The organism is Mesorhizobium sp. WSM4844 (assembly GCF_055811775.1).
Genome location: NZ_JBVVQB010000023.1, coordinates 1 through 104,360, shown reverse-complemented (window position 1 = coordinate 104,360; position 104,360 = coordinate 1). Strand labels below are relative to the sequence as shown.

Annotated in this window: 73 protein-coding genes and 12 pseudogenes; 42 read left to right on the top strand and 43 right to left on the bottom strand. The window is 59.0% G+C overall.

The window, feature by feature from the left end; all coding sequences use genetic code 11:
* Window positions 1-1,043 precede the first annotated feature (1,043 nt).
* The 5 genes from AC0L2A_RS19300 to ectB form a co-directional block, all read right to left on the bottom strand.
* A complete protein-coding gene (locus AC0L2A_RS19300) occupies window positions 1,044-1,331 on the bottom strand; it encodes a 2OG-Fe(II) oxygenase family protein (RefSeq protein WP_473610123.1) in 288 nt (95 codons plus the stop codon).
* A gap of 182 nt (window positions 1,332-1,513) precedes the next feature.
* Window positions 1,514-1,645 (bottom strand): hypothetical protein, encoded by a 132-nt coding sequence (locus tag AC0L2A_RS19295; protein WP_473610122.1) that lies wholly within the window; start codon window positions 1,643-1,645, stop codon window positions 1,514-1,516.
* A gap of 969 nt (window positions 1,646-2,614) precedes the next feature.
* On the bottom strand, window positions 2,615-3,376 hold the full coding sequence (locus tag AC0L2A_RS19290) for a helix-turn-helix transcriptional regulator (RefSeq protein ID WP_473610120.1): 762 nt from the start codon (window positions 3,374-3,376) through the stop codon (window positions 2,615-2,617).
* An 814-nt stretch (window positions 3,377-4,190) separates the two neighbouring features.
* Window positions 4,191-5,033, bottom strand: a complete 843-nt coding sequence (locus AC0L2A_RS19285) for a 2OG-Fe(II)-dependent halogenase WelO5 family protein (RefSeq protein ID WP_473610119.1) — start codon at window positions 5,031-5,033, stop codon at window positions 4,191-4,193.
* On the bottom strand, window positions 5,023-6,282 hold the full coding sequence (ectB, locus tag AC0L2A_RS19280; RefSeq protein WP_473610117.1) for a diaminobutyrate--2-oxoglutarate transaminase: 1,260 nt from the start codon (window positions 6,280-6,282) through the stop codon (window positions 5,023-5,025). Before ectB ends, AC0L2A_RS19285 begins: the two co-directional genes overlap by 11 nt.
* Before the next feature lie 1,004 nt (window positions 6,283-7,286).
* On the opposite strand from ectB, the gene AC0L2A_RS19275 reads away from it, so the two are divergent.
* The 7 genes and pseudogenes from AC0L2A_RS19275 to AC0L2A_RS19245 all read left to right on the top strand — a co-directional run bounded on the left by AC0L2A_RS19275 (window position 7,287) and on the right by AC0L2A_RS19245 (window position 12,126).
* Entirely contained in the window at window positions 7,287-7,607 is a 321-nt protein-coding gene (locus tag AC0L2A_RS19275) for a HesB/IscA family protein (RefSeq protein ID WP_473610116.1), read from the top strand.
* Window positions 7,608-7,633: 26 nt separating this feature from the next.
* Window positions 7,634-8,095 carry an iron-sulfur cluster assembly scaffold protein gene (locus AC0L2A_RS19270; RefSeq protein ID WP_473610115.1) on the top strand — a complete coding sequence of 154 codons (462 nt, stop codon included), beginning with the start codon at window positions 7,634-7,636 and terminating at the stop codon, window positions 8,093-8,095.
* Window positions 8,096-8,331: 236 nt separating this feature from the next.
* Window positions 8,332-8,967, top strand: a pseudogene (gene queE / locus AC0L2A_RS19265) (7-carboxy-7-deazaguanine synthase).
* Window positions 8,964-9,317 carry a 6-carboxytetrahydropterin synthase QueD gene (gene queD / locus AC0L2A_RS19260; RefSeq protein WP_473610113.1) on the top strand — a complete coding sequence of 118 codons (354 nt, stop codon included), beginning with the start codon at window positions 8,964-8,966 and terminating at the stop codon, window positions 9,315-9,317. Before queE ends, queD begins: the two are co-directional and overlap by 4 nt.
* Window positions 9,318-9,321: 4 nt before the next feature.
* A pseudogene (gene queC, locus AC0L2A_RS19255) lies at window positions 9,322-10,058 on the top strand (7-cyano-7-deazaguanine synthase QueC).
* A 306-nt stretch (window positions 10,059-10,364) separates the two neighbouring features.
* The gene (locus AC0L2A_RS19250) at window positions 10,365-10,727 is read left to right on the top strand and encodes a hypothetical protein (RefSeq protein WP_473610112.1); all 363 of its coding nucleotides are present in this window, start codon (window positions 10,365-10,367) and stop codon (window positions 10,725-10,727) included.
* 346 nt (window positions 10,728-11,073) lie between these two features.
* A pseudogene (locus tag AC0L2A_RS19245) lies at window positions 11,074-12,126 on the top strand (LacI family DNA-binding transcriptional regulator).
* 523 nt (window positions 12,127-12,649) lie between these two features.
* Here AC0L2A_RS19245 and AC0L2A_RS19240 read toward each other — a convergent pair.
* The 10 genes and pseudogenes from AC0L2A_RS19240 to AC0L2A_RS19195 all read right to left on the bottom strand — a co-directional run.
* Window positions 12,650-12,889 carry a type II toxin-antitoxin system RelE/ParE family toxin gene (locus AC0L2A_RS19240; protein ID WP_473610111.1) on the bottom strand — a complete coding sequence of 80 codons (240 nt, stop codon included), beginning with the start codon at window positions 12,887-12,889 and terminating at the stop codon, window positions 12,650-12,652.
* A 1,566-nt stretch (window positions 12,890-14,455) separates the two neighbouring features.
* Window positions 14,456-15,469 carry a 1-aminocyclopropane-1-carboxylate deaminase gene (locus tag AC0L2A_RS19235; protein WP_473610109.1) on the bottom strand — a complete coding sequence of 338 codons (1,014 nt, stop codon included), beginning with the start codon at window positions 15,467-15,469 and terminating at the stop codon, window positions 14,456-14,458.
* A 325-nt stretch (window positions 15,470-15,794) separates the two neighbouring features.
* Complete coding sequence (locus AC0L2A_RS19230; RefSeq protein WP_473610108.1) at window positions 15,795-16,118, bottom strand: exopolysaccharide production repressor protein; 324 nt, start codon at window positions 16,116-16,118, stop codon at window positions 15,795-15,797.
* Between the two features lie 37 nt (window positions 16,119-16,155).
* On the bottom strand, window positions 16,156-16,473 hold the full coding sequence (fdxB, locus tag AC0L2A_RS19225; RefSeq protein WP_473610107.1) for a ferredoxin III, nif-specific: 318 nt from the start codon (window positions 16,471-16,473) through the stop codon (window positions 16,156-16,158).
* Complete coding sequence (locus tag AC0L2A_RS19220; RefSeq protein WP_473610105.1) at window positions 16,470-16,673, bottom strand: CCE_0567 family metalloprotein; 204 nt, start codon at window positions 16,671-16,673, stop codon at window positions 16,470-16,472. The genes fdxB and AC0L2A_RS19220 overlap by 4 nt, the downstream gene beginning before the upstream one ends.
* 25 nt (window positions 16,674-16,698) lie before the next feature.
* Window positions 16,699-17,163 (bottom strand): annotated as a pseudogene (locus AC0L2A_RS19215) (DUF269 domain-containing protein).
* Window positions 17,164-18,286: 1,123 nt separating this feature from the next.
* Window positions 18,287-19,594, bottom strand: coding sequence for a lysine N(6)-hydroxylase/L-ornithine N(5)-oxygenase family protein (locus AC0L2A_RS19210; protein WP_473610132.1), 1,308 nt, complete (start codon window positions 19,592-19,594; stop codon window positions 18,287-18,289).
* 808 nt (window positions 19,595-20,402) lie between these two features.
* Window positions 20,403-21,569 carry an NAD(P)/FAD-dependent oxidoreductase gene (locus tag AC0L2A_RS19205; protein ID WP_473610104.1) on the bottom strand — a complete coding sequence of 389 codons (1,167 nt, stop codon included), beginning with the start codon at window positions 21,567-21,569 and terminating at the stop codon, window positions 20,403-20,405.
* 67 nt (window positions 21,570-21,636) lie between these two features.
* Window positions 21,637-21,853: pseudogene (locus tag AC0L2A_RS19200) on the bottom strand (ATP-binding protein); the annotation flags it as partial.
* Window positions 21,854-22,307: 454 nt separating this feature from the next.
* A pseudogene (locus AC0L2A_RS19195) lies at window positions 22,308-22,631 on the bottom strand (FAD-dependent oxidoreductase); the annotation flags it as partial.
* 238 nt (window positions 22,632-22,869) lie between these two features.
* Here AC0L2A_RS19195 and AC0L2A_RS19190 point away from each other — a divergent pair.
* Window positions 22,870-23,433 carry a hypothetical protein gene (locus tag AC0L2A_RS19190; protein ID WP_473610103.1) on the top strand — a complete coding sequence of 188 codons (564 nt, stop codon included), beginning with the start codon at window positions 22,870-22,872 and terminating at the stop codon, window positions 23,431-23,433.
* Between the two features lie 549 nt (window positions 23,434-23,982).
* Here the strand turns inward: AC0L2A_RS19190 and AC0L2A_RS19185 are convergent.
* From AC0L2A_RS19185 to nifH, 9 genes are all read right to left on the bottom strand, one after another.
* Window positions 23,983-24,870 carry a universal stress protein gene (locus AC0L2A_RS19185; RefSeq protein WP_473610101.1) on the bottom strand — a complete coding sequence of 296 codons (888 nt, stop codon included), beginning with the start codon at window positions 24,868-24,870 and terminating at the stop codon, window positions 23,983-23,985.
* 96 nt (window positions 24,871-24,966) lie between these two features.
* Entirely contained in the window at window positions 24,967-25,671 is a 705-nt protein-coding gene (locus tag AC0L2A_RS19180; protein WP_473535558.1) for a response regulator transcription factor, read from the bottom strand.
* Between the two features lie 73 nt (window positions 25,672-25,744).
* Complete coding sequence (locus AC0L2A_RS19175; protein ID WP_473610100.1) at window positions 25,745-26,224, bottom strand: NifX-associated nitrogen fixation protein; 480 nt, start codon at window positions 26,222-26,224, stop codon at window positions 25,745-25,747.
* Between the two features lie 16 nt (window positions 26,225-26,240).
* Window positions 26,241-26,738, bottom strand: coding sequence for a nitrogen fixation protein NifX (gene nifX, locus AC0L2A_RS19170; protein ID WP_163603092.1), 498 nt, complete (start codon window positions 26,736-26,738; stop codon window positions 26,241-26,243).
* The gene (gene nifN / locus AC0L2A_RS19165) at window positions 26,704-28,086 is read right to left on the bottom strand and encodes a nitrogenase iron-molybdenum cofactor biosynthesis protein NifN (protein WP_473610098.1); all 1,383 of its coding nucleotides are present in this window, start codon (window positions 28,084-28,086) and stop codon (window positions 26,704-26,706) included. The genes nifX and nifN overlap by 35 nt, the downstream gene beginning before the upstream one ends.
* Window positions 28,083-29,585 (bottom strand): nitrogenase iron-molybdenum cofactor biosynthesis protein NifE, encoded by a 1,503-nt coding sequence (gene nifE, locus AC0L2A_RS19160; protein ID WP_473610097.1) that lies wholly within the window; start codon window positions 29,583-29,585, stop codon window positions 28,083-28,085. Before nifE ends, nifN begins: the two co-directional genes overlap by 4 nt.
* 62 nt (window positions 29,586-29,647) lie before the next feature.
* On the bottom strand, window positions 29,648-31,189 hold the full coding sequence (gene nifK, locus AC0L2A_RS19155) for a nitrogenase molybdenum-iron protein subunit beta (RefSeq protein WP_473610096.1): 1,542 nt from the start codon (window positions 31,187-31,189) through the stop codon (window positions 29,648-29,650).
* 130 nt (window positions 31,190-31,319) lie between these two features.
* Window positions 31,320-32,822 (bottom strand): nitrogenase molybdenum-iron protein alpha chain, encoded by a 1,503-nt coding sequence (nifD, locus tag AC0L2A_RS19150; RefSeq protein WP_473610095.1) that lies wholly within the window; start codon window positions 32,820-32,822, stop codon window positions 31,320-31,322.
* 93 nt (window positions 32,823-32,915) lie between these two features.
* Complete coding sequence (nifH, locus tag AC0L2A_RS19145; RefSeq protein WP_404926324.1) at window positions 32,916-33,809, bottom strand: nitrogenase iron protein; 894 nt, start codon at window positions 33,807-33,809, stop codon at window positions 32,916-32,918.
* A gap of 631 nt (window positions 33,810-34,440) precedes the next feature.
* Between nifH and AC0L2A_RS19140 the strand changes: the two genes are divergently transcribed.
* Window positions 34,441-35,667, top strand: coding sequence for an MFS transporter (locus tag AC0L2A_RS19140; RefSeq protein WP_473610093.1), 1,227 nt, complete (start codon window positions 34,441-34,443; stop codon window positions 35,665-35,667).
* Between the two features lie 1,023 nt (window positions 35,668-36,690).
* Here AC0L2A_RS19140 and AC0L2A_RS19135 read toward each other — a convergent pair.
* Window positions 36,691-37,839: a DUF418 domain-containing protein gene (locus AC0L2A_RS19135; protein ID WP_473610091.1), complete on the bottom strand. Its 1,149-nt coding sequence runs from the start codon at window positions 37,837-37,839 to the stop codon at window positions 36,691-36,693.
* 1,646 nt (window positions 37,840-39,485) lie between these two features.
* On the opposite strand from AC0L2A_RS19135, the gene AC0L2A_RS19130 reads away from it, so the two are divergent.
* Together AC0L2A_RS19130 and rpoN are read left to right on the top strand one after the other, a co-directional pair.
* Entirely contained in the window at window positions 39,486-40,019 is a 534-nt protein-coding gene (locus AC0L2A_RS19130) for a redoxin family protein (protein ID WP_473494385.1), read from the top strand.
* Window positions 40,020-40,199: 180 nt separating this feature from the next.
* The gene (rpoN, locus tag AC0L2A_RS19125) at window positions 40,200-41,609 is read left to right on the top strand and encodes an RNA polymerase factor sigma-54 (RefSeq protein WP_473610090.1); all 1,410 of its coding nucleotides are present in this window, start codon (window positions 40,200-40,202) and stop codon (window positions 41,607-41,609) included.
* On the opposite strand, the gene AC0L2A_RS19120 is transcribed toward rpoN, so the two are convergent.
* The 5 genes and pseudogenes from AC0L2A_RS19120 to AC0L2A_RS19100 form a co-directional block, all read right to left on the bottom strand.
* Window positions 41,588-42,229 (bottom strand): nitrogen fixation protein NifQ, encoded by a 642-nt coding sequence (locus AC0L2A_RS19120; RefSeq protein ID WP_473610088.1) that lies wholly within the window; start codon window positions 42,227-42,229, stop codon window positions 41,588-41,590. The two genes, rpoN and AC0L2A_RS19120, sit on opposite strands and share 22 nt — an antisense overlap.
* Window positions 42,230-42,928: 699 nt before the next feature.
* Window positions 42,929-43,513, bottom strand: a complete 585-nt coding sequence (locus tag AC0L2A_RS19115; RefSeq protein ID WP_473610130.1) for a nuclear transport factor 2 family protein — start codon at window positions 43,511-43,513, stop codon at window positions 42,929-42,931.
* 159 nt (window positions 43,514-43,672) lie between these two features.
* A pseudogene (locus AC0L2A_RS19110) lies at window positions 43,673-43,729 on the bottom strand (ferredoxin); the annotation flags it as partial.
* A gap of 108 nt (window positions 43,730-43,837) precedes the next feature.
* Window positions 43,838-45,055: a cytochrome P450 gene (locus tag AC0L2A_RS19105; protein WP_473610087.1), complete on the bottom strand. Its 1,218-nt coding sequence runs from the start codon at window positions 45,053-45,055 to the stop codon at window positions 43,838-43,840.
* A 1,334-nt stretch (window positions 45,056-46,389) separates the two neighbouring features.
* Window positions 46,390-47,451, bottom strand: coding sequence for a hemin-degrading factor (locus AC0L2A_RS19100; protein ID WP_473610086.1), 1,062 nt, complete (start codon window positions 47,449-47,451; stop codon window positions 46,390-46,392).
* A gap of 318 nt (window positions 47,452-47,769) precedes the next feature.
* Between AC0L2A_RS19100 and AC0L2A_RS19095 the strand changes: the two genes are divergently transcribed.
* From AC0L2A_RS19095 to AC0L2A_RS18995, 21 genes and pseudogenes are all read left to right on the top strand, one after another.
* Window positions 47,770-48,090: a HesB/IscA family protein gene (locus AC0L2A_RS19095; protein WP_473488626.1), complete on the top strand. Its 321-nt coding sequence runs from the start codon at window positions 47,770-47,772 to the stop codon at window positions 48,088-48,090.
* A 181-nt stretch (window positions 48,091-48,271) separates the two neighbouring features.
* Entirely contained in the window at window positions 48,272-49,471 is a 1,200-nt protein-coding gene (nifS, locus tag AC0L2A_RS19090; protein WP_473610084.1) for a cysteine desulfurase NifS, read from the top strand.
* Between the two features lie 172 nt (window positions 49,472-49,643).
* Window positions 49,644-50,512: pseudogene (locus AC0L2A_RS19085) on the top strand (beta/alpha barrel domain-containing protein).
* The gene (nifW, locus tag AC0L2A_RS19080) at window positions 50,509-50,886 is read left to right on the top strand and encodes a nitrogenase stabilizing/protective protein NifW (RefSeq protein WP_473610083.1); all 378 of its coding nucleotides are present in this window, start codon (window positions 50,509-50,511) and stop codon (window positions 50,884-50,886) included. Before AC0L2A_RS19085 ends, nifW begins: the two are co-directional and overlap by 4 nt.
* Before the next feature lie 183 nt (window positions 50,887-51,069).
* Complete coding sequence (locus AC0L2A_RS19075) at window positions 51,070-51,918, top strand: electron transfer flavoprotein subunit beta/FixA family protein (RefSeq protein WP_473610081.1); 849 nt, start codon at window positions 51,070-51,072, stop codon at window positions 51,916-51,918.
* An 18-nt stretch (window positions 51,919-51,936) separates the two neighbouring features.
* On the top strand, window positions 51,937-53,046 hold the full coding sequence (locus AC0L2A_RS19070) for an electron transfer flavoprotein subunit alpha/FixB family protein (RefSeq protein ID WP_473610080.1): 1,110 nt from the start codon (window positions 51,937-51,939) through the stop codon (window positions 53,044-53,046).
* A gap of 11 nt (window positions 53,047-53,057) precedes the next feature.
* Window positions 53,058-54,365: an FAD-binding protein gene (locus AC0L2A_RS19065; RefSeq protein ID WP_473610079.1), complete on the top strand. Its 1,308-nt coding sequence runs from the start codon at window positions 53,058-53,060 to the stop codon at window positions 54,363-54,365.
* Between the two features lie 12 nt (window positions 54,366-54,377).
* A complete protein-coding gene (locus AC0L2A_RS19060; RefSeq protein ID WP_473457739.1) occupies window positions 54,378-54,677 on the top strand; it encodes a ferredoxin family protein in 300 nt (99 codons plus the stop codon).
* A 168-nt stretch (window positions 54,678-54,845) separates the two neighbouring features.
* On the top strand, window positions 54,846-56,597 hold the full coding sequence (gene nifA / locus AC0L2A_RS19055; protein ID WP_473610077.1) for a nif-specific transcriptional activator NifA: 1,752 nt from the start codon (window positions 54,846-54,848) through the stop codon (window positions 56,595-56,597).
* 496 nt (window positions 56,598-57,093) lie between these two features.
* Window positions 57,094-58,575 (top strand): nitrogenase cofactor biosynthesis protein NifB, encoded by a 1,482-nt coding sequence (gene nifB, locus AC0L2A_RS19050; protein ID WP_473610076.1) that lies wholly within the window; start codon window positions 57,094-57,096, stop codon window positions 58,573-58,575.
* A 32-nt stretch (window positions 58,576-58,607) separates the two neighbouring features.
* On the top strand, window positions 58,608-58,802 hold the full coding sequence (locus tag AC0L2A_RS19045) for a 4Fe-4S dicluster domain-containing protein (RefSeq protein ID WP_008878193.1): 195 nt from the start codon (window positions 58,608-58,610) through the stop codon (window positions 58,800-58,802).
* An 89-nt stretch (window positions 58,803-58,891) separates the two neighbouring features.
* Window positions 58,892-59,212: a nitrogen fixation protein NifZ gene (locus AC0L2A_RS19040; protein ID WP_473610074.1), complete on the top strand. Its 321-nt coding sequence runs from the start codon at window positions 58,892-58,894 to the stop codon at window positions 59,210-59,212.
* Window positions 59,209-59,421: a putative nitrogen fixation protein NifT gene (gene nifT, locus AC0L2A_RS19035; RefSeq protein ID WP_473480612.1), complete on the top strand. Its 213-nt coding sequence runs from the start codon at window positions 59,209-59,211 to the stop codon at window positions 59,419-59,421. The genes AC0L2A_RS19040 and nifT overlap by 4 nt, the downstream gene beginning before the upstream one ends.
* Window positions 59,422-59,459: 38 nt before the next feature.
* The gene (locus AC0L2A_RS19030) at window positions 59,460-60,344 is read left to right on the top strand and encodes an SIR2 family NAD-dependent protein deacylase (RefSeq protein WP_473610073.1); all 885 of its coding nucleotides are present in this window, start codon (window positions 59,460-59,462) and stop codon (window positions 60,342-60,344) included.
* Window positions 60,345-60,432: 88 nt separating this feature from the next.
* The gene (locus AC0L2A_RS19025) at window positions 60,433-62,295 is read left to right on the top strand and encodes an ABC transporter ATP-binding protein (protein WP_473610072.1); all 1,863 of its coding nucleotides are present in this window, start codon (window positions 60,433-60,435) and stop codon (window positions 62,293-62,295) included.
* A complete protein-coding gene (locus AC0L2A_RS19020) occupies window positions 62,295-64,199 on the top strand; it encodes an ABC transporter ATP-binding protein (protein WP_473610070.1) in 1,905 nt (634 codons plus the stop codon). Before AC0L2A_RS19025 ends, AC0L2A_RS19020 begins: the two co-directional genes overlap by 1 nt.
* Window positions 64,200-65,001: 802 nt before the next feature.
* Window positions 65,002-65,202 (top strand): DUF3606 domain-containing protein, encoded by a 201-nt coding sequence (locus AC0L2A_RS19015; protein ID WP_473610069.1) that lies wholly within the window; start codon window positions 65,002-65,004, stop codon window positions 65,200-65,202.
* 326 nt (window positions 65,203-65,528) lie between these two features.
* Window positions 65,529-67,073: a type I restriction-modification system subunit M gene (locus AC0L2A_RS19010; protein WP_473610068.1), complete on the top strand. Its 1,545-nt coding sequence runs from the start codon at window positions 65,529-65,531 to the stop codon at window positions 67,071-67,073.
* Window positions 67,070-68,356: a restriction endonuclease subunit S gene (locus AC0L2A_RS19005; RefSeq protein WP_473610066.1), complete on the top strand. Its 1,287-nt coding sequence runs from the start codon at window positions 67,070-67,072 to the stop codon at window positions 68,354-68,356. The genes AC0L2A_RS19010 and AC0L2A_RS19005 overlap by 4 nt, the downstream gene beginning before the upstream one ends.
* Window positions 68,353-69,513 carry an anticodon nuclease gene (locus AC0L2A_RS19000; RefSeq protein ID WP_473610065.1) on the top strand — a complete coding sequence of 387 codons (1,161 nt, stop codon included), beginning with the start codon at window positions 68,353-68,355 and terminating at the stop codon, window positions 69,511-69,513. The genes AC0L2A_RS19005 and AC0L2A_RS19000 overlap by 4 nt, the downstream gene beginning before the upstream one ends.
* The gene (locus AC0L2A_RS18995) at window positions 69,506-72,607 is read left to right on the top strand and encodes a type I restriction endonuclease subunit R (RefSeq protein WP_473610064.1); all 3,102 of its coding nucleotides are present in this window, start codon (window positions 69,506-69,508) and stop codon (window positions 72,605-72,607) included. The genes AC0L2A_RS19000 and AC0L2A_RS18995 overlap by 8 nt, the downstream gene beginning before the upstream one ends.
* 677 nt (window positions 72,608-73,284) lie before the next feature.
* Here AC0L2A_RS18995 and AC0L2A_RS18990 read toward each other — a convergent pair.
* A pseudogene (locus tag AC0L2A_RS18990) lies at window positions 73,285-74,442 on the bottom strand (heavy metal translocating P-type ATPase); the annotation flags it as partial.
* A gap of 84 nt (window positions 74,443-74,526) precedes the next feature.
* On the opposite strand from AC0L2A_RS18990, the gene AC0L2A_RS18985 reads away from it, so the two are divergent.
* Window positions 74,527-74,949, top strand: coding sequence for a MerR family transcriptional regulator (locus tag AC0L2A_RS18985; RefSeq protein ID WP_473480639.1), 423 nt, complete (start codon window positions 74,527-74,529; stop codon window positions 74,947-74,949).
* A gap of 401 nt (window positions 74,950-75,350) precedes the next feature.
* Here the strand turns inward: AC0L2A_RS18985 and AC0L2A_RS18980 are convergent, their stop codons facing one another.
* Entirely contained in the window at window positions 75,351-79,412 is a 4,062-nt protein-coding gene (locus AC0L2A_RS18980) for a helix-turn-helix domain-containing protein (protein ID WP_473610129.1), read from the bottom strand.
* Window positions 79,413-79,644: 232 nt separating this feature from the next.
* Between AC0L2A_RS18980 and AC0L2A_RS18975 the strand changes: the two genes are divergently transcribed.
* Window positions 79,645-80,256, top strand: a complete 612-nt coding sequence (locus tag AC0L2A_RS18975; RefSeq protein ID WP_473610062.1) for a type IV toxin-antitoxin system AbiEi family antitoxin domain-containing protein — start codon at window positions 79,645-79,647, stop codon at window positions 80,254-80,256.
* The gene (locus tag AC0L2A_RS18970) at window positions 80,253-81,176 is read left to right on the top strand and encodes a nucleotidyl transferase AbiEii/AbiGii toxin family protein (RefSeq protein WP_473610061.1); all 924 of its coding nucleotides are present in this window, start codon (window positions 80,253-80,255) and stop codon (window positions 81,174-81,176) included. Before AC0L2A_RS18975 ends, AC0L2A_RS18970 begins: the two co-directional genes overlap by 4 nt.
* Before the next feature lie 46 nt (window positions 81,177-81,222).
* On the opposite strand, the gene AC0L2A_RS18965 is transcribed toward AC0L2A_RS18970, so the two are convergent.
* The 4 genes from AC0L2A_RS18965 to nifA (AC0L2A_RS18950) form a co-directional block, all read right to left on the bottom strand.
* The gene (locus AC0L2A_RS18965; RefSeq protein WP_473610060.1) at window positions 81,223-81,774 is read right to left on the bottom strand and encodes a ThiF family adenylyltransferase; all 552 of its coding nucleotides are present in this window, start codon (window positions 81,772-81,774) and stop codon (window positions 81,223-81,225) included.
* A gap of 82 nt (window positions 81,775-81,856) precedes the next feature.
* The gene (locus tag AC0L2A_RS18960) at window positions 81,857-82,885 is read right to left on the bottom strand and encodes an LLM class flavin-dependent oxidoreductase (protein WP_473610058.1); all 1,029 of its coding nucleotides are present in this window, start codon (window positions 82,883-82,885) and stop codon (window positions 81,857-81,859) included.
* A gap of 86 nt (window positions 82,886-82,971) precedes the next feature.
* Window positions 82,972-84,120, bottom strand: coding sequence for a histidinol-phosphate transaminase (hisC, locus tag AC0L2A_RS18955; protein WP_473610057.1), 1,149 nt, complete (start codon window positions 84,118-84,120; stop codon window positions 82,972-82,974).
* Between the two features lie 232 nt (window positions 84,121-84,352).
* On the bottom strand, window positions 84,353-86,137 hold the full coding sequence (gene nifA, locus AC0L2A_RS18950; protein ID WP_473610128.1) for a nif-specific transcriptional activator NifA: 1,785 nt from the start codon (window positions 86,135-86,137) through the stop codon (window positions 84,353-84,355).
* A gap of 1,159 nt (window positions 86,138-87,296) precedes the next feature.
* On the opposite strand from nifA (AC0L2A_RS18950), the gene AC0L2A_RS18945 reads away from it, so the two are divergent.
* The 3 genes from AC0L2A_RS18945 (at window position 87,297) to AC0L2A_RS18935 (ending at window position 92,046) form a co-directional block, all read left to right on the top strand.
* Window positions 87,297-88,595, top strand: coding sequence for a dicarboxylate/amino acid:cation symporter (locus tag AC0L2A_RS18945; protein ID WP_473496082.1), 1,299 nt, complete (start codon window positions 87,297-87,299; stop codon window positions 88,593-88,595).
* Between the two features lie 282 nt (window positions 88,596-88,877).
* Window positions 88,878-89,942 carry a LacI family DNA-binding transcriptional regulator gene (locus AC0L2A_RS18940; RefSeq protein WP_473610126.1) on the top strand — a complete coding sequence of 355 codons (1,065 nt, stop codon included), beginning with the start codon at window positions 88,878-88,880 and terminating at the stop codon, window positions 89,940-89,942.
* Window positions 89,943-91,464: 1,522 nt separating this feature from the next.
* On the top strand, window positions 91,465-92,046 hold the full coding sequence (locus AC0L2A_RS18935; RefSeq protein WP_473610055.1) for a transposase: 582 nt from the start codon (window positions 91,465-91,467) through the stop codon (window positions 92,044-92,046).
* 426 nt (window positions 92,047-92,472) lie between these two features.
* On the opposite strand, the gene AC0L2A_RS18930 is transcribed toward AC0L2A_RS18935, so the two are convergent.
* From AC0L2A_RS18930 to pdxR, 3 genes and pseudogenes are all read right to left on the bottom strand, one after another.
* Complete coding sequence (locus AC0L2A_RS18930) at window positions 92,473-93,315, bottom strand: TIM barrel protein (protein WP_473610124.1); 843 nt, start codon at window positions 93,313-93,315, stop codon at window positions 92,473-92,475.
* A 1,459-nt stretch (window positions 93,316-94,774) separates the two neighbouring features.
* Window positions 94,775-95,480: pseudogene (locus AC0L2A_RS18925) on the bottom strand (B3/B4 domain-containing protein).
* A gap of 176 nt (window positions 95,481-95,656) precedes the next feature.
* A complete protein-coding gene (gene pdxR / locus AC0L2A_RS18920) occupies window positions 95,657-97,195 on the bottom strand; it encodes a MocR-like pyridoxine biosynthesis transcription factor PdxR (protein WP_473524455.1) in 1,539 nt (512 codons plus the stop codon).
* A gap of 68 nt (window positions 97,196-97,263) precedes the next feature.
* Between pdxR and AC0L2A_RS18915 the strand changes: the two genes are divergently transcribed.
* Both AC0L2A_RS18915 and AC0L2A_RS18910 read left to right on the top strand, forming a co-directional pair.
* Complete coding sequence (locus AC0L2A_RS18915) at window positions 97,264-98,502, top strand: trans-sulfuration enzyme family protein (RefSeq protein ID WP_473610054.1); 1,239 nt, start codon at window positions 97,264-97,266, stop codon at window positions 98,500-98,502.
* A 40-nt stretch (window positions 98,503-98,542) separates the two neighbouring features.
* Window positions 98,543-99,430, top strand: a complete 888-nt coding sequence (locus tag AC0L2A_RS18910) for a dihydrodipicolinate synthase family protein (RefSeq protein ID WP_473610053.1) — start codon at window positions 98,543-98,545, stop codon at window positions 99,428-99,430.
* Between the two features lie 302 nt (window positions 99,431-99,732).
* Here the strand turns inward: AC0L2A_RS18910 and AC0L2A_RS18905 are convergent, their stop codons facing one another.
* Window positions 99,733-99,816: a hypothetical protein gene (locus AC0L2A_RS18905; RefSeq protein WP_473494390.1), complete on the bottom strand. Its 84-nt coding sequence runs from the start codon at window positions 99,814-99,816 to the stop codon at window positions 99,733-99,735.
* 819 nt (window positions 99,817-100,635) lie between these two features.
* Here AC0L2A_RS18905 and nodU point away from each other — a divergent pair.
* Complete coding sequence (nodU, locus tag AC0L2A_RS18900; RefSeq protein ID WP_473480653.1) at window positions 100,636-102,321, top strand: nodulation protein NodU; 1,686 nt, start codon at window positions 100,636-100,638, stop codon at window positions 102,319-102,321.
* Between the two features lie 842 nt (window positions 102,322-103,163).
* Here the strand turns inward: nodU and AC0L2A_RS18895 are convergent.
* Window positions 103,164-103,346: a hypothetical protein gene (locus tag AC0L2A_RS18895; RefSeq protein ID WP_473494348.1), complete on the bottom strand. Its 183-nt coding sequence runs from the start codon at window positions 103,344-103,346 to the stop codon at window positions 103,164-103,166.
* 106 nt (window positions 103,347-103,452) lie between these two features.
* Here AC0L2A_RS18895 and AC0L2A_RS18890 point away from each other — a divergent pair, with 106 nt between their 5' ends.
* On the top strand, window positions 103,453-103,884 hold the full coding sequence (locus AC0L2A_RS18890) for an MFS transporter (RefSeq protein ID WP_473610051.1): 432 nt from the start codon (window positions 103,453-103,455) through the stop codon (window positions 103,882-103,884).
* 106 nt (window positions 103,885-103,990) lie between these two features.
* Here the strand turns inward: AC0L2A_RS18890 and AC0L2A_RS18885 are convergent.
* Window positions 103,991-104,135: pseudogene (locus AC0L2A_RS18885) on the bottom strand (nitrogen fixation protein NifQ); the annotation flags it as partial.
* Between the two features lie 114 nt (window positions 104,136-104,249).
* Window positions 104,250-104,360, bottom strand: a pseudogene (locus tag AC0L2A_RS18880) (LysR family transcriptional regulator); the annotation flags it as partial.

Sequence of the window (104,360 nt, the reverse complement as noted above, 5' to 3'; positions counted from 1 at the left end):
GGGGCTGCGCGGCGGACACGCCAACGTCACCGCTGAATGCCACGCCATTTTTGCAGAACTTGACGCACACAACTCGGGCATTCCCTTGTGGAGGTTCATTCGGACCCTCCGAGATGTGCTGAAGCCTGGTAACTGCAGCCTCTTCGGGCCAGTCCGAATGGACAACCTCCTGAAAGTTCAAACCTATGGTGCCGCGGGCCGGTCCAGATGCTGTTTGCGCAACTCAAAAGCATTCTGAAGCCCAATCGACTGCGATGACGAGGACCGAGCGGTGCCCGCGGAGAGTTCCACCTCTCGGCCACCGCCCTGAACCTATGAAACTCGCCAAAATTGATCCCGTGCCAGAAGCAAGCCAGCTATGGAACCCGTGCCATGCCACACTTTGCGAATTTTGAAGCAAATCGCTGATCCAATTCTGCGTTGCTTGCAGCGCATAGTTGAGATCGTGGCTCACGTGCATGAGCATTCTTCTGTCCTTAAAAGATTGTCAGGTTCGGATCACTTGCCCTGAAGTCGAAATGCGTCTCGTTGGCCTTGAGGGCGGACCATCTGGTCGGGCCGGGATAGCGCTGCAAGGAAGAGGCGGATGGAAGTCGGCCTTCCGGTCGCGGAGTAGATTCCAGAGGCAAAGCCTGACCTTGGCATTCGCACGGTTCCGCCTGCGCGCCCGGACTGAGCGCCGCCATATTCGAAATCAATCGCCTTAGCGCAGCGGCACAACGAAAATCCGTGGCGCTGCAGCCTGCTTCAAAAGTACCGCGTGGATCTCATGCGGCCACGATTCAAACAAGGTGACAGCATCAGCGCGCTTCATCACGAGGCGCCCGCAGACCGCCGCGCCATACGCGCGACGGCGGGACGAACTCGCTTGTTGGAGAGAGCCCCTTCCAGCGCGCGCGTCGTCGCCTTTGCAGTCGCTTGAGAAACCGACAGTTACTGCAACTCGCGCGCGCGTCCGGCGCCATTCCCGGTTACCCAGATTGATTCCACGTTGCGCAGCATCGTTTCTACAACACTAAGGACGCGCTGCCCTTGCCGCGAAGTCAGGCGAGCGTCGATGTCGGGATAGATAAAGAAGGGAAGCGAAATGCGGTCAGTCGGACTGCGCGACCTGATGCGGCGTACTCTTGAAGCGAGTCGTCGCTCATGGTCTGAAGCATGTCGCCCAGATTGACTACGAGACTGTCGGGCAGGCTGGGCACCGGCATCCATCGCCCGCGGAACCACACCTGCAAAGAGCGCGTGGGGAGTTCCTCTTGCAGCAGCAGCGTGAAGAAGCCATGATCGGTGTGCTTGGCGCACGTGCCGCCGCGAGCCGGATACCGGATCACGCCCGAGCGTTAGCGGACTGAAATGGCGTCGTCCGGAAGGCGCGTGCGTCCGGCAAACGGACGCCGGTCGCCTTCGTTCTCGATTCGAGGTCGAATACTTCCTTTGGATCGAAGCCGGCCTCCGGATGTAGCATTTCGCCGTTCAACGGACTGTATCCACGGGCGGCAGTGGGATACACGTTTTAAGAGGCGTGACCGTAGCGGTCCTTAATCGACTGTGGCAACGCGAAGAACAGCCGAAGGCGCTCGCGCTCGTCGTGCTGCGTTTCATCGGCTGCCAGTTTGGCGAGGGAAAATTGTGGTAACGTGGTCATAATCGTTCATCCCTTGATGCTTTGGGTCTTATGAGACTCCTGGAGAAGCGGTAGTCCGCATCGTTGCCCGCGATGTATCTGCGGTCGTTTTACAATGTATCGGTACAGGAACGCCCGCCTTCTGCAGACAGCGCATCCCGTTATCAAAGGATACTCTACGTAACTCTTGCGAGTGCTTACGATGATAAACTCGCTCTGGCGCGTGACGCGAGCCAGCTCGCGCAGCCCATCCGGCCGGACATGCCCGAGCGTGAAGACGCCGCAGCAAACCGAAGATGCGTAGTTCGTCCTGGAGTATTTGAAGAGCGATCCATTTAAGGTCGACATTGCCTGGACAGGGCGGCGACCGCAGATTTGTCGGACCTTACCGGCCATCTCCCGAAAAGGCACTTTGCTATTGGTTCTTTAAGTAAACATGGCTCTTCCTTCTATGGTTGTGGATCGATACCTGCACCAACGCGTATATATCTATCGAATCACCGAAGATCTCAATACAAATATATTAATAATATGTTAAAAATCATAAAGACTTTACCAATTACCGCTTTATACCTTCTGGCCACGTAATGCTCAACCAAAGCCTGTTCAACGATACGCCCAAATCGCCGGAACTTGTTCGATTTTCGCACCGACCGCGCAATCTGAACCCCACAAAATGGGATCGTATGGTTAGCTAGAATTTTACGCGTGATTTGCTGGCTCAGACCGGAGCGGGCAATCGGGGTTTCGGACGCGCAGAAATCGCTCGCTATCAAGCAGGGTAAAGACGGCACGCCAGTGGCCGAAAAATCTGGGCAAAAGGAAGCGATCCCGAACACCCGGTGAGTGGAAGCGACGGCACGCTCTACTTACTCGACCATGCCTCAGCGACATCAAGACGGCTCAATTATAAGAATGCCGTTCTTCTTCACAGCAGACCAAACGTGACTTTGGCACAGTGTTTTTATTGACGGTTTTCGTCATTGAGTTTTACAAGTCAATAATGCCGCATTTTATGGCTTTTACGACTGCGGTCGTTCTGCTCGCTGTATTCATTTTTTTCATTACGTTTTTTATATGGAAGTTAACAGTATCTATGGATATCCCCGCAATCTTTCCTATCTCCCATGATGATTTACCTTTCGCCACCCATAGGATACACTCCTTTTCTCTAGGAGAAAGATTAGGCGTCTCCTCGATGCCGCTCGCCTTAGCAAACTTTGCGACTCTCAGATGGAAATGTAGCGCGGCAAGTTGCAAGTATGTGATTGTTCTATTTTGGAATTCACCGGCCCAAGATTGAACAAAGTTCATGATCGCAAAGCTGCCGTCGGGGCCGTGCAATGGAACGCTGATGCCCGACATCAGGCCAAACGTGGCAGCCTCGTCGAAAACGCGCCTTTCGTCTTCAGTCGTGCTTTCGTCGTTGTACACCTCGCTCCACCGAAAGGCTTCTGCTCGCCTCCGACTTCTCTTGATGGTGGGGTCTATCCTGTGATAACCCATTTCGAAATAGCGCTTTTGCCATTCATCAGGATAATTCAGCATAACGGCCGGATCGCCTCGCACCGGCGTTAAGCCTTTTTGGTCTGGTGCAAAAGAGCCATAGGCGATCCACGGGCAATCAAAATTGAGGGCAAAAGCAGATAACAAGTCGAACAACTGCTCGGGTTTTCCAATACCATCGGTTTCGTCGAGAAATCGGCCGAACTCGACCGTAAACGCCTCCCTGGCCGCCTCGGGGAAATTCATCGCAGGGACCAACAAGAGCCGGTCGGACACTCTGGTTGAGAGCCCTCGAAGTTGAGAGTCAGCAGTCCTCCGAGGGCGCTCCATAGTCTCTGCTCCGTTCCACGGCAAGCCAACATCGTCAGAGCTCTAGCATCTCACTGCAGTTGGGCAGTGTTAATTTAACTTAAATTGTGCTTAACTGTTGTAATAAGAGCGCAACAAATTTAAAGGTCACGTATATACTATTGGCGTACAAGATTCCCAGAAAAAAGAAACCTCAACCCGGAGACCTCGTATCCGTGTGTGCAGATACATTGGTTGCGCTGAGATTCTCGCGAACCTGCGCGTTCCGGGCTGTGGGTGTATTTGGATCCAGCTGGAAAGGATTGAGGCGGCGCCCTGCACATTGGCCCAGGTAGACGTCTGTTCGATCCGAGAGGAAGACATTGCCTCGGTCACGCGAGGGTGTTATTATCGTGTTGCTTTTGCTTAGCTCAACATCATCTCGCTTTTCGCCTCCGCAACGGGAACAACGGAACGCTGGAAGCTGCTAACATTCAGAAAACGGCGGCAACAAACAATCTCTGGCTGAACTAACTGAGCTTATACACATCTGTGATCAATAAGAACCTCCTTGTGTTACCTGCACAATAGGCAGTAACGCGGATAGATATTTGGCGATCGAATCGGAGATACGGTAGCACTAAAGCCCAAAGGCTTCATGTAATGTCGGGCTTTGGATCTGCCCGAGGGCTGTGACTGAAGGTGCCCCCGTTGAGACCGATTTGACATCTGCCCTGTCGGCGGAGGTCGGGCAGTCGCTAGGACATCAACTTTAGGTCCACCAGAGAACAAGATCTGGCCGCGCAAATCCGAAAAAGCTGTTCAGCAGCACGCGACGCTTTCCGTTGCCTGATTGGCCGGTGACCCCATGAACGAAACCGCCGTCAAGTAAGGCGATGTCCCCGGCCTTGAGCTGGATGTCGCGACAAGGCACATCCTTTAGATAGACTGCCGAATAGGGATAGCCCGTGGTCTCCACCCCCTGCGACTTTCGGTCGTCAACTGTCGGCTTGTGGCTCCAGAGCCGCAGATTGCCACCTTCCTCGGACATGCTGGGGTAGAAGTTGAGCGCGGCGACGGTATTGTGCGCCACCGCAGAGAGCTCGTAATCGTTCCCGGCACGTAGCACTTGAGCGACATCGTCGTGGGGGTCCAAGGAAAACGTGCCGCTGCCAGACCAACTGAGAGCGCGACAAACATTAGCCTGACCGTGTTCTGAACGGGCCAGCCGCAATTCGATGCCCTGTTTGTGAAGCTCGCGCTTCAGCGCTTCGAATAATGCTCGGACCGGGTCAACTAAATTGCCAAAAAGGGCCTCAACGTGCGGCCGTGCATTTTCCGCCTGCCTGAAATAGGTGGCTGCATCCTTCCTGTAGTGGGATGCGCCGACATATTGTCCGGGGACACCATCTTTGCGCTCGTTGAGACCGGGACTGCCAAAAAAATTCGCGGTGATCTCGTCGGCTGTTTCGCTGCTGAAAGCTTGCCTGATGTGCAGAGCGGTGATCTCACCTTTCAATACTGCGATAATCTCCGCTGTGCTGATTGATCCAGTTCGTTCTTTGATCGTAAGCGGCGAGATGGCCGGCGTTTGAGGTACTTGGTTAGTCGCCATTGGTTTTCTCCTGTAGTGCCTGATCGAGGATGGCAATGCCGTGATCGAGTTCGTTATCTGAGATGGTTATCGGCGGTAGTACTTTGATGACGTCGCGATTTGGCCCTGAAGACTCGATCAGCAAGCCATTTTCGAACGCGACATCGTGCACACGGCCAACAACTGCCTGCGAACGGCACTTGAGGCCGGCCATCAGACCACGGCCGCGCTTTTGTTCGATGCACTTGGGGAATTTCGCTACGAGGCGATCAAGGTGTTCTTGCAGTTTGACGGCCGTCCGCTCGACGGCTGTCGTAAATTGCCTATCGGACCACATTGTGCACATGGCAGCTGAAGTCACGAAGGCGAGGTTATTGCCTCTGAAGGTCCCGCTATGTTCTCCCGGATTCCATATGTCCATGTCAGGGCGAATCAGAACTATGGACAACGGATTACCTGAACCGCTCAGCGATTTCGAAAGACACACGATGTCGGGTTCGATTTTGGCGAATTCGAACGAGAAGAAATCGCCCGTTCGTCCCGAACCTGCCTGAATGTCATCGACGATGAAAACAACGTCGTGCTTACGGCAAATGCGCTGAATTTCTGCAAGCCATGGTGCGGATGCGGTGTTCATGCCGCCTTCTGCCTGGATGGGCTCCAGGATGATTGCGGCCGGCTTTTCTATCCCGCTGCCTGGGTCGCCCAACACGTGATCAATGTAACTCGCGGAATCGAAAGTTTGGTTCGGATAGTTCTCGTAAGGGACACGGATCACATCGTGGCGAGCAACGCCGCCAAGCTGTCGGGTTGACGCTGAACCCGACACCGCTAAGGAGCCGAGCGACATGCCATGGTACGAATTTGTGAAGGCCATGACACTTGAGCGGCCGGTATATTTTCGCGCCAGTGCCAACGCCGCTTCGTTAGCGTTTGTCCCGGTCGGCCCAGGAAACTGTATCTTGTAAGAAAGGCCCCGGGGCTTCAGGATCGACTCGACAAACACTTCGATGAAATCACGCTTTGCGGCTGTATACATATCAAGCGACAAAACAATATTTTTATCGGCGAGATATTGAATTGCCGGCGCCATAATGTCCGGATTGTTGTGACCGTAGTTGAGCGCGCCGGACCCTACAAGGAAATCAATATAGGGTTTGCCCGACTCGTCCCAGATTGTTGCCCCAAGGGACTTTGTAAAGACTGTTGGAAACGATCGCCCATAGCGACGAACGTTAGACTCGTAAGCTGCGAAAATGTCGACATCCATTAAAGGGCCTCTCTGTATGCGGCATGCGGTCAACGCTGCAGGTTCTATGTTCACGTATTCCAAACCATTGATTTCGACGATTATCTTCGGCCAATATCGGACTTAAAGCGAACCTATCATGGTCAGCGACTTGCATTCGCAAAGAGTCTGTAAAGTTGTTTGACGAATCTGTTGCAACGCTTTGGCTAGCAATAGCGTGCAGTCAGTACTCGCCTTTGCGGCAATGCTATCGGCGGCGTTGTTGGCGAGAGCGACTGACATAACCGCACCGGTTTTTCCAGCATGAGTGCAACCGCGATGCTTTTGGTATTTCTCTACGTCGGCCGCGACGGGATCCTTGTCGACGAGTAGCTGTGACAGATAGCAATTTCTCTCCTTCGATGTGACGGCGAGACCAGGGCTCGCTCGAGTTTCGTTTTGGAACGCGGACGAGCCAGACCGCGAACTGGCGACAGAACTGGAAGTGACCGCGGCCTCTAATCGCGGCCGTGGCCGCCGGCGGTGATGGCGCCGTTCGCTGGGCGGCGCGTTGGCCCACCCCTGGCTTCGCGGCGTCTATAATGCCTCAGTCGGCCCTCCCGAGGTGACGGCCGCACTGCAAGCCACGGGCCGAGCACGCGGGTGGTGTTCGGCATCCACGAGCTGACGCAGAATCGACCGCGCCTGCTTCGAGAGGGCGCGATCGATGCGGTTATCGACCACCCGGTGTTCGCCACCTTACCGTGTGGTGACGACGGCGCGGCCTTTGGAGCGCAGCACGACTAAGAGTTCCCACCCCTACACTGGTCAACATCCGTATGATCGAAAACGCTAGCTCAGGCGACGCACTAGCGATGTGTCCAATGCCGCTTCTGCACGCAGGGTTTCACTCTGTCCGACATCCGACAATTGTTGGATGTCAGACATGCCCCCAAATCCGCTAACCAGTGGCTTCAATTGAATTTTCCTCTCTGGCACGTTCTGTGCAGCGTGGCTTGCAAACGCATCAGCGAGAAAATAGTCCCATGATCACACTCACTGAAAACGCCGTCGCCGCCGTCAAGGCCGCGCTTTCCCGCGCCGACGAACCGGCGGAAGGCTTTCGCATAATGGTCGAGGCGGGCGGCTGCGCCGGCCTCAAATACCTGGTGGGTCTGGAAAGCGTCTCGCGCGAGGGCGATGCCATCATGGAGACGGACGGGGTCAAGGTGTTCGTCGACGCAAACTCCCAGCTCCATCTCGCCGGCATGACCGTTGACGTTGTCATGGACCTGGAGTCCTCGGGCTTTGTTTTCGACAATCCCAATGCGCGGGACAAATGCGCCTGCGGCAAGTCCTTCGGCTAGCCGCCATAACGACAAGGATCGGAGCCATGCGGGGTGACACCGACAACGTCTACCTCATCAGCGACAAGGTCTATTTCATCAACCCGAGCAATGTCGGTGCTTTGGATGCCCCCAATGCGGCCGGCGAGGTCGGCGCCGTCGCCTGCGGCGATGGGCTTAAATTGATGATGGGTTTCGACCGTAAGACGCAGACGATCACCGCCGCAACATTCCAGACCTTCGGCCGCGGCTCGGCCATAACCGCTTCTTCGGCGTTTTCCGAATTCATCGTCGGCAAGACCATCGATGAAGCCCTCCAGATCACAGACCAGGACATAGCGGATTTTCTCGGCGCCCTGCCGCCGCACACGACACACTCATCGCTCGACCGCCTCATTTTGGAGCGCGGCTTGCGGCTGATGAGCGAGTTCTTCCGTGCTGTGAGGCAGGCTTTCGAGGAGACACCAGGATTCTCACGCCTGGTCCTCGCAAAGGCACCATCGGCATGAGCGACGTGATCAAGGCGTTTCCCGTGGTGATAGGCTTCGAGGAGCCAGAGGCCCTTCGCCGTAGCCTCCATCCGGTGAAACCTAATTCTGCGTGGAGTTCGGGCGAGTGGGTTTTCGGTAACGAGCCTCGATCGTGGAACGAGCTGCAAAACGTGCCGCATGGCATTTCTCAACTTTTGCCGCGCCTCGTAAGCCTGCAGAGGCGCTCCCTTGCTCAGTCGAAGGCCGCGTAAGCAATGCCATATGCGGTCAAGGAAATTTTCTACACCCTTCAAGGTGAAGGACGAAATGCCGGGCGGGCTGCCGTATTTTGTCGTTTCGCCGGTTGTAACCTTTGGTCGGGACGTGAAGGCGACCGGGAAAGAGCATTCTGCGGATTCTGCGACACCGACTTCATTGGGGTAGATGGCCCCGGTGGCGGACATTTTGCCACCGCATGGGAGCTTGCGTTGGCGGTCGAGCAAGCCTGGCGCGGGTCGGGAACTGGGCAGCGTCTTGTCGTGCTCACCGGAGGGGAACCCCTCCTCCAGATCGATGAAGAACTCCTGGAAGCGCTGCATTCCTTGGCGTTTGAAATTGCCGTGGAGACCAACGATACCATCCCCACACCGGCCGGCATCGACTGGCTGTGAGTCAGTCCGAAATGCAATGCACGCCTCGTTGTCATGGCAGGGGACGAGCTCAAGCTTGTATATCCTCAGATTGGCGCGGAGCCCGAATATTTCGAAGTTCTCGCGTTTGAGCACCTTTTGCTTCAGCCAATGGATGGGCCCGAGCGCGATGCGAATACAGCCACCGCAGTGGCCTATTGTCTTGCCAACCCACGTTGGCGCTTGAGCCTGCAAACCCACAAGCTTCTCGGGATCCCATGAAAATTACGCAAGCTTTCACCTTCGAGGCAGCGCACCGTCTTCCGCGCGTGCCGGAGACCCACCGCTGTCACCGCTTGCATGGCCACTCATACCGTGTGGAACTGCGTCTGGAAGGGCCCGTCGATCCAGACACGGGCTTTGTCATCGATTTCTTCGATGTCGAGGCTGTGTTCGGACCGCTTCTGCAACGTCTCGACCATCAGCATCTGAATGAGGTTGAGGGTCTCGACAATCCGACAGCGGAAAACATTGCGATCTGGATCTGGAACCAAACCAAGCCGCTTCTTGGCCAAATGTGCTCGGTAACAGTCTATGAGACACCGCTGTGCTGGGCTGAATACGAGGGTTGACCCGATGCAACGAGATCCGGGAACCGCACTCGTCCTTTTCTCCGGCGGCCAGGATTCGTCAACCTGCCTGGCCTGGGCGCTGGAGAACTTCGAGCGCGTCGAGACAATCGGCTTCGACTATGGGCAGCGGCATCGGATCGAGCTCGATGTGCGGCCCTACCTGCTCGGGCGCATTCGAACAGACTTTCCGGCCTGGCGTTGGCGACTAGGCGAGGACCACATGATTGACATGGCCGTGCTCGGCCAAATCAGTGATACCGCGCTCACGCGCGACGTCGAGATCGCACTGAACGCGAACGGTCTAACAAATACCTTCGTGCCTGGCCGCAACCTTCTGTTCCTCGGATTTGCGGCCGCGATAGCTTACCGGGTGGGCGCGAACACCTCGTGATCGGCGTGTCCGAGACGGATCGTTTCAGCTACCCGGATTGTCGAGATGACGCAGTTAAAGCGATGCAACTTGCCCTGAACCTTGGAATGGAGACGCGTTTCGTCATTCACACACCCCTCATGCGGCTCGACAAGGCGCAGACCTGGGCGCTGGCGGATTGGCTGGGCGGCGAGGCGCTAGTGAAGCTCATCTGCGAAGGAAGCCACACCTGCTATAGCGGAGACCGCGAGCATAGACATAGCTGGGGTTTCGGTTGCGGGACCTGCGTCGAGTGTAATCTTCGAGCAGCAGGATGGGAGCAATTCCGATCCTGCAAAGAGGCACCCGTGGCCGCCCATGAAATGACGTGAGCGCCCAGATCCAGGCCGACGGTGGCAATCTGTTCCATAGATCGTTTCCTTCACTTTGTGGTGTTCAGCACGACCAGGGTACGCGCCTTCGATGCCGTTTCGAAGGGCTGCTCCATACCGTCGACCTTGATGATCTTCGCCATTCGCGTGGTGGTGTTTGGGCAGTACCATGGCGAGCAGGCTGCGGTTGTTATCCTTGATCCCGATCGGATTGACTGTGGAGCGTACTGCCAAGAAAAAGGAGAGGTTGTGGTTTCGACGAGAGGCGGTTGATGCCCGAGCCTTCCGTTATGTGGAGGATCGTCCATGCACGCCATAATCAGCATGGCCGCACCATCGGCATCATTGAAGCAACGAATGACGACCTCATCGACAATCGATGCCGGCGCCTGCGTAAGCCGGCACGGGCGCAGGCGTCTGCGGCGACGCGATGTTGCGGATATCCCCCTGGCCTGCCTCGGCCCAATCAAAGGATTCCTGATAAGCGCCTTCGATCTGGCAATGCTCGTGCGTCCAGTGAATGCGCGTGCCGCCTTGATGGCGATCGTCACAGCCTCAGTGTTGATGTTTGACGAAATGGATCTGCTCGACCGCCGGAAGACAATCGAGCAGGTAATTCAGCAAGGTCGATCATGTGCCGTCGAATTGAAAAGGCGGCTGCCGTCATGAAGGATAGGCGGGACCGCATCAAGGGCCGGGGCAAAGCCATCGCTGTGAATCAGAAAGGCGAAAGGTGTTGTTGAGGTCCAGAAAGCACTGTCGTTGACGTCAGCCAGATTGGCGCCTTCGCGTTGCAGCGCGCCGCGCGGCTTGGGATCGCACCGCCGCAGCGCGCGTGGTGCCATCGGGAAAAACGGCCGCGGCCGAACAATCTTGCCGATTGGGCGTCAGGCGGCGCGGAGAATTTCGTGCAACATGTCAGGCCTCTCCTCGAAGGACCTACGTCTCTTTCGCCGCTGACATGGCATTTGTACTTGGAAGACGTCATTCACGAATTGCATATGGGAGGCGGCTGATGAACAGGCCAACGATCGCCGATCTGGCGAAAGCCGCGGGCGTAAGTGTTTCCAAGGTCAATAGGCTCTTGCACGGAACTGGCACACTGCGACCGCAGACGGCCGACCTTATCTGGGGCGCAGCGCAGCAAATCGGCTTCCAAAGTTCAGGACCGCTGCACGAACGCAGGCGGGACAATCTCCCGCATCGGCACTTGAGCTTTCTCATGCAGCAATCGCACCGGCCGCTGTCAGATTTGGGCCGAGGCGCTTCTAGGTGCCTCCGCGCGACGCGCAGATGCTGTTATTGAGCCAGACGTATTCTTTCGAGGAGGATCCTTCCCCGAAGCGGTCGCTACCAATCTGCTCAAGATAGGCGAAAGCGCCGATGCAATCGCGGTGATCTCGGCCGATCACCCGCTCGTTGGCCAGGCGATTGATGAGTTGCGAGTCAAAGGCGTTCCGGTGATCGCTGTCCGTCGCCAGCCGGGCCGGCTTTGTGGGAACCGACAACTGGAAGGCCGGCCGCACTGCCGCATGGTTTATCAGCCAGACGTCCGGTCAGCCCGGCAAGGTCTTTCCACTCATCGGCAGCAACCGTTATCAGTTGCAAGACATCTCGGATGCGAGCTTTCGCTCCTAGATGCGCGAGCACGCGCCCGAGTTCCACGTCAGCGAAACGCTCCTGACCCATGAGGGTCGAAGAACGCCTATGCAGTCGTTCGCAGGCTGATAGCGGAGGAACCGGAGGTCAGGGGCATCTTCGTCAAATGCGGCGGCATTTCCGGCGTCCTGCGGGCCATGCGCGAGCTCGCTGTGGAGCATCAGTGTAAAATCCGGATCGTCTGCCGCGACATCGGCCCGAGACAAGCAAGGGATTGAGCGAAGGCTTGATTACTGCTTCCTTGTGCCATCCCGTCGACAGGATGCCTGAAGAACTTATCGATGTGATGCTGCGCATGATCGAACGCACAGACACACGGTTAATCGAACAGCGGATTGTTCCGTTCGAGATCCTCACGCCGGAGAGCATTTGGACTTTAGAATCGGAAGAGCCAACATCGTCCGGATAAGGTCATCATACCGCTGCGACGCGGCGTCGCTTCTGTAGGAAAACTGGGGCGCAAAGGGCAGTTCGCATGATCCTCGTATGCACCGAAATAGGCCAGGAGGACGAGGAGATGGAAATCCCCGAGGAAGACGATCCTGTCGAGAGCTGGACCCCACGCTTGCGCCAATGATTAGGCTGCTTCTGCGGCCGTCCGTACCGATTTGCACGGCTTGTGGCGCGCCACAACTCCACCTTCTAGCACAACTCCACCTTATGATCGAATCGATCGAGGCAGCGCACCGGGCGACCTATAGAGAACTAGCCTGTTCGTCGCATGAGTACGGCGAATATGTCGGGATATTTCTTAGGAAGCAATTGAGCCGATTTTGCTTGAGTTAGGCGCCGACGCATAATGATGACGCGGTTCTCACGGGCGAGCTTGGCTTTCCGCAATTCCGCTTCGGATCGTCAAATCCCAAATCCGCAAACATGTTGCCGCTGGTCATTCGGCCGGAGATGTCTTCAGTCAAGACTTTGTTCCTTTCCTAGTTTTCGCGATAGTGCGTCTCGGCCGCCTTCAATCGCGCCTTAACGAGATCGATTTCGCACTTGGGCGTCTCCCTGCTTTCTTCTGGAAGTAAGGATCTAGACCACACCAGCGAAGCGACGGTATGGGTGGCGCGATAGGTATCCCCGTCTAAGTCGACGACCACCTCAAGGATGCTTCGGAGGCCAAATCCCTTGAGGGCTTTGACAGCCGGATGCTGCTCGCCCTTCTGGGGCATCGTTGATTGCAACACCCATCACGCACGGATATCGACCAATTCTGACGCGCTCAGCCACTGAAAATAAAAGATTCCGGTCAAACAGCCGTTTTCGCCAAGTGATCATATTTTCGTATGAACCCATTTTGGACTGAACGGTCCGTTCCAGCTCGGCGCAAAACCGTCTCAGATATCCGTCAATCGCGCTCTGCAAATTTGCCCAGTAGAGCACTTGGGCGGTGCTACATCGATAATGAGCCCAGTTTTGCTTTTTTTGAGAAGTATCCCTCTTGCTTGGCCGCAGCGAATATCCCGGTAAAAATTGGCTCAGTGCACTGCGCTTAGCGCTCGCCGGGCGGAGCTGGTCCGGGTTGCGAAGCCCGGCGAGCGCGGATCGTCTTGGGCGAATGTGGTGATCAGGCGCGGTTCTTGAAGCGTCAGGATTCATGTCCGATTTCGATGATCTCGCAACGGTGTGTGAGATGATCGAGAGTGCGGTCGTTGTCCCATTGAAGAAGAGGCCGCGCCCGCCGTCGCGGATGAGCGCCCCGGCGATGGCAATGGCCAGATGCGACTTTGCGTTCCGGACCACCAATCAGCACGCCATTGGACAAACGCTATAAGGGCATCTCAACCGCCGGGCGGCGGCGAAGAAGGAGAAGAGGTGATGGAACGCAAGCTTGATGACGTGATCGCAGCCCTCCCTGAGTAGCGTCGGGAGCGTGTCGACGCACGTTTCGAAGAGCTAAGGACGGAGGTCGAGAGCCTCGGCGAGTTGCGCCGTGCTGCTGGCCCAGGCAGAGATTGCCTTGCCCCTCAAGCTCAAGCAGCCCTCGGTCTCGAAGATCGAGAAGCGGGCCGATATGTATCTGCCGACACTCAAGGGGTACATAGAGGCGATCGGGGGGAGAACTCGACCTCATCGTCGCCTCCCTCGGGCGCGCCCCTCGGTATAGAGCGGGTCGGCATATATAGCACCCAACCCCTCTCCACACGTAATGCTCAAAGAGCGCAAGGTGGACGAACCCGCCCGAAGGCCACGCGGGCCGGCTGAACGCGCCGTTTCGGCCATAGACTGCCGAAGGGACGACGGTCTCGTCGACGCTCGCAATAGGTATGAGCAAGCCCTCGTTAAGCCGGATACCGACCTGCCCGCTGTCACGCTCGCGGACCGTTCGCGGGGGACGTCTCTTCCCTCGCCCATGCTGGCCCAGCTCACCGCCACGCTAGGGTGTCCGGCGATGTGCTCGCCGACGACGACCAGATCGAGTACGCTTGGTCACAGCTTCCATACCTGATCAAGTAGATACCTCCGCGCCTGCGCGACATCTTCGGTGGTTTACAGTTTATCAAATTTACGGCGATCATCGCCGCACCGCAAAATGACAACAACGTTAAACGGCCATGTCTGCTGCCTTCTTATGGCTCCAGGACACATTGAACACAGGCAAATACTGGCAAGCATGCCAGCACCACGACACACGTCGTGGCGGCAGTGACAGCCCACTGCCGTTTTCCCAACGGCCTTCGGACAATCTTGGCGCAGCGCTGTCACGGCAGACACGGCACGTCGAGATCTGTCGAGCATCAGCCATTGCGAAAGGTGTAGCCATAACCGTTGATGGCCGGCGCGCCGCCGAGATGCACGTAGAGGATCCTCGAACCCTCTGGAAAAAAGCCTTTTTGGACGAGGTCGACCATCCCTTGCATCGATTTGCCCTCATAGACGGGATCGGTAATCATACCCTCAAGCCGCGCACACAGGCGGATCGCCTTCTTGGTTTCCTCGGATGGAATGCCGTAACGCGGGTACGCGTAGTCCTCGAGCAACACCACGTCATCCTCGGCAAGTTCCGATCCGAGCTCGACGAGGGTCGCTGTATGTCGGGCAATGCTTAGCACCTGCGCCTTGGTCTTGGCCGGGGTAGCAGAGGCATCGATGCCGATCACGTTGCGCTGTCGACCGTCCTCGGCGAATCCGACGAGCATGCCGGCATGCGTTGAACCGGTGACCGTGCAAACGACCATGTAGTCGAAGGCAAACCCTAGCTGTTCCTCCTGGGCGCGCACTTCCTCCGCGAATCCAACATAGCCGAGGCCTCCATTCGGATGAACAGACGCGCCGGCCGGTATCGCATAGGGCCGGCCGCCCCTTGCCTTGACCTCATAGAGCGCTTTTTCCCAACTGTGCCGGATACCGATGTCAAAGCCATCGTCCACCAGACGCACCTCCGCGCCCAAGATGCGGCTCAAGAGGATGTTGCCGACCCGGTCGTAGACGACATCCTCATGTGGAACCCAGCTCTCCTGGACCAGGAGACATTTCATGCCGATCTTGGCGGCAACGGCGGCGACCATGCGCGTGTGGTTGGACTGCACGCCACCGACGGTGACGAGGGTATCGGCATCTGACGCGATCGCGTCGGGGATGATGTATTCGAACTTGCGCAGTTTGTTTCCGCCGAATGCGAGACCGGAGTTGCAGTCCTCGCGTTTGGCGTAGATCTCCACCTTGCCGCCCAGATGCTTGCCGAGGCGGTCGAGCTTCTCGATGGGCGTGGGTCCAAAAGTGAGCGGGTAGCGTTCAAACTTTTTCAGCATGTTTTCTCCAGCGGCACGGGACTGAGCTCAACGAGCGACGCAGAGCTGTTTTGCAGAGGCCTATTTGACAGTGAGGTCGGCTGCGTTCGGATGTTCCAACAGAGCGCCACTGTTATATTTTCCGGCGCTTCGTTCGCCTCCGAGACGAGCAACCCGCGTGCCGTGCGCTGCGATCCACTACCATTACCCGGAGAACCGAAACTGCATTCCCCTGGCGTTAGAACGATGAGAATGCCGTCGCCTTCGACCATACCAGGGAACCGTGACCTCAATAATCAAACTTGAACAAAGTGATGAAACTGAGCTCTGATCTTGTGACGGCGCGTCAAGGGAGGAGCAGCGATATGCCGAGCATTTGATTGCGCCGGGGTACATCTTGAGTTTCATTCCTATGCTCATTATCGTCGCGCGACTGGTACCGAACTTCCTGGGACCTATCGAAAACATCCCCTCGCCCGGCTTTGCCAGCGCAGCTGGATCGCCAAATCAGAAAGAGCACACTTGCGAAATAGCCCAGCTGAAGAAGTAGCGAACAGCCCAGCGTCGTGACCACTGCTAGACGGAACGAATAATGTGAAGCGAAGTAAACCGTCACAGCGTTGCCGCACAGGACCAGCCCGAGGAGCCGGCAAAATGTGACGAAGCGCATGCCGTTCTCCTGATTTTGTCGCGTCAAATCATGCAACTCATGCTGCGATCTGGTCGGCCGCGACATGGGTCTGGCAGTTCTTCGGGCAGACGCGGCCGCAGGCTCCGCAGCCAATACAGCGGCCGGCATGGTCGACAACCATGATCATGCGATTGAGCTCGCCGTCGAAGTCGTCGTCCTCACCCGCGCAGATGCCGAGGATTTCGCCCGCGTCATCGACGCCGTAAAGATGCATGACCTCGCGCGAGCAGACTTTGAAACAGCGGCCGCAGCCGATGCAGATCTTGCCATCTATAGCGATCAGATATTCCGGCACCCATGTGGAGCCGTCGCGGCTGATGAATGTGCTCCTCATCCTAAACTCTTCATTTTGGCGAGCTCTCTCCTGGCACCATCCAACTCGGCATAGACGGCATGCGTTTTCTCCGCGACTTCCTCTATCTCAATCCATTTGACCGGGAGACCCTCGGCAAGGTCGCGCAAGTTCGTCTTGGCAATTGCCGCGCGCAGTTGAAGCTTTCGGACTTTCTTCGCCATCTCATCCAGGTTTGACATGATCCTTCCTCGAAAATCGGTTTCTTCACGCCCGCGCCACGTCGGGGATAGGCAATAGCTGCAGTCGCATCGTCGACCAGTTTCGCGCCGGTATCCGCGAGTTTCCGGAGAGTCTCGAAGCCGAACCGGTAGACGCCTTCGACAGACCGGCGAACTGCCCGTGAAAAGCACGCGCCCGAAGCACCGGTCAGTTTCATTTCTGTTGTTGACTATGTCATCACGCCTGAGCGCTCCTCGATCGCAAGCTCCACTACGGTCTAAAACATGCCGAGCCTCCACAGCGCGTCCGGATCCGGATTGCCAATGATTGGATATTCCGGCGCAGTTCCTTGGTGATGATGAAGTCGGCCAGCAGCCCGGTGTCCGATTTCCGTTGGCATGAGCCGTGGGAGTCCTGAGCACGGATCAGCCGCAGGAGGCATTTGACGAACGGGCGAGCAAGGGCCTCTCCGTCCTTGTTGACGGCAGGGCCAAGCGCTGCGTGAGACATTTCGTTTCCTCAATTTCAGGTCTCGTCCTCAACGGAGGATTTCTGCTTTCGGTTACGCCGACTTCGGGCCCGTTTACGCAGCCGATGTCCGGCCTGGCCAGGCCGATTCCACGTAAATGCTGCCCCTGTGGCCGACCTTGAACACGTCCTGGACTGCGACGTCTTCAAAGACGGGCCAAATTCGCGTCGAATATCGCGGCCGCGGCGATTCGGTTGGAGGTCATTAAGGTCCGAGCCTTGACCTGCAGCAAACGATCGACCCTGTGCTCCATGGACATAGTTACTGCGGGCGCGCCGCAGAAAGTGGGCGAATTGACCAGGGTTCCATTCCACTTGTCATCCCTACACCTTGCCGGGCTAAAAGTTCGTAAGGGTTCGCCACGTAGCCAGTCGTCCACTTTGATCGGAGGAGCCGGGGACTCACTACGCAACATGTTGCTCTCCATTCCCACACCTTCCCTGACGTTTATGCGCGAGCTGGTTCTTCTCTCAGAAACGGAACACACCGGTTAGGAGACCATCAGCGTCTTCCGTGTTCTCATGCGATCAGCCCTCACTCAGTATTGCCGATCTCAACCAGCAAACGTCGTGCCAGCCGCTTAGCCCGCAGTAAATGGATGATTCGGCCTCGAAAACCTCACAAGCCCAAGACGGCCGGTTGTTTTGAACCCGACATGTTTTCTGCCGCTGTCAGCCTTTGGACACGCATCATGCGTCAGACGCTTGAGGGCGAGAACCGCTTGGCTGTCTGCCCTGCGGTAATGTCGGCGTCGGCTCATCTAGCATCATTCGGCGCCGGCGATGCGCGGGCGATCTCCACAATGGCTCCCGTGTGCAGCGACTGGCTCCTGGCTCATGCCTGATCTTTTCTCGGGCCGACGAGGCCCAGCGCGTCGAGTGCTTCCACCAGATCCTGCGTATGCTGTTTCTCGGATGCAGCTTGCCGCATGCACCTCCCATAACGTCGTGACAAAGGTTGGAAGCGTTGCAGGTTCCTGTAGACCACCCCAGTGCTCAGGATTTCGCGTCTGCTTCCGCTGCGAGGCGAAGCGGATGCCCCGTCGTCGCGACGGGTAAGCCCGACGATGCCGAATGCCACCGCCAATGATCAGTAGTCGGCCGGTCATATCCCGCTGCCCATTTCTTCTGCGACGGTGTCGGACCAGCTCTCGACAGAGGTAGGGCTGATGAAGCCGGGATGCTCGGGGTTGGCGCGCGGTGCGCGCCCCAGAAGGCTGTCGAGGATGCGACGCGCTCGCCAGGCCAGCAGGCTTAGATTCGGATCAGCCGGCCCACGCTGTCCTAGGCTCGCGTTCTGTACGAAGATGCGTCTGTCACGCGGTCCGTCCCAGCACACCGAAAAATCTTCGCGAATAGCCAATTCGTTGTCGATCTTCTCCAGCCGGTTCGCCATCGGTTCCAAGAAGCCTTGCACCGAGTTCTCGTAACCGGTGGCCAGGATGACGATGTCGGCCGTGACTTCTTCGACCTCCTCCATGCCGTGCTGCAGGGTGAGTCTGTGGCCCGCGCCGGCGTTGATGCAGTGCGAGACAGTGCAGCCCGGCCGCAGTGTGATTTCGCATCGGTTTGGCTCTAGAAACGCGTGGCGGTATAGCGCCTGATAGATCGCGCGCAACGTGCTTTCCGAAATGCCGTCCGAAGCAAGCACGAAGCGCCGCAGGAACAGCTTGCGCTGCGACTCGCTCATTGCCGCGAAACGATCCGAAAAGCAGGGCATGAACAACTCGTTTGTGAACGGGCTGTTGTCGATGGGCAGGTAGTTTTTGCGCTGCGAGACCCAGGTTATCGAGACAGGCCGCCGTTCTTTTGGCAGACCAACAAGGTGCAACAGCACCTCGGCTCCGGACTGTCCCCCGCCGACCACGCAGACATGCTTTTTGTGCACCTCAGGATGAATGTGTAGCAATTCAGATGAGTGGAACAGGTTGCGTCCAGTCCAGCCCTGAAACTGAGGCGGAATATGCGCCTGCTTGCCAATGCCGAGCACGACGTTTTTGGCGCCGAGAACCGCGTTATCGGTGTGCACCCGAAACTCGCCGTCAAAGCGGATTTGGCGCACCGTTTCGCCGCCGCGGACAAGCGGGTTCCTGTGGAAGGCCCAGTTCAGGTATTGCTCGAACTCAGCTCTGAGCACGGCCTCGAAGAACTGTGCATTCAGGAAGTGGTACAAACGCCCGTTCTCGTGCAGGTAGTTTAGGAAAGTGTAGGCTGATCGCGGATTCACCAGCGTGACCAGATCCTTGAAGTGGCTGACCTGGAGCTCCGAGGAATTGAATGCGATGCCTGGGTGCCAGCGGAAGTCGACTTGCCGATCCAGGAACAGTGCCCCTTGCCCGATTTGCTCGTGTATCTGACACGCAAGGCTCAAATTAGAAGGCCCAGCACCCACTCCAACGCAAGAGAGTTCCACTTGCCTTGCTCCTATAGGTGTTTCCCAATTAGGCGATGTTCGCGGCGAATATCGGCCATCGCCATTGGGCTTGCTGTCCATGCGGGCATTCTCGACCTCGGTGCTGCTGGATTTGCTAGAGTTTGACCGCGCTTTCGTATTGTCGGGTATGAAGCCCATGGATCCCGGCCAAGTGATGAGATCGACACTAATGTCCACGACTTGTGGGCGTGGACGGGATCGACGTATCTCCGCCCGCTTCGATGATCGCGTCTCGGTCAGCGAGATGCTTTCCAACTTTATTCCGTGTTTTAATCGGGCGAAGTCGCCCGCCTCCACCATGATGCGCCGACCTTTGACCGACTTGGCGGCCAGCGAGGGCGCGGTCTCGAATGCGGCAACAGCATTTTTCCCTGAGCCTGCTCATAGGAGGGCATCCGCTGATGTGTTCGGAAGATCCTCTGCATCAAACGTGCCAAAAGGAAACTTTCATGAAAGCAACGGTTAGCGGGTTTGTGATCCTGTCGGGGATCCGACAATGAGGGGGAAACCTTGCGCCGGTGGCCGATTTGCCGCGTCGCCGTCCTCTTGCCAGAAGCCGGTAGCTAATAGGGCAGCTCCGCATCGGAATTTTCTCTTAGGACGGCCAGCAACCCAGCTTCATGGACTGTGGCGCGGAAAAAGGCTCTTGCCACTTCTCGCGGCGGGAATCTGAAAAGGCGCCTTCGGAAGCCGGAGGTCCCAGGAGGTCTCTCCCGTCTGGCGGAAGATGGAGGCCCCCTTGCGGGGGAGATGGCCGGCAGGCCAGAGGGGTGCTGTCCCGCCAGCGTTAGATCACATTCAATTCCCGGAACGCCCGCCCCTCAGCGACACGGCTGTACCCGAACGCCGAGCAGTCCACCGTGCGATAACCGCCATGCACGATCAGCTCGGCCAGCGCCTTGCCGACCGCCGGCGCCTGCTGCAGGCCGTGGCCGGAAAAACCGTTGGCGAACAGGAAATTCCCGACCTGCGGATGCGGGCCGATCACCGCGTTCTGGTCGAGCGTGTTGTAGTCGTAATGACCGGCCCAGGCGCGCGTCGGCTTGATCGCCTCGAAGGCCGGGATGCGGGTCGCCAGCACCGGCCAGATTACCTCTTCGAACAGCGGCCAGTCGGGTTCGAAATCGCTGGGATCGGCGGGGCCGTCGCCGTCTCCCGGCTCGGCCCCGCCGGTGATGTAGACCGAGCCTTCCGGCCGGACATAGATGCCTGAGGGATCGACCAGCATCGGCATGTCGTCATATTTCTCGCGCGCCTCGAAGATGAAGACATTGCGCTTGCGCGGTTCCACCGGCAGCAGCAGTCCGGCCATTGCCGAAACTTTTCCGGCATTCGGCCCGGCGGCGTTGACGACGATGCCGGCGTCGAGCCTTTCGCCATTGTCGAGGCTGACACCGGTGACACGGTCGCCCTGCCGTTCGATGCCGGTCACGTCGGCGGTGATGAAATCGATGTTTTTGTCGCGCAGCGCCTTGCGGAACAGCATCAGCATGGCATGCGCGTCGAACCAGCCCTCGCCGCTGCGGCCATAGGCGCCGGCGGTGATGCCCTCGGCCGACAGCCATGCAAACCGGCGGACGAGCGCCTCCGCATCCTCAAGCACGATGTCGGCGCCCTCGGCCAACTGCGTCTGGTGGTTGGCCTCAAGAATCGGCAACCCGTTCTCGCCGGCAAGGATGAGATAGCCGCCTTCGCGAAAGCCGATATCGGCGTCGGCCCCGAATTCTTCCGTCAGCCGCCGGAACAGTTTCAGCGTGAACTGCGACAGCCGGATGTTTTCCGGAATCGAAAACTGCTGGCGGATCGAAGCGCAGGACAGCGTCGTCGCCGCATGGGCGAACTGCGGGTCGCGCTCGACCAGCGCGATCGAGCCCAAAAACCCTTCCTCGCGCAGATAATAGGCGATCGAGGAACCGACGATGGCTCCGCCGATGATGGCGATGTCGTAGCGCACTTTTTCGCTTCTCCAGTTCTAGAGCATGATCCCGAAAGCCGGTTTTCGGAAAAGATCGTGCTCCATTTCATACAGCCGGCAGGATGATCTCGAAGCGCGTGCCGCGCTCGGAGTCAACCAGGCGGATCGTGCCATCTTCAGGAGGGCCAGCACGATGCCGAGGCCCATGCCGGTGCCGCCGAAATCGCGGCGTGTGGTGAAGAATGGCTCGAAATGCGGATCCGGTTGCTGGGCGAAATGCCGGCGCCGTAGTCGCTCACCAGGACAATGGCCTTGTCGTCCGCGGTCGCTACTGCGAGGAAGGCAAAAGCCTGTCGTCGTTGGGCTCAAGGTCGGCGACATCGACAGCGGGCGCCAAAGCCACGCCAAGGGCGAGAAGGACGCGTGTGATGCTGTCGCGCAGCTTTTCCGGGTGTTACGGCGGCTTCTAGCGGCTGCCTCCACCACAGGATGTGGCTTTTTCAAACGGGCGCGGCTCGTTCTTCGAGGGGCTACCATGGGATGACGTCTCACAAATGCGTTCGAAAACTCCCATGCATGAAGCGTGCCGGAAAAGAAGTCTGCCCAAGCAATGAGTTCTCGAATTCCAGCTCGTCCGGAACCCGACATAGTCGGATAACCGACGATGCGGGCGGATGGATGCTCGCGGCAATGAGCCTTCCACACCGCAGGCCGGGCAGGGTCAGGTCAGGCATCCACGGGCTGGCCCTTCGCGGCAGCATGGTAGGCCAGATATTTTCACTGCGTCGAAATACGGTCGGCCACGTGTTTGGCATCATGCCAGACGCCCCAGAAGAAGCTGGACCCTCTTTGCGACTGCCAAGGTAAACCCAGGAAACAGGCCGAGCTGGCTCGAGACGCCACGGTGGTGCCTTGGCCGGCCCTTCTCGTCGAAGGCGTCGACCTTCAGCCAGCTGTAGTCGACAGCAAAGCCTGTCGCCCATACGATCGCCCCAGGTCGAGCTCGCGGATCGGATTGGTCACGGATTGCCGATCCCGGTCGATCCGACGGGCCGCGGGCTCTTCCGAGAGGTCGAGACGGTTGCGAGCGACATAGGCGTTTTCGCCTTCCCGCCGAGCAGTGCGCATGGCGGCACGTGGGAACATTCATCGTGCAAATGAGAGCATAATGGCAATCGATTAGAGCGATGACTCGACGAGCGATATATGGAGGCGCTTCGTCGCGTGGTGGGCTGCATCTGGGAGAATTGAGAACAAAAAATTCATCCTACAGCTGATACGGTTTCTTAGCGGTCAACCAGCTTCCCAAACCTTCGGCAACGAGCGTCACGATGTTAGCTTGGGTTCCAGTGGCATCGACCGGATCGCCGATTGCGGAGGCGACTGCCAATCTTTGACCCGGGAAAACGATCACGGATCCTGCGGCGAGAAGGCATGGGACGAACTCTCCGGTGACAATGGCCGCGACGAACCGCGCATTTTTGGGAGGGACTATGACAAGCTCTGCGGATCCGGCGCAGATGTTCTCAACGCTGGGAGCAGCAAGGATTATCTGACCGCGGGCGTTGACTCACGGCTCCAGGATCGGATGAGCGGCTTCGACCCGAGGTTCGGGTGGAAGCCGCACATCATCGTTCTCGTCGATATCGAACGAGATACCTTCATCTTTCATACGGTGGGGTTCTACAGAGACGGTTTTGACCCGAACTCCGTTGACAACGCCAGCGTAGTGTCCGGCTATCCGGCGAGCTGGTTTTACAACGGCAAGCCACGTAGGGCCTTTGCCTCGGGCGCGCCGGACAGCGGCGCACCACTGCGCACCCCAACCATGCCGGCCGTGGCCGGAGACCAGACGCGTTTGCCCTCCAGCGAGATCATTATCTTTCCCTTTAAACGAGCGTGATTCCGAAGCGTGACAATCGATCTCGACCATTAGACGAGCTCATCAAAAGTCGTCTTTGGCTTCCAACCGTGCTTGGTGGCCGCCTTAGCAGGCCTCGCCAATCGGCAGGTCCACCTCGGCCGGGCCCGAAATAGCCGCTTCTATCCGGATCAGCGCCTGGTTACTCCTGTGTTCGCGGCCTACCTCGTCAATGCCTTCCCCTTCCAGACGATCTCCCTCCCGACACGCCTGAAGGCAGCCTCGACAAAGGACGGAAAGCGTCTCGCGTTCGCGAGCACAATCGTCAGGCTCGTGTCCGCAGGATTGCGCCAGGAAAGCGAGCGATTAAATTGCGTGGTGTACCCTGGGCATCAGAATTGGGAGGACTCCGTTCCACCTTCCGCCTTGCGCATGACCGGAGAGATTTCCGGTGGGCGGCGCCTCCTGATCAAAGCTTTTTCATGTTCGTTACTCTCCGTAAACTCGATTGTTTCGATGGAGCGCATCTACGGTATGAATCCACGCATCACCGTAGAGCTTCGAACAGCATCGGTGCGGCTCCGCAACCAGTCAGCGAGCCAAAAACAGCGGCAATGTCGGCTTCTCAAAGATCCATCTCGTCACGCCGCCAAAGAGCCGCTCACGCATCCGACGGCTGCCATAAGCGCCCATGACTATCATGTCGGCAGACGTCTCGATTGCGTGCTGCGCAAGCACCGTGGCCGCCGGTTTGCCGGCACTTGGCAACAGGTCAACCGACACCCGAGCACCGTGCCGAGTGAGATAGGCAGCGATGTCGGCTCCAGGCTCCGCGCCGTTCCCGTTATAGTTCGCCTTCGGATCGACCAGGGCAACACGAACTTCCTCAGCAGCGCATAAGACACCGAGCGCTTCCCGAACCGCACGGGACGCCTCGACTCGCGAATCCCAACCGACCAGGACGCGCCGTGGCCACAAAGTCGCCTCAGTGCCCTTCGGCACAACGAGCACCGGCCTTCCCGTATCGAACAAGCAGCCGTTGACAACAGGAGGTCCGAGATTCTCGTCATTGAGGAGACACGGTCCGATGATCGTGAGGTCGGCGCAGAGCGCCCGCTGTCGTGCCACTTCGCCGAGGCTTGCCGGATCGCAATAGTCGGTATCAACGTCATAGGCGAGCGACATAGCTCTCAGCAGTCTCTGGATATCTTTGGAGCGTCTTTCCATTCTGGCCACGTCCTGTGTAAATCGGTCGATTTGTCGAAACCGGTCATTCAATCTGGCAATTGCCTGTCCACGTCCTCCAGGCCACTCGGGGACACCATCTCCGATCGACGGATACGACATAAGGAGCATCGGAGGCGGTATAACCAGTACGGAAAGATGCGCGCCGACTTCGGCACACAAGCCGGCGGCAGTTCTGACGTCCTGATCGGAATTGTCAGCGCCGGTCGCACAGAGTACGCTTTTAAAAGCCATTTGCCTGCTTCTCCTGAGTGTTCGTTTAGGGCGTTTCAGGCCGCAGGACCGGCTCACCGCGCGCGGGAGGGAGTGGCACCACACCCAGCACTTAATTCAGTCGTCCGGCTTCTCGAGCGAATAGCCAGCCGACCTGACGGTGCGAATGACGCTGCCGGGCGAAGCCGTTTTCAGGGCTTTTCTGATGCGACTGATATGCACATCGACGGTGCGTGCACCGACATGGATGTTGGGCGGCCAGGCCGCGCCGATAAGTTCGTCCCGGCTGAAGACCTTCCCGGGAGCTTCAATCATAAGCCGCAGCACGTTGAACTCGATGGGTCCGAGGTGGATGTCGTGGCCGTTACCGCGAACCCGGTGGGCGTCGAGCTTTATCTCGAGGCCGCCACAGGAGAGCCAACCGCCATTTTCAAGACCATTTGCACCCCGCTTGGTCAGCGCCAGCCTCGCGCGTAGACAGTCGAGCAGCTTGGCCGGGGCGATCGGCCGCACAAAGCTCTCGTCAATGCCGGCCTTCAGGAGATCGAGGTGCTGGTTCGCCGCGCCCGGCGCGATCAGGGCAATGATGGGCAGGTCGGCGGTCCGCGGCTCCCCCTTGAGCCGGGCGCAGATTGCAGACCCGGTTATGCTCGCTGGCCCGCAGTCCAGCACCACAGCCTTGAAGTCCCGCTGGTCGGCCAATGCAAATGCATCCTTCACGCAGCCTGCCGGCTCACTGGCGAAGCCGTCCGCCTCCAGAACGTGGCTATACATCAGATAGAACTCCGCATCGTCCGAACAGATCAGCACCAGCGGCTTCATCGGCACTATCCCAAGAGCCCCATCGGCCCGGACCGGGTCGGCGGCGTAAGGTGGCCATCGACGCCTGCTTCCATCACGCGCGTGCTACCTCGGGATAGGTTTCGATGGCTGCGATTGCGTCGCCGACCAGTTTCGTGCCGGCCTCGGCGAGCTTGCGGAGGGTCTCGAAGCCGAACCGATGCACGTCGCGCACGGTCTTGGACAGAACGACCAGACGCCCGGCGGTGAAAAGCACGCGCCCGAAGCCCTCATGGCTCATTTCGATCATCGGCGATGCCATCAGGCCGGAGCGCTCTTCGATCGCAAGGGCGACGGCAGTGTAAAACTTGTCGAGCCTCCACAGCACGTCCGGATCGGGATCGCCGATTATTGGAATCGTACGGCGCTGTTCCTTGCTGACGATGAAGTCGGCCAGCAACTCGGCGTCCGCTTTGCCGTCCCATGACCCGTGGGAATCTTGAGCACGGATCAACCGCACGAGGCATTTGACGAACGGGCTGGCAAGGGCCGCCTCGTCCTCGTTGACAGCAGGGCTAACCGCGACTTCAAACATTTCGCTCTTCCTCGTTTCAGTCCTCGTCCTCGAAGGACGGTTTCTCTCCGGCGACACCAGCTTCGGCCAGCACCTTGCGCAGCCAGGGCGGAGGACATGTCCTCAGCATCGTCTGCGTGCGCAACAGCACCTCTTGGATGGGTTGTGGCTGCGGCACCTTGATTGGATGGATTTTTGCCGAGACAAGCTTGGCTGCCGAAGGTCCGCCGATCGCCAGACAAAACAGGAGGTGGCAGCCCTTCAGCGCTTCCACCTTCGGTGCGATGCGGTCATCCCCCTCGGTCCGATGTTTCCCCCTTTCGTCGGAGACGTCGTCGAAGGCAAGGGCTTCCAGGAGGTTCCATTCCTCGCGCGTCACATCGTAGATGACAAAGCGCTTGGCGGACCCGAAATGTGCATTGAGCTCCTTCATGTCCTGGGTTGCGATTGCCACGCGCAAAGCGCCTGCTTGTCGTTCACGCATCGGACCTTGAACCTCGTCAGTGACGAGTGAGAGGCGACGAACGGGGCCCACCTGGCGTTTCCCGCTTGCGGAATGGATCAAGTTCCTCAGGCGTCGGCGCATGCCGGTCGGCTTGGAACATGTTGGCAACCTCGAAAACCAGATCACGGGTCCCTTGATAGAGGATTGAGAGCTTGTGCTGGCTGCCGAGCCGGTCGAACACGGGGAAGCCGACGCGCATGAGCGGAATGCCAAGGCGCTGCGACGCCTGGCGTCCATGTGAATGGGTGACCAGAAGATCAGCGCCGCCGGCAAGCGTTTCCAAATCGCCGAGGTCGCCGATCTGAATCGACTCCGCCGGTACCTTTTCCAGAATTTCCGACATATCGGTCGTCGTGACCGCCGCCGCGATTTTGGAGCCCATGCCCGTGAAGAAGGTTGCGAATTGATAGAGTTGGTCTGGTTCAGCAGCGATAGCAATTTTCTTGCCTCCGAAATGGAAATGTCCGTCGAGCAGCGCATCCTGCAATTGCGCCCGCCGGCGGCGCACACTGGCCGGCACAGACTCGCCAGAAATCGTGGACAGCAGGGAAACAAACTGATCGGCGTCCTTCAATCCGGTCAGTGACTCGAACAGCACGTAAGGGACACCGGTCACCTTGTGCAGCACCTCGGCCGGCCGGCGCATATGCTCGCAGACGGCAATGCAGTGCTCGGCCGCGCCGAGCTCGCGGATGTCCTCGACGCTCGTACCGCCATAGGTGGTCGGGACCCAGTGGTCTGGTACAGTACCGTCAAGCGAGCCTGAGAGGTCCGGCAAAATCACCGGGTGCAGCCCAAAGCTTTCAACCATCTCGCGCAAATGCTCGATGTCAGCCACAGTGAGGTTCCAGCCGGGCAGGATTGCGATCTTCTTTGACTGGCGCGCCCGCTCGCCAGGCCGCGTAATGCCTTCAATCATCGCGGTGACAGCCTTGGCCCAGCCCTCTTCGAGGGCGCCGCTGAAATCCGGCGTGTTGGCCAGCACGATCTCAGTACCCGCGAGTTCTTCCGCCCGTTTCAGCCTGATGTCGGCGATGTCGCCTGCGGAATCTTCGCCACGGGTTTCCACCAGCGCTGTCGTGCAGACCCCGATCAGCTTTGGCTTCGTGCGAGTCTTAAGATTGAGGATCGCCTCTTCCAGATTGTCCGACCCGCCGAGGATGGTTGTCACTTCATCCAGGGCGGTGGTCTGTAGGGGGATCGTTTCCTTGAAATGCCGCACGAAGAGCACGAGCGCGAAGCTGGTGCAGCCCTGGCTGCCGTGGAACAGCGGCACTGCGCCGTCGATCCCTAGAAAGGCCAAGGCGGCGCCCAGCGGCTGTGATGATTTCAGTGGGTTAACCGAGGCTGACTTGGTCTGGGAAAGGATGCGGGTCATCGGATTTCCTCAACACCAGCCGAAATAGTCCGCGTCGTGCCGGCGAATTCCTGGACAGCGCGCATGGTCGCCGTGTCATTCTTGGTGCTCGGCAATTCGTCCTTCCCATTGGGCTGGCACTCCCACGGGGCCCGCTCGCGCACCTGGCACCAGATCGGGTTGTGAATGGCGAGGTCGATCTGGCGTACGAGTTCCACCATGCCGTCGTAACCCGCGTAAGGGTGTTGGCGCTCCTGGTTGATGTCGAGCCAGGGCGTCTTGGCCTTGAGCGCGACGAATTGCGTGCGCCCACCCGACAGCATGATATCGGCCTTGCCTTCTGAGAGCATGGCGTAAAGGTCGCGCGCTGCCATCTGCTCGAACATGTGGTTGTCGTCCTTTAGGATCTGTTTGATGCGCTCCTTGTCTTCGACTGTGGATTTCTTGACCGAGGTGCCCACGATCTCCATGCCGATCTCCATCAGCGCATGGACGACTGACCAGGACTTCACACCACCCGTGTTGAGCAGCACGCGCTTGCCTTGCAGCCCCCGCCGGTAGGCCTCGAGCTTCTCCCATGCAATCGCCTCCTGCTCAGCGATCAGCGTCTCTGTGCGGTCGAGGATCTCCCGATCGGCGCCCTTCCTCACCAGCAGCTCAGCAATTTTGCGGAGGGCTTCCGAGGTGTCCGAGATCCCGTAGAAGGAGCCCTCGAAGAAAGGGATGTCCCAGCGCTCGTCCATCTTGCGGGCTAGATTGATGAGGGCCGTCGAGCACACCACCATAGCCGCCCGGGCGCGATGCGCGGAAGCAATGTCGAGATAGCGCGCGTCGCCCGGAATGCAGGCGCGTACCCTGATCCCGAGCCGATCAAGGAGCGGCTTTATCAGCCAGAATTCGCCGGAAAGGTTGAATTCACCAAGTATGTTGATGTCGTACGGACCGGCGTCGTCGGGTTCCACCGTGCCGATGACATAGTCGAGCAACGCCTCGGCGGCGAGCTTGTTGCCAAGGTTCTTGGAGCCGGCCAAGCCCGGCGCATTGATTGGGACTACGGCCAAGCCGAATTTTTCGGCGGCGCGTTTGCAGACGGTCTCGATATCGTCGCCGATGAGCGCCGTCACGCAGGTCGAATAGACAAAGACTGCCGGCGGCGCATACGCTTCCTTGATTTCGCGGATCGCCTTGAAGAGCTTCCGCTCGCCCTGCCCCATCACCACCTCGAGTTCGGTAAGGTCGGTGGTGAAGCTTGTGCGCCACAAGGTTGGCCCAGACGAAGCTGCACCGCGGTTGTCCCAGGAATTGCCCTCGCAGGCGAGCGGCGCATGGACCAGATGCGCAACGTCAGTGATCGGCTGCAGGACGATCTTGGCCCCGTCAAAGGCGCAACCGCCCGCTGCCGCTCCCGGCGTCAGCGGGCTTGTGCAGCCCTGCTTGCGTGCCTTGGCATCCTTTCCACGGTTCTTGTCGCAGGCGGGCTCTTCGAAAACGTCCTGGATCTTGGCACTGAGCGAGGTCATCGCGTCAGTCCCCAAAGCCAATTCGGCAACGAACCGCCTGTGCGAAAAGCCGGCCGTGTGTTCTAGCGGGTGAGGTCATAGGAATAGTCCGTCACGCCCGTCTGGCTCGTCTCGCGATCGAGCTTGTCGAAGATCTTGTCGAGGATCGTCGTCAGCACGCGTAACCCGCCCTGGTAGCCCATGAGCGCAAAGCGATGGTGGTGGTGCCGGTCGAAGATCGGAAACGTCAGCCTGATCAGCGGGGTGCCGGTGTCGCGCTCCAGATACTTGCCATAGGAATTGCCGATCAGCAGGTCCACTGGCTCGGTGAAGAGCAGTGACCGCATAGCCCAAAGGTCCTTGCCCGCCCAGACCTGAGCGTCCTTGCCGAAGGGCGAGGATGCAAGCAGTTCCTTCAACTGGGCTTCCCACGCCGAGGTGCCGTTGGTGGCGAGGCAATGTGTCGGCTCGCCGCCCGTTTCCATGACGAAGCGGGCCATGGCGTACACGAAGTCCGGGTCGCCGTAGATCGCGTATTTCTTGCCGTGCAGCCAGGACTGGCTGTCCGCCATGGCATCAATCAGTCGGCCGCGCTCCAGCCGGATTGCTTCGGGGATTTCCTTCCCGGAAAGCGCCGAGATCTTCATCAGGAACTCGTCAGTCGCCTGGACGCCGAGCGGATAATGGAACGAAGCCGTGGCCTGCCCGACTTGCCCGCAGTAGTCGAGGGTTTTTCGGGTGTTGTAGTACTGCAGTGAAACCGTCGCCTCGGCGTCGAGTGCCCCCTTCACCTCTTCGATCTTCGTGCCGCCGTCATACATGCGGTATTCCCCGTCCGATGGCGTGTCGAACTGGTCAGACGCGTCCTGGATGAAGGTGTAGGACACACCCATCACATCGAGCAGGCGTTTGAGTTCCCGGTTGTTGCCAACGCAGAAGCCGTCGAAGCCCGGAATGACGTTGATGGTTCCCTTGGCTTCCGTGCGCTCCTGGCCTTTCCAGAAGTGCTCCAGAATGCCCTTCAGCATGCCATCATAGCCGTCGACATGGCTACCGACGAAGGCGGGCGTGTGGGCAAAGGGCACGTCAAAGTCGCGCGGGACCGAATTTTCGTCTTTGGCGTTCTGGATGAAGCTGTGCAGGTCGTCGCCAATGACCTCCGCCATACATGTCGTCGACACTGCGATCATTTTCGGGTCGTAAAGCTGGTATGTGTTGGCGAGCCCGTCGACCAGGTTCTTCAGGCCGCCGAACACTGCCGCGTCCTCGGTCATCGAGGAGGAAACCGCCGAAGCAGGTTCCTTGAAATGGCGCGACAGGTGCGAGCGGTAATAGGCTACGCAGCCCTGGCTGCCATGGACGAAGGACATGGTCCGCTCGAAGCCCGCGGCCGCGAATACCGCGCCGAGGGGCTGACAGGCCTTGGCGGGATTTATCACAAGCGCTTCTCGGGCGAGGTTCTTTTCGCGGTATTCCCAGGTCTTGGTAAATTCGCCTTGATCGGTGACGATCTGATCCGGGTGCGGACATTCGAAATTCAGCTTCTTCTCGGCGAGCATTTGCCTGTATTCCGGCTCGCGGAACAGGGGAGCGTGGTCGAGAATCTTTTCGGCCGACTGCGGCATTGGTATTCCTCTGTTTAATCTGGCCGCGCCATTCGGCAGCTCAGTACGTCAAGACGTTTCCGGTTTCCCGGGGCTCACAAGCCCGCCGGGTTCGTGGTCTCTCTGGGGAGACTAGGCCAGGACAGGGGGTCTATTCGGCAGCTATCGCCCGCCCACTGGGCGGGCTTTCTTTCCAAGGGGCGTGGTAGAGGTCCCAGACCGGATTGTTGATGGCAAGATCCACGTCACGCGCGAAAATGGCAAAGCCGTCATAGCCGTGATAAGGCCCCGAATAGTCCCAGGAGTGCATCTGACGGAACGGAATGCCCATCTTCTGCACCGGGTATTTTTCCTTGATGCCGGAGCCCACGAGGTTGGGGCGAACTCCCTCGATGAACTTCTCCAACTCATAGCCGGTAACGTCGTCATAGATCAGCGTGCCGTTCTTTACGTAATGACCGGTGCGCTGGTAGTCATCGTTGTGGCCGAATTCGTAGCCGGTGCCGACGATGACCATGCCGAGGTCCTCGTAGGCTGTGATGACGTGGCGGGGGCGCAGGCCACCGACGTATAGCATGACGGTATTGCCTTCGAGACGCGGCCGATACTTGGAGATGACGGCGTCAACAAGCGGTCTGTACTTGGCGATCACCTTCTCGGTTTTCTCCTCGATTTCCGGCCCGAAATGCTTGGCTATGTTGCGCAGGGAGGTCTCGATCTGGGACGGTCCGAAGAAATTGTACTCCATCCAGGCGACGCCATACTTTTCCTCCATATGCCGGCAGATGTAGTTCATCGAGCGATAGCAGTGGATGAGATTGAGCTTGGCCTTTGGCGCGCGTTCAATCTCGGCGAGTGTTGCGTCGCCCGACCAGTTGCCGACCACGCGCAATCCTATCTCCTCAAGCAAGATGCGCGAGGCCCAGGCGTCGCCGCCAATATTGTAGTCGCCGATCACGTTGACGTCGTAAGCACCGACCTCGAACTCGACGTCCTTCTTGTCGAAGACCCAGTCGCGGATCGCGTCATTGGCGATGTGGTGGCCGAGTGATTGCGAGACGCCGCGGAAGCCCTCGCAGCGCACCGGCACGATGGTCTTTTCGTACTCCTTGGCCTTCTTGCGAGAAACTGCCTCGGTGTCATCACCAATGAGACCGATCGGACATTCGGATTGCACGGTGATGCCGTTGTTCAGCGGAAACAGCACCTCGATCTCGTCGATGATCTGTTCCAGTTTCTTGTCACCGCCGAAGACAATGTCTTTCTCCTGGAAATCGGAGGTGAACTGCATTGTCCCGAACGTGTCGATGCCCGTTGTGCCCACATAGTAATTGCGTCGCTGTGACCAGGAATATTGGCCGCAACCGACGGGGCCGTGCGAGATATGGACCATATCCTTGACTGGGCCCCAGACCACGCCCTTTGAGCCGGCATAGGCGCAGCCGCGTATTGTCATCACCCCGGGGATGGACTTGATGTTCGATTTGACGTCGCATTCGGAAAGGATCTCACTTTCCCCGCCAGCCTCATCCCCGCTCTTTGCGACGCTGAGGTGTTTTTTGCGGCGCTTCGCCGCTTTGTCGGGATATTGCGATAGCACCTCCTCGATAAGCTTCGCATGGAGAGCACCATCATTCTCGTATTCCAGGCTCATGGGACCCCTTTCAAGGTGTCTGATGACGCCCCACCGATGAGGCGCCCGTTCTTTGCAAGGCGCCCCAACTCGAGAGGCGACCAATATCGGTCGTTACTGGGCGGCCGTCTTGGCCGCTTCCTTGGCCTGAAGCTCGGCAAGCATCTGCTCGTCGGTTTTCATAATGCCGAAGTCGAGCAGCATGTCCTCGAGCTCCTCCATGGTGATCGGCGTCGGGATGGTGCCCTGGCCAGAATTGGCATGGATCTTCTCGGCCAGCGCGCGGTACTCTCCGGCCTGCTTGGAATCCGGCGCATACTGGATAACTGACATCTTCCTGAGCTCGGCGTGCTGGACGATGTTGTCGCGCGGCACGAAATGGATGAGCTTGGAATTGAGCCTGGAAGCCAGGGCTTCAGCGAGGTCGAGCTCACGGTCGGTTTGACGTTCGTTGCAGATCAGGCCTCCGAGCCGCACGCCGCCCGAATGGGCATATTTCAGGATGCCCTTGGCGATGTTGTTGGCGGCATAGAGCGCCATCATCTCCCCGGACATAACGATGTAGATTTCCTGCGCCTTCCCCTCGCGAATTGGCATCGCGAAACCGCCGCAAACCACGTCGCCGAGCACGTCGTAGGAGACATAGTCGACATCGTCGTAGGCGCCGTTCTCTTCGAGGAAGTTAATTGATGTGATGACGCCTCGGCCGGCGCAACCAACACCCGGCTCCGGGCCGCCGGATTCCACGCATTTGATGCCTCTGTAACCAATCTTGAGCACGTCCTGCAGCTCGAGATCTTCCACCGAACCTTCCTGTGCCGCCAGATGCAGGACAGTATCCTGAGCCTTCGAGTTCAGGATCAGGCGGGTGGAGTCGGCTTTGGGATCGCAGCCAACGATGAGGATTCTCTGCCCGAGGTCGACCAGGGCGGCGAGCGTGTTTTGGGAGGTGGTGGACTTGCCGATGCCGCCCTTTCCGTAAAAGGCGATCTGACGCAGACCTGACATTATAGATTTCCTTCCTTCGTTCCATCCGTCGCGGCTGGCCGCAATATGAATGCCGATGGGCAGCTTTTGCCGCCTCACACCGAAAGGGTCTCAAGACTCGTGCCAAGTAGACTGGCTTATAACTCAACAGGGATTTTTTCGTTTATATCCCGCGAGTCAGCCTGAGCTCCCACAAGTGTTTGCTGCCAAACAAGTGATTGTCGGGACAAACCCTGTAGCGGACCCGACAAAGCCCGACAAAAGGCGTCAGCTTCGAGACCGCTAGGGAGGAAGCTGGGCCTTCGAGCTAGAGCCGCCTTTGGCTGCATACAGGCGCGGCAAGCGACCGGCGGCGTGCCCCGCTGCGGGACATCAGCCATCCGTGCTCGGTAGCTGGTTGCGCATGGCTGGTTCGAGACTGGCCCGCGAAGTCGGCATGGAACATGACTGATGCGACGCCTGCCGACGATCACATCCTCGTCCGGCTGGGACAAACCGGCACTGATATTGCACGCGGCGCTGTCAAAACATGTCGGGCAGCGATGAACATTCCCTTCGTGCGTCGCCGCCGGCAACGGCGTGCTCCTGGCACGAATGCGGGTCAATGCAGCCAACCCATGTTGTAGTTGCACCCAAGGTGGCGAGCTTATTCATGACCGAATCCGCGACAGGCTTCATGGAGACTTTTCTGCACGGCCCAGAAAAGCCGGATCAACGGTCTCGTCCCGCATGGGGCGCGGTCATATCGCTTGCCCTAGGCACCTTCGGGCTGGTAGCGGCAGAGCTTTTGCCTGCCAGCGTGCTGACGCCGCTCGCGCATGATCTGCATGTCACAGAGGGTGCGGCTGGACAGACGATGACAGCGACGGCGATTGCCGCGGCGATCTCTGCGCCGACGGTCGCCTTCATAACAAAGCGCCTGGACCGCAGGATCGTCCTGTGGGCGATGATGCTGCTTCAGATCCTGTCCAACCTTCTGGCTGAGCTCGCGTGGTCGCTACCGGTTTTCCTGGCGGCACGCGTCGTGCTCGGCATTGCGCTTGGAGGCTTCTGGTCGATTTCGGCATCGCTGGCGATGCGGCTCGTTCCAAATCACCTCCTGCCGCGCGCCATGTCAATAATCTTCACCGGCGTTTCGGTCGCCATCGTTTGCACGCCTCCGATCGGCGCCTACGTCGGCGACATCTGGGGATGGCGAGCCACCTTCGCGATCGCCGCAGCCGTCAATGCCGTTACACTGCTGGTGCAACTCGTAACCATTCCGACGTTGCCGCCGGTTGAAATGGCTGGATTCCGCGGTCTGCTGAATGTAATCAAGAAGCCAACCATCAAGGTCGCGTTTTTGGTCGTATTGCTGGTCGCTTCTGGGCACTTCGCCAGCTTCACCTATGTCCGGGCTTACCTCGAGAAGATTCCCGCGCTCCATATCGAGACGATCTCGCTGCTGTTGCTCGTTTCTGGCGTATGCGGCTTCTTCGGCAATTTAGCCGGCGCATTCCTGGCGAAACACAGCCTCAAGGCAGTCGCGGCGCTGCCGCCCCTGCTCATGGCGATAGCCGCTGTCTCGTTGCTGATGCCTGGAGCATCGGCGTCCGCCTCGGCAATTGCGGTTGCTGTATGGAGCTTTGGCTTCGGTGCGGTGCCGGTGGGGGTACAGACTTGGATGGTGCTGCGCGCCGTTCCCGAGCAGGCTGAAAGCGCCGGTGTGCTGATGACGTCAACGTTCCAAATTGCCATCGCAGCCGGTGCGATTTTCGGCGGATTGCTAGTGAACAATGCCGGCGTCGCCAGTGTGTTTGCCTACAGCGCAGTAGCCACGTTCCTCGCCGCCCTCACAGCGTTCCTATTCGGCCCGAAAGGCGCAAACTACACCTCCTGACGGGAGAGACCTAATCGCACCAGCCTTGCGGCGCGATCCTGCCCACGACTACCTTGTCGGTTCAGGGCTTCGTCTCGCCTATCGGACAGGCCGCGTGGAGTTCGCTGCTATTGCCTCCGCTTGGGGCCCGACCAGTGCCGGGCGCCTCGCCTCGCCGGCTTCACCGTTCGCGGCTACAGTAAGTGCATCAGCGTTCGCCCGGGCGGAGTTGGTCAGGTTACGCAGCCCGGGCGAGCGCGGTGGTGCTTGTCAGATGTTGACCGGGCGCGGTTCTTGAGGCGCCGACTCGATCTGGCCGCGATTTGGCGCCACGAGAAACGCCGGGCCGGCCCGTAGTTCGACCGTTGCGCCCGCCACCTCTATCGCGCGCAACAGTCGCTGAGAGGCGGTTCCCGACAGCACGCCTGCACGATCCGAAACTCAAGTCGAACCCGCGACGAGCTGCGCGAGTGCCGAAGGCCCACAAATTCGAGCAGGCCGTCAGAAAAGCGCGCAGAATGCGTGTTGCCCCGCCGGATCCAACTTGCGGAGCGTCAACTCGCTCTCAGCTCGTGCGACTATCTCTCTTCGAGAGCGACTAACCAGTTTCATATCGAAAGACTTCCGCGAAAAGAAGGCAAGCGAATTCCATACGGCACATCGGTGGCCATCCGCAGGCTCTACCAAGCCAACGACACGGCACGGTCAACCGACAACGACGGCTTTGGCAAGCACTTGCGCGCATGGCGCCGCCTGATCTCAATGCGAGTTCGTCTTCAGCGGCGGAACGGGCGTATTCGCTAGGTTGACAGCCTCATATCATGGAGATCGACAGGGCTTCGCTCAATCCGAAAGTAAGGACTTTCGCGATGCATCAAACACACCGCGCACACTGCGCCAGGATACTCGGATTTCGTATCCTCAAAGCGGCGCGCGGGCCAATGGTTTCAAGGCGGCGGTAGCCACCACCATGGTACCGAGCAGGCGCGATATTTTAGTTGTCGTATGTCGGCCCATCCGGTCAGTCGCTTTCTTTGGCGAGCGTCACTGTCGATCCGAAAGTCGGGCCGACGTGATGCTCAGCGGACGTCGCGTCGCTCGATCTGCGATCCAACCCATCAGCGCTTCCATCGGTCCTCGGTGGAAGAAGCGCAGCCAAAGCACCGCGAAAGCGCTTACAACCACGATCAAGCCAAAGAGCGCGGACAGCGAGTGAGGTTCTCCAAGCATATATATTCCCTGAATATGCAGAAGATAGGCCGTCAAAGGCATCGAGCCGACCGCGATTATCGGCGAGACCAGCTTTCGCACGAACGGGAGCGCATCCATGGCAAGCGAGCAAGCCGCCACGATGATCATTGCGCAACCGGCGCTGCCAAAAATCCAAAACGTCGTCTCGCTATGAGGCGAGGCAATCCATAGCCAACTCGCTGTGAGATCGTCCAAGTCCCGCCACCACCAAAGTTCCCGCAAATCGGCCAACTCGGCGCTTACACCAGGCATCAAATGCAGCGCGAGCGAGGATGCCCCAAAGCCCAACACGGCCAGCGCGACGCCGGCTACACCAAGGCGCAAATGCATTGCGCGCGTGCGAAGGTCAAAGCGCGCCATGGCCATGCCTGCGATCAGCAAAGGAACCCAGGTCAAGGCGGGATAGTTGCCGCTGACCAGGAGGGTGAACAGCTCGGGGTCCGAGCTCCCGGAGCCAAATGTTTTGAGAAGGAGGAAACGCACCTGCGGGAGAACCAATGCTGCCACCGCCGCGATCAACCCGAGCCGCTGTGCGCTTAGCCGATATAGCGGCAGGACCAACAGGAAGCAGACTCCGTAGTATGCCAGAATGACGGGGACCGGCGCCTTGACATAGGTCAGGATTTCGCCAAGCGCGAGCAGAATAAGGGCGCGAATTGCAACCTTGGCAATGGCATGTCTACCGGCTAGCGCCGATTTCGGCGGGTTGCGGCCGGTAATCAGCATGAGCGAAAAACCCGTTAATACGGCAAACAGGACGGACGAGCGCCCAAAGGGGAAGGCCATCATATGACCGACCAGTCCTTCGCCCCTGCCGGGACCCACATGGACGGCATACATGCCGAAGACAGCCAAGCCGCGAGCAAGGTCGATGCCGACCAACCGAGCTGCAGCCCACCCATCTCGTGACCCGCTCTCGGAGATGCGGTGCGGCAGTGCCATGGTGGATTCCTTCGTTGGTTGTATTCATCGCGGGACCCGCGATAGGAGGCCCGTCGGCTGCTGCCGTGGTCTCGCCCCGAGGGAGCAAAGCTCGTGCCAATCTGGCGGATCGAGCTATAGCCTGCGGCAAACACAGACTTGGGTCGCCGAGCCTGTTGGCGCGGACCTGACAAATCCGACACACAAGGTGTCGCGCAGCCGACGTTTTCACGGATGGGCGGCGGCCCGAGAGACCACAGAAGACAGTGGATTATCCGACCAGCACGCCGCGCGGGCCTCAGTAATCGCGGCCAGCTTCAGCCCTCTGGTGAAACCTGTATGCCTAGCCACCGTGACAGATCACCTTCAAGATTCGCCGGAACAGAAAAGAGTCCAAACGATCGAGGTCCAGCGCTTCCTGGACCTGCAGTGCCGGCGGCGGAAGCCGCTTGCCTCGGTGCCACCGGTGGCAAGCACCCGGCCGGAATTGAGGCCATCGGCTCACCGGGGCCGTCCACCTGAGTCGGAATGGGCCTAGCCGAGATGGAAGCGCGTCGTGCTCGACAAGAGGGGAATCGCTAATGATCTGACGGGAGGACGCGTGAAAGGGGTCGCACGTTGTCCTGATGTTGCAAGGTGTCAGGGCAACGGCTTCACCGTCGCGATTAGCATGTCCGCCAGCTTCATGGCATCGAATTCGTCCCACTGGCGGAGCCGACGAGCTTGGGAGGTAGGGCGAAATCTGCTCTTCATGGGCCGTTTGAAGGTCAGGCAGCGTATGTTCAGCAAACTTCGACGCGAGTTGGCGAGACCCGTCAAATCATCGTCTTGAAAAGCCGACGTTAGGGCGCAGCCGAGGCTCTCGCTCGAATTGCGGACGTGCCACCGACAAGATCATCGACCGCAATTTGCGTGCCCGGTTGGCGCTCCGTTGGCGTTGCGCCCCTTCCCGCTAACCAGCGGCGGCTTGGCGACCTTTCGGTCGGCCTTGCGACAAATCTCGTTCCGTTTCCGACACAGAGGTTTCGATGGGCGCGCACGGCGAAGCCAATTGGAACGCCAAGCGTGTCATGATCGTGGCCGAGCCAAATTCGATCGTTATCGACGCGGGATCATGGCGATCGCCGAAGAGCGGCCGCCATGCCTCTGCGAACACGGCTACGGCGCACACCGTGCCCCTTCGCTGCGGTGATGCCCGCGGCTGCGCCGTGGGCATGGGCTTGCGCTGTGTGGTGCATCGTTTGCCAGCCGGCGGAAGCGCAAACATCCGCGCTACACACCTGACGGCTATGGCGCGCATCGGGCTTGGCGAAAGACGTCGTCCGAACGGGAAACTTTGGTGCAGAAGCAGCTTCATTGCAAATGGCACGCCTCTTGCTGCTCGTGCGCAGAGCCCATTGAACACGATGAAAGCCGATACCGAACCATGGCTGGCACACGAAGCTCTAAACGATCGACAAAGGCGGCGGTGGTTATTCTCGCTGAGCACTGGGCATCGCCCGGTTTGGAGATCCGAACATCTGGAGCCGGGCCGTTTCCCATACACCGGAACGGGGAAAGGATCGGGAGCCGCGTAGGCATTGTCTCGCGAAGGGCAGCACCACAGCGCGGTATGCGCCAGCCTCAGTAAGATTTCAGTGCGCCAGTTTCTTCAAAGGAGCAAGTTGATGACCGGTCAAAAGAAGGTCCCATTCGTCACATTTCTCACGCGTGTTCGCGATGATTCAGTCCAGGGGCCAAATCCATACCGTTGGGAACAAAAAACATCCGACGACTACTTTGCCGACAAACGCGTCATCCTGTTCTCCCTGCCTGGCGCTTTCACCCCGACCTGCTCGACCTACCAACTGCCCAATTTCGAAGATCTCTACGAGGATTTCAAGAAAGAAGGAGTTGACGCGATCTACTGCCTCTCGGTCAACGATGCCTTTGTCATGAATGCATGGGGAAAGTCCTTGGGGCTGCAGAAGGTCGAGCTGATCCCGGACGGGTCTGGCGAGTTCACGCGCAAAATGGGCATGCTGGTTGCCAAGGACAATCTGGGCTTCGGTATGCGCTCCTGGCGCTACGCGGCTCTGCTCAATAATGGCGTGGTGGAGCAGTGGTTTGAGGAGGAAGGTTTCTCCGACAACTGCGAGACCGACCCCTATGGCGTCTCATCCCCGCAGAACGTCCTTCAATCATTGAAGGACGCTGCGTGACCTGGTGCACATCGACCATGCGCAACTGCTTTTTGGACGACACTGTGTGCAGAGCGCAAAGCTCTGGAGGCGCGCGGCCTGTGAGGTCGTTCAAACGTGACGCGGCTTAGAAGCGTCGACCTGTGAGAGATCTAATTAGCCACCGCCAAGAGCTTCTTTGACAGGAATACCGAACTCACCATGAAATCGTCCTTCAGCCTACTTCAGAAACAGTCTCTTGCGGCATCGCCTCAACTCATCGAGTCGATTCGCCTGTTGCAGCTGACGCATGCCGAACTGCATCAGTTCGTGGACCAGGAGCTCGAGAAAAATCCGCTTCTGGAGCATGCGCCAAACGACGAAGGCCGGTCTGGCGAGGTTGAAGGACCGGACTGGGCAAGGTCCCCGGACCTGCCCAGGCAGGGGAAATCCCAGCCCAACACGACGAACACCACGCCGGGCGAGCGTCCTGCCTACGAGGAGTTTGTCGCCTTAGCCGAAACGTTGCACGACCATGTCGCTCGTCAGATCTCCCTCACTGCCTTCACACCGCACGAGCGGCTGATTGCTAATCAGCTTGCCGGGCATCTGGATGACACTGGCTATCTTCGGGTAAGTCCTTCGGACTTGGCTGAGACCCTAAACGTCGGGCTGGCCCATGTGGAACGGGTGCTGGGCGTCTTGCAGCACTTCGATCCACCGGGAATTTTCGCACGATCGCTCAGCGAATGTCTCGAGATACAGTTGCGCGAGCGAAACCGGTTCGACCCGGCGATGGCGGTTTTGGTTGCCAACCTTGAGATGCTTGCGCGACGCGATTTTCAGACATTGAAGCAGCGTTGCGGCGTCGATGAAGAAGATCTTCTCGACATGCTGCAGGAAATCCGTGCGCTTGACCCCAAGCCTGGAAACACATTCCAGTCGGGAACGCCAGAATGCGTGATACCGGACGTATGGGTCCTTCGCTCGCCAGGAGGTGGATGGCAGATCGAACTTGATCCGAATACGCTGCCCAAGGTGCTGATCAACCAAAGCTATGTCGCGGAGGTTTCCTGCCGAGCCGCCAAAAAATCGAAAGACATGACATTTCTCAATGAATGCTTGCAAAACGCGAACTGGTTGATCCGCAGCCTCGATCAGCGCGCCAAGACGATCCTTAAGGTTGCCACCGAAATCGTGCGCCAGCAGGATGCCTTTCTGGAATATGGCGTCGCCCACCTACGGCCCCTCAATCTCAGGACGGTCGCTGACGCGATCAACATGCATGAGTCGACTGTAAGCCGGGTGACCTCGAACAAGTACATGGTTACCCCACGCGGTGTGTTCGAACTCAAGTATTTCTTCACTGTCGCGATCGCCTCCTGTGAAGGCGGTGAAGCGCACTCCGCCGAAGCTGTCCGCCATCGGATCAAAGCGATGGTCTCCGAAGAATCGCTTGATAACATGCTTTCTGACGATGACATCGCTGACCGGCTCAAGGAATGCGGCATAGATCTCGCTCGCCGCACGGTCACCAAGTATCGCGAGGCGATGAATATTCCCTCCTCCATACAGCGCCGCCGGGAAAAGCGCTTGTGGCGCGACGGCGATCAAGGCCTCAAGGCCTCGTGACCAAAAGCGGCCTCTAAATCAAATGTGACGCGTTCTTCACATTCGCCCTCCTCCGGGCCGAAGCAATTGTCGAAATCGCTACATTCCCGGCAATTGGGCGCAGTACATAGCGAAAACCCTTCGGCCTCACAGAGTCTGCGGTAAAAGTACTTCTTCCATTTCATGTTTCGGGTATTGCCGGCCGCAAGCATCGGAAAATGCGTGGCAAGCAGGCGGTTGAGCTCGGCCCGATTGAGAAGACCTAGATCCTGCCAAAGATGGTCATCGCGCATGGCACGCCGGGCGACGATCTTAGCGAAGCGCGCGCTCGCCGGGTCGCTCGGCCGGGCATGCGCCATAAGAAGGCCGCGCAGAAGTTCTTCCTCCATGCCCGGCTCAGGATCGCTGACGTCTTCCAAGGCTAAGGCCGCCATAGCGGTTGCGGACATACCCCGGGGCAGGACCTCGCGCAGCTCGGCAAGAGAAAGCCCTGTTGACTCCGTCGCTGTCGCTTCGCCAGCCTCGACCTCCTTCAGCGCACACGAGAGAACGCAGGCAAGGACATGCTCGTCAAACCCCCTCTCCGGCTCGACGGTGGGGCATTGGCGGGCGCCGACACATGCGTCTTTATGGGCGGACATGGTCCCGTTCTCCTGGTTTGTTCTCGTCATGCAGCGGCCCTGCCGCGAGCACATGTGTCTGACTAGGGGACGCGCCGGCGCAGGCTCGACCCCATACAGCCCAATACAGCGGGCCGCGGGTCGACCGCCATGACCACGCCTTGAGCTCGCCTTCGAAGTCACCGCGCTACCGTCGCAAGCGCGAGGACTTCACCCTGGGTTAGACTCGGTGAAGGGACCGCGCTCAAGCAGACCCCTTCAGCAGCGGCGTTGGCCCGTGCAAGCAAAGCCCTCGGCAGGTGAGATATTCGGGCAGCCCGTCAGGAGCCGTCCAGGGTGACCAAAGCGCTACTCATCAGAGGCATCTAGAGGGTCCGGTCATGAGCGGCCGGTGGACGTTCGTTATACAATCTGTACGGCATTGCGAACTCAACCCGCGCATGACCCAGCGCGTTGTTGATGGCGGGAATTGTCTGGTCGAACCACAATTCGGTCTGTTAGCATTGTCCCTGGTCGAAATCTCCCAACTGGGTCTGTGACACGATCTGGCCGGTTCAGGATCGATGAGCGGCTCTGCTAAGCTCCAGCAAATCGATGCAGACCGGCGTCCTCGGTGCGCTCATGGTTTCAGAGCAGAGCGCTGTCACAGTCTCGCCGTCGCGGGGTCCCTGCCGGCCGCATCTTTACTTTGCAGGGTGTCGCTGTGGCGTTGCAAAGTATTCATAGTCCGTCGTCCCACTGATGCGGTTCCGAAGCTGTGAAGGCATTGTCGTGAGAAGCAGTGCGAGGCTTCCCGAGCGCATAGACCGGATCGTCCGGATACGGTGTTCCGATCGGCTGTCGCGTGCCGAAGCGTTCTGCCTCCAGCACCGACGATGGGATCTGCTCTTCGAGCCAGTCATACACGACGGTGCGTTCGGCAATCCGCCACTCCCCTGCCCTCTTTTTAAACAGATCGCAGTAGCGCCCGCATAGAAGCTTCTGGCGTACCTCTCCGTCTTCGTCCGGTCCGCGTTGCAGCGCGGTGAAATAGCTCTCGACCGTGGCCTCTGCCGCGTTAATGAATTCGATCAGGATGTTCGTGATCTGATGGATGTTGCGCGGTCCGGTCTTGAAGACATCGAGCGCAAACCGAATGAAGCCCTCGGCCGGGCCGCGATAGGGCCCGTGGCAGTCATGTGCGTCGGGCCAGTACGCACTGCGCAGCGCCGCCTCGTCGGCGCGGTCTATCCCGCGGCAAAACCGATAAAGGCAGTCGCGGATCGCCTCACGGTCGAGCAGTTCGGCAATCTTTGCTTGGTCCATCGGGTCTGGCGCAAATTCCGTGGTTCTGACGTGTTCCGGGACGCCAGTCTTCGGTTTGAGGGTGGCCTCCGGAACAATTCGCGCAGCGGGTGGATCGTCGACTTCCAGCGCAAGTTCGGGGCAGGATCGCACCCCTTCTGACGCAAGCAGGTGCTCCTCATCCGCAACATAAATGTCACCGGGTAGGATGTAACCCGCCTCATCCAGCTTGAACACTGCCGGCGCTCGGGCCGAGCATTGCGCATGACCCTGGCATCTGGCTTTGTGGACGATAATGCGCAAGGCGACCTCCAACGTCTGTGTCCCGGCTCACGCCGGGCTAGGTCAGGCCCAGTCCAGGATCAGATTTTCGATCCCGAACAGTTGGCCGCCATGGGTGATGGGTGCTGTTCCATTCTTGATCCGAAAGGGAGGTATGCGCGCCAACCACTCCTCCAGGCCAATGACGATCTCCCGCCGGGCAAGGTGTGAGCCAAGGCAACGGTGAGGACCATAGCCAAAGGCGGCGTGGCGGTTGCCCTCTCTCGTCAGATCGACAGTGTTGGGGGATACGGTTTCCGCCGGGTCACGATTTGCAATCATCGTGGCGCAGGAAACATAGTCCCCCTTGCGGATGGGCGCCCCTTCGAAATCGATATCCTTCCGTGCCACGCGGATGATATGGACGCTCGGATAGGCGCGCAGCAATTCTTCGACTGCGAGCACGATCCGGTCCGGTTCGTTTCGCAGCAATTCCTGATCCTTCAGGTTGCGCGCGAGATAGGCCAAGTCAAAACCTATTGCTGTAGCGACCGTGTCGAGCCCGGCCACGAAGATAAGCACACCAATGCCACGGACCTCTTCGTCTGCCAGCCCGCGACCCTCGACCTGTGCCTGCACAATGAAGCTCATGAAATCGTCGACGGGCTTTTTGCGGCGCATCGCCGCCAGTTCGTCAATGAACGCCACAATAGTCCGAGCCGCCGCCGTCCGTCTCACATCATCGCTGTGGAGCAGATCTTTCGCCCAGGCGACAAATGTATCGAGACGGTGATCCGGCAGTCCGAGAAAGCGAAGGAAGATGCTGACCGCGAAAGGATAGGCGAAATCCCTCATGGCATCGCAGCTTGCGCCCGACGAGGCAATCCTGTTGATAAGCGTTATCGCTCGCTCGCGGATTGTCGGTTCCAATTCCGTTACACGCTTCGGCGAAAACAGCGGATTGAGCAGTGAGCGAAAGGCTCCATGGGAAGGCGGATCGAGTTCGAGCGGGATCGTCGGCCAGTCTTCGCCCAGTGCGGATGCGAAGGTGCTGCGATGACTGGAAAAGGTTTCGGTCTCCTGCAGCACCCGGCGCTGATCTGCGGCGCGAGTGATGACCCAAGTACCCTGCCCAGTACGCGTGTTCCCCGGCGAATAAAAGATCGGCGGTCCGGCATGCACGCAAGCGACTGCTGCATGCGGGTCACCGTTGGGCGTCGGGGACATGCCTGGCGACGTAAAAAGACTGAAGTCGCCCACCATTTCCGGCGGGACATGATCTGGAACCGGGTTGGTCGCCATTTGGTTCTCCAGCGTTCAGGCGTTTACGCGCTCGACTGAGATCGCAAGGCTATTCGTCACCGCGCGCGCACTGCCGACATCGCCTCCGATGACAATATCGAGCAAATTGCGTGCCGAATAAGCGCACCATTGGCGCTGCTCATATCTCCGTTGTAGCGGCCCTTCTGAGGCTAACCTTGGTACGAATTTCGACATTCATGACTGTTCCAGACACGACAAGGTTTGCGGAAAAGAATGCTAACCAGGAGCCGAGTGAACAGGCTAAGTATCGAACGAGGTCACCTGCGAGAGAGGGTGTAGCTCGGCGGTAGCGAAGCCGCTCGCGAGCGCGCCCTCCACCAGCGCTGTAGCGAGCGAGCGGCTTCGCGGTCGTCATCGACACTTCGTCGGTAAGGTCGGGTTGCTGACCCAACTAATTCGAAGGACGATCGATGACCGACGACATGGTGAACCGGCGCGCTCGTGGAGAAGGCTCCGGATCCCGATCTCCTGCGCGAGATGATTTGTATGCGGTCGAGCGCCTGAGCGAGTCGGAGACGGGGCCGCGATCGGCCGCGCCTATGGCAAGAAGAGGGCCCCACGTCCGCCGGCGCCGAGGCCATCAGGGCGCCCGCAAATAGCTCACTGCCGAGATCGGCGCCCCACATACTTCTGCGTCAGGATCACATCGGCCTGGCGATGGCGATCGCCTTGTCGGGCATCTGCTGGTAGCCGGAGAAATCCTCGACCGCACTGGTCGCATCGGCAACCCGGCCGTTGCCTGCTGTGTTGGTGCTCTTGGCAAGAATCTTAGCGCCGCGCTTCGCCGATAGCGCGAACAGGATGCGCTAAGGGTTCTTTGATGATGCGGGCTGCCGTGTTCAGCTTTGCGTCCGTCTCGGACGCTACCTTTTCGAGCTTGGCATAAGACGCCGAGGGCTCTTGCCGGCGAAGGATCATTCGAGATGCCTTTGTGGAGGCCGTCCTCTGGAAACTTGACGGAGGGACCAATCGACTTCACTTCGAGCAATTCCTCCCGCCCGCTGCCGTACAACTGGGATGTTGGACAATTGACCGACAACACACCCGTCCGGGCAGCTGACGCATTTGCCTGCGTTGAGCAGCTTTACCGCGGAGTTCCGGTTGTGGCTCATCGCAACGGGAGCAATGATGGCGATCCTCGCCAAGCGCGATGGCCCTCGGGAATGGCGCCGCCTCCGATCGAGGTATCCTCGGCGGGCCGCAAAAGGCAGCTGTGCCCTCGTTGGCCTCGGCAGGCAAAGCGGTGGTCAGCAAAATCCAGAGTAGCGGCGCATGCCGAGCGAAGACGGGAATCGATATGCATCGGCCTCACCTCAAGCGGCGGTTGAACGGGGAATGCGCGGCAGGTTCTCGGCCAGTAGCCGCCAGTCGTGGCGCTCGGGTTCGCCTTCCTTGCGCGTCCCGAAGAACTGGACGATCATCTTGCCGTTGGCGCCATAGGCTTCGAGTGACGTGACGTGACCGTCCCTGGTCGGCTTGCGCACGGCCCAAACCTCACGGATGTGGTGGGCCCTGAGATGCAGGTGGAAAGTCTCGTCGAGCACATTGATGCAAGGCCCGATCTGCTTGACCGACTTGATAGGGCCGGAATGAATCTGGATGCAGCCACGATTGCCGACGAAGCACATGATCGGCATCTCGTCCTCGGCCGCACGATGGAACATGGCGCCAACGGCAGCATTGTCGAGCAGCCAGGCGTAATCCTGGCCGACCATGCGCACCGCCTGGCGGCGGTTGAGGTTCAGGGCCTTCAGCATGCCGAAGAACTGGTGCACGTCGGTCAGCCGGCTCCAGTGCTCCCGCAGGTCATCGACTGTAGCGGCTTGGTCCGCAATCTTTGCGACGTTTTCGGCTGACCTCCCCTTAACCGACACGATCGGCTCCTGGTTCGAGGATTGGAGCTCGTCTGTCAGTTTTTGATAGGCATAGAGGTTGGAGGACGACCTCAGATGCACCTTGTGCACTGCCTCGCCTGCGGCGTCGAAGAATTGCAGGCTGCGGTGGATCTCTCCGCCATCGCGTGTCTCGACCGCAAAGCCGTGCGCCCACACGTTCGCGAAGATGCGCAAATCAATGTCCTTGCCGAGCACCATGGCGTGACGCTTTCCGGTGAACACCTTATCGTAGATGCCTATCTTCTCATGCACGGCACTGGCGTTGCGGGTCAGCGCCATCACCTCGCCGACCGCCTCGAGACCGGTCAGCATATCATTAACGCGTGGCTGGATGCGCACCGTGCCAAAACCGCAATGTGCCGCGAAAAGCTCCGCTTCCGAAATGCCCAATTGGGCGGCGAGATCGCGGTCGCGGATTGTAGGGCTGTCTTCGCGTGCCCGCCGGATTCTCTCCGGCGAAGGTTTCTCGCGCTGGTGCATGTCTTGACCCCTGGTTGCGCATACTGTCGGTTGGGCGTCTTCGCCCTCGCCAAAAAAGAGCTCAAAAGTCGTGCCAACTGCTCGAAGCGCTCGGAAACCGACTTACATGCCAGTTCACAGGGAACTTGAGCTCATCCCCCTGTGGCGGTCTCGACAAATCCGACAATACCTGTCGATTGTCCGACGCCTTCGCGGTAACAGCCGAACCAGAACCGTGGCCGCGTTGGCGATGTCGCACTGTCCGGAAACGGTTTTTCCCATTGGCACGGTCCATGCACGGTGATGCCCAAACCGTCACGCACTGAGGAGAAACGAGCGATGATTACGCTCACCGACAAGGCCGTTGCCGCCGTTAAAACCGCTCTTTCCAAGGCTAGTGAGCCGGCAGAAGGCTTTCGCATCATGGTCGAGGCCGGCGGCTGCTCCGGCTTCAAATACTCGATGGGCCTGGAGAGCGTCCCGCGCGAGGGCGACGCGATCATCGAGACGGATGGGATCAAGGTGTTCGTAGACGCCGGCACCCAGCCGCATGTAGCCGGCATGGCCGTCGACTTCGTCATGGGTCTCGAAACCTCCGGCTTTGTCTTCGACAATCCGAATGCGAGCGGGAAGTGCTCCTGCGGCAAGTCCTGTAGTTGATTGCCGAAGAAGGAGAGAGGGCGCCTGAGGTGAGCTTGTCGGTGCGATGGCGGGCCAATCTGCGCCAATCTGGAGGGCACCTGCACCGCTTCTGGATCGTCTCCGCCAGCAACGGCATGCGCAAGGCTCGATGCGACCGGGTTGCGCCTCACGTCATTCGATCCATTGAGGACCATAGCCCATGAAAGTTGTCTATCTCGACAACAACGCAACGACACGGGTCGATCCCGCGGTCGTTGAAGCGATGTTGCCGTTGCTTACGGATCAATTCGGCAACCCTTCGTCGGCGCACGGTTTTGGCGCCCTTGCCGGCGCCGCGTTGAGCAACGCGCGGCGTCAGTTGCAGGCGCTGATCGGCGCGGAGTTCGACGATGAGATCACCTTCACCTCGGGTGGAACGGAAAGCGACAATGCGGCCATTCTTTCGGCGCTCGAGGTGATGCCTGACCGAACAGAGATCGTGACTTCCGCTGTCGAACATCCGGCTGTGCTGACCCTCTGCGCTCATCTTGAGGAGACGCGCCGCGCTAAGGTGCACAGGATCCCGGTGGACCGCCATGGCCGGCTGAACGTCGACGCTTACCGGGCCGTCCTCAACCCGAACGTGGCAATCGTCTCGATCATGTGGGCCAATAACGAGACTGGTACGATCTTCCCCGTCGCCAAGCTCGCCGAATTGGCCAAGGAAGTCGGCGCCCTTTTCCACACTGATGCCGTGCAGGCAGTCGGCAAGCTCCCGATGGACCTGAAATCAACCGCCATCGACATGCTGTCGCTCTCCAGCCATAAATTTCATGGACCAAAAGGGGTAGGCGCACTTTTCGTCAAGCGCGGCGTGCCGTTCCAGTCCCTGATCAAGGGGGGTCACCAAGAGAGCGAACGGCGCGCGGGCACCGAAAACACGCCCGGGATAGTCGGGCTCGGCATGGCCGCCGAACTCGCCTTGAAATTCATGGATGACGAGACCACGCGGATAAAGTGGCTCCGCGACCGGCTGGAGAACGGGCTTGTCCAGCGTGTCCCAAACAGCTTCGTCAACGGCGATCCCCTGGAGCGCTTGCCGAACACCGCAAACGTGGCCTTCGAAGGTATTGAAGGCCATGGAATCCTGCATCTCCTCGACCGCGAGGGTATCGTCTGTTCCTCCGGGTCCGCCTGCACATCGGGCTGTGCGGAGCCAAGCCATGTGCTGAAGGCGATGAAAATGCCACATCGGGCGGTCCGCTTCTCTTTCGCGCGTGACAACGGACAAGAAGAGGTGGACCGGGTGCTAGAGGTCTTGCCTTCAATTGTGGAGAAGCTGCGCGACGCCCACAGTTCCGGGTCGAATATACGGAGCGCCGAAGGTCTTCAATGCGTACCAGGTCTCAGCGGCAGATGAACCGGCGTCCATTCATGAGCGGTCGGGTCTTTCTCAAGGATACTACCCTGCGCGAGGGCGAGCAGGCACCCGGCGTTGCCTTGACGGTGGCGGAAAGCTTGCGATCGAGATCGACGAAATTTGCGCCGTGGTCGCACGGAGTGTTCCGGTGCGGTTCACGGCAGGGCGCCGGATGACCTCACGGGATTTCCATGCATCAGTCGAGAGCGGCGTCCGTGCCCTCAATCTGTCGTTGCCTGCATCGGATTTCCAGCTTGCCACGAAGCTGGGGCTAGTCCGGGAAGGAGCGCTAAAGCTCATCGAGCATATGGTCGGGCGCGCGGCCGCCAGCGGCTTTTTCCTCGCCCTGGGCTCTGAGGATGCTTCGCATACCAACCAGGACTATCTCGCCCGCCTTATTAAGACGGCGGCGCGCGCCGGCGAAAGCCGCGTCAGCCTGGCCGATAGTGTCAGCGCCCTCGATCCCTTTTCGACCTTCGAGCTTGTCACCCCGCTCGCAGCGAAGTCTCCCGTCGACCTCGAATTCCATGCCATAACGTTTTCGGCCTCGCTACCGCCAACACGGTGGCGGCGATCCGCGCCGGCGCGCGCCATGCCTCGGTCGTCCTTGGAGTCGGCGAGCGCGCGGGCAATGCCGCACGCGAAGAGGTGGCCGCCGCGATGGCTGTCCTTCAGGATGCAGATACCGAAGTCGGCCTCACCGCATTGCCCCCTTGGCGGCCGAGGAGACCTCGGGCGGGGCCGAGCGCCAGGTCGAGGGCCAATCCGGAGACAGTCGAGCCCATCCCGCTCGGGCCCTGCGGGCCCTTGCGTCAGCCCACCTCGCTCGCTTCCAAGCGGGGCCGGCTGCTTCCATGGAGATCGAGCAGTTGGTACCGCGCGCCACGTCCGGCCTCGGCACCGGAGGCAGTTGTGTCGACGAGGCGATTGCCGCGCTGGCTCAGCGCATTCGTTCATCAAACCGCGGCTTTCGGGGCTGCATGTCGAATGTGCGACCAACGCACCAGAACCGACGTTTCCGACAAAGGGAGAACGCAATGAGTTGTTCCGCTGACAGCAGTTCCATCGACGTCACCAACATCCTCACGCGACTGAAAGGCCTGTCGTCCGCGGAGGAGTTCTTCGCTGTCCTTGGCGTCTCGTATGATCCGAAGGTGCTCAATGTCTCACGGCTCCACATCCTCAAGCGTGTGGGCCAATACCTTGCCGAGGAAGATTTCTCCGGTCTGCCCGACCAGGTGATCGCCGCGCGCATGCGCGCCATGCTGGAACGCGCCTACGAGGAGTTCGCGCTTTCCTCGCCGCTCACGCACCGGGTTTTCAAGGTGCTCAAAGATCACAATCCGAACAAACCTTACACGCCAGACCGCACATTCGTTCCGTTCGACTCCGTCCTGAAGCGGTTCGGCCAATAAGCGCTACATAGTTGCGACGCGACAATGTCGACAAGCCGACAATTCGGGCACCGAAACCGGGGGGCCTCTGAAATGATCAATGGAATTTAAAAGGAAAGACGCTCGCAAAACACTTGGCACGAACATTGCGAACAAGAACTCGCACCGCCAGCTCGCATCGGGATAACAGCGTAGAGAACGCCAATGCACATTGTCGTCAGCATTAAGCAGGTGCCGGACTCGGCACAGATACGGGTCCATCCGGTGACGAACACCATCATGCGTCAGGGTGTGCCGACCATCATCAACCCTTACGACCTATTCGCCCTGGAAGAAGCACTCAGGCTACGCGACGCTTATGGCGGGGAGGTGACCGTCCTCACTATGGGTCCACCTATGGCAGAGGACTCCCTGCGCAAGGCGCTCGGCTACGGCGCCGATCGCGCAGTGCTTTTGACCGACCGCTATTTTGCCGGTTCCGACACACTGGCGACCTCCTTTGCTCTTTCCCAGGCAATCGCGAAGATCGGCGAGACGTTCGGCACGCCGGACGTGGTCTTCACAGGCAAACAGACGATCGACGGCGACACCGCCCAAGTCGGGCCCGGCATCGCCAAGCGTCTCGATCTCCTTCAACTCACCTATGTCGCGAAAATCGCCTCCATTGATCTTGCTGCAAGCGAGATCACGGTCGAGCGCCGGTGCGAGGGCGGCACCCAGAAGCTGAAGAGCAGGCTGCCTTGCCTCATCACCATGCTGGAAGGCACGAACGAGATGCGCCGGGGCTCGATCGAAGACGCCCTTTGCGCCGCGCGCAGCCAGATTGTGAAATGGAGTGCGGCCGAGGCCGGCATTGAAGACCTCACCAAATGCGGCTTGCGTGGCTCGCCGACGGTCGTCAAACGCGTTTTTGCCCCTGGCGCCCGTTCGGAAAAGGCGGCGCAAATTGAGACCGCCGAGAAGACGCTGCGCGATGTCGCCGACGAACTGATTGGTGCAATCTTCACCCGCCAGCCGGCGCTGGAACCGGAACTCGCCTTCGAGGGCGCGTGACGGCAAGGAGCAGACCATATGTCGAGCACGAACTCAGACACCCCTCGCCAGCCCCCCGGCCGTGCCGGGATGAAGAAAGAGCTTCCTGAGCGTTTCAGGGACTATAGGCACGTCTGGGTTTTCATCGAGCTCGAACGCGGCCAGGTCCACCCCGTATCCTTCGAGCTGCTTGGCGAGGGCCGCAAGCTGGCGGACAAACTTGGCGTCCAGCTCGCGGGTGCTGTGCTCGGACCCCCGGGAGAAGCCACCCAGAACGCAGTCGCCGAGGCCTTCGCCTATGGCGCCGACCTCGTCTACTTCGTCGAGGCGCCGGTGCTCGCCGACTATCGTAATGAGCCTTTCACCAAGGCGATGACCGATCTGGTTTCTACTTACAAACCCGAGATCCTGCTTCTCGGTGCAACCACGCTGGGCAGGGATCTCGCGGGTTCCGTCGCAACCACCTTGCTGACAGGGCTAACGGCCGACTGCACCGAACTTGACGTGGATGCTGACGGTTCGCTCGCCGCGACTCGCCCGACTTTTGGCGGTTCCTTGCTATGCACGATCTACACGCTCAATTATAGGCCGCAGATGGCGACGGTGCGACCGAGGGTCATGCCCATGCCGCAGCGGGCAGACAGAGCGATGGGGCGTGTCATCGCGCACAAGCTGTCGCTGGCCGAGGATGAAATCGTCACCAAGGTGCTAGGATTCCTTCCGGACAGCCAGTCGGGCAACGCCAATCTCGCCTATGCGGATGTGGTGGTTGCGGGAGGGCTCGGTCTCGGCGGAGCGGAGAACCTGCAGCTTGTGAAGAGTCTCGCGCGAGTGATAGGCGCCGAATTCGGCTGTTCGCGGCCGCTGGTCCAAAAGGGCTGGATGTCGGCCGATCGGCAGATCGGCCAAACAGGCAAGACAATCCGGCCGAAGCTTTACATAGCGGCCGGTATTTCCGGCGCCATCCAGCACCGCGTTGGAGTTGAGGGAGCCGATCTCATCGTGGCCATCAACACCGACCCGAACGCGCCGATTTTCGATTTCGCTCACCTCGGGATCGTCACCGATGCCGTTCGCTTCCTACCGGCGCTGACCGAGGCCTTCACCCGGCGGCTGTCACCGCACAGTCGCGACAAGCTTGCGAGCTAAGGGAGATGGAGATGATCAACGAAAAGTTCGACGCCATTGTCATCGGCGCCGGCATGTCCGGGAACGCAGCTGCCTACACCATGGCAAGCGACGGCTTGAAGGTGCTGCAGTTGGAGCGAGGTGAATATCCGGGCTCCAAGAACGTCCAGGGCGCCATCATGTACGCGAACATGCTGGAGAAGATCGTCCCGGATTTCCGCGATGATGCACCGCTCGAGCGGCATCTGGTTGAACAGCGGCTCTGGGTGATGGACGACACCTCCCACACCGGGATTCACTATCGGTCGGACGACTTCAACGAGGTGAAGCCCAACCGCTATACGATCATTCGTGCCCAGTTCGATAAATGGTTTTCGCGCAGGGTGCGCGAGGCCGGCGCGACGGTTCTGTGCGAGACGACGGTGACGGAACTCGTCCGTGACGCCCAGGGCAAGGTGATCGGCGTCCGCACGGATCGGGCCGGCGGAGCGATCTACGCGGACGTAGTTGTTCTTGCAGAAGGTGTCTGCGGGCTGCTTGGCACGCGGGGCGGTCTTCGCAAGATGCTGAAACCGGAAACGGTGGCGCTCGCAGTAAAGGAGATGCATTTCCTGCCCGAAGAGGTCATTGAGCAGCGGTTCGGGGTCAAAGGGAGTGAAGGCTGCGTGATCGAGGCAGTCGGCACGATATCCCACGGCATGGCCGGGCTCGGGTTCCTCTACACCAACAAGGAATCGATCTCACTGGGCATCGGCTGCCTCGTCTCGGATTTCGCCGCGAAGATGGAGAGCCCTTACGCCCTTCTCGATGCGCTGAAAAACCATCCTTCGATCCGGCCGCTGATCGCCGGTTCGGAGGTGAAAGAATACGCGGCGCATCTCATTCCCGAAGGTGGCTACAAGGCTATTCCGCAGCTCTTTGGCGACGGTTGGGTCGTTGTCGGCGATGCCGCGCAATTGAACAACGCCGTTCACCGCGAGGGTTCGAACCTCGCCATGACCTCCGGTCGCATTGCGGCTGAGGCTATCATACAGGTGAAGAGACGCAACGATCCAATGACCAAACGGAACCTCGCCCTTTACCAGACGATGCTGGATAAATCCTTCGTAGTCAAAGACCTGCGGAAATACAAAGACATGCCAGCTTTACTCCACACTAACGCCTGCAATTTCTTCACGACCTACCCGCGGTTGATGTCGCAAGCCGCGCAAAACTTCATGCGTGTCGACGGCACGCCAAAGATCGAAAAGGAAAAGGCGACCACGGCAGCCTTCATCAAGGCGCGCTCGCGGTTGGGGCTGGTCAGCGACGCGATCCGCCTGGCGTTGGCGTGGCGGTGAGGCACTGATGACATGACGAACCCAGGGACAGAATTACGTGTCGAAGACAAGCTTTACCAGAACCGCTATCTGGTGGACTCCGGCCGTCCGCATATAAAGGTGCGACCGCACAAGCAACCAAGCGCGAATCTGCTCGCGCTGACCCGCGTCTGTCCAGCGAAATGCTATGAGTTGAACGACAAAGGTCAAGTTGAAATCACCGCCGATGGCTGCATGGAGTGCGGCACCTGCCGCGTTTTGTGCGAGGCCAGCGGCGAGATCGAATGGAATTATCCGCGTGGTGGCTTCGGCGTCCTCTTCAAGTTCGGATGATCGGCTTTGGCACCGTTTCGGCGGGTGTGCACCTGTGTACTCCCGAACTCGCGACAAAGCGCAATCTTGCCGGCACCATCTCGCCAAATTGCGGAGCGAGTGAACTTCCTGAACTGATGAAAAGGCACTTGGGAGGAGCACCCTGACCACAACCGCTGAGGTCTTTCCATGGCTCACATATCCTCGGATCGGGTCAACGAAGCAGGACGTCGAGACACCTTCCGCAAACCCGCCAGTGATGGGATGTTCGAAGCAGATGACTGGCTCAGGGGAATCTACGAGGTGTCGAAGGCGCTGACGGCTCACTCCCGGCTAGAGGTTACGCTGGCCAATGTCGCGAACACTCTCCCGTCGTTTGTGCAAATGCGTCATGGAGCAATCTTTGTCCTGGACTCTGAAGGTGAGCCGGAGATCGCCGCGAGTGCCGGCAGCGGCCCATCAGGCACTCACCCCATCATACCAAAGGCCGCAATAAATCAAATCGTCGCTACGGGCACGCGGCTCGTCATCGCCGACCTCAGCACGTCCGAGTTGTTTCAGGCCGAGCTTCAAACACGTCCTGGTGTCAATTCCCTCCCAATGGCCTTTATCGGCCTCCCGGTTAAGGCTGAGGACAGGATCCTCGGGACGTTGTCGATCGTAAGAGACAGCGCAAACGGGTCCCGCTACGATGAGGACATCTGCTTCCTGACGATGGTGGCCAACCTCGTCGGCCGCACTATTCGCCTCCATCGCGGCTTGACTAGGGATCGTGAGCGGCGCGTCGGTGAGAGCTGGACAGCGGAGAATTCGTCCGATGAGGACCGGACCGACCCCGTCCCGCATGCGTCCGTCAAGATGGATGGGATCATCGGGGAGAGCCCCGCACTCAAGCAGGTGCTCGAAACCGTCTCCATTGTAGCAAGGACGAATTCCACCGTGCTCCTGAGGGGCGAGAGCGGCACCGGCAAGGAGTTTTTCGCGCAAGCCATACATAGGCTCTCGCGCCGGCGGAGGAAGTCTTTCGTCAAGTTGAACTGCGCCGCACTGTCGGAAAGCGTTCTTGAGTCGGAGCTGTTCGGACATGAAAAAGGCGCCTTCACAGGGGCAATTTCCCAGCGCGCCGGCCGTTTTGAATTGGCAAATGGGGGAACGCTGCTACTCGATGAAATCGGCGAGATTTCACCTGCCTTCCAAGCCAAGCTGTTACGTGTCTTGCAGGAAGGCGAACTGGAGCGTGTTGGCGGTACCAAGACGCTGCAGGTCGACGTGCGACTTATATGCGCTACCAACAGGGATCTCGAGTCGGCTGTCGTAAACGGGGAGTTCAGGGCCGACCTTTATTATCGCATCAATGTGGTGCCAATCATCCTGCCTCCGCTCCGAGAGCGACCGGGGGATATCCCTCGCCTTGCGAACGCCTTCCTCGAACGATTCAACAAGGAGAACCATCTCGAACTCGCCTTCGCGCCGTCGGCGCTCGAGTTTATCTCGCAATGCTACTTCCCCGGTAACGTGCGAGAATTGGAGAACTGCGTGCAAAGGACGGCCACGCTAGCGCGCTCAAGGACAATCGCTCCATCGGATTTTGCCTGCAACAATAACCAATGCCTATCTTGGCTCCTCTGGAAAAAAGCTGATTCGCTCAGCGGCAATACCGGCAACCAGCGATTTCGAAGCAATATAATGCCCGCCGGATTGCCGATGCCGGCCGGGCGCTTCGGCGCCCCGCAGGATAACGTGCGACCCCATACTGCCGACCCTACAAACGATCCCGCTCTCCCTGCAATAGGCCCGCGCCTGACGGAACGCGATCGGCTGATCGGCGCGATGGAGAAGGTCGGCTGGGTTCAGGCCAAGGCCGCCCGTGTCCTCGGCGTCACGCCACGACAGGTCGGATACGCTTTGCGCCGACACGGGATCGAGGTGAAGAAATTCTAGCGTTCTCATGAGGTGGAGAACGAGAACACTGCGCCAGCTACGCGAAATGTGTCGGAGCCCGGGCCAAAGCTGCGCGAGTGTGTGATGCTGTCACCCCTTCATCACCCGCCCTTGCCGACGTCTTGCCGATGGTAGGAAGGAGTCACCCCACTCTCCTGAATCGGAACTATGCAGACCCAAGTGAGCAGTGGCAACTTCACCGCGGACGAGCTCGCCGTCGCCGAGACCGACATCCTCGTCGGAAGACCGGTCGGGAGTTGTGCCGAGGGCGTTCACGGCCGAGCGGTCGACGCGGGATTTCTATCTTGAACTGATGTCCGGCCGGGTCGTCTTCCTCACCTTCTAACATAGTCCTGTTAGAAGTCCGACAAAGCTATGTCGGAGCAACTCCATGCTATCCGACGCGCAAAGCCAATTCGTGAACTAGCGCCACCTTTTCAGTTGGCATTGCTCTTGCGCTTCGGACCGCGACGTTAACCCGCAACGGAGCCGTTCAATGGCCGCACCGGCGATTTCAGTTGAGAGCCTGACCGGCGCGAGGGTCTCCGACCAGTTGCTGGTGAGCGCCAAGTCGGGTGGCTGTGCATCTTCCTCCTGCGGATCGTCGACAAGGCCGGACGATGTGGACCCGGCCATCTGGGACAAGATCAAGGATCACCCGTGCTTTTCAGAAGAGGCGCACCACTATTTCGCGCGCATGCACGTCGCCGTCGCGCCGGCCTGCAATGTCCAGTGCAACTACTGCAATCGCAAATATGATTGCGCCAACGAAAGCCGGCCCGGGGTTGTCTCGGAAAAGCTGACGCCCGATCAGGCGGTACGCAAGGTTATCGCGGTCGCCAACGAAGTGCCGCAGCTTTCCGTGCTTGGCATCGCCGGACCGGGCGACGCCTGCTACGACTGGGAGAAGACGAAGGCAACGTTCGAACGCGTCGTCAGGGAAATCCCCGACGTCAAGCTCTGCGTCTCTACGAACGGGCTCGCGCTGCCGGACCACGTCGACGAGCTTGCCGACATGAATGTCGATCACGTGACGATCACGATCAACATGGTCGATCCGGAAGTCGGCGCAAAGATCTATCCCTGGATCTTTTACGACCATCGCCGCTACGTCGGCACCGAAGCCGCCAGGATTCTGCACGAGAGGCAAATGCTTGGCTTGGAGATGCTGAGCGCGCGCGGCATCCTCACTAAAATCAATTCGGTGATGATCCCTGGCGTGAACGATCAGCACCTGGTTGAGGTGAATGAGTGGGTCAAGCAGCGCGGCGCGTTCCTGCACAACGTCATGCCCCTGATTTCGGACCCCGCGCACGGAACGCACTACGGACTGACCGGGCAGCGCGGCCCAAATGCAATGGAGATGAAGGCTCTTCAGGATCGTCTTGAAGGCGGCGCCAAGTTGATGCGCCACTGCCGGCAGTGCCGCGCAGATGCCGTCGGCCTGCTGGGCGAGGATCGTGGCCAGGAATTCACACTCGACCAGATTCCCGGCGAGATCACCTACGATGCCGGCAAGCGCGAAGCCTATCGGGAGCTGGTCACGGACGAGCGCCGTGATCGCCTGGCAGCCAGGAGCGAAGCGATCGGAATGGTCAAGACAACGAGCTCCGGCAAGTCCCTCCTCGTTGCGGTGGCGACTAAGGGCGGCGGCCGCGTCAACGAACACTTCGGCCATGCCAAGGAATTCCAGGTGTATGAAGCCTCGCCGATGGGGATCAACTTTATCGGGCACCGCAAGGTTGAGCAGTATTGCCTCGGGGGTTGGGGCGAGAAGGCCACTCTCGACGGGGTCATCGCTGCGCTGGAAGGCGTAGACATAGTGCTTTGCGTCAAAATTGGAGATTGCCCCAAGGATCAGCTCGCGGCCGCCGGTATCCGAGCAACCGACGCTTACGGCCATGACTACATCGAAACGGCAATCAGCTCGATTTACGCCGCCGAGTCCGGCGTCCAGGCACTCGCCGCGACGGCCTGAACCTATCTCATTTACTCGAATCAGGAATCAAAATGGCTTTCAAGATCATCGCATCCCAATGCACACAATGCGGCGCCTGCGAATTCGAATGCCCGTCGGGTGCGATCAAGTTCAAAGGCGAGAGCTACGTGGTCGAGCTGCAGAAGTGCACCGAATGCGAGGGAGCTTTCGACACGCAGCAATGTGCTTCGGTGTGTCCTGTGCCGAAGACCTGCGTTCCTGCCTGAGTCCACTGGGTACCCACACAACTGGCTGCCCCGGGGAATGCCTGCGCGCCTCATCAATGACACTAGCCTCAGAGAACCAAGGAACCGCCATGCGGCTCGCACGCGAACAGGAGGTGGAAATCCGGAAGCCTCCCCAATTTCAGCAGGGAGAGCGGGTCCGTGCCACTCGCCACATTAAGAATGACGGCACCTATCCTGGCAGGGAGATCGGCGAAAATCTCGTTCGCAAGGGCGAAGAGGGTTATGTGCGCGACATTGGCACGTTTCTACAGCAGTTCTTCATCTACGCGGTCGAATGGATCGACCGTGGGACGGTCGTCGGCATGCGAGCGCGTGAATTGACGAGCCTCGACAACGCCGACGCTCCCTGCGGTGCCGAAGAAAACGCCAATAAAGGAACGGCCGCATGAAAGTAATGATCCGCAGGACCGAGGCCGGGTTGTCGGCGTATGTCCCCAAAAAGGATCTCGAGGAGCCGATTATCAAGTTCGAGAACCAGGACCTGTGGGGCGGGATCGTAACGCTCAGGAACGGCTGGCGGCTCCTCCTTCCCGATCTTCCGCCGCATACGCGTCTGCCGATCACCGTCGAGGCAAGGAAGCTTTCCGACGGGGACTGATGCCGCCCGTCAATGAGAGGCGTCAAGAGGAAACGAGCATGAACACGATCCCGACCTCGGGCCACCTGGTCGTCGTCCGGGACAGTTTTGCCCGAAAGCTGCTTGAGCTGGCCAGACGAGCGTTAGTCTCCGATCAGGTGATCCCGTATCTCGGTCCGGGTCTCCTCCGGCTCAGCTCTGCTGAGCCGCCTGTACCGTGTACCCCCGAAGCCGTTGCCGAGGCACTCAACACGCGGGCGCCAGCCCCCTCGAAGATCCGCACCAATATGTGGTCGGTCGCGCAGTTCATCGAACAGCGCCGGCATCGCCGCACACTTCAAGCTTGGATGACTGATATATTTGCCGGGCCGGCGGCGCCGAGCATCCTCCACGCCTGGCTCGCAAAACTCCCGCTCTCCCTCATCATCGACAGCTGGTACGAAGGCGCCATGCGCGCGGCGCTGGCAGAGGTCGGCCGAACCGACGTCGTCGAGATACAAGGCGTCACGCGGGCGAACGAAGTTGGCGACATTTGGACCAGAACTTACGACTTGTCGGGAAGGGAACTCGAGGCTGGAGCAGCGACAAAGACGGTTCTCTATGCGCCACATGGCAGTATTAGGCCGGCCGCAAATTTCCTCATCGCCGATTCCGACTATGTCGAAGCCCTGACTGAAATCGATATCCAGACGCCTATCCCTGATGTGGTCAAGGAACGACGCGTCGACCGGGGTTTTTTTTTCGTCGGCTGCCGCTTCAATGATCAGATGCTGCGCACTTACGCCAGGCAGATCATGAAGCGCTCAGAAGGCCCCCGTTACGCGATAATGGACGGGCAAACGCTGACCAGAAACGAAGCCCGTTTCCTTGCGGCAAGCGGAATCACGGTGATCGACATGCCAGCGAGCGAAGCCGTGGCGCAACTCGCCGGATCAGCATCTTGAGCCGATGGTGGCCAGGATCAACTTAACGTCTTTGATGTGAGTCGACCGGCTCGCTTCCGAAGGCGCAAAATTCAATCGGGGGCACTCGGTGGGCAGTGATGCTGTTGGCACGACCTCTCTAAAATCGTCCGCGCATGTAAAAGCGGCCGGGTGGGGCCGGGGCTTGAGCACGCTACTGCGCATTACGCGCATGAATTTGAGGCACCCGTGGCAGGTCGCGTTAGCTATCGGTTCGACGATGGTAGCCGTAATCCTGCAGTTGCTTATTCCCCAGCTTCTCGGCCGGGCTGTCGACCAGACCCAGGTAGCCATCGGGGGCGGTGTCACGGTGACGGCTGCAGAACAAGCCCTCTGGACTCCTGCTCTCCTGCTGCTCGGCGCGAGTACGCTACGCGGCCTCTTTACGATGGCGCAAAACTACTTTGCCGAAGCCGTCGGGCACCACGTCGCGTACGAACTGCGGCTTGCTTGTTACGACAAGGTCCAGCGCCTGAGCTTTTCCTTTCACGACCGGGTGCATTCAGGCGACCTGATCACCCTCGGCATCCTCGATCTCGACGGCGTGCGGATGTATTTTTCCACCGCCCTGGTTAGGTTCTTTCTGCTCACCATGCTGATCGGGATAGGCGCCTGCATGATGATCTCAACCGACCCGGTGCTCGGTTTGATCGCGCTGAGCTTCGTGCCTTTCGTAGCCTGGCGATCGTCGGTCACCCAGCTTAAGCTACGCGCCATCTGGCTCGACCTGCAGGAGCGGCTTTCCGTCCTGGGCCGCGTGATGGAGGAAAATCTCGCGGGCATCCGCGTGGTCCGGGCGTTTTCGGCACAGGCTCATGAGATGGCGAAGTTCGACATCGCCTCGACAAACGCGCTCGAACTCGCGCACGAGCAGGTTGACCTGTACGTGCCCAACACGTCCGCAATGACCCTCGCCTTCTTTGTCGCCATGGGGTTGGTCCTCTGGGTCGGTTGCGACAAACTCATCGCCGGCCAGATCAGCGTTGGAACGCTCACGACGTTCCTGACGTTCATGACGATCCTGCAAATGCCCGTCCGCCAGATCGGACTGATGGTCAACGGCTTTGCCCGCGCTTACACTTGCGGTTCGCGCCTCTTCAGTCTGCTCGACCAGGACATCACGATCGGGGATGCTTCCGGTGCAAGACCGCTCGAGATCGGTGAAGGAACTCTGCGCTTCGACAATGTCTCGTTTGCATATCCCGGCACCGGAAACCGCGTCATTCTAAAGAATATTACCTTCTGCGCCCGTAGGGGCGAGACGATCGCGATCGTGGGTCCGCCGGGTTCTGGCAAGTCGACAATTGCTCACCTGATCCCCCGCTTTTACGACGTCACTGGTGGCACCATCATGCTTGACGGGCAGGACATCCGCGGGGTCACCCTCGCATCGCTTCGCAAGGCGGTCGCGGTCGTACAGCAGGATGCATTCCTGTTCACAACCACAATCGAGAACAACATCGCTTATGGCGACCCCTGGGCGAAGGAACAGCCGATCGAGCGCGCTAGCGAATCCGCCCAGTTGCACAATTACATTCTCGGCCTACCCGCTGGCTACAAGACAGTCGTCGGCGAACGTGGAGCCTCTCTCTCTGGCGGCCAGCGTCAGCGTCTCACCATAGCTCGCACGATGATGTTGCGCCCATCAATCGTCGTTTTCGACGACTCAACGGCCGCGATCGACGCCGCCACAGAGCAGCGCATCCGCGCGGCGATACGGCGTTTCGCCAAGGATAGGGTGACGATCATCATCGCCCACCGGCTGAGTTCACTCAAGCACGCCGACCGGATTCTGTTTGTCGACAACGGCGAGATCGTGGAACGCGGCACCCATCAAGAGCTTTTGGCCAAGCGAGGACGCTATAAGGCCCTTTATGATCTTCAGTTGCGCCCGGGAGATGACATTGCGACCACGTTTGGAGGCGCGCCCTGATGGCCAAGCGGCACGCCAACGAACTCGAAATCGAACCGAATGATAGCGGTAGACGCCCTCCGCGCGCGGTCGTCGGGTCCCATCGCATCGAGGAGGAGATCTTTGGCCGGGCTTTCGACAAGAACATCATTCGCCGCATATGGGCCTTCGTTCGTCCCTACCGAGCCATGGCGGTCGTCTCGCTTGCCGCATTGCTGATTTTCACTGGCACGCAGCTTCTCATCCCGCTGATCATCCGCTACGCGATCGACCACGCCATAACTCCGGTAGGCGCTGATGCCTTCGCCCTGCTTGAGGCCGCCATCGCGTTTGCGCTTGCCATTCTGGTTAATTTCGGCGCTGCCTACGCGCAAGAAACCGTGGTAGGGAAAATGGCCGAGAACGTCCTCTTCGACATCCGCCGCGCCATGTTTGCCCATCTGCAGAAGGTATCGCTCTCCTTCATGGACAAGACCGAGGTAGGACGCCTGATGTCTCGCCTTCAGGGCGACGTCAACTCTATCCACGAATTTCTCGCAAACTCGATCTACTCCGTAGGCGACATTGCGCTTCTCTTCGGCATCATCTTCGTAATGCTGTCGGTCAACTTCAACCTCGGCATTCTGACGCTCTCGGTCTTGCCGGCCCTGTTGATTATCCGCATCGTGTGGCTGCCGCGTGCCCGCGAGGCCTTCATGGCTGCACAAGAGACCAATTCAGTCGTCAACGGCGCACTGGCCGAAGCGATTCAAGGCGTCCGAACCGTCCAGTCCATGGACCGCCAGTACGTCAACTTCGTATTGTATGACGACAAGGCACATGCCGACCTCACGACCCACCTGACCGCTGCCAAATATGCACAGGTCATGGTCCCGATCGTCGATGGCCTCACCGGCCTCGCCATGGCTGTCGTCATTGTGGTCGGCGGCTCCATGATCATGAATGGCCGCGTCGATGTGGGCGTATTGGTTGCCTACATATTCTATATCCAACGCTTCTTTGACCCAATTCGCTCACTAACTCTGCAATATTCCGTCATGCAGCGCGCAATGGCCTCCGGCAAGCGCCTGACCGATGTGCTCGACGTCAGGATCGAGATCCAGGACAAACCGGATGCCAGGATCCTTGCGCCCGAAATGGACGGCTCGGTCGAGTTCAGGAGCGTCACGTTCGGGTATGATCCCAAACAGCCGGTGCTGAAAAACGTCTCCTTTGGGATCAAGCCGGGCGAAACGGTCGCCTTGGTCGGGCCGACCGGCTCTGGCAAATCGAGCGCGATGGCCCTCGTCCATCGCTTCTATGATGCTCAGCAAGGCCAAGTGCTGGTCGGCGGACATGATGTGCGCGATCTCACACAGGAATCGCTCGGCAACCAGATCGCCATGGTGCTGCAGGAGCCGTTTCTGTTCACCGGGACGGTTTTCGAGAACATCCGCTACCGCAAGACGGAAGTCACGGGCGAGAAGGTGATCGAGGCCGCCAAGGTGGTCGGAGCCCACGACTTCATCATGGGCCTTCCCGACAGGTATGAAACCCAGCTCGGCGAACGCGGCGGCAACCTTTCTCTCGGCCAGCGCCAGCTTGTCAGTTTCGCCCGCGCTCTCGTCGCCGACGCCAAGATCCTTGTTCTTGACGAGGCCACCGCCAACATCGACAGCTACACGGAAATGCTCATCCAGAAAGCTCTCAGAAAACTCCTGGAAGGCCGCACCGGGCTTGTCATCGCCCACCGTCTCGCCACAATCCGTGGTGCCGATCGCATCATCGTGCTTCAGAACGGCCAGGTTATTGAGACCGGCAACCATGACAAACTGATGGCTATGGGCGGGCTCTATTCCAAACTCTACAATCTGAACTACTCGTCATTCGACGACATTCCCGAAAAGGAAGCCGATCCGACCGGACAAGCCGCCTCTCGTACCTGATGCTCCTTGCGAGCAGTATCTGACCGTCCAGGGGCACCGGCGGCAGCGCGGACAGCGATTGCGCTAAATCCCGGACGGCCACGGGAACCTGATCATCACCGGCCAGACCGGAACCGGCAAGTCGTGGCTGGCCGGCGCCTTCGGCCGGCAAGCAGCAGGGCTCGATCGTTTCGTGCTCCATGTGCGCGTGGCCCTGTTGGAGGATTGCGCTCGCCCATCTCGATGGAAGCTTCCCACGCCTCTTCGACAAACTCATCCGGGCGCGCCTGCTCGTCCTCGATGGCCCACTCCCCTACCGGCCAACAGCGCTCGCATCTGTTCGAAATCGTCGAGAAACGATATCGCCGAACCGCCCATGTCCCAGATGGCATTACCTATCGCCACAAACGGAGCGCCTCTGCGCAAGCTATCGGCGCCGATTGGGGCTTGCCTAAGGTTGACGACTTCAGCTACATCAAAGCAGTGCGTGCAGTCGCGAACTGGAAACGCTAGGGCGTCATCGCAACGGCGGTAACCGCTCGCCGAAATCTCCCCCCCTTCCCCTGTTTGGATCGGGACAAAGATAGGCGGGTGTCCGCGCGTCAGACTACCGCAAACCGGGCGATTGTGGCTACCACATTGAGACTATTCTGCTTGAAACGCCCTCCCGCTACCAGGGCTTTCCAAATTAAGAGCAAAATGTTGTCGACTCTGCGATGAGGAGAAGTCGCCGTTTCCATGGTGCGTCGTGTTGCAATCCGCTTACGTTGATTTCCAATGATTTCCTGCCACTATCGGCAAGTCACGCGACACGAAATGCAACATGAGAGATGAAACTGTGGCGGATGACAAATCGAAAAGAGGCAAGCAAGACCGAGCTCGGGTCTCGGCAAGCGAACCGTATGAAGTCAATTACTTTGCCCGAAAACACGGCATCACGAAGCATCAAGCTCTAAAGGTCATCAAAGACACCAAAGGCAATCGCGAGAAGGCTAACGAAGCCGCGAAAAAGCTCGGCAAATGATGAACGGCGTTCGAGTTGCGGCCGCCTGGCTAATTGCTTCGGTCGGACCAGCTCCGGCCGCAGGGATATTCGAAGACGGCAACAGCTTGAAGGACCTCTGCCGAGGATCGATATCTGATCGCATCATTCTGCGCGGCTATAGCCGAAACGGGGCGCCGTTAAGAGCAGCACCTTCCTGCGGCAGATGAACCACCTCAGGAGCCACGCGAAAGGTGTCACTGACGGGCGTCGCGCATGGTAGACGGATGACAGTCTATCCCGAGCCTACTCGACATTGGGCGATGGATTGGCCAGAGAAGACTGAGCTCGAATTGGGGGTCCAAGACATGACAAGCCAGCAGCAGCGTGAGGCGTTGCACCGACAGATTTGGGCGATCGCTAACGACGTAAGGGGTGCTGTCGACGGCTGGGACTTCAAACAGTTTGTCCTAGGAGCCCTGTTCTATCGCTTCATCAGTGAGAATTTCACCGCCTACATCGAAGCGGGAGATGACAGCATCAACTATGCGGGGATGGCGGATAGCGCGATTCCGGAGGAAGCCAAGGTCGATGCGGTGAAAACCAAAGGTTACTTCATCTATCCCAGCCAGTTGTTCGTGAAGGTCGCCGCGAGCGCCAACACCAATGAAAGCCTCAACACGGAGCTTGCCGCCATATTCAAGACGATTGAAAGCTCGGCTAACGGCTATCGCTCCGAAGAGGATATCCGGGGGCTGTTCTCGGACTTCGACACAACCAGTAACCGCCTGGGCAACACCGTCAAAGGAAAGAACACGCGACTGGCGGCAGTCCTGAAAGGCATTGCGGGTCTTCCGCTGAAATTCGAGGATAACCATGGCGACTTGTTCGGAGATGCCTACGAATTTCTGATCTCGAACTACGCGGCTAACGCGGGTAAATCGGGCGGTGAATTCTTCACGCCGCAGCACGTCTCCAAGCTGATCGCGCAGTTGGCGATGCACGGGCAAGCCAGTGTCAACAAGATCTACGACCCGGCGGCCGGATCGGGCTCTTTGTTGCTGCAAGCTAAAAAGCAATTTGACGATCACATCATCGAAGACGGCTTTTTTGGGCAGGAGATCAATTACACGACCTACAACCTTGCCCGCATGAATATGTTCTTGCACGATATCAACTATGACAAGTTCAACATCCAGAATGGCGACACGCTGGAAAGCCCGCATTTTCTCGATGAGACGCCGTTTGACGCCATCGTTTCCAACCCGCCCTATTCGGTCAGGTGGAAGGGCTCGGACGACCCCACACTGATCAACGACGAGCGCTTTGCCCCTGCCGGTGTGCTTGCGCCCAAGTCAAAGGCGGACTTCGCCTTCGTGCTCCATGCCCTTCACTATCTGTCGGCGAAGGGCCGGGCGGCGATCGTGTGCTTTCCAGGCATTTTTTATCGTGGTGGAGCGGAACAAAGAATCCGCCAGTACCTCGTCGACAATAACTATGTCGAGGCCGTTATCGCGCTTGCACCGAATCTGTTCTTTGGTACCACCATCGCGGTCAATATTCTTGTGTTGGCCAAAAACAAGGCCGACAACGCGATCCGATTTATAGATGCGACCGGCCATGAATTCTTTCGGAAGGGCGTCAACAACAACTTCATGGATGACAGCCACATTCAAAATATCATGGAGCTGTTCGTCGGTAAGGATCTCATTCCGCATGTCGCGGAAAGTGTTTCCTACGAACGCATTGTAGCGGCCGGCTACAATCTGTCGGTTAGCGCTTACGTGGTGCCTAAAGACAAACGCGAAGCGACCGACATAGATGCCCTCAATGCTGATCTGAAGACGACCGTTACACGGATTAATCAAGTGCGGACGGAGATCGACGCGATCATCGCGGAGATCGAAGTGTGAGCCATCGAAGGTTCCTAGATAACCTGCTGGACGGGGCCGAAGTTGCATGGACGCCGTTGGCAGAAGTCACCCTTCCCACAAGCAACATCAGGTGGGCCGACGCCTATGGCTCTTACCGCTATATCGATCTGACGTCAGTTGATCGGAAGACGCGAACCATCACCGAAACGAACGACATAACGGCAGACACCGCTCCGAGTCGTGCCCAAAAGCTCGTCGAAACCGACGACCTGATCTTTGCAACGACAAGGCCCGCACAGCAAAGATTTTGTCTCATCACGCCAGAATGGTCTGGAGCGATCGCAAGCACTGGCTATTGCGTCCTGCGCTCCGACCGCTCGAAAGTTCTGCCCGGCTGGCTGCTCCACTGGCTGAGCTCGACTCTCTTCAGATCCTACGTCGAGGAAAATCAGAGCGGGTCAGCCTACCCCGCGATTTCAGATGACAAGGTCAAAGCCTTCAAGATTCCTATCCCTTGTCCGGACGAGCCCGAGCGATCGATTGCAATCCAAGCTGAGATTGTTCGAATCTTGAACAGTTTCACCACGCTGACCGCGGAGTTGACCCTGGAGCTGACCGCCGAGCTCGGAGCGCGCAAGAAGCAATATGATTACTATCGTGACCAGCTTCTCGTCCGTCACGATGGTTCCGTCACCTGGAAGGCTCTGGACGAACTCGGTGAGTTCATCCGGGGAAGGCGCTTCACAAAGGCCGACTATGTGGACGAGGGAATAAGCGCGATTCACTACGGCGAAATATATACCCATTACGGTGTCTCCGCCCGTGAGACCCTTTCGAAAGTAAAGGGCGAGTTGGCGCAGGTTTTGCGGTACGCCCAACCAAACGATGTGATAATCGCAGGTGTCAGTGAAACCGTCGAAGATGTCGGAAAAGCTGTGGCCTGGCTCGGGGATGAAAAGGTAGCCATCCATGACGATAGCTTCGCCTTTCGTCACTCGATGAACCCCAGATTCATTGTATATGCGATGCAGACGAAGGCCTTCCACAACGCAAAGGCAAAACACGTGGCGCGTGGCAAGATCAAAAGGCTGCTGATTGATGGGGTCAAGAAGGTCGAGCTCCCAATCCCCTATGCCGACGACCCCGAAAAATCACTTGAGGAGCAGGCTCGTATCGTCGCTATCCTGGACAAGTTCGAGAGCCTGACCAAGTCACTCGGCGAAGGCCTGTCGCGGGAAATCGACCTGCGAAACAAGCAATACGAATACTATCGAGATTTGTTGCTAAGCTTTCCCCAGCCCGTCCAGGTCGCAGAGACATGAGCAAGACGCTTGAGCAGATTGCGCACGAGCTTCGTGGAACCAACAAAAAGGTTCAGCTGATCTATGCCTTCAATGGCAATGGAAAGACCCGCCTGTCTCGCGCCTTGAAGGATTTGGTGGCGCCCAAGGCCGACGGCGACACGGAGGGTGGGCCTACTCGGCATAAGATCCTCTACTACAGTGCTTTCACGGAGGACCTATTCTACTGGGACAATGATCTGCTGAGCGGCGCCGAGCCGAAACTGATGATCCAGCTGAACAGCTTCACGGACTGGATTTTGGTGGATCAGGGGCAGGAGCTCAATATCGCGAGGAATTTCCAGCGCTATACCAACGACAAGCTTACGCCGACCTTCAACCAGCAATATCAGCGGACGGGCCCGGACGGGACCTCGCATCCCGTACGCGCCTTTTCCGAAGTAACGTTCTCACTGGAAACTGGCGGCGACGCTTCAGCAGGCAATTTCAAAATCTCCAAGGGAGAAGAAAGTAACTTCATCTGGAGCGTATTTTACACGCTGCTTGAAGTAGTGGTCGACGTGCTGAGTGTGCCGGACCCAGAAGAGCGGGATACCGACGAATTCGATCAGCTAGAGTATGTTTTCATCGACGACCCTGTCACTTCCCTTGACGAAAATCACCTCATCCAACTGGCGGTAGATTTGGCTGCGTTGATCAGGCGGGCTCCAGAGGCTGTGAAGTTCGTCATCACCACACACAGCCCCATTTTCTACAACGTCCTGCACAGCGAGTTGTCGGCCAAGAAATGTTACCTCCTAGGGAGACTGGACGACGGGAATTTCCACTTGATGGAAAAGGAGGGTGATTCAAATCATAGCTTTTCCTACCATCTGCATTTGAAGACCCTGCTTGAGCGGGCCGTTGCTGACGGCAAGGTCGAGAGGTTCCACTTTACGCTCCTTCGGAACCTGTACGAGAAGACCGCGAGTTTCCTGGGGTATCCCAGATGGGCCGAATTATTGCCAGACGACAAACAGGCCTACATGAACCGGATCATTCAATTCACCAGCCACAGCACCCTTTCAACTGAGGCGGTTGCCTACCCCACGCCCGAGGAAAAGCAGGTGGTACACTACCTTCTTGCCCATCTGATAGAAAATTACAGCTACCGGCAGCAGGCCCAACAGAATGGCTGAGGTGACCAAGCCTATCGCAGAATCGAAGAACTTTGTCGTCCTCGACAGGTACATCAGTGAATGGGCCTCTGCCGACCACTACCAGAGTGAAGATGAGCTGGAGCGCGAGCTCATCAAGGACCTGAGCAATCAGGGCTACGATTTCCGCGACAATATTGCTTCAGCGGAGGCCATGCTCGCCAATGTCCGCGAGCGCCTGGGTGAGCTCAACAGCACCACCTTCACCGACCCCGAATGGTCACGCTTCGTTGAGTCCTTTCTGGGCAAGCCGAGCGATGGCATCGTCGAGAAAACCCGCAAAGTCCAGGACGACTATATCCACGACTTCGTCTTCGACAACGGGCGCATCCAGAACATCTACCTGTTCGACAAGTCCAATATCTCGCGCAACAAGCTGCAGGTCATCAAGCAGTTCGAACAGGCAGGCGGGCACGCCAATCGCTATGATGTGACCATACTGGTCAACGGCCTGCCAATGGTGCAGATCGAGCTCAAGAAGCGCGGCGTGGCCATACGCGAGGCATTCAACCAGATCCACCGCTACAGCAAAGAGAGCTTCAACAGCGATAGTTCACTCTACAAATTCCTGCAGATTTTTGTGATCTCCAACGGGACCGATACGCGGTATTTTGCCAATACCACGAAGCGGGACAAGAACAGCTTCGATTTCACGATGAATTGGGCCAAGGCGGACAACGGGCTCATCAAGGACCTGAAGGATTTTACCGCCACGTTTTTACAGAAGCACACACTTCTCAATGTGCTGCTGCATTATTCCGTGTTTGATGCCAACGAGACACTGCTGATCATGCGGCCGTATCAGATCGCCGCAACCGAGCGGATCCTCTGGAAGATAAGGAGCTCGCACAACTCGAAGACCTGGAGCAAGCCGGATGGAGGCGGATACATCTGGCACACAACTGGTTCCGGTAAGACGCTCACAAGTTTCAAGACGGCCCGTTTGGCCACCGAGCTCGATTTCATCGACAAGGTGTTCTTTGTCGTCGACCGCAAGGACCTCGACTACCAAACGATGAAGGAATACCAGCGGTTCTCGCCTGACAGCGTCAACGGCTCTGAGAACACGGCGGCCCTCAAGCGCAATCTCGACAAGGACGACAACAGGATCGTCGTCACCACGATCCAAAAGCTTAACAACCTGATGAAGAGCGAAAGCGACCTGCCTGTATACGGCAAGGAAGTCGTCTTCATATTCGACGAGTGCCACCGTAGCCAGTTCGGAGAAGCGCAAAAGAATTTAAAGAAGAAGTTCAAGCGCTTCTACCAGTTTGGGTTCACCGGAACGCCTATCTTTCCCCAGAACGCCTCAGGTGCCGAGACGACCGCTAGCGTCTTCGGCCAGGAGCTGCACTCATATGTCATCACGGATGCTATCCGGGACGAAAAGGTTCTGAAATTTAAGGTCGACTACAACGATGTTCGACCCAAGTTCAGACAGATCGAAACGGAGACGGACGAGGCAAAGCTCAGCGCCGCTGAGAATAGGAACGCCCTGTTGCACCCTCAGCGGATACGCGAGGTGTCCCAATACATCCTGGATAACTTCCGCCAGAAAACGCATCGAACTTATCTTGGTGGGGGTGGCTTTAATGCGATGTTCGCGGTGAGCAGCGTGGACGCTGCCAAGCTCTACTATGAAGCCCTAAACGAGCTCCAGAACGCTAGCGAAAAGCCGCTCAAGATCGCCACGATATTTTCGTTCGCGGCCAACGAAGAGCAGAGCGCGATCGGCGAAATTCGCGACGAAAGCTTCGATGTGGCAGCGCTGGATAGCAGCGCAAAGGAGTTTTTGAACGCCGCTATCAGCGACTATAATTCCCTGTTCGGAGCAAATTTTAGCACGGACGGCAACGGCTTCCAGAATTACTACCGCGATATCGCCAACCGCGTGAAGTCCAAGGAAGTGGACATCCTTGTCGTGGTTGGGATGTTCCTCACTGGCTTTGACGCACCAGCTCTCAACACACTCTTCGTGGATAAAAATCTCCGATTTCACGGGCTAATACAGGCATACTCTCGCACCAATCGAATTTTTGATGCGACCAAGACCTTCGGGAACATCGTCGCATTTCGCGATCTGGAACAGGCGACGATTGATGCCATTACCTTGTTTGGTGATAGCAACACCAAGAAAGTCGTGCTGGAAAAAAGCTACCGAGAGTACATGGGCGGCTTTGTCGACATCGCAACGGGAACGGCCTGCCGAGGATTTGTAACCATCACCGAAGAGTTGGCAGGACGTTTTCCCGATCCAGCCGAGATCCATACAGAAGCGGACAAAAGGGACTTTTCGAAGCTCTTTGGCGAATTTCTCAGGGTTGAGAATGTTCTTCAAAACTTCGATGAATATACGGCCCTGAAGGCGCTTCAACAGGTCGACCAAGGTGATGAAGCGGCATTGGAGGCATTCAAGGAAAAGCACCATCTCGCCGATGCCGAGTTTGGTGCGCTTGCCGTCATCAAGCTTCCGCCCGAGCGGAAGGTTCAAGATTACAAATCGACCTACAATGACATTCGCGATTGGATTCGGAAGGAGAACGCTTCGGCGGGTCGCGAGCACACCAGGCTCGACTGGGATGATGTGGTCTTTGAAGTCGAGCTCTTGAAATCTCAAGAGATCAATCTGGACTACATCCTTGAACTCATTTTCGATAAGAAAAGCCACAATCAGGACAAGTCGGCTTTGATTGACGAAGCCCGTCGCCTGATCCGCGCGAGCCTCGGCAATCGGCCAAAGGAAGACCTTATGGTCGACTTCATCAATCAGACCAACCTTGATGAACTCAATACCAAGGATGGCCTGATCGAAGCATTCTTCGCTTTCGCTCAGGAGCAACAGCGGCGTGAGTTTGAAGAGCTGGTGGCAGTAGACAAATTGAATCTTGAGGCGGCCAGACGTTACGTCGCAAGCTCGATCAAGCGGGAGTTTGCCAGCGACAATGGCAGCGATCTGAACGACGTGCTGCCCAGGATGAGCCCCCTCAATCCCGAATATCTCACCAAAAAGAATTCAGTGTTCCAGAAAATCGCAGATTTCGTCGCCAAATTTAAGGGCGTCGGAGGGCGGCTCTAGCTGCTGTCTTGCACCTGGTCGGAACGTTTTGGTGGCATCACCATGCTACCAACTCGTCGCACAGACGGTGCCCGCTCAGGGGCCGACCCTAATGCCGCGTGCGCATGTCGTCTCAAAGGGAGTCCACGCAATTTGGCTCCGATAGCCTCCGAGGCTCGGCTCCGCCCGCTGTCCTTAACTGCTCGCGGGACGTCGCCAGTCCGCAAACCACACCAAACTGGTCGTTGATCGGGCGGTACGGCAATATCCGCTTTTGGGAACGCGCGAAGGTTCGTCGAACGACTGGAATGAGGCGCAAAGCTGCCGTCCACACTCGATGCCTCCCAAAGTATCCTAAAACCGAGTCTACTGTCCTACGTTGTCCATAAGCGCCCGCAATTCGGGCGGAGGCGCGACCCAGAAAGTTCGAAAAGCTTCCAAGAACCCCAGGCAAACTGGACGCCGCGGCAGACAAGGAGGTTCAAAGATAGCCCGGCGAACATCCGCATTAAGTCGGTCAAAATCGGCGACAGAAGAGCGTCCGAAAGAGGGCTCGGCGGCTCCTTCGTGCGAACGAAAAAAGAAGAGAAGCAGAACTTTCGTGTGCGCTTTCGCGCGAGCGTCGGAAGCCGCGCATGGCCATGAAGCGCCGGCACGGCTCACTGCGAGCCGTCCCAAAAGAAATAGAAGGCGGCAATCTACACCCCACCTTTCCAGCGCAACAGCCGCATGGCGTTGGCTGCCACCAGCACCGTCGCGCCTGTGTCGGCGAGAATGGCGGGCCACAGGCCGGTGATGCCGACTACGGTCGTCACCAGGAACACCGCCTTCAGCCCCAACGCCATGGTGATATTCTGCTTGATGTTGGCCATGGTCGCCTGAGAAAGTTTTATCATCGCCGCGACATCGCCGACGCGGCCATGCAGCACCGCCGCATCTGCCGTCTCCAGGGCGACATCGGTGCCGCCGCCCATGGCAATGCCGATGTCGGCCGCGGCGAGCGCCGGCGCATCGTTGATGCCGTCGCCGACCTTAGCGACCGTCAGCCCCTGCCCTTTCAACTCGCCGACAATGCGCTGTTTGTCTTCGGGCAGCAGGTCCGAGCGCACATCGATGTCGAGGTGCTTGCCGATTGCTGCCGCCGTGCGCTGGTTGTCGCCAGTCAGCATAACAGTCCTGATGCCAACATCGGTCAGCGCCTTGAGGCCGGCCTGCGCGTCCGGCCGAGGCTCGTCGCGCATGGCGATGAAACCGGCCAGCACATCGTTGATCAGTAACACCGACACCGACTTGCCCTGGTCGTTGAGTTCGGCGATGCGGGCCGCCTGCTCGGCCGGCAGCGCGACCTTCTCGCCTCCAGCGATCGGCGAGCCCAGGAAGACGTTCTTACCGCCAACGTGACCGACTACGCCCTTGCCGCCGAGCGCCTTGGCCTCCGCCGCTGGCGGCACCGGCACGTGATCGGCCTTGGCCTTTCGCAGGATAGCCAGGGCCAGCGGATGGCTCGATCCCGTTTCGAGTGCAGCGGCCAACGATAGCACCTCTTTTTCGCTGATCCCGATGGCCACGACATCCGTCACCACGGGCTTGCCTTCAGTCAGCGTCCCGGTCTTGTCCAAAGCCACGGCGGTGATCTTGCCCAAGCCTTCCAGCACCGCGCCGCCTTTCATTAAAAGACCACGCCTGGCGCCGGCCGAGAGCGAGGCGGCGATTGCCACCGGCACCGATATGACGAGGGCGCAGGGGCAGCCGATGAGCAGCAGCGCCAGGCCTTTGTAGATCCATTCGTTCCAGTCGTCGCCGAAGGCCAGCGGCGGGACGACGGCCACCAGAGACGCGATAACGAGTTTGTGCGGCGGTTGCAGCCATCGTCTCACTCCTTGAACCATTCCAGCGGCACGCTACATTCTCTAGCGACTAGAGGAGCAAGCGAAAAAATCATGCGCAGTGTCCCGATTGGCGAAGCGGCACGACAGAGCGGCGTGAAAGTGCCGACCATCCGCTACTATGAGCAGATCGGCCTGCTGCCCGCGCCGAACCGCAGCGAGGGCAATCGACGGCACTATGAAACCAGCGATTTGCGCCGGCTGGCGTTTATTCGCCATTCACGCGAGTTGGGGTTCGACATCGAAGCCATCCGCACCCTGCTGACGTTGCAGGATAATCCCAGCCAGCCCTGCGCCACGGCCGACACCATAGCCCAGGCGCGGCTGGCCGACGTCGTTCAGCGGATACGCAGCCTCACGGCATTGAAGGCCGAACTGGAACTCATGGTCGAAGGCTGCCGGCACGGGAAGGTCGGCGAATGCCGGGTGATTGAGGTGCTGGCCGATCACAGCCAATGCGAACACGCGCGGCACTGACTGGACCCAATCTCGACGATCTTCATTCGTGAGCCGGCCTTTCCGCCACCATTCAGGTCATGAGGGGCGACTGCACGGCGAGGTGATGATTTTGACCACGGCTAAGCCACCGAGCTGAAGTGCGGCTTGCAATTCGGCAATTGTCCGGAATCGGTAGCGGCGGCCCTCTATTCCTTTGCATCGGCGCGTCACAAGGACGTGAGTTGCTTTGCCCATGTAACCTACCAGATGGGCCAGACCGAAGGTGATTTTGAGAAAGGCGAAGCCGACGGCACCGCGACAAGATTCGTACCGTCCTTGAGACAGAGGGCGTAGAATTCACAAACGGCAATCGTCCCGGGGTCAGATTACGACGACCGTGACGTCTGGAGTTGGAGCGCTCAAAACGATCGAGAGCGTGCCTAAGTTCTCCAGTCGATCCGCTCGGCGTCCTCATCATGCCGACGCGCTTCCGCTTCATATTCATCGCCGAGGGTGTCAAGCGCCTTTGCCGTGCGCGGATAATCGTAGGCGATCGCTTTCGCCCATGTTCGATATTTCGCCGCCTCCAGGCGTTCGAGTTCTCCGCCATCGCGCGGCAAACGCGTCGTGACACCGCGGCGATTGCTCTTGCCGACAACAAAACCATCAATCATCGGCTTGCTGCGAAAAAGATCTATCGCCTCGCGCACCGGTTCAGCCGGCCAATTGCCATCTGAGCCGATCGGCGAGGCCGACAGGAGATTTCCAATTCGGCTGTCGGCGATGTTTTCTCGGCCGACCGCTTTGGCAAGTGCCCTGGCCTGCTTTATCCAGGTCTCGAGCTCCTCGCCGTCGATAGTGCCGTCGTCGCGTGTTCCAGGAATATAGTTCCAAAGCTCCAGCAGCCGATAGGCCTGCGTGGCGACGGTTTGCGCATGCTTGGAGTCATCGGGTTCAGGCTCAACGATACCGCTTTCCTCGCTTGCCCTGAAGGCTGCGCTCAGCATCTCGACGAACAGTGATGGTTGCTCCGAAAGTGCCCTGAGCAGAACCTTGGGGCGCCGCCGCGAATACTCCAGGATCCGTAGATATCTCCACTCGAGCTTAGCCAGAACATTTCGGTCGGCATCTTCGCGCTCGTCGAGAGCCTCTAGGATTTCAGCCACATCGTGCTGCAGCATCGCCGCCTCGTTGGGGTCGCCGTCTTCGATTGGCTGACGTGAGGTCTCCTCCAGCATCTCGACCAGTAGCTCGGACGGCAGGTGGGCCTTGTTTCCGCGCCGCGCGAGCGTCAGGGCGTGCCGGGCTCGTCCAGCACTGATCAGCTTGTGGATCGCATAGATGACGTCGCCACTATCCTCGTCGATCCAGAACACTGGTGCTCGGCGCCAGTAAGTTGCTTCTATCTCGCCACCGATCTGGGCTATCCGTTCCCAGGTCCAACGGGCAACAGGAAGCGCCCGAAGGATTGTAAGCAGCGCCGTGTCACCCCAGTTCTCGGTCAGGGTCCTATCGATCAGCGCGTTTGCCCAGGCTTCCTTCCGTTCCCGAAATAGTGAAACGATGAGACCGTGGGCCACATCCCTCTCGTGCCCATCATCGCTTTGAACAGCGCATGTCAGCAGCACCTCGATATCGGGGTACGGCAGGCCGACATCGCAGAGAGCCTTGCCAATATAACCCGGGATTTCGCTCGCTCGCGCCAGCGCAAACACGGCGGGGAGCCCGCCCTCGGCGTAGAGCGCCTGAACCGCCTGCTGTCGTGCGGCGTCAATGTCGCGCTGTTCCGTCTCCCAGCCTTTGGAAGAGAGCTTGGGCAGTTGAACGGTTTGCTTGAAGAGCCAGGCCGTTCGCTCAAACGGATCGGTGGGCGCGAAACATTCGTAGATGGCCTCCAATCGATCGAGCACTAGGTCCGGCAAAGACCACTCGGCATCGGGAAATTGTCGATGATGATGGAGCACATCCCGCAACTTCTCCCAGAGGGACCGGCGATCCGCCTTTTCGATGAAACTTATCTCGGCCGCCTCGAGCGCTGCCAGAGCGGGATCAGCATCGGGCGCCAAATCGCCCAGCCGGTCGAGCAGATCCGGCCAGCGTGCGGAACTCAGGCCCACGTCGGCAATCAAGCGCTTGCTGATAGCGGCCGCCCCGCGCCCAATGAGCGCCCATGTCACTGTCTCTATTTTGTCGACCGTAAAATCGCGCCAGCGCGGCATAGAAGTTGGAAATGAGGTATCGTGTCCACGCGGCAGGATACCGAGCATCAGCTTCCATGCCGCATCCGGCTCCTGCTTGCGGATCAAATCCAGCGCGCGAAGCCTCTGGTCCAGATTCGCGTAGGTCTGAGGTATCCACAGACGGTGGATTTCGCGCAAGCTATTTGCGGGCCCATTGGAATAGCGACGCGGCTTGGTGTCGATCGCGTCAAGTCGCGCCAAGAGGTGAGTTACCCTTGGCATATATTCAGGCGACCAAGCCAACGACTCCAGAGCCCACATCAGATCGGAAAGATATTCAGTCCCGACGAACCCACCTCCATCGTGGCCAAACAGCGAAGCTATGGCAGGTTCGTCCTGGTCGAGACTTTCTTCAATCGCGGCGAGAAAAGCCTGCGGCGCGGCTTCCGCGAGAAGTCGGAAGTCGCTCGACAAGGACCACCACCGCCTCTGATCCGCGTTTTTGAGGAGCCTGCTTGCTATGTTGTCGGTGCGCCGCCTCGCGTCGGCCACGGCCCGCACCCGATCACCCCAAAGCGCCAGCAGGATAAGAACCTGGCCGATGCCATTGCGCAGCATGCCCGAGTAGTCGCGATGGATGCCGCGAACCCCTGCCATCCAGCGCTCGTCGGGATCCATGTCGAAGCGCGGGTCGGCGGACGCCAGAACCGCGTAGGCTGCAGCCTCGAAACGCTTGACGTCCGCGTTCGTCAGATGATGCGCAAGCAGCATCCACGCATCCGAGGGGGAGGCAACGCGCCAAGTCGATCCGACCTTCTGCAGCGGGCTGTCGAGTTCCCCGATATATGCTGTCAGGTCTGCGATAAAAGCCTCATAAGGAGCGTCCGCGAGTTCTGAGAGGCGCGCTCGATCTGCTGCGGAAGTCTCGTCCCATCCCCCCGCTAGGAGGGCGGTGAGCAAAGCGCGAGATACCGGTTCCCTGGCCCATTTTGGCTGGCGGCCAGGGGCGCCGGGCATCAGGCGGCGAAGGACGGCGAGATTGCGCGCACAGTCGCGAGCGAGCGCTTCTGCCCGTTGCTCGGCTATGCCGGCAGCGCTCAACGCACTGACGATCCCCTCGCGCGACGGTCTGGTGAGCACACGCACGTCGCCGCGCGCGACTGGACGATCATCATAGGCCTGCAACACATAGTGGCCCCGTGTTGCAAGAACGTTGGCCAGTCCGGGCTCGGGTTCAGTCAAAAGCAGAAGGAGGGGCGCCGGAGCGTTAGCGAGAGCCCTGGCCGCTTCGGGAGTGGTCGCCACCAGGCAGCGGGAGCGATAGGCAGCAGCCACATCGTCAGGCAGTTCACCGAGTGCGGCATGGAAGAATGCAACCACCTCATCTGCAGCGGTTGCCTGCAAGGAGAGAACGGACGGGGCTCCCCGAAGCCAACGCAGAACCTCCGCAGCGTCCTCGTCGCGGTCACTGAGAACGAGGTCCGTGGTCAACGGCCGCTCCGTAGCAAGCGACCATTCTTCCCAAACTTCCTCCAGTTCTCGGGTTCCATTGGGTCGCTTTCCCAGTCGCGTAGCCAACCAAAGACCGACGGCCGGCGCCTGCTCGATCCAATGGACGAGATCATCAGCGTCGTAGGCGCGAACCTCTTTCCACGGGCCTTCACTCTGACGCGCTTTGGCCCATTCGTCCTTCCCAGGCCAGTGGCGCGGAGTAACGAAGACGAAGGCGGCGCTGGCTGGGTCGAGGGGAGAAGGATCGATCGTCCGCTTGCGATAGTCCTCATTCGCTTTCTGGACGATATTGCTTCGCTGTGCGCCAATTTCCCACCCGGCTTCACCCTCGGGTACGTAGGGACTGGGGGTATCGGCCGAAGTACGTCCATCCCAGCCTGGATAACGAACCCCTTCATCCGAAGGAAAGCGAAGGTGGACTGCTGAGCCGTAGGTGGCGCGGATCAGATGTGCGAGAAGCGTCGGAAGGCTGATGGCTCCGTCGTTGCGGTTTGCCCAGTTTGAAAGGTCCTCGGCGCTGACCCATCTGATTGGGATTGCAGGTTGGTCGGAAGTGGCAATGATGGGAACTTCGGGCCCGATAACAGCACCAGTGGCGAGGAACCGAATGCCAGCGCCCTCAAGAGCGCCCCGGATGGCTTGGGCATTGTTTGCTACAGGGGTTCGTCGACCGCGCTCAAAGTCAGCGACCGTCGAGGTCGCCACACTGGCCGCCTTGGCAAGGTCCTGTTGAGACCACGCCAGGAGCGCTCGGGCTGCCCGGACGTGTTTGGGTGTGAGATCACCAGGAGGAGAGCTTGACGAAACCATGGTCATAGGAAATATATGACATCAATTAGAAATTCCAAGCTGTTATTTTTCGCCGGCAGTTTTTCGAATTTGTATTCACTTGATAACAAGCTCATCAAGCGAGTCCCAACGCCCCCTTGTCAGAGGCTGCCGTCCACAGCGGCTGTTGAGGAAGAGCATTAGCAAATTAGAAAACCTGATCCTGTTATTTTTTGTCGGCACCGCTCCTATAGTCTTCTACAAAAGATAACTAATGACCGACCATCATATGACCTATCGTGAACGCGCTCTTAGCCTGACCAAAGACAAAGGAATTGCGCGCGCCCGCGACTTCAAGGCTGCCGGCATTCCCCTAGTGTATCTAAGGCGCCTGACCGAGGCCGGCGACCTGGTTCGCCTCGGTCGCGGCCTTTATCAAGATCCCAATCGCGTCGGGGAGGATGCCGCGCACGATCTGGCGGAAGCCAGCCGGCTTGTGCCTCACGGAGTGATCAGCCTAATCAGCGCACTTCGGCAGCATGGGCTAACCACTCAGCTGCCTCATGCCGTTTGGATGACCATTCCACACAAGGCCCGCACCCCGAACAAAGGCCTCCGGCTCGAAATCGTCCGCGCGACCGGTGAAGCGCTGACTGCGGGAGTAGAGCATATCCGCGTAGAAGGCGTTGACGTGCCGATATACGGGGTAGCGAAGACTGTCGCCGACTGCTTCAAGCACCGACGCAACGTTGGTGAGGACGTCGCTATCGAAGCGCTGCGCGAATCTCTTCACCAACGAAAGACCACACCGAGCGAACTGATGAAGTTCGCCGCCATCGATCGCGTGGTCGGCCGAATGGAGCCTTTGATCAAGGCGATCCAGTGACCGCTAAGATCGTCAAAAATCTAGATGTTTCAATCAGAGCCCGACTGCTCAATCATGCCAAGCAACACGGTGATGACTACCAGCGCGTCCTGACACGCTACGCAATCGAACGCCTGCTCTTTCGCCTCAGCAAAACCGATGGGGCCGCTCGCTATGTGCTCAAGGGCGCCATGCTGTTCGTCACCTGGCCGGAGCACGTATTTCGGCCAACCGGGGATCTCGATCTGCTAGGCGAGGGCAGTCCCGACCCCGCAGCTATCGCCGAACTGTTCGTCCGCATCTGCCAAGTTGAAGCGCCCGATGACGGTATCAAGTTCGACTCAGGCAGCCTCAAGATCGAGGCTGTTCGCGAAGCCGACAAGTATCAGGGTGTCCAGCTAATCCTGACGGCGGACTTGGCTGGCGCGAAAATTCACGTGCAAGTCGACATCGGCTTCGGCGATCATGTCTATCCGTCGCCAAAGCGAGGGACCTTTCCCAGCCTGCTGCCGAACCTACCGGAGGCAAGCGTGCTGATGTATCCCCCCGAAACGGTGGTCGCGGAGAAGTTCGAGGTCATGCTCCGCTTTGGGGAAGCAAACGGCCGGATCAAGGACTTTTACGACATCTGGGTCACGACCCGCATCTTCCCCTTCGACGCGTCGGGGCTTGTCGAAGCGGTCATCGGCACGCTTCGGCGCCGAGAGACTGCCATCCCCACCGCAATGCCCGCGGGTCTGACAGAGGCTTTTGCAGCGATTGTAGAGCATCGCGGTCTTTGGAGCGGCTTTCTTCGCCGCAACCCACCGACTCTCAAACCGCCGAGCTTTGCGGAACTCCAAGAAGAATTGCGACGCTTCTTCGGTCCCATTGTCGATAGTCTCGCGTCCCCGGAGAATGCCCGCGGCCGTTGGAATCCCGATGGCGGAACTTGGCTCTAAGGCGGAGAAACGCCTGCAGCCATCGCCAATTTGCCTTCACTGCGCTTCAATCAACGCCCGCAATTTGGACGGTAGCCAGTATGGTGCGATCCCTCTGGGTCGCTTGCCCCCGCAGCCAAGGCGAACAGGGGCGCATGGAATGGGCAAGGCATGGCGGGTGATCCTGGTTGTGGCTATCTCTCCTTTTAGGTTGATGCCCGGCGTCAATGTCTTGCAAATCGCATGCAAGACGGTGTCGTTTTGGAGTTGTTGTTCCGCTAGCGCACTTTTGCGTTGCGCAGGTACGCGCGTGGAATTGGACTTTGGCGAGTTCCTCCTCCAGCTCTTCGCCCGAAGCCGCCCCCGGAGCCCGGAAGGCGTTGTGCTGGAACCCGTCGTCGTCGAAGAGGTGGATTTCGCGGACGTACGTTCTGGCGAGATAGTCCAGGACGTAGGAGCCTGTACCGCCGAGGCCGACAATGCCGACCTTCAGCGGCTTGAGCTTCAGCGCGATTGCCACGTTATCGGCGCGACTGCTGGCCGTGTCCTCGTAAAGAAAGACACTGTCGTCCTCGTCGGGCGCGTAAGGCCTGAAGGTTTGCGCCGTCACACCAAGCACTATTTCGGCATCAGGCGCGGGATCGGGAAGGTGATGATGCGCCGGAGAAATTCAACTCCGAAGGCGGAGCGCGCATTCCACGTCAGGTAACTCGAGCCATGATTTCAGATTGGATTGTCCTTGCGGTGTATAGCGAAGCGTCTAAGGACAGATTCCCAAATGCAAGTTGGCAAAGTAGATAATTAGCACCGGCCTCTTCGAGCTGATCAAGAAGAGCTTGTCGCGCGGAAGATGCCGTTCCCACCACGCACAATTCGCTTTCGATTGCTGCATCCAAGCTCAGCGGCAGATTTGGGGGCGTCTGGAGCGCATTGAGGTCGTAGAGGAACCTGAAGCTCTTGAGCCATCGTTCGTAAGCGGGTGCCGCGAGCGCATATGCATCTGTTTCCGATCGCGCGATCACGACCATGCGGAGCATTCCAAGAAATGGCCCTCGCTCGTCCGCGTCGGCACTGCGCTCCCGGCAGGCTCGGAATGCATCTGTAATTCTGCGAACAGAAGAGGCAGGTCCAAGGCACGCGATATTGGCGCCACTTGCAGCGGCCCAGCTGGCCGACTCGGGTCTATTGGTGGCGATCCATGTCGGTGGATGGGGGCGCTGATGAGATCTCAGCGTCAAGGGGACGTCATTCAGCTCAAAATGGCGGCCGCGATAGGACAGCGTGTCGCCCTTCATCGCCTTAATAAGGATTTCGCTGGCTTCCGCATAGTGACCTGGCGCCGCCTCCGCAGCAATCCCGAAGTAACCCAGTTCGACTGGGAGAGAGCCGCGCCCTATACCCAGCTCGACCCTGCCACCACTCAACTGGTCCAGCATGCAGATCTCCTCGAAGGCGCGCAGCGGATGATAAAGGGCAAGGAGCATTACCATCGGGCCGACGCGAAGTTGCCGGGTGCGCTGGACGACGCTGGATAAGAACAGATTCGGCGATGGGCTCCTCCCGTGCGGAGTGCAGTGGTGCTCTGCCAGATGATATGCATAGAAGCCAAGTTGATCGCACGTCTCTGCCAAACTCAGCCGATTGGCGTATTGCCGGGCAATCTCGCAGCCGTCCTCGTCCAGATGGTCGAATATGCCGAAGGTCAGGCCCCGGGGGAAGGCATTCTTCACGAATTTTCTCCAACTCTTTGCAACAGTTCGTGGCTCGCAATGATGCAAGCAAATCCAAATTATTGGTGCGCTGAAATTGCGGGGAACTACCGACTGGTTAAGGCAGAAGCAACGGCCGCTGACGGCCGGCACAGCGGGATCGTTTCCTTCGCCGTTGCAGCTATCTCTGTGGCGACCTCAAGAAATTCATCCATCTCGGCTTTTGTACCGATGCTGACGCGGATGTATTTTTCCAGCCCTGCATCCTCAAAGAAGGCAACGAGTATCTTTTGCCTTTCCAAGGCTGCTTGCCACCATGAACCTTCCTGCCCCGCTGGCACACGCGCTAGCAGGAAATTTGCGTGAGAAGGTATTACGGAAAACCCGATTTTCGACAGTGCCACCGTCACCCGCTGTATTTCATGCTTGATGTGCTTGTGGTTCTCGGCATAGGCGGCGCGGTGCCCAAGCACACTGATGCCAACCGCCTGACCGATCACATTCATGTTGAAGACGTTCTGGAGATCCCGCAGCCTGCCAATGACTTCGGGGTGGCCAAGTCCAAAACCGACGCGAATGCCGGCGGTGGCATAGCTTTTCGAGAATGTTCTCAAGATCAGGAGGTTTGGATAGCGATCGAGGAGATGCAGACCATTGTCCGGTGCAAAATCGACATAGGCCTCATCCAAGACAATCAGACGGTCTGATTGCGATACCAGGCGTTCAACATCGGCCACTGGAACAAACGTTCCGGTCGGATTGTTTGGGTTGGCCAGCAGAATGAACTTGGCATCTTTTGCCGGTCCCAAAAGCAAGTCTTCGACGGGCAAGGAATGATCTGCGCACCAACCGATTTCGAGAAATTGAGCACCCTGCAAACGGGCAAGTTTGCGGTTGAACGAAAACCCCGGCGACATCATCGCCATTCTGTCACCTGGAACCAGGAAAGCTCTGTAGATAAGCCCGAGCAGTTCAGACGATCCGTTTCCGGCGATCACCTGATCCTTCGAGACGCCGTAGGCTTCCGACGCTGCTTGCCTCAAGCTGACGTTGTCGTCTTCTGGATATAGATATTGCCGTTTGAGAGCCGCCATCGCACTTTGCATTATGGCTTTCGGCAACGGAAACGGGTTCTCGTTCGTGTTTAGCTTGACGCAACAAGGATCCGGCGCCGGTTTGTCGGACAGCAGAACATCTAACTGTCCCGCTACTTGCGAAAGGGAAGAAAGCACAGTTTGCAGTTTTGCATCAGACATCAATTTTTCTCCGTTTCGGTCTCAGTGCGTCCGGTACGAGCTGGTGATCAAGACATGGCCTGGACCACCGACGATGGCGCTGCCGCCAGACCCGGGTGCACGGTGGGGCGACGACCGCGGGGGCAGCGCGGCCTGTGCGATCGGATCGGAATTGGAGGAGCCCGCATCACTCGTCTCAAGGCGCCGAGGCACAAATACTTCGTTGTGCCAGCTACTCGGCTCGGTGATCTGTTCAAAGACGCTTGATCTCGATGCCGTATTTCCTCAACACGTAGCCGATCTGGCGCGGCGTCAGTCCGAGCAGGCGCGCCGCCTTTGCCTGGACCCAGCCACATCTCTCCATTGCCTGGATGACACGTTCGGCATCGGCCATTCTCGCAGAGTGGACTACCCCCGCTGGGTCCAGCGACGGCTGCCCTACGGTGTCCGACGGGGGTGCGACGGCGGCAGATCTACCGGCAGCAGCCGGCGGTAAGGCCGGACTCAGTGGCAGCGGCCCGATCGGCGAGGGTTGCAGCGCGACTTTGCCAAGTCTGCAATTATGCAGCGCCTCGGCGAAGCATTTGTCTTGGCAGCATGCAAAGTCGTCTTTCCCGATTGATGGCCCCGCCGCCAGAACCGCTGTCCGATATACGCAGTTTTCAAGTTCGCGAATGTTGCCGGGAAAGTCACAGTTTACCAGTACTTCGATTGCGCTCGGATCGAACGTCAACATAAGGCCGTTCTCATCGTTGAAATTCCTGAGAAACTCAGCTGCAAGGAGCGGAATATCGCTGCGCCTTTCGCGAAGCGCCGGCACCAGCAAGGGAACAACACTGATGCGGTAGTAGAGGTCGGCACGGAACTCGTTTCTGGCAACGGCCTCTTCCAGGTTCTTGTTCGTAGCGGCAATGATGCGGACGTCGACTTTAATGGTCTGGTTGCCCCCGACGCGCTCAAACTCCTGCTCCTGCAGCACGCGTAAGAGCTTTGCCTGGAACGAGGCCGAAATCTCGCCGATCTCGTCTAGGAACAATGTCCCCTTGTCGGCGAGCTCAAAGCGCCCCTTGCGCGAGTTGAACGCACTTGTGAATGCACCCTTCTCATGGCCGAACAATTCGGATTCCAGCACAGTCTCGGGTAGCGCCGCGCAATTGAGTTTGATGAAGGGCCGCTTGGCGCGCGGGGACAACTCGTGGATAGCCTTGGCGACCAGCTCCTTCCCGGTACCGGATTCGCCTCGCAACAGAACCGCAATCTTGGCCTTGGCTACGAGCGCGACCTTCTCAAGCAGACCGCGCAATGCCAAACTGTCGCCAATCATCCCCTCCACGTGAGTGTTACGCTGCGGGGCCAGGCGCTTCTGCTTTGGCAGGGAGTCCTGCTTTACCATCGGTTGCTCGCGGTCGCCCTCGAAAGAGCGATGCGACTTCACTGCCTGCCCTACCAGGTTGGCGATTAGCGGGAGCAGACAGAGGCTGTAATCGAGCCAAACTCTTGAGCCATGGCGCAGTACGTGGTCGATGGTCAGCGTGCCCACGACATTTGCATCGACGCGAATGGGAACGCCGATGAAGGACACTGGTATGTCGTCGGAAGCCCCGAGCACGTCCATGTCGGCGGCGGTGAAAGCCGGATGAACCGCGATGTTCTCGGCGGCCAGGGGCTTGTCCGTCGCCAAAACCTGGTCGATTGCATTCCGTGGCAGGTACGTCCGGCAGCGCTCACTGCAGCTCTCGGTCCGGCCGGCGCCTGCGATGATCTCCAGTTCGCCATCACCGTCGAAAAGAGAGATGATACCGTGCCTCATCTGCAGAAACGATCGCAGCAGGTCTACAACCTTGGCCAGCCTGGCCTCGAGCCCGGAGGGGGCGGTGAGCGCTTTCGAAATTTCGTAGATGCCGGCAAGCGCGCTCGCGCGCGACGGCAGAATGGCGGGTTCCGAGTCATCCCTTTTGGTGTCGTGCAATGATGTGCAGCTTGACGAAGTCTGCTCAGCACTGTCTTCAGATTGGCGACCATTGTCCTGATCTGACATGTCATCCTCGATCTTGGGCCGCGACAGCAACGCCGCGCCATCTGGATCTGCGATGTCCCCCCGCGTAGACGCATCATCAGATGGCATCAGGGCCCGAGCCACCGATGGCCGGCACCAACAAGAATGTCTTCGCACGGCGAGCCGCAGCATGATTGGCGCACTTGCTTGCGGGTGGGAGCCTCTTACCGGAACGCTTGAGACGTTGATGCGGGTAGTCGTGATGTGTCGGCGGGAGGACGCCAGAGTTCCGCAGGCGACATACTGCCTTGCATAAGATCAAGTGTGGGTCACGGTTTTGGGCGTCGGTCAGGCCCTGACGAGGGGCAAGCCCGAAAGACGCCGGAGGCAAGGCTTGATGCATGGCTTGGCTATCCTTACTGAACTGAGGCGCGGTTCAGGCTTCCGGAGCGCAACCACACGTTGCCCTACAGAGCGGGAATGAGGATGGCTAGTCAACCGAGCTTTCCTCGCATTTCTGAAAGGAAAGCAGGAGGACATGATAGAATTCCATCAACTGAGATTTGCCGACAGATCGATCTCGAACGGCAGAGTTACCCCGGCGTGTTCACGGATGCCCGGCGCGGTGAGCGTACGGAGGTCGACGCCTCCGGGATGCTGTCGGCGTTAGGGCGGCTGCGTCGGACACTACGGCCCGAAGTGTCGTCGAGCGGCTTAAATGTTCGCGCTATGAAGCATCTTCTGAGTCGCACCGATGCGCGCCAGGTCCTGAATCATTCGGTCTTTTCGACGACCCGTCGGGACGCCACGGCTGCAGAGGGAGCGCGGTAAGAGCGAGCTCGTGTAGGGAATCCTCCACTTCCGTGCCCGGCCGGGTCGCAACTGCGACAAAGAAGCGAGCGGGCACAGCGGATGCCAGAGTTACCGGCTGGTGGCTGTCGGGCTAAAGCAATGGGTGCAAAGCTGGGCGTTAGTGTGGGATTTCGCCAGAGATGACGGCAACAGTGCGGAAACCCGCACAGCCCCCCCCTACTGAGTCTGCCTTACCGAGCGGAGGAATACGCGTATTTGGGCGCGGGTCTCCACTTGGCACGCCCCTTGCTGTTCGACATGCCAGCAGCGCGTGACCGGAGCGCCGCGATGGGAGAAGCGCGGGAAGGGAGGAGGCCCCACCCCGATCCGGTCAGGGAGAGAAAAGCTGTTGGCTCCACCAATCCGAAGCGCGGGGCCTGCGCCCCGCAAGGCCTTCTACGCCCAGCTCTATATTCAGGTGCTTACCGCCATCGCCCTCGGTGTCGCAGTTGGCTATTTCTACCCGGAGGTCGGCGAGAGCCTGAAGCCGCTCGGCGATGCCTTCATCAAGCTCGTTAAGATGATTATCGCGCCGGTGATCTTCCTAACCGTGACGACCGGCATTGCCGGCATGAATGACCTCAAGAAGGTCGGCCGGGTCGCCGGCAAGGCAATGATCTATTTCCTCACCTTCTCGAGCCTCGCATTGATTGTCGGTCTCATTGTCGCAAATGTCGTTCAGCCGGGTGCCGGCCTGAACATTGATCCGGCGTCGCTCGATGACCAGGCCGTGAAGGGCTATGCCGCCAAGGTCCACGAGCAGTCGGTGACCGGCTTCCTGATGAACATCATTCCCTCGACGATCGTTAGTGCCTTCGCCGAAGGCGACATCATGCAGGTCCTGTTCTTCTCGGTGCTGTTCGGCATCGCTCTCGCGATGGTCGGCGACACGGGAAAGCCTGTGCTTTCTTTGCTTCAGGCGCTCCTTGCGCCGGTGTTCAAGCTGGTCGGCATTCTGATGAGGGCCGCGCCCGTCGGCGCTTTCGGCGCCATGGCCTTTACCATCGGCAAATATGGCATCGGTTCGGTGGCCAACCTCGCCATGCTGGTCGCGACGTTCTATTTCACCGCCTTCCTCTTCGTATTCGGGATTCTAGGCGCGGTCTGCCGATACAACGGCTTCTCGATCTTTTCTCTCGTGCGCTACATCAAGGAAGAGCTGCTGCTGGTCCTGGCAACGTCCTCCTCGGAGGCCGCGCTGCCCTCGCTCATCGCGAAGATGGAGAACGCCGGCGCGAAGCGTTCCGTCGTGGGTCTCGTCATCCCGACTGGATATTCCTTCAATCTGGACGGCACCAATATCTACATGACGCTCGCCGCCCTCTTCATCGCCCAGGCGACGAACACGCACTTGTCGATGCCCGATCAGATCTTCCTATTGCTTGTCGCGATGCTTTCCTCGAAAGGTGCCGCAGGTATAACAGGGGCCGGCTTTATCACCTTGGCTGCTACGCTCTCCGTAATACCAAGCGTTCCCGTTGCTGGGATGGCTCTCATCCTTGGCGTGGACCGCTTCATGTCCGAATGCCGAGCGCTGACGAACGTAATCGGCAATGCGGTGGCCTCGCTGGTTGTCGCCCGCTGGGAAGGCGAACTGGACGAAACGCGCATGAAAGCTGCCTTCTACGGGAGCTTGCCGAGAGATTAAACCGGCCACCCGCCCCAGCAAGATTGCTGCAACGCGACCAGCCAAGTCGCCGGCTCATCAGCCACCAAACAATCGGCTCGCTGGGTCTAAACAGCGCTTCGCGGGCCACAGATCAGAAGCATCAAATGCGGTGAGGACAAGAAACATGCACGCCCTATGGAAACGGACCGCAGACCGAGACGCGCCCGGGTGCGCCTGGAGCGCTGATCAATGTATAGGCCGTCGATCGGGGAGGATGCCGAAACCACTTTGCCGCCCCAATCCGTCGCCGGCATGCACCGGATGACGGAGCGCCAGCCGATCAAAATCGGAGCGACGGCAAAGCGCCCTACAATTGCCGATCTCGCCCGCGAAGCGGGGGTGAGCGTGGCAACGGTCGATCGGGTGCTGAACGCTCGCCTTCCGGTGCGGGAGGAGACCGCGCGTCGCGTCCACCACGCGGCCCACGCGATCGGCTATCATGCTGCGGGACTTATCAAACAGCGCATGGGAAAGGACCTGCCCCGCTACCGGCTGGGCTTCATCTTGAGGAAACCGGCCCAGCATTTCTACCAGGAGTTCGCGCGCGAGGTCGAGGCGTCGGTCAGTTCGGCCCACTGCTTCCACGGCATTCCGCTCATCGAATTCGCGCCGTCACATTTGCCTGGGGATCTGACGGCACTGCTTAAGGATTTTGGTAGCCGATGCCACGCGATCGCCATGGTGGCGCCAGATCACCCGAAGATCACGGCAGCAGTCGAGGAGCTCAAGGCGAAAGGCATCCCGGTCTTTTCGCTACTTTCTGACTTCGCCGCCGGCGTGCGCGAGGGCTACATAGGTCTCAACAACCGCAGCGTCGGTCGGACGGCAGCTTGGATGTTCTCCAAGGTCGCTAAACGGTCTGGCAAGGTGGCCGTGTTTGTCGGCAGCCACCGTTTCCAGGGTCATGAGCTGCGGGAAAGCGGGTTTCGTTCCTATTTCCGTGAGAACGAGCCAGCATTCGAGGTGCTGGATACGCTCGTCAATCTTGAGAAGCGACAGATCACTTACGAGGCGCTGCTGGATCTTATGCAGCGGGAACCTGAGCTCGTCGGCTTCTACATGGCCGGCGGTGGCATGGAGGGGGCTATCTCCGCGCTTCGGGAAGAGGGCAAAGGCCAGGATCTCGTCGCGATCGTGAATGAAATCACGCCGGAGTCGCGGGAGGCCCTTGCGGACGACATTATCACGATGGCGGTGGCGACGCCACTGCGCCGACTTTGCCAGGAGCTGATGTTGCTGATGGATCGCGCCATCAAGACCGGCACCGCGGAGACGCCGGGGCAGACATTTCTCCCGTTTGACATCTATCTGCCGGAAAACATCTGAAATGATGTGATCTATCGCCATGGCCGACATTCCTTTTATAAATGCCTCGCAGTCCACTCCACTCGGGACGGTGTGCGCATTTCAAATGAAGTGTTCGCTCTGCTCATTCAGATCGAGAGCGAAGCCGTGCTGGGGAATCTCCTCAATTCAATCACGTTAGATGAAGCTAAGCGTGAAGCTCTTACAAAGGAGCTTCGCCAGTTGTGGGAGCAGCGCTGCATTCGGCTGCATCCCTCACAAGCTGCTCGCGTCCGCCGATCGTTTGCTGGACGAAGCATAACGGGCCCACCAAGATGGCTCTTTCGCTTCATGCGGTGTTCCGAATAGGAGCGGTGCGTTGCCCAGAGTCGGCCCGCTCACTAATGGTCGGGCGACGCCGAGGCCGGTCGCGGGCAGTTTTGGCGCCGTTTTGCAGCAATGCTTGCTAATGGCTCAGCGAAGCCCCCCGTGATTGCCTGGCTGCCGGAGAGGCAACCAGGCGTGCGTCCTTCAGCATTCCCAAACCTGACCGTCGACAGGCCATGATCGGTCTTGAGAACGCGCCATCGATCGAACGCGAAAAGCGGGTTGGCCGGCCTTCAGGAGGAGGCGAACACAAGTGAAGCGGCTTGAAGCTCGGCGTGAAAGGGGAACAACTTTTCCGGACATATCGTGAGCGTGGCAAACTCGCTCCCAAGAGGTATAGCGGCCCTGTAAGGCTCGGCGAATTTATGCACTCCGCGGGCTACGAAAACGTCCTGCCCAGGGCAAGCCTATATTGGCTTTCCCGATTGCGCACGACGCCGCTGCGTGGCTCCGCAAAATTCACTCGGTCAGTACCGGGACGACGTTCCGACCCGGCGGCCGCCGCGGTACTCGTGGAAGAAGGGTCGCCCCAGCAACGACTGCGGCGACGAGTAGCTTCGGTCAGGCTCCGTTCTTGTCGAAGAAGCCTGTCATGCTCTGACGCTGCCGGACGACGCTCGATGCGAGTTCGACTCGGCTCGTGCCCTCGCCTCTCCCCGCTCGCCAATTCTGCGCAGCTGTCCGTTCTTCGGCGCCAACCGATGTCGGTAATCAGCGGGCTAGCGTCGGTAGCACCGGCCTTCGGAGGTATGCCGTCCTGCACTGCCAGCGCAGACTGGATCGCAGCTCTTGAGCAGCTCCTTTCAGTTCGGATGCCAGCCGTCGCTCTACCATCGAAAACACGGGAGATAGCTTTGCATGCTGCGGGAATCCACCACCTCCTCGGTCCCGAGGTGGCATTGCATACTTGCTCTTAGGGGCTCATAGGAACTGGTCTGTTCCGGGGTGTGCGTCGCCAGCAGGGCTTGCTCGGGCGGTCCGATGCATATAGCTCGGCTACAGAAGAAGCGGCCAGACCTTCATTCGTCGTCTGCCGCGACTTCCTGCATAATTCGTGTTCAACAAGGAACGACCTATGAGGCGTCAGCCCCGAGCATTCACGGTGGAGATCAGACAAAAGCGCAGTTCTCAAAAACGGAGTCGTTCGATCTGGAGCGGTGTCGATCTTACCGCAGCAATGGCCGAGACAACAAGGGAACTCGAGGAGATGGAGTTGCCAAATGGTCGCCCTGTTGACTCAAGTGTTGTAGCGCTTGATGCTGAACACATGCACAAACCGCGAGCGGAGTATCTCATGGCAAATCCCCTGGACGCAGAATCAGTAACAACTGCAACGCAACCGGCAGCCAAAGTAGAGAGGCCTCAAAAGAAGAAAGCCCAACGGTCGCCGAGAGCGAAGGCTGAGCCCAGGCCGCCTGCTCGGAAGAATGCGCCCAATGCGGCGTCTCAGGCGGAGGAGTCACCAGCAGCGACCGTGCGGACCGGACGTAGGATCTACTCTGAAAAGGAGCGCGCCCAGATGCTCGCCCTGATACAGAAGTCTATCAGTGGCGGCGCCACCCTCAAGAGCGCCGTAAAGGAGGCCGGCATTTCGGAACAGACCTACTATCAATGGAAGAAAGCTGCGTTGCCCGCATCGGTTGGTGACGATCTGAAGGACCTCGTCGCGCTTGAGGAAGAAAACAAACGACTGAAGAGCCTGCTCGCGGAACGCCTGCGCAAGGAGAACGCGGAACTGAAGAGGAAGCTGGCGGTTTAATAACGCTGAATCGCAGATCGGAGCGCCAGAATTCTTGTCCGACGCACTATTCGAGAGCTCATAGCTACGGGTCTGGTATCGGCAGTTCTGGTCGGAGGAAGCGGTCGTCGGTGATCCCGGAGAGGCCGCCGAGGTGAAACAGCAGCTGCGCGACCGCGGTCCTAAAAAAAGATCACCTCAGGACCACCTGCGGTTGGCTCGCGCACTCGCCCTGCCCGCCACCAGTTACTCTTCGTCCGAAAATTCCGATAGTCCGCCGCCCTCAGCATCAGATCCAACCTTCGCCTTGCGGGCCCATCGAACTGCCGCGGCCGCCCAAGGCAGTCCAATGGCCAGTCTTGACAATGGTGATCCGGCAAGCATCCGCATGAGCGGGATACAGGAGCGATCTCGAAAAGACTTCTCCGCTCAATTTGTCTACGCGCCTTAGACCGGCACTCGCGCCAGTAGCCCGTGTCGGATGAGATCGATGCTGGCGGCAAATGCGCCTGCAGTGTCATTCAATGCGTGGACTTCCTCGACGAGCTCAAGAGAAAAGGGACCCGTATAGCCGCCATCAAGTAGCGCCCGGATCTGGCTGCAATTGTCGGAACCTCCCAAGAGGCGATCCGGGTGAACCCACAAGGCTGGATCGTTTATGCCTGAAATGTGCACGAGACCGGTCAGATCGCAGAAGAAGGACGTCTCGCCGGCGAGTGTGTGGTGGAATGTATCGTGCACAAGCCGGAAGACGGACTGGCCATCAACCCCGGCAATAGCGTTAGCCGCTTCGTTCTTCGACCGAAGCGAGGAGGTCTGGAAGCCAAGCGGTTCGATGAGCCCAATCAGACCCCGCGACTGAAGTATCGGCTTGAGCGCCTTCAAGGCGACGCGGAGATTGCCATTGCGCTCGCCATTGGCGGACCACGAACCGTCGTTCACCGGCACCAGCATGAGCGCCTGGGCGCCACAGGCGGCCGCATAATCGGCGAGTTTGCTGGCCTCGGTCTTGCGGGCGGGAGTCCATTCGTTGAACCGCTGTAGAGCGTTGACTGAGATGATCGTGACGCCCGCTTCGGCAGCGGCAGACCGAACATCCGCCGACGGCTTGCCGCGCACAACAGCCTTACTGCAGGGATTATTCCGGATTTGCACGTCGGTCAGACCGAGATCGCGGGCGAGCGCGAAGAACGTCCTGACGTCAAGTCCGGGCGTCGCCATGTAGTCGAGTGCAAACCGAAGTGGCGCCTGGCGCACGGAGTGGCTTTCCTTCTTGAAGGCGGCCGCCATTCTCGGCTGACTGGCTTCTGCCGTTTGTTGATTTACGAGGCCGAAATGATCGGCATAGGGAGGCGAGTCGATCAAACTGACCCGCTCTTCATTCACACGATTGTGCTTCATTGTGAGCCGACTTTCACGCAACGCATACTACCGCGCCTCTTGAGAACATTGATCTGCTAGGCGAAATGACCGAAGATCGATCGAGGCTATCCAGCTGCTTCCGCAGAGTAGGCGCCAACCCGGAAAGATGCTGAACCGATCCGGAGCCAAACTGATGTGGCTAGCTGCGAAATCGATATCATCATCTCGGAAGGCTGGAGGGGGTGTACATCGGGAGAACTCCTGTGTGCGTTGCAGGTCAGATACTTGCAATCTGGCCCTCTGGAAACAGCCAGTTCGTTGCAATTGAAGCCGTCCAGTTGGTGAAGTGGCATGGCGGGGATCATCGGGCTAACAATTTGGCGGTCCAACAATGAGGCCTCCGGCTTCTGCGCCCCCGACATCTCTTGGCTTCGCCCAACCGTCCGTGGCTCCGCCGTCGCCAGCGTACCGCTACCGATCGAGTTGCCGGGCGATAAAGATAGAATCAGGGGCAGCCTTTCTGGCGGCCCTGATAGGGTGCTGTTGAAGGCACCTACCCGGAGATGGCGCATCTCGTGCGGCTCGTTCAAGGGAGGAGGAGCGGCCGGTGCATTATGGCCCACGGTCACAACGAGCGCATGCTGCTGCCGATCGAGCGTGGCACGGCGCACGGTGCCGTGATGCCATGCTGTCGGCCGGCCGGCTTAGCCGACTGCGCTACGCATGTAGGTCGGGCGGCAGCAGGGCGTCGCTGCGGTGGCTGGCTGTTCCCGGGGAGAGCACGCGATTACCCGACGCTGCAGATCCATCGGATCGTCGCCGAGACTGCAAAAGCGCCAACCCCGTAAAGGGGCCCGGCCGGCACACGCTGCGTCACAGCTTCGCCACGCCTGGAGGCCGGCGCCGAAGTCGGAGTTACCCGGGTCCTGCTGGGGGTCGACCCGCAGATATGCTGCAGGCCAGTCAGCTCGAGAACTTAGCCTTTTCGAGGAGGCGGAGAGCTCGCCCGACGGGTGGGCGTGCGGCGACTCGAGCGAGATCGCCGATATGCTCCGTGCTGCCCGGCCTGCCTATCAGGTCGCGCATGCAGGCCAGCTCAGCCTCGGCAGCTCAAGGTCATTTCGGCGTTCGAGCACTGCCGCACGGCAGGCGTACGCGGCCAACGGCGGATCGGGCACAACTGCCTTGGTCGTCACACACGTCGATGAGGTAGGCGGAAATGAATCGTCATCCGCATCCCCCTCGGCGGAGAGCGAGTCTCCCCAAGCATGGCAGATGTCTCGCAACCGCTTCGATCCGAAGCAATCCGGCTTTCGCGACGAGATGTTATGCTGGCTCGGAGTGCCAGGATTGAAGCTCGCCCGGGAGCGTCTGACGTCGAGATTGATCAAAGCAGCAACCCGAAGAGGTGCGCAATCTTTGGAACGTGGCTACGCTGGGCACGCCCTGGTGTCAGCTCTCTCAGACCGCTGACGAGCATCTTAGCCGCCTGCTCGAGCGCCTCTACCGGCATCGCTGCCAAGCTTTCCAAATAAACCACGTGGCGGCCGCCCACCGCCTCCAACCGGGTGCGCGTGCCCCGCCGCCAATTCCAGCGGCGACATGTAGCTCCCAAATCGTCGCGCCAGATGACCTCCCCCTTGGAAGCGCTTTCGACGACCGCTTCCCCATTCAAAACAGTGTGGAAGGACTCCGTTCCTACGGCAATCGTCAGCCGCGGTTTGCCGACATATGCATCGAAATTTTCGCCGCCGATGGGTATTGAGGAACGCAGGCTCACTGCATTGTAGAGGTCAACGACAGGATTTATTGGTGGGATGCGGCCATCCTTCTCCACCCGTTTTTCAATGCCTGCGCCGAGCACGCCGTCCGGTATGGTTTCGCGCCGAACCGGACGTATGCCTCCGCCCAATTGGCCAAGTGCGCTTCTTCCCAGGCGGGTCCCCCGCTCGGGCGAAATCGCAAGCCTCTCCCAACACGTCCCGAGCCATGACGCCTCGCGCACTGTCCTCTGCATCAAAAAGAATGCTGATTGCGCGAAAGTCAGGTGCGATCTCTGCTATTTCTTCGTCAATCAGCGGAAAATCTAACACCGCTTCCTCCTTTAAGCCGGCCGCGACGGCCCCTTGCTTCCACTGGGTTTGACAGTATCCTCAAGAATTCCTTTCCCGAGGTCAGAGTCCTGCCCGGGACCCGAACTGGCCGACAGAGCCAGTCCCGGCAGGTCTTGCTGATTCAGTCTGCGATCAATGCCGGCGCAACTCTGGGGTCACGAGCCAGGCCCGCTCGCTGTCAGGGCGGGTGTTGAGCATCTTGCCGAATCTTCGGCAAAGCTTCTTACCCGTTGGATAGCTCCAGTAAGGAGCCGAACGCCATTCTCGATCTGCCGAATGCTCAGGGCGGAATAGCCCATGACCAGTCCAATCCGGTCAGCGCGGGCTTCATCTCGGATGTACAGCGATGAAATCGGATGGATGCCAACCCCGACCCGCCGCGCCTCTTCAACCAGGACGTCCTCCAGCGACCGAGAAAGATCCTTGAACCAGACGACGACATGCAGCCCTGCATCGGCCCCCTCGATGGCAATGCTGTCTGCGAACGCGCGCCGAAGGACAGCAAGCAGTGCCTCTCGCCGCTCGCCGTTAAGACGGCGGACGCGGCGCACATGGCTTTCATAACCACCGCTCTCGATGAGTGAGGCCAGGGCCTCCTGTTCCGCGACCGGAGAATGCCTGTCGAGAAGCTGCTTGGCCATCGCAAAGACGTCTTGCAACTCGGCCGGAACCACCAGGTAGCCGATGCGCAGCATCGGCGACAGTGTCTTGGAGATCGTGCCAACATAGATTACGGAACTGCGGTCTTCCAGCTTATGCAGCGGGGGCACCGGTCGAATGTCGTACCGGTACTCGCCATCGTAATCGTCCTCGATAATATAGGCGTCATTGCGCCGAGCCCATTCGAGGAGCTGATACCGCCGCGAAATCGACAAGACGGCGCCGAGCGGGAACTGGTGCGACGGGGTGACATAGGCCAGCCGCGCTGGGATCTCCTGCAGCAGCTCGGTCTTCATGCCCTCGCTATCGACGGCGACAGCGACGGGCGTGGCTCCTGTGCTGGCAAAGACTTGGCGCGCCATTCTATAGCAGGGATCCTCGATCACGAAGCTGTCAGAAGGATCGAGCAGCAGGCGCGCGCACATATCGAGGCACTGCTGTGATCCGCTGACGACGAGGATCTGCTCGACCTGGCAGCTAAGCGCTCGGGCACGCCACAAATATCCCTGCAGCGCCTGGCGCAAGCGATGCGAGCCGCGTGGATCGTGATAGGCCAGCCTTCCGGGGCTTTGTGACATCGCCGCGTTCATCGCACGCTTCCACGTCAGCGCCGGGAAATCAGATGGGGCGAGGTCGCCATAACGGAAATCGACCTTGAGGCGGTTGGGGAGGTAATCGCGCCGCGGCGGACTGGCGCGCAGTCGCTCGCCGTAACAGGAAAGGTGGATCGGGCCAGTCCGTTTCGGCACCGCGCTGGTCTCTTTACTTCGGACTAGCGAAGATGCTACGCGAGGTCTTGCGCCTGGAATGACCTCGATGAAACCTTCGGCGACCAGCTGATCATACGCCACGGTGACCGTGGTTCGCGACACACCGAGTTCATTTGCGAGGCCGCGTGACGACGGCAGCTGGCTGCCCGTTTCATAGATCCCACCTAGGATCTGCTCGCGAAGAGCTTCGCAGATCTGGCGCGCGCCGAGACCTTGCGAGCGAGCTGTCGACGCTTCAGGAGAAGGCTGGACCATTTCTTTCATCGCCAACTGGACGTTCCATCTGAGTTAGTGTGACGGCATTGTCCCCGAAATCAAGAGGGCTAAAGCCGATGACCAGCGCCGAAGATCAGCTTGAAGCCGAGGCAACATCAACGCCGTCCCGGAACGACATCGGTCTCGCATTCGCCACCCGGGCCATCCATCATGGCTACGATCCGGCCGGCTTTTCCAATTCCGTTCAGACGCCGGTGTTTCTTACATCGACCTATGGATTTGAAAGCGTGGCAGCAAACGAAGCCGTCGCAGCGCTTGGCGGAAGGCTCTACGCACGCGAATACAACCCGACCACCGAGATCCTCGAAAAGCGGCTCGCCAATCTCGAAGGAGCCGAAGCTGGGCTGGTACTCGCCTCGGGGATCGCCGCCTTCGGCACGCTGATCCTTTCGCTGCTTTCGCAAGGTGACGAACTCATTGTCCACAAGACACTCTATTCGAATACGCTCGCCATGGTCGAACAGGGGCTGCCGCAGTTTGGCATCAAGGTCGTTGCCGTCGACCTGTCGAATCCGAGCAATCTCAATGGCGCCATCACTGACAGGACCCGGCTCGTGTTCTTCGAGACGCCAATCAACCCGCTGAGCCGTATCCTCGACATCGCTGCCATTGCCGAACACGCCCATTCTCGCGGCGTGAAGGTCGCCGTCGACAGCACCTTCGCCTCGCCCGCCCTCCAGCGTCCGCTGGAACTCGGAGCCGACATCGTGATCCATTCGCTGACCAAGTACATCAATGGCCATGGCGATGCTCTGGGCGGTGTGATACTGGGCGATGCGAAAACACTGCACCTGCTGCGCGAAACTGGCCTGCGCTATCTCACTGGGGCAGCGCTCTCGCCCATGTCGGCGTTCCTGATTTTGCGCGGGTTGAAGACACTCACGTTGCGTATGGAGCGTCACAGTGTCTCTGGGCTTGCGGTCGCTCAGGCGCTCGAGGCGCACCCGGCTGTGGCTTGGGTTAGCTATCCATTTCTCGGCTCTCATCCCGACCATGAGATCGCGCGCAGACAGATGTCGCAAGGCTCGGGCATGTTGGCTCTCGGCCTCCAAACGGGGTTCGAGGGCGCGCGCCGTATGATGGACCGGCTCAAGCTGATCATCAGGGCGGTCAGCCTCGGCGACGCTGACAGTCTCATCTATCATCCGGCAAGCCTGACCCGCTCGCGCAAGTCAATCCGCAAGGACGCGCATTTGCCTGACGGAGTCGGCGACGACCTCATGCGTCTGTCGGTAGGGCTCGAAGACGCCGCCGATTTGATCGCGGATCTAGAGCAGGCGCTGGACGGGGTCTGACGCCCAACGCTTCACCCAATGTAACAACGGGAGCTTCAGCATGGCTTTCCTGAGCGGCCTTTCGGCCTTCCCAATAACGCCAAGCGACAGTGACGGCGGCGTCGATGTCCTGGCGCTTCGAAAGCTGACAGCGCGGCTTTGCGCAGCAAAGGTGGATTCCATCGGCCTGCTCGGTAGCACAGGCACCTACATGTATCTGTCGCGCGCGGAACGCCGCCGGGCGATTTGCGAGGCGCTGGACGAGACGCGTGGACGAGTCCCGCTCGTGGTGGGCGTGGGCGCTTTGCGCACCGATGAAGCGGTACACTATGCAAGTGATGCGAAGGCCCTTGGCGCAACCGCGGGGTTGCTCGCGGCTGTTTCCTACACCCCGCTTACTGACGACGAAGTTTTCGAGCATTTTTCGACAGTGGCGCGCGAAAGCGGCCTGCCGATCGTGATCTACGACAATCCTGCAAACACGCATTTTCGCTTCACGCCAGCGCTCATCGAGCGTCTGGGACAGCTGCCTGAGATCCTCGCTATTAAAAACTCAGCCGACCGGGGCGATGCTATCAAAGGCCAACTTGCGCACCAGAAAAAAATTGTGCCGAAAGGATTCTCGATCGGCTACAGCGGCGACTGGGACGCCACCGAGGCCCTGATCGCCGGCGCCGATACACGGTACAGCGTTCTCGGTGGCATCTTGCCCGACCCCTGCCTGAGGATGGTCAGAGCCGCTCAGCACGGCGACCACGCAGAAGCACACCGGATCGACGCCACCCTGGCCCCGGTGTGGGAGCTTTTTAAGACGTTCTCGAGCCTTCGCGTCGTCTACGCAATCGCCGAGCTCCTCGAAATCTGTTCCGCCGAGCCCCCACGGCCAATCAAGCCGCTTTCCGCTGCCGCGAAGGGCCAGCTCGCCGGCGTCCTGGACCGTCTAGGATGAGGTGTCGGATCGTAAGCCGCGCGACTTCATATTGCCGAGGGAAAAATTTACGCACCGACCCTTTCGATGACTAGCCGAGATGTTCTCCATAATCTGATCGGGAACAATGCGCGCGGCGTGCTGATCACCGATGGATCGACAGGTCTCGACGCCAATCACGTCCTCATCAACGTGTTCGATTGGCAGAACGTCTTATCGGCGAGAGAGGTAGGCGTTCCGGGGGCGCCAACGCCTACATTTGTCCAGAGTGTGCAGGCCAGACGACTTCCACTCGAAGCATCAAAGCCTTGAGCTAACAGCATTCAATCGCTGCGCAGGATCTTTGCTTCAAGCGCGGCTGCCACAAAAGCCCTTCTAGCAGCTGGTGGATGGGCCTCACCACGCACTACCTGCAGACAAGCGTCATCGCTACCCTCCGTTTCTCGGTCCGATGATGAAGGTCACGGATAAGGATAGCGGCCGCCTGGTTGACATCGAATACGATACGCTCAGAACTGTGGCGGCCAACCTGAACAACGACCTCCCTCTCAAATCTGTGCAAGCCGGTCATCTCTCCGCCCCCCAAGGCGATCATCCGTCAATAGGGCCGAGCTCGTCTTCTTTGCCGAGCCGACACTGCATCTGTGAGCCGAGACAATGCCCTGTGACCGACCCCGCGCTAGCCTCACACGCGCTTAGCCGCTCTGTTCCGCTGCCGATCTGCAGGCGGGATCCACCGGTTGTCGGAGGTTGTTCCTCCAACATGACGGCGCGATTCAAAAAGCCGAATAGGCCCTTTGGGCGCTGCCCTCGCCATCGAAACTCTTGTCGATTGAGACCTAAAGAGTAGCTTGATCAGGGAAGGCTCTCTTCTAGCGCGACCACCTTCGTGCTCAGCACGCGCGCTCGGTGCCGAGGGAGCGCGGCACCTCCCGGGGCGCTGGTGACGTGTGACCATGGACATCCTTGCCCAACGGCTTGCGGCGGGCAGCCCTTCTCACCGTGCCGCACAGCGCTGCCTCGCAATTCTGGTGATTTTTGCGTGTCAGCCATTTTGTTCTAGATCACGCGGCAGACCTTATCATTCATCGCGCGGATGCCTCACATCCAAACAATCTAATTTACCGGTTTCTTATGATCCTGCATAGCGCGACATCAAAACCCACGACCATGTTTTCCAGTCGTTTTCTGCGGTTGCTCTACGGTCACCTCGACAAGGATCTACTATGCGTATTTGCGGTATCAAACTGACGCACGACGGGGGAATCGCCGTCGTGGAAGACGGCAGATTAGTCTTTTGCATCGAGCAGGAGAAGCTCGACAATAACCCACGATACCAACATATCGAACGGCTTGAGACGGTCGCCGCCGTTTTGGCGGAAAACGGGCTTGCTCCGCGCGATATCGACCGGTTCGTTATTGACGGATGGGACGGTGAAATCCAGTCAGAATTCCAGGTTCTGAGTAACGGCTCCCCTATCACTCTCAACGGCGCGCCATATGTGGAGCGGTACGCCGAAAATCCTCTGACAGCCTATCAAGGTTCCGGTCTCATGCTCGACAATGGGGTATGTTCTTATGAAAGCTACCCGCATGTTGTTGGGCACGTAGCTTCCGCATACTGCACCAGCTCATTCGCCAAAGCAGAGGAACCGGCATTTTGTCTGGTATGGGACGGCTGCATCTTTCCGCGGCTTTACTACGTCGAGCCAAGTGGAGTCCGATTTGTTGGGTGCCTGTTTCCGATGATAGGCCATGCCTATGCGGCCGCGGGCCAACATTTCGGTCCTTACAGGCAAGAACTGCGGACTGGCTGGAATCTCGGTATCGCCGGCAAGTTGATGGCCTATATTGCGCTCGGAGTGGTCCATGAACACATCGTGAATGTGTTTCAGGAGCTTTACGACGACCATTTTGCCTGGGATACGGACCTTGCTTTTGGCTACGGGAACAACAGCCACAGCGAAGACGCGTTACTCACGGCTGTGCACGACTTCTTCGATGCAAGCGCGTCGCGGTTAATCCCCGAAACGCCCGAGGACATACTTGCTTCGTTCCATGCCTTCGTGGAGCGTCTTCTCGTCCAGGGGATGACAAGGGCGCTGCGTGGGTACTCAGTCCCCAAAACCCGAAACCTGTGCATAGCCGGCGGATGCGGGCTGAACATCAAATGGAACAGCGCTCTTCGGGCGAGCGGTTTGTTCGACGCAGTCTGGGTGCCTCCGTTTCCAAACGACAGCGGATCGGCGATCGGTGCCGCTTGCTGCGCGCTGGCCGCCGACAAAGGTTTCGTGCATCTCGACTGGTCAGTTTACAGCGGGCCAAATGTGAGCCATGGCAAGGTTCCGCCTGGTTGGCAATCTGCTGCTTGCAGCCTGAAAGAACTTGCCAGCGTGCTCGCCGACAACAAGCCTGTGGTGTTCCTTGCAGGTCGCGCAGAGCTTGGTCCACGTGCTTTGGGAGCCAGAAGCATCCTGGCGGCCGCAACTTCGCCGGAAATGAAGGACCATCTCAACAAAATCAAAGTTCGAGAGCACTTCCGACCGGTAGCGCCAATATGCTTGGAGGATCGTGCACCTGACATGTTTGACCCCGGCACGCCGGATCCTTACATGCTGTTCGATCACCGAACCCGTTCGGAGTGGAAAGAAAAAATCCCGGCGGTCGTCCATCTCGACGGGACTGCGCGACTTCAGACAGTTTCGAGAACTTCTGAACACCCAATTGCAGAACTTCTGATAGAATATGAGAAACTCACGGGCATTTCGCTGCTCTGCAACACGAGTGCAAATCTCAATGGACGTGGTTTTTTTCCGGATGCGGCTGCCGCCTGTGAGTGGGGATGCGTAGACCACGTTTGGTGCGATGGATTGCTGTTGACCAAGACAGGTGCAAGTCAATTCGAGGGCTGAGCGGCGGGCTGTAACGAACTTGAGTTACCGCGCTCTAGCGCTGCAATCGCCGGCAGCATCGCTGAGGGAGCCGGATACTGCGGGTGCGTGCGGTTACGGCCCTTGAAGCTGCCCTGATCTGACGAACGAATCTGATCGTCATGGCCGATAAAGCGCCGAGACTGTGCTGTTGAGCTGGCAAGCACGCGAATGCTTTTGCTTAGCGATGTGACTGGAGGGTTCGAACACCAGGGCCTGCACGGCCCTGCCGACCGGCACGCCATTCGTGTGCTGCGGTGGTGACAAGCTTGAGCGAATTAGCTGTTTGAGCTCCTTCTGCCAACGGAATCCCGCATTGCCTGCGCCAGCCGCGTTAATCTCTGGAGCGTCCGCCTTGCCTCCGCGACTTTGCTCAGCACCGAGCCACTCGCCATAGCGCCGGGCACGTGGCCAACCACGTTGACCCCGACACCCTCCGTCAGTGTCAGCAAGTCGGAGTAGAGGTCCACATCCTTGAGCATGCTCCATTCAGGACCCATACGTGCGAGATCGGTTGCAGCAACCCTGTGCCGAAGAGCACAATTGCCAGCGCACGATCCTGGTGCCGTCGCGGGGTCGCTGCCGGTTCTTCTGACCGCCCGCGCGCGCCATGTCGATCATCCTCACCGGCGTACCGTCGCTGCCGTTTGCGCGGTCCAATCGGCGCCTATGTCGGCGACATCTGGGATGGCGAAGCGCCTTCATGATCGCTGCGGTCTTCCGCGCCGTTACACTGGTAGTGCAACTCATGACTTTTCCGAGGCTGCCTCCGATTGGAGCGGCCAGCTTCCGCAGTCTGCTGGACATGGCCAAGAATCCGATGATCAAAAGTCGCGATTTTGGTCGTCCTGCTGGTCGCTTCCGGGCATTTCTCCGGCTTCATCTATATCCGCGCCTTCCTCGAGAATGTTCCCGCGCTCAACATCGAGACGATCTCGCTCGTGTTGCTCGCCTTTGGCATCGGCGGCTTCTTCGGCAATTTGGCCGGCGGATTCTTGGCCGAGCACAGCCTCAAGGCAGTCGCGGCCCTGCCCCCCCTGCTCATAGCGATGGCCGCTGTCTCGCTGCTGACGTTGAGAGCATCGGCCTGGGCCTCGCCGATTGCGGTACCGTATGGGGCTTGCCTTCGGCGCGGTGCCGGTGGGACTGCAGAAATGCATGGTGCTGCGCGCCGCTCGCGAGCAGGCCGAAAACGCCGGTGGGCTGATGGCCGCAACGTTCCAAGTGACCATCGCCGCCGGCGCGATTTTCAGCGGACTGCTGGTGGACGATGCCGGCGTTGCCAGTGCCTTTGCCTACAGCGCCGTTGCCTCGTTCCTCGCTGCCCTGACAGTGTTCTTGCTCGGACCGAAGCGCGAACCTAGACCGCCTGACACAGGCCAGTGCAGCACGGGGAAAGATGCAATCGCATCAGCCGCGCGGTGCGATCCTGCTCACGATTTTTTGGCGATTGCAGCCATAGTCTCCGCGCGGTCGCAGGTTGTTGTCCGGTCGATTTCGACCAGCGGCGGCGTTTTGAATGATAGTGCCGACGAGAGAAGCTAAGAGTGCCGGACCGAAGCGGACCGCCTCGCGTCGACCGCTCGCCTCGTACGGCTATTAATACAAGGGCGAACCCGTGTTTGATCCGTGTGAGGCGGCTTTTCCATGCCTCCGGGCCGAAGCAGCTTTTGAAATCATTGCATTCCCGGCAATTGGGCGCGGCATAGGGGTAGACCTTCAGACTCGCACAGCCTGCGGTAAAAGTACCTCTTCCACTTCATGTTTTTGGTGTTGCCGGCTACCAGCGTCGGAAAATCAGCACCACACTGTCATGCAAGAATCATCGAATTTGAGTCAGACCCAATTTTGCACGCCGGTTCGCACCCTATGAGGCGCTGAGTAAATCTAGACTAGGAGCGCCCGCGGCTTCACATGCGGGATGCCTCCTGCAACATTATCTGCCGCATCCAGGTGCTTGCCGGATCACTGTTGTGAAGGGTGGGCCATTGGACGGCCTCCGTGAACGTGGGTAGTGGCAG

Excerpts from the sequence above, each read along its gene's own strand:
- AC0L2A_RS19295 (WP_473610122.1), bottom strand. The coding sequence starts at position 1,645 with ATGACCACGTTACCACAATTTTCCCTCGCCAAACTGGCAGCCGATGAA.
- AC0L2A_RS19290 (WP_473610120.1), bottom strand. The coding sequence starts at position 3,376 with ATGAATTTCCCCGAGGCGGCCAGGGAGGCGTTTACGGTCGAGTTCGGC.
- AC0L2A_RS19285 (WP_473610119.1), bottom strand. The coding sequence starts at position 5,033 with ATGGCGACTAACCAAGTACCTCAAACGCCGGCCATCTCGCCGCTTACG.
- ectB (WP_473610117.1), bottom strand. The coding sequence starts at position 6,282 with ATGGATGTCGACATTTTCGCAGCTTACGAGTCTAACGTTCGTCGCTAT.
- AC0L2A_RS19275 (WP_473610116.1), top strand. The coding sequence starts at position 7,287 with ATGATCACACTCACTGAAAACGCCGTCGCCGCCGTCAAGGCCGCGCTT.
- AC0L2A_RS19270 (WP_473610115.1), top strand. The coding sequence starts at position 7,634 with ATGCGGGGTGACACCGACAACGTCTACCTCATCAGCGACAAGGTCTAT.
- queD (WP_473610113.1), top strand. The coding sequence starts at position 8,964 with ATGAAAATTACGCAAGCTTTCACCTTCGAGGCAGCGCACCGTCTTCCG.
- AC0L2A_RS19250 (WP_473610112.1), top strand. The coding sequence starts at position 10,365 with ATGCACGCCATAATCAGCATGGCCGCACCATCGGCATCATTGAAGCAA.
- AC0L2A_RS19240 (WP_473610111.1), bottom strand. The coding sequence starts at position 12,889 with ATGCCCCAGAAGGGCGAGCAGCATCCGGCTGTCAAAGCCCTCAAGGGA.
- AC0L2A_RS19235 (WP_473610109.1), bottom strand. The coding sequence starts at position 15,469 with ATGCTGAAAAAGTTTGAACGCTACCCGCTCACTTTTGGACCCACGCCC.
- AC0L2A_RS19230 (WP_473610108.1), bottom strand. The coding sequence starts at position 16,118 with ATGCGCTTCGTCACATTTTGCCGGCTCCTCGGGCTGGTCCTGTGCGGC.
- fdxB (WP_473610107.1), bottom strand. The coding sequence starts at position 16,473 with ATGAGGAGCACATTCATCAGCCGCGACGGCTCCACATGGGTGCCGGAA.
- AC0L2A_RS19220 (WP_473610105.1), bottom strand. The coding sequence starts at position 16,673 with ATGTCAAACCTGGATGAGATGGCGAAGAAAGTCCGAAAGCTTCAACTG.
- AC0L2A_RS19185 (WP_473610101.1), bottom strand. The coding sequence starts at position 24,870 with ATGGCTTTTAAAAGCGTACTCTGTGCGACCGGCGCTGACAATTCCGAT.
- AC0L2A_RS19180 (WP_473535558.1), bottom strand. The coding sequence starts at position 25,671 with ATGAAGCCGCTGGTGCTGATCTGTTCGGACGATGCGGAGTTCTATCTG.
- AC0L2A_RS19175 (WP_473610100.1), bottom strand. The coding sequence starts at position 26,224 with ATGTTTGAAGTCGCGGTTAGCCCTGCTGTCAACGAGGACGAGGCGGCC.
- nifN (WP_473610098.1), bottom strand. The coding sequence starts at position 28,086 with ATGACCCGCATCCTTTCCCAGACCAAGTCAGCCTCGGTTAACCCACTG.
- nifE (WP_473610097.1), bottom strand. The coding sequence starts at position 29,585 with ATGACCTCGCTCAGTGCCAAGATCCAGGACGTTTTCGAAGAGCCCGCC.
- nifK (WP_473610096.1), bottom strand. The coding sequence starts at position 31,189 with ATGCCGCAGTCGGCCGAAAAGATTCTCGACCACGCTCCCCTGTTCCGC.
- nifD (WP_473610095.1), bottom strand. The coding sequence starts at position 32,822 with ATGAGCCTGGAATACGAGAATGATGGTGCTCTCCATGCGAAGCTTATC.
- nifH (WP_404926324.1), bottom strand. The coding sequence starts at position 33,809 with ATGTCAGGTCTGCGTCAGATCGCCTTTTACGGAAAGGGCGGCATCGGC.
- AC0L2A_RS19140 (WP_473610093.1), top strand. The coding sequence starts at position 34,441 with ATGACCGAATCCGCGACAGGCTTCATGGAGACTTTTCTGCACGGCCCA.
- AC0L2A_RS19135 (WP_473610091.1), bottom strand. The coding sequence starts at position 37,839 with ATGGCACTGCCGCACCGCATCTCCGAGAGCGGGTCACGAGATGGGTGG.
- AC0L2A_RS19130 (WP_473494385.1), top strand. The coding sequence starts at position 39,486 with ATGACCGGTCAAAAGAAGGTCCCATTCGTCACATTTCTCACGCGTGTT.
- rpoN (WP_473610090.1), top strand. The coding sequence starts at position 40,200 with ATGAAATCGTCCTTCAGCCTACTTCAGAAACAGTCTCTTGCGGCATCG.
- AC0L2A_RS19120 (WP_473610088.1), bottom strand. The coding sequence starts at position 42,229 with ATGTCCGCCCATAAAGACGCATGTGTCGGCGCCCGCCAATGCCCCACC.
- AC0L2A_RS19115 (WP_473610130.1), bottom strand. The coding sequence starts at position 43,513 with ATGGACCAAGCAAAGATTGCCGAACTGCTCGACCGTGAGGCGATCCGC.
- AC0L2A_RS19105 (WP_473610087.1), bottom strand. The coding sequence starts at position 45,055 with ATGGCGACCAACCCGGTTCCAGATCATGTCCCGCCGGAAATGGTGGGC.
- AC0L2A_RS19100 (WP_473610086.1), bottom strand. The coding sequence starts at position 47,451 with ATGCACCAGCGCGAGAAACCTTCGCCGGAGAGAATCCGGCGGGCACGC.
- AC0L2A_RS19095 (WP_473488626.1), top strand. The coding sequence starts at position 47,770 with ATGATTACGCTCACCGACAAGGCCGTTGCCGCCGTTAAAACCGCTCTT.
- nifS (WP_473610084.1), top strand. The coding sequence starts at position 48,272 with ATGAAAGTTGTCTATCTCGACAACAACGCAACGACACGGGTCGATCCC.
- nifW (WP_473610083.1), top strand. The coding sequence starts at position 50,509 with ATGAGTTGTTCCGCTGACAGCAGTTCCATCGACGTCACCAACATCCTC.
- AC0L2A_RS19075 (WP_473610081.1), top strand. The coding sequence starts at position 51,070 with ATGCACATTGTCGTCAGCATTAAGCAGGTGCCGGACTCGGCACAGATA.
- AC0L2A_RS19070 (WP_473610080.1), top strand. The coding sequence starts at position 51,937 with ATGTCGAGCACGAACTCAGACACCCCTCGCCAGCCCCCCGGCCGTGCC.
- AC0L2A_RS19065 (WP_473610079.1), top strand. The coding sequence starts at position 53,058 with ATGATCAACGAAAAGTTCGACGCCATTGTCATCGGCGCCGGCATGTCC.
- AC0L2A_RS19060 (WP_473457739.1), top strand. The coding sequence starts at position 54,378 with ATGACGAACCCAGGGACAGAATTACGTGTCGAAGACAAGCTTTACCAG.
- nifA (WP_473610077.1), top strand. The coding sequence starts at position 54,846 with ATGGCTCACATATCCTCGGATCGGGTCAACGAAGCAGGACGTCGAGAC.
- nifB (WP_473610076.1), top strand. The coding sequence starts at position 57,094 with ATGGCCGCACCGGCGATTTCAGTTGAGAGCCTGACCGGCGCGAGGGTC.
- AC0L2A_RS19045 (WP_008878193.1), top strand. The coding sequence starts at position 58,608 with ATGGCTTTCAAGATCATCGCATCCCAATGCACACAATGCGGCGCCTGC.
- AC0L2A_RS19040 (WP_473610074.1), top strand. The coding sequence starts at position 58,892 with ATGCGGCTCGCACGCGAACAGGAGGTGGAAATCCGGAAGCCTCCCCAA.
- nifT (WP_473480612.1), top strand. The coding sequence starts at position 59,209 with ATGAAAGTAATGATCCGCAGGACCGAGGCCGGGTTGTCGGCGTATGTC.
- AC0L2A_RS19030 (WP_473610073.1), top strand. The coding sequence starts at position 59,460 with ATGAACACGATCCCGACCTCGGGCCACCTGGTCGTCGTCCGGGACAGT.
- AC0L2A_RS19020 (WP_473610070.1), top strand. The coding sequence starts at position 62,295 with ATGGCCAAGCGGCACGCCAACGAACTCGAAATCGAACCGAATGATAGC.
- AC0L2A_RS19015 (WP_473610069.1), top strand. The coding sequence starts at position 65,002 with ATGAGAGATGAAACTGTGGCGGATGACAAATCGAAAAGAGGCAAGCAA.
- AC0L2A_RS19010 (WP_473610068.1), top strand. The coding sequence starts at position 65,529 with ATGACAAGCCAGCAGCAGCGTGAGGCGTTGCACCGACAGATTTGGGCG.
- AC0L2A_RS19000 (WP_473610065.1), top strand. The coding sequence starts at position 68,353 with ATGAGCAAGACGCTTGAGCAGATTGCGCACGAGCTTCGTGGAACCAAC.
- AC0L2A_RS18995 (WP_473610064.1), top strand. The coding sequence starts at position 69,506 with ATGGCTGAGGTGACCAAGCCTATCGCAGAATCGAAGAACTTTGTCGTC.
- AC0L2A_RS18985 (WP_473480639.1), top strand. The coding sequence starts at position 74,527 with ATGCGCAGTGTCCCGATTGGCGAAGCGGCACGACAGAGCGGCGTGAAA.
- AC0L2A_RS18980 (WP_473610129.1), bottom strand. The coding sequence starts at position 79,412 with ATGGTTTCGTCAAGCTCTCCTCCTGGTGATCTCACACCCAAACACGTC.
- AC0L2A_RS18975 (WP_473610062.1), top strand. The coding sequence starts at position 79,645 with ATGACCGACCATCATATGACCTATCGTGAACGCGCTCTTAGCCTGACC.
- hisC (WP_473610057.1), bottom strand. The coding sequence starts at position 84,120 with ATGTCTGATGCAAAACTGCAAACTGTGCTTTCTTCCCTTTCGCAAGTA.
- nifA (WP_473610128.1), bottom strand. The coding sequence starts at position 86,137 with ATGTCAGATCAGGACAATGGTCGCCAATCTGAAGACAGTGCTGAGCAG.
- AC0L2A_RS18940 (WP_473610126.1), top strand. The coding sequence starts at position 88,878 with ATGACGGAGCGCCAGCCGATCAAAATCGGAGCGACGGCAAAGCGCCCT.
- AC0L2A_RS18935 (WP_473610055.1), top strand. The coding sequence starts at position 91,465 with ATGGCCGAGACAACAAGGGAACTCGAGGAGATGGAGTTGCCAAATGGT.
- AC0L2A_RS18930 (WP_473610124.1), bottom strand. The coding sequence starts at position 93,315 with ATGGCGGCCGCCTTCAAGAAGGAAAGCCACTCCGTGCGCCAGGCGCCA.
- pdxR (WP_473524455.1), bottom strand. The coding sequence starts at position 97,195 with ATGAAAGAAATGGTCCAGCCTTCTCCTGAAGCGTCGACAGCTCGCTCG.
- AC0L2A_RS18915 (WP_473610054.1), top strand. The coding sequence starts at position 97,264 with ATGACCAGCGCCGAAGATCAGCTTGAAGCCGAGGCAACATCAACGCCG.
- AC0L2A_RS18910 (WP_473610053.1), top strand. The coding sequence starts at position 98,543 with ATGGCTTTCCTGAGCGGCCTTTCGGCCTTCCCAATAACGCCAAGCGAC.
- nodU (WP_473480653.1), top strand. The coding sequence starts at position 100,636 with ATGCGTATTTGCGGTATCAAACTGACGCACGACGGGGGAATCGCCGTC.
- AC0L2A_RS18890 (WP_473610051.1), top strand. The coding sequence starts at position 103,453 with ATGGGGCTTGCCTTCGGCGCGGTGCCGGTGGGACTGCAGAAATGCATG.